Below are 109,519 nucleotides of genomic sequence, written 5' to 3'. Positions count from 1 at the left end.
AGCTCGCCCGCCGTTTCGGCGTCCGCCTCCTCGAGGCGGAAGGCGACCGCCGGGACGGCGGCGACACAAGCGAAGGCGGCGGCAAGGCCCCATCGACGCGTGAGCATGGCGGCAAAGCTTACGCCGCCCGCCGACCGCCGTCAGGTCACGCCGGCGGGAGGAGGTGCGGCGCCATCGGCCCGTCGCTTCGGCCCGAGCCCGCGCTCCATCGCCGCCGCAATCCTCCGGTGCTGCCGCATCCCCCACCACCAGACGGGCAAACAGGCGAGGGAGGCGGCAATCACCGCTCCGCGCAGACCGATCAGTTCGGCGAGCGCCCCGAGCCCAAGGGCGCCGATGGCAGGGCAGGCGCGGATGATCAGACCCCACAGCGCCAGCACCCGCCCGCGCATCGCACCCTCCGCCGTGCCCTGCACGAGCGTCTGGATCGACACCCCGTGCACGATCTGCGCCGCCGCCGCCGCCGCCGCACCGACGACGCCAACGGCGAAGACGTCGGTGGCGACGAAGACGATCCCCCCCAGGGCCATCGCGAGCCCCGCCCCGATGCCGATCCCGGTCAGCCCCCGCACGCTCCCGCGCGCGGCAAGCACGAGCCCTGAGATGAGCGCGCCGGCCCCGGTGGCGGAGGCGAGCATGGCGAGACCCGCTGCGCCGCGGCCGAACACCGCATCGGCGAAGGCAGGCAGGAGTTCGAGGAAGGGCCGGGCGAACACGCCCATCAGCGCGGCGAACAGCAGGATCGGCCCGATTCCCGGATGAGCCGCAGCGTAGCGGAACCCCTCCACGGTTTCCGAATAGAGCGAGCGCGTGGGCGCGTGGCCGATCCGCTCGTCGGGCGCGATCCTGAGCAGTGGCAGGGAAGCGGCGGCGAGCAGGTAGGCGACCCCGTTGAGTAGGATCGGCGGGACCACCCCGGCCCAAACGATCAGGCCCCCGGCGATGGCGGGACCGGCGAAGCGGGCGACGTTGAAGGTCAGCGCGTTGAGCGCGACCGCCCCCGGCAAATCCTCTCGCGGTACGATGGCGGGGATCAGCGTCTGGCGGGCGGGTTGGGTGAAGGCGTTCGCCACCCCGACCACGAGCTCGAGCAGGATGAGCAGCGGCAGCGAGATCATCCCTCCCAGCACGAGGGCGGCCAGGGTGAACGCCTGCACCGCCGAGACGGTCTGGCTCGCCATCGTCAGCCGCACGCGATCGGTGCGGTCGGCAACCGCGCCGGCGATCGGGGCGACCAGGATCGAAGGGAAGAGGTCGGCGAAGACGACGACCGAGAGCCAGAACGGCGAGTCCGCCAGTTCCCAGGCGAGCCAGCCGACGGCCACCCGCTGCGCCCACAGCCCCGTCCAGGCGACGAGCGAGCCCGCGTAGAAGATGCGGCCGTTTCGGCTGCGCAGGGTGCGGGCGAGGGAGGCGAGGCCGGAGGCCCGGCGCGGCGGCATGGTGCCGTGATGGTTCCGCCCCGCGACGCGGCGCACAACCCAGGCTCGCGCCCGCCCTGCCGTGAGCGGACTGCAACCATCGCCCCGCCCGCCCGCGCCGTTTGCCGAACGCCCCGCCGGGGCCTAGACCGGACCCGTCACAGACCCCGCGAGTCGCCCCGATGCCGAACGAGCTCACCGACATCCGCGACGTCCCGCTCGCCGACGCATTGTCGGAGCGCTACCTCGCCTATGCGCTCTCCACTATCATGAGCCGCTCCTTGCCCGACGTGCGGGACGGGCTGAAGCCCGTGCACCGGCGGCTTCTTTGGGCGATGCACCAGCTCCGCCTCGACCCCGCGGCTGGCTTCAAGAAGTGCGCGCGCGTGGTGGGCGACGTCATCGGCAAGTTCCACCCCCATGGCGATGCCGCCGTCTATGAGGCGCTGGTTCGCCTCGCCCAGGACTTCGCCCAGCGCTACCCGCTGATCGAGGGCCAGGGCAATTTCGGCAACATCGACGGCGACAACGCCGCGGCCATGCGCTACACCGAGGCGCGCCTGACCGCGGTCGGCGCCGCCCTGCTCGAAGGCATCGAGGAGGACGCGGTCGATTTCCGCCCGACCTACGACGGCGAGGAGCGCGAGCCGGTCGTGCTGCCGGGGGCGTTCCCCAACCTGCTCGCCAACGGCGCGCAGGGCATCGCGGTGGGGATGGCGACCGCGATCCCGCCCCACAACGCGGGCGAAGTGTGCGAGGCCGCGATCCACCTGATCGCCAACCCCGACGCGTCCACCGAAGACCTCCTCCGCTTCATCAAGGGCCCGGATTTTCCCACCGGCGGCGTGATCGTCGAAGCGCCCGAGACGATCGCCGCCGCCTACGAGACGGGCCGGGGCGGCTTCCGCCTGCGCGCCGCCTGGGAGGTCGAGCACGGCAAATACGGCACGTGGCGCATCGTCGTCACCGAGATCCCCTGGCTCGTGCAGAAGGCGAAACTCATCGCCGACATCGCCGAGGCGCTGGAGCAGAGGAAGCTCCCCTTGCTCGGCGACCTGCGCGACGAGAGTACGGATCGCGTGCGGATCGTTCTTGAGCCGAAATCGAAAACGGTCGATCCCGCCCTCCTGATGGAGAGCCTGTTCCGCGTCACCGCGCTCGAGACGCGCATCCCGCTCAACATGAACGTGCTGGATGCCGAGCGTACGCCGCGCGTGATGTCTCTCAAGGAGGTGCTGCGCGCCTTCCTCGACCATCGCCACGAGGTGCTGGTGCGGCGCACGCGCCACCGCCTCGCCGCCGCCGAACGGCGCCTCGAGGTGCTGGAGGGGTATCTCGCGGTCTACCTCAACCTCGACGAGGTGATCCGCATCCTGCGCAACGAGGACGAACCGAAACCCGCCCTGATGCGCGCCTTCTCGCTCTCCGACGCGCAGGCCGAGGCGATCCTCAACATGCGGCTGCGCAGCCTGCGCAAGCTCGAGGAGATGGAGATTCGCCGCGAGCACAAGCGCGTGGCGGCGGAACGGCGGCGGCTCAAGGCGCTGCTCGAGTCGGAGCCCGAGCGCTGGCGCGCGATCGCCGAGGAACTGGCTGAAATCAAGGCACGCTTCGGCTCGGGCCCGTTGGGCGATCGCCGCACCCGCTTCGCCCAGGCCCCCGCCGCACCGGCCGAAGCAGTGGTCGAGGCGCTCGTGGTGCGCGAGCCCGTCACCGTCGTGGTCAGCGAGAAGGGCTGGGCGCGCGCGCTGAAGGGCCACGCGGTGGATCCCACCGCGCTGCGCTTCAAGGAGGGCGACCGGCTGCGCTTTCTCCTCCCCGCCGAGACGACGGATCGGCTCCTCGCCTTCGCCACCAATGGCCGCTGCTACACGATCCCGGTGGAGAAGCTGCCCGGGGGCCGCGGCGATGGCACGCCCGTCCGCCTGCTGATCGACCTGCCGAACGAGGCGGATCTCGTCGCGCTTGCCGTGTTCCGCGAGGGCGAATCGTGGCTTCTCGCCTCCGCCGCGGGGCGCGGTTTCATGGTGGCTGCCGACGAGGCGGTCGCAGCGACACGGTCGGGCAAGCAGGTGCTGGTGCTGGATGAGGGCGAGGAGCTCGCGGTGGCGACCGTGATCCCCGAAGGCGCGGACCACCTCGCCACCCTGGGCGAAAACCGCAAGCTGCTGATCTTCCCGCTGGATCAGGTGCCGCGGCTGGCCAAGGGGCGGGGCGTGACGCTGCAGAAGTTCAAGGACGGGGGGCTCGCCGACGCCAAGGCGTTCCGCCTCGCCGAGGGACTGCTCGTGCGCCTCGGCGAGAACCGCACGAGCGTGAGGCGGGCCGAAGAGCTGCGGGACTGGCTGGGCACGCGCGCCCAGGCCGGGCGGGCCGTATGGCGCGGCTTCCCCTCTTCGGGGCGGTTCGGCTGACGCGCGCGGGCTCGTCGCCCCGGCTCAGCCGGCGCTGACCGTCACGCGCGGCGCGGCGGGCAGAAGGCCCTTTTCCGCCTCCTCCTCCGTCAGCACCCGCCACTCACCGCCCCACAGGATTTCGGAGGGGCGGAAGCGCGCCTTGTAGGACATCTTGCGGCTCTCGGGCACCCAATAGCCGAGATACACGTAAGGAAGATCGAGGGCGACGGCGCGGCGCACCAGCCACAGGATCATCCAGGTGCCGAGCGAGCGCCTAGCGAGAGCCGGGTCGAAGAAGGAGTAGACGGCGGAAAGCCCATCGGAGACGCGATCCGTCAAGCAGGCGGCGACCAGGGCGTCGGCCGGGTCGCGCACCTCGACGATCAGCGTCTCGATCGGCGTGTCCTCGACCATGGCGCGGTAGTCGTAGAAGCCCATCGCCGCCATGTCGCCGTCGCCGTGGCGGGCGGCCTGGTAGCGCTGGAAGAGGGCGAACTGTTCGGCGGTGGCGCGGGGCGGCACCTCGAAGCCCTCGAGGTCGGCGTTCAGCGCGAGAATGCGGCGCTGCGTGCGCGAGGGGCGGAAGGCCTGGGCGTCGATGCGGATCGGGATGCAGGCGCGGCAGCCGGGGCAGACCGGGGCGTAGGCGATGTTGTGGCTGCGCCGGAAGCCCGCGCGCGAGAGCCGGTCATGCAGCGCTTCGGCGTCCGCTCCGGTGAGTTCGGTCACGATTTTCCGCTCGCTCCGCCCGGGCAGGTAGGGGCAAGGGAGGGCGGCGGTGGTGTAGTAGAACTGCGGCCGGCGGAAGGATTTCTGCAGCATCGCGCGTCGGCTCCGATGAGCGCGCAGTGAAGCGGAAGCGGGCCGCGCCGGTCAATCGAGGGTCGGGTTACCCACCGCCGCGCTCGGGCACCAAGCGAAGACGGCCGGTGACGGCGGACGGTTCGGGGGGGATGGTGAGGGTGCCGCCGGCGAGCCAGAGGGGCGCAAGGTCACGAAAGTGGGGGCTCGCGGGGTGGCCCGACTGGCCGGGGGCGACGACGAACAGCGACCGGTCGAGGTCGGCAAGATCGTAGACGGCACGGAAGGCCGGGCCGTGGATGTTCTCGAAGGCCGCCCGACCCGTCCCCCGGAAGCCCGCGCGCAGCACCGTCTCGCCATCGCCAGGGCTTTCCATGCGCGCCCCGAAGCGGGCAGCAAGGCCCGGCACGAAGCGCAGCAAGGGATGGCCGAAGCCGGCGACATGCGCCTCGCCCCAGCGCCACTCGGCCATCGGCCGCGCGCCAAACCGTTCCCTCAGCGATTCGATCGCCTGCTCGAGCGCCTCCGCGAGCAAATCACGGCACGGATCCTCGCCCGCCCCGCACCAATGCGCGCCGCGTCGGAGCACGAAGAGCTGGAACTCGGCAGAGGTCTCCCGGAAGGCCTCGGCCTCCGCTCCCAGCGCGCGGTCCGCCAGCAGGCGACGGAAAGCGGCCCGCCAGGCGTGATAGAGGAGGGGCTCCGGCCGGTCCGCCCGCATCGCCCCGTCCCAGGCCGAAAGCAGGGCATGAGCCTCGCGCGCGGGAGTAGAGCGCGGCTCGGCGCGCAACATCAGGGGCATGAGCTCGCGTGCGGCGGCCGAGACGATGTCGAGCTGGATCGCCGCCATCGCTGCGGCGTCGAGCGGCCCAGGGTGCGCATCGAGGCGCTCGACGATGCGGCGGAAGCGGAAATCACCCCACCAGTCGCGCGTCAGCCAGACGGGAAAGTCGTCCGGCACCACGCGGTTGTTGGCGTTGACGAGACGCCCCGAAGGCGGGTCGACGAAGCGCGGCAAGGCCTCGTACGGCGCGAAGCCCACCCAATCGTGGCTGCCGTCCCAGCCGGGCACGGGGAAGGAGCCGTCGCCTGCGCGGCGGATGGGGATCTTGGCGGGGAGGAACATGCCGATGCGGCCGGCGCGGTCGGCGACGACGATGTTCTGTTGGGGTGCCGCGATCCGCCGCAACGCGGCCTCCGCCTCGTCGAGGTCGCGCGCGGCGTTGAGGCGGTGAATGGCGGTGGCCGAGGCGTCGCCCGGCTCGAGGAGGGCCATGCGCACGGCGAGCACATGGCCCTCGGGCGTGCCCGGATTCGGGTCAAGATCGGAGATCACCGGCCCGTTGCGCGTCTCGCGCACGCGCAAGATCACGTCGTCGCCGAACCGCACGCGGATCCGCTCCTCGCGCACTCGAAACGGGCGGGGACCATCGGGCGTGAGGTAGTGCTCCTCGTCCACCAGGCGTTCGACGAACACGTCCTGGGTGTCGGAGTGGGTGGTGGTGAAGCCCCAGGCGATGTGGCCGTTGTGGCCGAGCAGGAGGAACGGCACGCCCGGCGCGAAGCCGCCGGCGAGGCTGAGCCCGGGTGCCTCGACTCGCGCGAGATGAAACGGGCCGGGTGCGACCAGCGCGAGATGCGGATCATTGGCGAGCAGCGGCTTGCCGCTCGCCGTGTGCCTCCCGTCCACCGCCCAGATGTTGGAGGCCGAGGACGGGTGCGGCGCGTCCTCGCCGAACGCGGGCAGGGCGGCGAGCACGCGGGCCACGTGGTCGGGATCGATAGCGGGAAGCGGAGCGGCGGCGACGGGTGAGCCGGGCGTGGTGTCGCGCGGCCAGAGCTCGTCGATGCGCTCGCGCGGCAGCCGAGTGGCGAGCGCGAGCCGCGCGAGCTCGGTGCGCATGTTGCCTGTCAGCAACAACCCCATCACCTTGCCCCAGAGGAGCGAATCCGTTTCGCGCCAGGGCTCCGGGCGGATGCCGAGCAGCAGGAACTCGGGTGCCGCGGCCATGCCCCGCTCGGCGATCCAGGCATTCACCCCGCGCGCATAGGCGGCGAGCGCGGCCCGCGTCTCTTCGGGCAGGGCGGCGAGATCGGCCTCCGCCTTCGCCTCGAGGCCGAGGAGGCGGGAGAAGCGATCCAGCCTCAGCCCCATCGGCCCGATCACTTCGGCGAGCCGCCCGGCACCGCCCCGGCGCATCAGCTCCATCTGGAACAGCCTGTCGCGCGCATGCACGTAGCCGAGCGCGGCGTAGGCGTCTTCCGCCGAGCCGGCGCGGATCCAGGGAATGCCGTGGGGGTCGAGCGTGATCTCGACGGGGGACGCGAGGCCCGGGATCGCCACCTCGTTGCGTTCGGGCGGCAGGGTGAGGCGGAACGCGGCGACAAGGCCGCCGGCGAGGAGAAGGACGAGGCAAACGAGGCCGACGGTGAGCCGGCGACTCCAGCGGACCAGCGCGCGCATGGGCGAGAGATGGCACGAGGTGCTGCGCCGCACAGCCCGGGGGCCCGCTCTGGTCACGGCGATGTCACGACCTGTGCGCCGGATCACCCTCGCGGGGCCGCGACTTCGCCACGATCGTGCGCGAGGCTTCGATCATGCAGGGATGGCGGATGACCTCGTTGTGGGCGGCGATGCTGGGGGCTTGGCTCGCGGCCGGCCCCTCCGGTGCCGCGCAGCCGCTGGCCGCGACGGCGGAACTTGACGCGCGGCCCACACCGCCCTCGCAGGCTTCGGCCGAGGTCGAGGCCGCCCCCTTGCCGGAACGACGCCGGCGCGCACCTCCTGCCGCATGCTCCACCTGATCAAGCTCGCGGTCGGCGTCTCCTCGGTCGAAGAGCTCGCCGCCCGTCAGGCCCTGCGCGCACGGACCGACCCGCCGCTTCGGCACCAGACGCGCGTGATGCCGAAGCGGGCCGAGGAGATCACGGCGGGCGGGTCGATCTATTGGGTGATCGGCGGCTTCGTGCAGGTGCGCCAACGCATCCTCGCCATCCGCCCAGACGTTTGGGACGACGGCTCGGCCTGTTGCGCGCTGGAGCTCGACCCGGACCTCGTGCCCGTGGAACCCCGCGCGGTGAAGCCGTTCCAGGGCTGGCGCTATCTCGAGGCCGGCGAGGCGCCGCGCGATCGGCCGCGCGGCTTGGCCGAGTCGCAAGCCGGGTTCGAGGCCATGCCGGCGGAGATGCGGCGCGAACTCGCTGCCCTCGGCCTGCTTTAGGCGGTCTCCGCCAGGAAACGGGCGAGCACGGCGCGCATCGCCTCGGGGATCGGGGTCGGTCGGTTCGTCGCCTTCGTCACGTAGGCGTGGATGAAGTGGCCCTCAGCGGCGGCGCGATCATCCTGCTCGCGAAAGATGCCGATCTCGTAACGGACAGAGGTGTTGCCGATGCGCGCCACGCGCAAGCCCGCCGTCACCGTCTCGGGGAAGGCGACGGGGGCGAAGTAGCGGCACTGGGTCTCGACGACGTAGCCGACGATCTCCGAGGCGAGCGGCTGCAGGGCACCCGTGTCCATCAGGAAGCGGGCGACCGCGGTGTCGAACCACGAGTAGTAGACCACGTTGTTGACGTGACCGAAGGCGTCGTTGTCCATCCAGCGGGTGGGGATCGCGAGGAACCAGCGGTACTCGGCGCGGGTGCCGATCCGTTTCGTCATCGAGGAGCCTCCGTGAAACGGGAGGAGCCTCCACGCTCGCGCCCGGGCCCGCAAGAGTGGCGGGCGGCCTTGCCGACGCGGGCGGGGGCGATCGCGCGCGAGTGGGGGCTCGCACTCGGCGCGCCCTTGGGCTGTTCGACTCAGGGGCTGGTGCGGGCGGCGTCGCTCGCGGAAAACGGCACGCCCGCCGTGCTGAAACTGGAGAAGCCGGGCCAGGGGGTGGCGGCGCAGGCGGCGGCCCTCGCCGCATGGGCGGGGCGCGGTGCCGTGCGTCTGCTGCGCGCCGACCCCGACCGCGGCGCGCTTCTCCTCGAACGCCTCGCACCCGGCACGCCGCTCGCCGCCCTCTGCCCGGCGGGGCGCGACGACGAGGCGACGGTGACAGTGGCGGAGGTTTCACTCGCCTTGCGTCGCCCGCCGCCTGAGGGCGCGGTGCTGGCCGATGCCCACGGCTGGTGGCGGGCGATCGCCGCCTGCCGCGATCCGCGGCTTGAGGCGCAGTTTCGCGATCGGGCACTCGGGCTCTGGCGTGAGCTCGCGGCTTCGGCGCCGGCACCCAGCCTGATCCACGGCGATCTCCACCACGGCAACATCCTCGCCGACGGCGAGGCCTGGCGGGCGATCGACCCGATCGGGGCGACGGGCGACCCGCTGTTCGATCCCGCCTCCGCCCTTTGCGAGCCGGTGTCGTTCCTTGCCCGTCTCGATCATCTCCCGCGCCTGCTCGACCGTCGTCTCGGCCGTCTTGCCGAACGCCTCGCCGCCGACCGCGCGCGGCTTGCGGCGTGGGCGTTCGCGATCGCGGTGCTGAAGACCGTGTGGGCGATCGAGGACGGGCGCAATGAGCGCGGCTACGCCGCGATCGCGGCGGTGCTGTCGCCAAGCACCTCCTGAACCCAGGCTGCGATCGCGCGATCCGCCCAGGTGCCGTCGCGCACGGAGTCGTGGAAGCCGACATGCCCGCCACCCGCCGCGACGAGCGGGCGAACGCGCGGGTTCGCGTCCCACGCGATGGCACGATAGGTCTCCGCCGGCACCCAGGGGTCGTCCACGGCGGTGAGGCAGAGGGTGGGGGTCGCGATGGCGGTAAGGCGCGGCGGCAGGCCGCAGCGGTCGTAGTAGTCGTCCGCTCCGGCGTAGCCCGCCATCGGCGCCACATAGCCGTCGTCGAAGGCATAGACGGTGCGCGCGGCGCGGGCGGCGGCGAGAAGGTCGGGCGGGATGTGGGCGGCGAGCGCCTCCGCCTCCCGCTTCATCAAGGCGAGAAGCCAGGCATGGTAGAGCGCGTTCCGCCGCGCCATCACCCGGCGCGCGACGGGGGCGAGCAGCACGGGCGAGCAGACCGTGGCGGCGGCGCGGAAGGGAAGGTCGCGCGCCTCGGGCCGGGCGAGGGCGTTCAGCAGCTGCGTGCCGCCGAGCGAAAACCCGACGAGCACGATGCCGGAACGGATCGTGCGGGACTCGAGCCCGGCCAGGGCGTGCAGGATGTCGTCCCCCGCCCCGGCGTGGTACTGCCGCCGCGACCGCGGCCGCGACGGGGCCGACCCGCGCAGGTTGAGCCGCAGCACGCCGTGCCCACGCGCCCGCCAGAAGGCGGCCGTCCGGCGCATGTACTGGCTGTCCTCGCAGCCGCAGAGCCCGTGAATGAGCACGACGAGCGGGCGGTCATCCCGGCCCTCGTGCAGGGCCGCGGCGAGCGCGTCGCCATCCGGCAGAGGAAGCCACAGCCGCGCGAAGGGGCCCGGGTCGGGCGCGTCGCGGAACAGCGTATTGCGCACGGTCTGCAGATCGCCCGTCAGCCACGGTGGGCGCGGCCGGAAGGGAGGAGGGCCGGATATCATGCCGCAGGCAGGTCGAGGGCGGCGGCAAGCCCGCCGGCGTCGCTGCGGCCCAGGCGAAGGGTGGCGCCGTAGAGGGCGGCGATCTCGTCGACCACAGCGAGGCCGAGCCCCGACCCGGCACGCCGGCGATCGAGGCTCACGCCCCGCGCCCGCGCGGCCTCGGCGTCGGCGAGGCCAGGACCGTCATCCTCGATCGCAATCGTCACCTGTCGCCCGGCGGGAACGATCCTGGCGCGAACCGATCGCGCCGCCCACTTGCCGGCGTTGTCGAGCAGGGCGCCCAGCATCTCCTCGAGATCGGCCGTCTCCACTGCGACCTGCGCCTCCGGCCCCTCCAGGGTGAAGGCCACGTGCGGGTGGATGCGCCGCATCACCACGAGCAGATCCTCGAGCACGCGTCGTGCCGGCGTCCGTTCGCCGTACGCGGTTCCGGCGATGCGCGCCCGCGCGAGGTGGCGTTCGGTCAGGCGCCGCATGCGCTCGACCTGGTCGGCGATCCTGCCGTCCGGGTCCGGCAAGGTCGCGAGTGCGGCGAGCGGCGTCTTCAGCGCATGCGACAGATCGGCTGCGGCACTGCGCGCGCGCGCCAGCGTGACCTCGTGCGACTCGAGCAAGCCATTCACCGCTTCCGCGAAGGGGGCGAGCTCGCGCTCGGGCGGGGCGGCGAGGCGCTTCGTCTCGCCGCGGCGCACCGCGTCGAGCCCGCGCGCGAGCCTCGTCAGCGGAGCGAGCGCGGCCGAGACGAGCACGGCGGCGAGCAGGGACAGCAGCACGGCCAGCGGAGCGAGAGTGGCGACGACGACCGCGCGCGCCTCCGCCCTCTCCTCGGCAAGTGCTGCTTCCGGCGCGGCCACACGGACGATGAGCGGGCCGCCTTCGCCCGGCGAGGGGACCTCGCGGCCGAGGATCCGCAACGTCTCGCCGCGGGGACCCGACGGCGCGATCCGCCCACCCCACAGGCTTCGGCTCGCCGCAATCACCGCGCCCTCCTCCTCCACCTCCCAGTACCAGCCGGAGAGGGCCGCCTCGAAGCGGGGGTCGGGCAAACGGTGCGCAACCACGACGGCACCGGTGTCGTCGTCGACGTCAAGCGCGCTGGCGATCGCGATCAGAATGGTCTCGAGACGACGGTCGAAGGCCTGCGTCACGACCGAGCCGAACCGGTGCTCGAGCCACAGGCCGCTCGCGCCGAGCACCACGGCGACGGAAACGCAGGCGACGAGACCGAGCCGCGCGCGCAGGCTCGCGCGGAAAAGCCCGATCATCGCCGGAGCCGATAGCCGCGCCCGCGCTCGGTCTCGATCGCGTCCGCCCCGATCTTGCGGCGCAGACGGCCGATGATGACCTCGAGCGCGTTGAAGTCGCGGTCGGCATCACCGTCATAGACGTGCTCGGCGAGCTCGCTGCGGCTGACCACGCGGCCCGCGCGATGGATCAGGTAGGCGAGCACGCGGTGCTCCATGGCGGTGAGCTTGAGCGGCATGCCCTCGAGGGTGAAGGTACCGAGCTGCGTGTCGTAGGCGAGCGCGCCCGCGGCGATGACGGCCTGGGCGTGGCCGGCGGCGCGGCGCACGAGCGCCTGGACGCGCAGCACGACCTCCTCGAGCCGGAACGGTTTGATCACGTAATCGTCTGCTCCGGCCCGGAAGCCCGCGAGCTTGTCGGCCCAGCGGTCGCGCGCGGTGAGGATGAGCACCGGGAAGGTCGCGCGCGCCTTGCGCCAGCTCTCCAGCACGGCGAGCCCGTCGCGGGCCGGCAGGCCGAGATCGAGCACCGCGACGTCGTAGGGTTCGGTGCTGCCGAGATGCTCGGCCTCCTCACCGTCGCCCGTGCGGTCGACGACGAAACCGGCCTCAACGAGCGCCCGGGCGACGCCCTGCGCGATCGTGGGGTCGTCCTCGACGACGAGAGCCCTCATCGCCGCAGCGCCTCCGCCTGGCCGCGGCCGGCGACCTCGAGGAAGGCCCCCGTTTCGGCGTCGATCCGGATGCGCAGGATGTCGCCGGCATCGGTGCGGAAGGTGATCACGTACACGAGATCGGGTTCATGCTTGCGCCCGCGCACGATCGCCCCGTCCAGGGCGCGGCCGCGGTAGCGGTCCTCGGCGATGGCGAAGGCACGGGCGAGCGGGATGGTTTCGGCTCCCGCCGCCGTGGCGAGGAGCGCGAGCGGAAAGGCAAGGAGGGCGCGCCGACGTGGCATGCATCTAAGGTAGGACGACCGATCCTGAACGGAAGCTGAACGGCGCGGGCCGGGTTCGGTTCAGGTGCGGTCCGCTAGAGGGGCGGCGTCATCACTCGATGAAGGAGGTCAGACGATGACGACACGCAAGACGCTTCTCGCCGCCGGTGCCGCACTGCTGATCGCCGGCCCGGTGCTTGCCCAGGTGCCGATCGGCTCGCTCGACTCCCGCGGCGTCACCATCCAGGGCACGGTGACGGACGTATTCGGCAATCGCGTGATCCTGCAGGACCAGTCCGGCCGCACGCTGGTCGATCTCGGCCCGCCGCACGCCCAGGCAATCCGCGTCACACCCGGTGAGCGGCTGACCGTGGTGGGCGAGCCGCGCGAGAACGGGTTCCATGCCCGGGCGGTGACGCGCGAGGACGGCACGACGACGACGATCGAGCGCGGGCCGCCGCCGAAAGGCGATCGCGCTCGGCCGCGGCCCGAACGGAGGGCGGAGGAGCGCGGACCCGGCCCGCGCATGGAGGCCGCGCGGGTGAGCGAGCGGGAGCTGCGCCAGCGGCTGGCGTCCCTCGGCTACACCGACATCCGCGAGATCGAGCGCAAGCCCCGCCACTACGAGGTGACGGCGCGCAACCCGCGCGGTGAGCGCGTGGAACTGCACGTCGATCTCGACGGGGCGATCTACAAGGAGCGCTGGCTCGAGGCGCGTCGCGGCGACCGCCGCTGATGGGCGAGGCGGGGGAGCGCGAGGGCGCTCCCCCTTGCCGCCGACGGATGGCCATCCGCAACGGGACCGACACGACATGACCGAGACACCATCGACACCACATGCCCCCGAGGGAAACGCTCCTGACGCTTCGCCGCACGCCGCGCTCGAGGAGCGACTCGCTGCACTCGAGGCGCGGCTCGCCGCTCTCGAGGCGCGGCAAGGAGGAGCGCAATCCGCCAGCGCGGGTAACTTCGCCGCCCTCACCCGTCGTCTTGCCGAGGAGGGGCGGGCCTTCGCCGCCCGCATTTCGGCGGCCTGGAACGGCTTCCGCGGTGGAGATGCGGTGCAGCCTTCCGCCACTGGCGCCGCGACGGCAACGGCCGGATCCTCTCCGCTCGCCACCGCGCTCTTCGTGGTGCTCGGGCTGATCGCCGCGTTGCTCGCCTGGGAGCTCGTCGAGGAGGTGGCGAAGGGCCTCGCGCGCTTCTGGCGTTGGCTCACCTGAGCGGGCCGCGGCGACTTCGCCGCGCTCAGCCGAGGCCGAGGGCGGCGAGATCGAGGATGAACGGCAGGTCGGTATCCTCGGGCCGCACGCCGGCCGCGGTCAGCATCGCGTGCACCTGGCCGCGGTGATGCGTCGCGTGATTGAACAGGTGCGTGACCAGGATCCATTTCGGGCGGCGCCACTCGCGCTGCGTGGCACCCGAGAACCAGACGAGATCCTCGGCGAGCCAGGCCTCGGTGAGGCCCGCCGCCCAGGCCTCGATCCGCCGGTCGGCCTCCTCGCGCGCGAGGCGGAGATCATCGAACGAATCGTACAACGAGGTGCTGGCGGGGATGCCGCCACGCGGCCGCTCCCATCCTTCGGCAAGGCGATGCATCCAGACGCGATCGCCCCACAGGATGTGGTTCAGCGTCGCATGGATGGAGCCGAAGAAAGCGCCGCGGTCGCGCTTGCGCTCGGCGTCGGTCAACTCCGCTGCCGCACGATAGAGGCGCCGGTTCATCTCCGCATTGTAGGCGGCCATCAGCCGGCACCAGGCGGGCGAGATCATGGCGCGTGTCCGTGCTCGAGGAAGCGGGCGACGAGGGCGATCTCGCGCTCGTCCCACAAGGCGGGAGCATGGCCGCAGCCGGCGATGGTGACGACCCGCGCGTGCGGCGCTTCGGCCATGCGGGCGGCGACCTCGGCGGGCAAGACGTCGGAGTGCTCGCCGCGCAGGATCAGCGTTTCGGCGCGCACGGCGGACCAGAGGGGGGAGAGATCGACGTCCTTCGCCTCGGTGCCGGCGAAGGCCTGGGCGATCGCGGGGTCGAAGTGCGGAACTAGGCCGCTCTCCGAGGCGACGAAGCTCGTCTCGGCGAGATGCCGCCACACCGCATCGGGCAGGTCGCCGAAGGGGGCGTAGAGACGGCGGATCGCCGCCTCCGCCTCGTCGAGATCGGCCACCGTGGGAAAGGCTCGGGCGTAGGCCGCGATGCGCGCGATCGCCGCCGCCGGCACGAGGGCGCCGATGTCGTTCAGCACGAGGCGCCGGATCGGCGTGTTCGGCTGCGCGGCGAGGATCATGCCGATGATGCCGCCCATCGAGGTGCCGACCCAGTCGACCGGCCCCTCGCCGAGATGCGCGAGCAGATGGGCGCAGGCGGCGGCGTAGACGTCGTTGCGATACAGTGCCGGATCGGGCAGGCGGTCGGAGGCGCCGCGCCCGGGCATGTCGGGGCACAGCACGCGCCGCCCGCGCGATGCGAGCGCGGAAGCAAGCCCATCGAAATCCCGCCCCGTGCGCAACAGCCCGTGCACGCACACGACGGGCGGGGAATCGCTCTCGGCCGGGCCCCACGCCGTCCAGACGAGGCGGAAGAACCCCGCCGGCGAGAGCCAGCGCAGCGCGCCTTGCCTCACACCACCCCCTTGGCACGGAGCTCGGCGATCTCCTTGTGGGAAAGGCCGAGGAGGTCGTGCAGCACGAGCTCCGTGTGCGCGCCCAGAGTGGGGGGCGCGATGCGATAGTCGGGCGGCGTGGCGGAGAGCTTCACCGGGTTGGCGATGAGGGGGATCGGGCCGCCGACCCCCTCGTGCTGCATGCTGATCACCATGCCGCGCGCCTGCACGTGCGGGTCGGCGAAGACGTCGGACAGGCGATTGATCGGCCCGCAGGCGATGGAGAGCGCCTCGAGGGCGGCGATCCACTCGGCGGTGGTCTTCGACTTCAGCACGGGCGTCAGCGTGTCGGTGACGAGCGCGCGGTTCTCGACGCGCTTGGCGTTGGTGGCGAAGCGTTCGTCGGCGAGCAGATGCGCGAGCCCGAAGGCGCGGCAGAACCGTTCGAAGGTCGGATCGTTACCGATCGACAGCATGATCGCCCCGTCGGCGGTGGCGAACACCTGGTAGGGCACGATGTTCGGGTGCTGGTTGCCGAGCCGCGGCGGGTTCTCTCCCGTCGCGAGGTAGTTCATGCCCTGGTTGGCGAGCCAAGCGACGTGGGTATCGAGCATGCCGATGTCGATGTGCTGGCCCTGCCCCGTGCGTTCGCGATGGCGCAGCGCGGCGAGGATGCCGATGGTGCCGTAGAGGCCGGCGAAGATGTCGGCGATCGGGATGCCGACCTTCTGCGGCAGCCCGTCCGGCTCTCCGGTCAGGCTCATCACCCCGCCCATCGCCTGGATCAGCGCATCGTAACCGGGGCGCGGCGCGTAGGGCCCGGTCTGCCCGAAGCCGGTGATCGAGCAGTAGATGAGCCCAGGGTAGGTCTCCTTCAGCGAGGCGTAGTCGAGCCCGTACTTGGCGAGCCCGCCGGGCTTGAAGTTCTCGACCAGGATGTCGGAGAGCGCGATCAGCTGCCGGGCGATCGCCTGGCCCTCGGGGCGGGCGATGTCGAGGGTGACGGAGAGCTTGTTGCGGTTCACCCCGGCGAAGTAGGCGGACTCGGCGGAAGGCTCGCCCGAGGGCTTGCGCAGGTAGGGGGGCGCGAATCCGCGCGTGTCGTCGCCGCGCGTGGGGTGTTCGATCTTGATCACCTCGGCGCCGAGATCGCCCAGCATCTGGGTGGCGGTAGGCCCGGCGAGCACGCGGGTGAGGTCGAACACGCGAAGCCCCGCGAGGGGGCCTGAGGGGGCGGCGTTGGGCGGGAGCGGCATGGGCAGGACGGGTCCGGCTGGCTTGCCCGGGACGACGGCCCGGGTGCATCGTGCGCCCGCTTATGGGCCCCGCCCCGAGGGAGGACAAGTCCGATGCCCGACACCGTGACGCCAGGCCGCACGCCCGCCGCTCCAACCCTCGACGAGAGGGCGCTCGCCCGCGCGCTCTCGGGCCATCACTTCATCGCTGGCCGCTTCGCCCCGCCTGCCTCGGGCAGGACCTTCGCCGTGGTGAACCCGGCCACCGGCGAGGAGATCGGCCGCGCGGCGGAGGGCGATGCGGCGGACGTGGCGGCGGCGGTGGAGGCGGCCGCCGCGGCGCAGAAGGACTGGGCGAAGGTGCCGGCGCGCAAGCGCGGCGCGCTGGTGGCCGAATGTGCGCGGGTGCTGGCCGATCACGTGGAGGAGCTCGCGCGTCTGATCGCGCTCGAGACCGGCAAGGCGCTGCGCACGGAAAGCCGGGTGGAGGCGAACGTGGTCGCCGACATCTTCGCCTTCTACGGCGGCCTGGGCAGCGAACTGAAGGGCGAGACGGTGCCCTTCCACCCCGATGTCCTCTCCTTCACGGTGCGCGAACCACTCGGCGTGGTCGGCGCGATCATTCCCTGGAACGTGCCGATGCTGCTGATGGCGCTGAAGGTGGCGCCGGCGCTGGTGGCAGGCAATGCGGTGGTGGTGAAGTCGGCCGAGGAGGCGCCGCTTGCGGTGCTGCGCGTCTGCGAACTCCTCAACCGCGTGCTGCCGCCCGGTCTGTTCAACATCCTCTCCGGCTACGGGCCGGAATGTGGCGGCCCCCTTGTGGAGCATCCGAAGGTGCGCAAGGTGACCTTCACCGGCTCGGTGGAGGTGGGGCGCATCGTCGCCGAGACGTGCGGGCGGAAGATCATTCCCGTGACGCTCGAGTTGGGCGGGAAGTCGCCGATGATCGTGTTCGACGATTGCGAGCTCGAGAAGGCGGTGGCGGGCGCGATCACCTCGATGCGCTTCACCCGCCAGGGGCAGAGCTGCACCGCGGCGTCGCGCATCTACGTGCACGAGCGGATCTTCGACGCCTTCGCCGATGCCCTGGCGGCGAAGGTGGATGCGATGGTGATGGGCGACCCCCTCGACGAGCGGACCGACATCGGAACGATCATCAGCCCCGCGCAGTTCGAGAAGGTGCGGGGCTACATCGAGGAAGGGAAGGCGACACCGGGGGCGACGGCGCGGGTATGTTCGCGCCTGCCCGACGATCCGGCGCTGAGGAAGGGCCTGTTCATCCAGCCGCACATCTTCACGGGGCTGACGCGCGAGAGCCGCCTCGTGCGGGAGGAGATCTTCGGCCCCGTCACCTGCCTCTTTCCGTTCCGCGACTGGGAGGCGGTGCTCGCCGAGGCGAACGCCTCCGACTACGGGCTGTCGGCTTCGGTGTGGACGAACAACCTGCGGGTGGGGTTGCGGATGGCGCACGCCCTGGAGGCGGGGATCGTGCAGATCAACCAGAACCTGGTGGTTCAGGCGAACATCTCGTATGGCGGGGTGAAGAGTTCGGGGCTCGGCAAGGAGGCGTCGCTCGAGGCGATGCTCGAGCATTTCATGCACAAGAAGACGATCATGGTGAATATGGGATAAAGCTCCATGTTCCGCCGCTTGCGTAGTTTCTTGAAATCTTTCAAAGACGAAATCACAATGTTTTTGCAGATATTTATTGTAGGATCTTCAATTGGCGGGCTTGCGCTCGCAATATTTGAACTCAATAATGCTACAAAAGCTCTTCAAGCGGCCAATACATACCAAGTTGTAAAAGACATGAACGATTTGATACGAGGAAATAATGCTCACCCGACTTTTCGATCTATCCTGCTACATGGTGGGCCGGAAGCACATAGCTCTTCATTTCTTGATCAGCTATCGATTGTAATGAATTTCTATCTTGCTGTTTTTATTTTATACGAATCTGGTGGGATGCCGAAAGGCTTTGTTGCGTCCCTTCAAAGAGACTTCTGCCTAGATTTACTTAGTAGCGCGAGGGGGGCTAAAGAGGGATGGGAAGCTTTGAAAGCCTCAGGCCGGCTAAGTCGCGAGCACACCAGGATGCGAGAGATTTGGTGCGGTTGAGATTGCAGACTTTTGGTGCTGTTAAAGTGCGTTCATTTCGCAGATTTTTTCCATTATTGTTGATTTTGATATGCGCTCTTCCTTCAGTGTCTTTTGCTGCATATTTTGGGAACGCGAGCAGGGGAGCTGTGGATCCTAGTGCAGCCACGCAAGCAAGCGTCGCGGCCACTAGGGCTATCGCATTGTATATTATGGCACTCGCAGCTCTTGAAGACAACAATCGCATTGAAGCTATCGCAAACTTTAAGTCGTCATCTGAATTACTTTTTGAAGCTGCAAGTAGAATGAGAAGGGTCCAATTTCCGAGGGAAGTTGCATCCCATACACTGGCAGGATTGCTTTCCCCTGAAGAAGGTCGGGTTTTGGGGCACCTTGCAGAAGCTAATAGGCAGAGAAGCCCCCAAAATCTTCAAGAACTTTACTCACTTTTTGCTCTTGAAACAGATGCCCTGGGAAAAACCATCGAATCAATCGTGGTTTCAGTGCAAATGGGGAATCCCTTTCTAGACCAGCATATCGGATTACGGGTTGCTCGATACATGACTTTGGCTTCTGCCGTAAGCCGCGCATTCCAAAGCTATACGCTTAGATAGTGGTTCTGTGTTCTTGTCTCTGGTGTTTTCGTACCTTTTCGTTTCTACGTCGTCTTTTTAAAAAGAGTCCATCATTGGGCTACTGACTTGTCAGTAGAACACTCTTTCATGGTAAACTTGTGAAACATATTTTGTCGGCAGGTGCTTTCTTTAGATCGGTCGCGCAGCTTAACTTCACTTCATTTGCTGGCACAGCCAAGGACTGGACCTGTGTTGATTACGGACCAACGGCTCCGATCCACACTTTTATCGCCCTAGGTTCAGTACCTTAGTCACTGGAACCCTCACATACCCGTGACACGGGTATTGAAATCGGTGTCGTTTTTCGCGGCATCCAGGAGCAAAGGAGACCTCTGGAGAGTTATGCAATTTGTCGAACATGAGAATCTCGAGTACCCGGGTCGGATTGCATCTCCGAAGGTGTCCAGACTCCAAAGCGCTGCTTTGGACCGCAGCTTTACCCCCGCGGTGGCGCGATTTCCGCGTACCGATCCGGCACGTACAACTCCGCCGGCAAGGTGCGCCGCTCGTAGTTCGGATCATACACCCGCTCGGGCAACGTGATCGGCTCGTGCGGGATCTCCTCGTAGGGGATCAGGCTCAACAGGTGCGCGATGCAATTGAGCCGCGCCCGCTTCTTGTCGTTGCCCTCCACGATGTACCACGGCGCCTCCGGAATGTTCGTGCGGTCGAACATCGCTTCCTTCGCCTTCGTGTACTGCTCCCACCGTACGCGCGACTGCAGGTCCATCGGCGACAGCTTCCACTGCTTGAGCGGGTCGTGGATGCGCATGAGGAAGCGCAGCTGCTGCTCCTCGTCGGTGATGGACAGCCAGTACTTCACGAGCTGGATGCCCGAACGCACCAGCATCCGCTCGAATTCCGGCACGTCCTGGAAGAAGCGCTCGACCTCGTCCTCGGTGGCGAAGCCCATCACCCGCTCCACGCCGGCGCGGTTGTACCAGGAGCGGTCGAACAGCACGATCTCGCCGCCCGCCGGCAGGTGCGCGACGTAGCGCTGGAAGTACCACTGGGTCTTCTCGCGCTCGGTCGGCGCCGGCAGCGCCACCACGCGGCACACGCGGGGGTTGAGCCGCTGCGTGATGCGCTTGATCACCCCACCCTTGCCGGCCGAGTCCCGCCCCTCGAAGATCACCACGATCTTCTTCCGGTGGTGCACCACCCAGTCCTGCACCTTGATCAGCTCGCCCTGCAGGCGAAGGAGCTCGCGGAAGTAGAAGCGGCGGGGCAGGGTGCTCTTCGGCCGCCTCGCGAGGAGTGCGCGCAGCTCCTCCGGGATTCGCCGGTCGTCGATCTCCTGTTCGAGCTCCTCGTCGAAGTCGTCCTCGAGCTCGGCGTCGAGCCAGGAGGTGGTGTCGCGATCCCTCGGGTCGTCCATGGCGCTCACCCAATGACGTGCGCCCCCGTCCTAGACCAATCCGCGCCCGCGTGGGTGACAGTTCGGCGAAGCCCGCTCAGCAGCGGCGGAAGGCGAGCTGATCGATGCGCGCGGCGAAGCCTGGGCCGCCTGCGGCACCGAGCGCGATCTCCGTCACGTAGGCGGTCGGCGCGATGCCGTAGGCGGTGCGGAACTCCTGTGCGAGCCGCACCGTCTCCTCCACCCACCCGCCGGCTTGCGTCGCACCACGCCGCAGCCACCGCGACCGCTCCAGCACGAGCAACAGGGGCGTGGGGTGCCAGGCGGGCTCTCCGGCTTCCCCGCCCCAGCGGTAGGCGAGCGCGAAGCCGGGCACCGGCCGGCCGGGGCTCAGCGCACGGGCGAAGCCGAGGGCGTAGCGCTGCACGAGGCTCATTCGTTCGCCATCCGGCTCGAAGCCGACGCGCACCACGAGCCCTGCCCCCTCGCCACCGCCCTCGATCCGCCACCGCCAGGTGAGGCAAAGCGCGGGGTGGACAGGAACCCGCACCGGCAGGAACACGACCGCCGCCCCGCCCGTGTCGCGCCCGGCCTCAAGGCGGATCGCGGTCTCGCCCTCGGCGGTGACCGAGAGGGGAGCGACGCGCCCTTCGATCGGCTGCACGCGCCAGCCCTGGGCGGCGAGCGCGGGGTCGAGCCGTGCGGCTTCTGCCGAAGGTGAGGCCGCAGCAAGGGCGAGGAGGATGGCAGGCAGCAGTCGCACAGCCCGATCCTAGCGCACTCCGGCCCCTCCTGGCCGCCCCGCCCGCCCGCCTGTATGGTCGCGCCCCACTGGAGGAGGGAAGACGCGAATGGCCGAGATCACCATCAAGGCAACCGACGGTTCGGGCGAGTTCTTCGCCTACATCGCGCGGCCGAAGACCAAGCCGGCCGGCGCGGTGGTCGTGATCCAGGAGATCTTCGGCGTGAACGCCGGCATGCGCGCGATCACCGACTCGCTTGCCGACTGGGGGTTCATCGCCCTCTGCCCTGATCTCTTCTGGCGCATCGAACCGCGGGTCGACATCACCGATCGCACCCAGGCCGAGTGGGACAAGGCCTTCTCCCTGTTCAAGGCCTTCGACCAGGACAAGGGGGTGGAGGACCTGAAGGCCGCGGTGGCCGCGGCGCGCGGCCTCGAGGGGGCGAACGGCAAGGTCGCCACCATGGGGTTCTGCCTCGGCGGGCGGATGGCGGCGCTGATGGCGATCCGCTCCGACGCCGACGCCAACGTCTCGTATTACGGGGTGGGGCTCGAGGGGCTTGCCGCCGAACTCCGTGCGCTCAAGCGCCCGCTCTTGATGCACATCGCGGAGAAGGACCGCTTCGTGCCGAAGGAGGCGCAAGGTGCCGTGCTCGCCGCCGTGCTGCCGAACCCGCACATCGCGGCGCATGTGTATCCGGATGTCGATCACGCGTTCGCTCGGGTCAACGGCCAGCACTGGGACGGGCGGGCGGCGGCGATCGCCAACGGGCGGACGGCGGAGTTCCTCGCCCGCCATCTCGGCTGATATCGCGCCGTCATCGCAACGGAACGACGCCGTCACGGACGGCGCAAGCAAGGGAGGACCGCCATGCCGGGTGCGCTCTCGGGCCTGAAGGTGATCGATCTCAGCCGCGTTCTCGGCGGGCCCTACTGCACCATGATCCTCGCCGACCACGGGGCGGAGGTGATCAAGATCGAACCGCCCCAGGGCGACGAGACGCGCGATTGGGGGCCTCCTTTCCGCGACCACGGCGATGGCACGCGCGACGCCTCCTATTTCCTCGGCGTCAACCGCAACAAGGTCTCGTTGGGGCTCGATCTCGCGCGCGAGGAGGGGCGGGCGGTGCTCTTGCGCCTGCTCGAGGGGGCGGACGTGCTGGTGGAGAATTTCAAGCCCGGAACGATGGAGAAGTGGGGGCTCGGCCACGAGGCGCTGAAGACGCGCTTCCCCCGCCTCATCCATTGCCGCATCTCCGGCTTCGGCGCCGACGGGCCGTTGGGCGGCTATCCGGGTTACGACGCCATCATTCAGGCGATGGCCGGGCTGATGAGCATCAACGGCACGCCGGAAACGGGGCCGGTTCGGCTCGCGACACCCATGGTCGATCTCGGCACCGGGCTTTATTCCGCGATCGCGATCCTGATGGCGCTCTACGAGCGCGAGCGCAGCGGGGAAGGCCAGTTCCTCGACATGACGCTCTATGACTGCGGGATGGCGCTCCTGCATCCGCACGCGGCGAACTACCTCCTCTCCGGCCGTCGTCCCGTCGCCACCGGTAACCCGCACCCCAACCTCGCGCCGTACGACAAGTTCCGCACCCGCACCTGCGAGATCTTCATCGGCACCGGCAACGACGCGACGTTTCGCAAGATGTGCGATCTGCTCGGCCGCCCCGACCTTGCCGAAGATGCGCGCTTCGCCACCAACGCCGATCGGCTCGCCAACCGCGAGGCGCTCTCCGCCATCGTGCAGGAGATCGTCGCGGCGGAAGACGGCCACGCGCTCTGCGCGCGCCTGCTGGCGGCGGGGCTGCCGGCCGGTCCCGTGCTCTACGTCGATGAGGTGGTGGCCGCGCCGCACACGGCGGCGCGCAACATGGTGGCAGAGATCGGTTGGTATCGGGCTCTGAACACCCCGATCAAGTTCTCGCGCACGCCGGGCGGGGCGCGCACCGCCCCGCCGCGCTTCGGCGAGCATGGCGAAAGCGTGCTCGCCGCGCACGGCTTCGGCGAGGGCGAGATCGCAGCGTTGAAGGCGGCCGGGGTGGTGGTGACGGAGCGCCGCGGTGCGGGCCGCCGTCCCGCCGCCAAGGCGGCCGAGTAGCCCGGCGCGCGGGCGGAGCGCGCGGCTCAGGCCGTCCGCCGATCCTCGATCGGCGCGGGTGGCGCGGCGGCCGCCAGCGCCTCGGCCTCGGCGCGCAGCCGCCGATAGCTGCGCAGCCCGAACGGCAGCGAAATGACGTAGAGGAGCCCGATCAGCGCGAAGGTCGCCCAGGGCTCGCTGACCAGCAGCGCCACCGCCAGCCCCGCGCCGAGCAGGAGCGGCAGCACGTACTCGTTCGGCACCTTGAAGTTCTTGAAGCTCCAGGTCGGGAGCGTGCTCACCATCAGCGCGGCGACCGCGAGCAGCAGCGCACCGGCGAAGGCCGGGTGGCGCGCGATCTCGGCGAGCGGCGCGAGGCCTGAGACCTCGGCCTGCAGCCAGAGGAACAGCGGGAAGAGGGCGAGGCCGGCTCCCGCCGGGGCGGGCACGCCGACGAAGAAGTTGTACGTGTAGGCCGGTTTCGGCGCGCCATCGATGGCGGCGTTGAAGCGGGCGAGCCTCAGTGCCGCACACACCGCGAACATCAGGCACGGCGCCCAGCCGAGCCCGCCCCAGGTCTCGAGCGTCCAGAGATAGAGCACGAGGGCCGGTGAGACGCCGAAACAGAGGAAGTAGGCCAGGCTGTCGAACTCCGCCCCGAAGCGCGTGGTCGCCTTCAGCAGGCGGGCGATGCGGCCGTCGAGCCCGTCGATCACGCCGGCGACCACGATCGCCGCCGCCGCCGCGTCCCACCGCTCGAGGAGCGCGAAGCGGATCGCGGTCAAGCCTGCGCACAACCCGACCAGCGTCATCAGGTTGGGGATCAGCCGGTTGAAGGAGAGGCCCTGGAAGCGCGGGCGCGTGCGGCGGCAGATTCGCGACCGCCAGCGTTCCATCGCCGGAGAGAGGGGAGGGCGCATGTCAGATCGTCTCCGCGATACGCGCGGGTTCGGTCGAGAGGAGGTCGGCGACCACCGTTTCGCCCGCCACCATCCGTTGGCCGACCGCAACGAGGGGAGCAACGCCCTCGGGCAGGTAGAGATCGACGCGCGAGCCGAAGCGGATCAGCCCGATCCGCTCGCCCGCGCGCAAGCTCTGGCCTTCCCGCACCTCGCAGACGATGCGGCGCGCGATCAGCCCGGCGATCTGCACGACCGCGAGCGTACGGCCGTCGGCGAGCTCGAGCGCGATGGCGTTGCGCTCGTTCTCCTCCGAGGCCTTGTCGAGCGCGGCGTTGAGGAAGGCGCCGGGCCGGTAGGCGATGCGGCGGACGCGCGCCGCCGCCGGGGCGCGATTGACGTGCACGTCGAGCACGGACAGGAACGTCGCCACCCGGGTGCGCGGTTCGGGGCCGAGGCCGAGTTCCGCGGGCGGGACGGCGGCCGCGATCGACACGACGCGCCCGTCCGCCGGGGCGAGGATCAGCCCCGGCCGCAGCGGCACGGCGCGATCGGGGTCGCGGAAGAAGAAGGCGGAGAAGGCGGCGCCGAGAAGGCCGAGCCAGAGGAAGCCGTGCCAGACGAGCCCGAGCGCGAACCCGGCGAGGGCAGGGGCGACGATGAAGGGAAGCCCCGCGCGGTGCGGCCGGGCCAGCACCAGCGCGGCGGTGTCGAGAAGGCTCATGTGTCGGTTGCGTGTCGCTTCGATGACAGTGCTGGCACGGATCCGTCGTCGAGGCGAGACCCGCCTGCCCCGTTCAGCGAAGCTTTACCGTTCGCGATCTAGCGTGGTGGGTGATGACTGCGCTCCCTCCCTCGCCCCCGCCCGTCGCGTCCGTGCCGTTGCTGTCGGGGCCGGTGCTCGGCCGCCTCGGCCCGTTCGAGGTCGGGCATGACGGGGCGCTGTCACCGTCGGGCGCCAACGGCCCGGTTCGGTTCGCCTTCCTCTGGCGAGAGCGGCGGGTGCAGGCGGAGCTGGCGGCGGAGCGTCGGCTTCGCTTGTCCATTCCCGCCGCGCGCGTGCCCTACACGGCCGAGCAGGCGGCCCGCCGTTCCTCGGTGCTCACCGCCGTGCTCGCCTTGCGCGCCGGGCGCGAGGCTGAGCTCTCCGCCGTGCTGTCGCCGTCGCACGAGGTTCGTCTCGAATGGCGCGTTACCCTGGAGGCCACCACGGCGAGCCGACTGGTGGCGGCTGCGACCCGTTTCGTGCTGGCGGTGGAACCCTACCTGCAACTCCTCGAGGAGGAAGGGGCGATCCCGCCGGCTTGACGCGCCCCCTCGTCCTGCCTGTCGCCGGCTTCCCGCGCCGGATAGGAAGGAGGTGGCGGCGGTGTTCGAACTGGCGCGGCGTCAGGGGCATCGTCGCGCCGGCGGGCCTCGGTGGCGAGGGCCGCGCGTGAGCGGGGAGCCGCTTCGGCGCGCCTGTCGGGGGCGGGTGGCTTCGGCCGTCCTGATGCACAGCCGAGGTTCGGGCCGAAGGCGCCGGCAAGAGGCCTGACCGCGCGTCGCGCCCGCGTCGTTCTGCAGCCAGGGCGCGAGGCCGGCTCGACCACGGCCCGGTCTTGTGCCGCTCGCCCGACGTAACCGCCCGATCTGCGTCTCAGCCCTCGGGGCGCGGCACCACGAACACCTGGCCGGGATAGATCCTGTTGGGATTGCGGATCTGATCCCGGTTCGCCTCGTAGATGACCGTGTAGCGGATGCCGCGGCCGTAGGTCGCCCGTGCGATGCGCCAGAGGCTTTGGCCGGGCTGCACCACCACCATGCCCTCGCGCAGGCCTTCGGGCGGCACCTCCGCCCTCTGGAACGGCACCTCCGCCCGCGCCGTCACCTTGCCGTCGGCAGCCAGTTGGTCGGCGCGCAGGGCGGCGATCTTGCCCGGTTCGATCGGGACGGTGGCGGGAGCGAAGCTCCAGCGACCGGCCTCATCCGCCCGTGTGTCCCCAAGATGGGTGGCGTCGAGGTAGAGCCGAACGGGCGCCCCCGGGGCGGCGCGGCCGGAGAAGCGGATGTCCCCCCCGTCGCCGTAATCCACGGCCTCCACCGTCACCGCCGCGCCCCCTCGGTTGGGCGGCGCGCCACCCGTGCCTTGCCCGACAGGCGGTGCTGCCGGCACTGGGGCGGGCCGGGCGGCTACTGTCGCGTCGGGAGCCACCGCCGGCGGAGCCTCCTGCGACACGGCCGGCGGCGGCGGGGCAGCTGGCGGAGCCGATGGCGTCGGCCCATCGGCCGGCGGCACCTGCAGCACGCGGAGATCTCCCCCCGCCTCGCGCGGAGCGAGCAGGGCGATCGGTGGTGGCGCCGGGGTCTCGGCGGGCAAGGCCCGGCCGGCGACGTCGCGATCCCGCTCGGGAACCACCAGCACCAGGGTGGATGCGGACTCCAGCACACTGCCATCGGGGCCGCGGGCGCGCAGGCTGAGTTCACGCCCGCCCGGCGGCATCGGCCCGGCGGGGACGAACACCCACTCACCGCGATCGTCCGCCCGGGCCCGGCCGATCTCGCGCCCGCCATCGAGGATCGTCACCTCGGCGTGCGGTGCGGCCCGCCCGGCCATCACCGCCTCGCCGCGCGCACTGACCCGCACGATATCGAAGGCGGGACGGGGAGTGGCCGGCGGTGTGGGCTGAACCGCCGCCGTGGGGACCGCCGGTGCCGGCGCCGCGGCCTGCGGCGTCGTGACGACAGGCGGTGCGGCAAGACGCTCCGCCGGCGCGCGCGGCGCCATTTCTGCCGACGCGGACGGGCCCGCCGTTCGGCCCGCCGGCCACAGGTCACGGTCGCCGACCAACCACCAGAGCCCGCCGGCAGCGGCGAGAAGGCCGGCGAGACCGACCAAAACGGGTCGCATGGCCCGACCTCGCCCCGGTTGTTTCATCGCACGACCATACGTTTAGGTGGCGTGACATCGTCCTGCAATGCGAGGCTTGTTCACCATCCCGCGGCCGGTCTGCGGTTCCCGAGCAAATCGGTTCCGCCCTCTGCCAATGACCCGGCGAGGAGCGGGCCAGTCCCCGGCCGCACCGCGATGATGAACTCGCGAGGTAGGGCGCCGGCTACCCGCGCTCACCACCCCGCGCGCCCCTCGCGGAGCCGTGCGCTCACGCGGCCTCGCCACGCCCGCTATGGTCGCGCCGCGAAAACCTCGGAGCGAGGCGAACGATGCGCGGCGAGACGGACGCGATGACGGTACGAACGGTGTGGGACCTGCCGACGCGGCTGTTCCACTGGGCGCTCGTCCTCTCCCTTGTCGGCTCCTTCATCACCGTCGAGCTGCACGAGATGCAGCTGCACGCCTGGTTCGGCTACGCCGCCCTCACGCTCGTGTTGTTTCGACTGCTCTGGGGTGTGATCGGCAGCGACAGTGCACGCTTCGTGCGCTTCGTGCGCGGGCCCGGCGCGGTGCTCGATCACCTCCGCGGGCTCTTTCGCCGCGAACCCGACCGCGAGACCACCCACAATGCCCTCGGTGGTTGGGCCGTGCTCGCCCTCCTCCTCGTTGTCCTCGCGCAAGGAACGACGGGGCTGTTCGCCAACGACGACATCCTGTTCCGCGGCCCCTTGTTCCCTTTGGTCGGCAAGGCCTGGTCGGACCGTCTGACGACCTGGCACTACCGCATTTCGGATCTGCTGCTGATCCTGGTCGCGCTGCACGTGGCGGCGGTGGTTCTCTACCGCCTCGTCCTCGGTCGCGACCTCATTTTGCCCATGGTAACGGGGCGCAAGCGCCTGCCCGGCGCGGTGGCGGCACCACGCCTTGCTTCGCCCTGGCTCGCCCTCGCCGCCTTGGCGATCGCGGCCGGCGTGGTGTGGGCGGTGGTGACCCGGCAGGTGCTCTGAGCGGAAACCTCAGCGCTGCGGCTGGCGATACGGCCGATGACACGCGCCGCAGGCCTGCCCCGTCGCCTCGAAGGCCTGGGCGAGTGCCCTCTGATCGTTGCCCTGCGCGGCCGCAAGCAGCGCCTCGGCGCGCTGCACGAAGGCGTCGGCCACGCGCTCGAACCCAGCCCGGTCGGTCCAGATCGCGGGCAGGGCGCGGCTGCCCTGACCGTCGCTGCCGGGCGGAAAGAGCGTCTTGATCTTCGGCGCGTGCTCCGCGATGGCGCGGGCATGCGGCACGGCCTCGCTGTTCGGGTCGCGCATCTGCACGATGGTCTGGATCGCCTCCATCCGGTCGCGCAGCATGCGGAAGCCCGCCTGACGCTCCGCGATGACGCCGGCCTGGGCGAAGGCGAGGGTCGGCGGCAGGACGAGGACGGCCGCAAGTGCGGTGGCGCGCAGGACCATCAGGACCATCATCGGTGTCGTGCTTTCCCGTTCGGTGCACCGGCGTGAGAGGCCGGCGGCAAGAAGACTGCCAAGACCGTGCCGGCGGTCACGCTCACAATCCTGTGCGCGCCGGGGCAGAGTGCCGGTGACACGGCCGTGCCGCCGCGTTAGTGGCCGGTTCACCGCCGTCGAGGCATGGAGTCCAGCATGCAGCCCTCCCGCATTCGTGCCGTCGCCGTCTTCTGCGGTTCACGCTTGGGCCATGACCCTCGCTTCGTCGCCGCGGCCGATCGCCTCGGGCGTCTGTTCGGCGAAGCCGGGGTTCGCCTCGTCTACGGCGGGGGCCGCATCGGCCTGATGGGGCGGATCGCCGACGCCTGCCTGGCCGCGGGGGGGCAGGTGACGGGGGTGATCCCCCGCTTCCTCGCCGAACGCGAGGTGGCGCACGAAGGGGTGGCCGACATGCGGATGGTCGCTCCGCTCAGGATCCGCACGGCGAACGGCCGCCCGCCGGGCCAAACCGGCGGCCAGGGCGATTCCCGGGCGGCCGAAGGCGACGAGAGGGAGCTCGAGATCAACGCCATGCACATCCGCAAGGCCTGGATGGCCGAGGAGGCGGATGCCTTCGTCATGCTGCCTGGCGGCTTGGGCACGCTCGACGAGACGATCGAGATCCTGACCTGGCGCCAGCTCGGCCTGCACGACAAGCCGATCGTGCTCTGCGACGTCGCGGGCAGCGCGCGGCCTCTGATCGCCGCCATCGATGCCGCCATCGCGGCCGGGTTCGCCGAGCCCTCGGCGCGCGCCCTGTTCGCGGTCGCCGAGGGGCCGGACGCCGTGCTGCCCCTGCTCGCGAGCCTGACCGCCCCCTCCCGCGCGGCAGCGGCGGCAAGCTGAGCCGGCGTCTTGCCGGCGGCGCGCTGCGGGCCTATACGCAAGGGCCGCGTCCGGCGGCCGGAGCGTAGCTCAGCCTGGTAGAGCACTGTGTTCGGGACGCAGGGGCCGGAGGTTCGAATCCTCTCGCTCCGACCAGCCGGACGCCTCGGTCCCACCCACACTCAGGCTGCAGCGCACACCTCCGCGCCGACGACTGAGCGGCGGATGAGCCGGCGAGCGGGCGGAGGTGGGGAAGCATGTCGCAACCGGACTACGACGTCATCGTCATCGGCGCGGGGCCGGGCGGCTATGTCTGCGCCATCCGCTGCGCCCAGGCGGGGCTACGCGTCGCCTGTGTCGAGAAACGGCCGACCCTGGGCGGGACCTGCCTGAACATCGGGTGCATCCCCTCCAAGGCGCTGCTCACCAGTTCGGAGAAGTACGCCGAGGCCCAGGCTCACCTCGAGGACCACGGCGTGGTGATCGGCGGCGAGATCGGGCTCGATCTGCACCGCATGCTCGCCCGCAAGGACGAGGTGGTGGCGGCCAACGTCCAGGGCATCGAGTTCCTGTTCCGCAAAAACAAGGTGACGCGGATCGAGGGCGAGGGGCGGATCGAGGCGCCCGGGCGGGTGGCGGTGAACGGTGCCGTGCACACCGCGCGGCACATCGTGATCGCCACCGGTTCCGAGAGCACGCCCCTGCCGGGGGTCGAGGTGGATGAGCGGATGATCGTCTCCTCCACGGGGGCTCTCTCGCTCGAGCGTGTGCCTGGGCACCTCGCCGTGATCGGCGGCGGCTATATCGGTCTCGAACTCGGTTCGGTCTGGCGCCGGCTCGGCGCGAAGGTGACGGTGATCGAGGTGCTCGATCGCATCGTGCCGACGATGGACGGCGAGGTGGCGAAGACGTTCCAGAGGATCCTCGCCAAGCAAGGGATTGCCTTCCGCCTCGGCACCAAGGTGGTGGGTGCGCGCAGGGGCAATGACGGGGTCACCCTCGCGCTCGAGCCGGTCGCCGGGGGGCCGGCGGAGGAGGTGGAGGCCGATGTCGTGCTGGTCGCGATCGGCCGCCGCCCCTACACCGCGGGCCTTGGCCTCGACGAGGTGGGGGTCGCGCGGGACGAGCGCGGCCGGATCCGCACGACGGACGGCTACGCCACCTCGGTCCCGGGGATTTGGGCGATCGGCGACGTCATCGCGGGCCCGATGCTCGCCCACAAGGCGGAGGAGGAGGGCATGGCGCTGGCCGACCGGCTGGCCGGGCGGCACGGTCACGTCAACTACGAGGCGATCCCCGGCGTCGTTTACACCGCCCCCGAAGTCGCTGCCGTCGGCGCGACCGAGGAGGAGTTGAAGGCGCGCGGCGTCGCCTACCGCGTCGGCAAGTTTCCCTTCAGCGCCAACGGGCGAGCCCGTGCCATGGGCGAGACGGAGGGCTTCGTGAAGATCCTGGCCGATGCGGCGACCGACCGCATTCTCGGCGCGCACATCATCGGCCCGCAGGCGGGCACGTTGATCGCGGAGCTGGCGCTGGCGGTGGAGTTCGGCGCCTCGGCGGAAGACGTTGCCCTCACCTCGCATGCCCATCCCTCGCTGAACGAGGCGGTGAAGGAGGCGGCGCTGGCGGTATCCGGCAAGCCGCTGCACCTTTGAGCCCGGGCCGGCGGGGGCCGGTCGCGGCGGACCTCGTTACCCGACGAAACCGCGTGTGGCGTCAGGCGGTTTTGCGTTATCCTTCGCGCGCCGCATGAACACGCAAGACGCCGCCCGCCCGTCCCGCCTTGTTCCGCCCGCCGTCGCCGAGCTCCTGCGCCGGCGCGCCGCCGACCTTGCTGGCGTGTCTTCCGCTCTGGTCGGCGTCACCCTAGCGGCGGCGCTCGCCACCTACGACCCGGCCGATCCGTCCCTCAACACCGCCACGGCGGGGCCGGTCTCCAACCTCGCCGGGCCTCTCGGCGCGATCCTCGCCGATCTCGCCCTGCAGGGCTTCGGCCTTGCTGCCTGGCTCATCGTCGCGGCCCCCTTGGGGTGGGGCTTCGCGCTGATCGCGCGCGGGGCGGTGGGCGCGCCGCTCGTTCGCTTGGCCTGTCTCCTAGTCGCCCTGCCGCTGCTGGCCGCGACCCTCGCCTTGCTTCCGCTCGAGGGCGGGGAGATGGCGCCCGCCGGGGTGGGTGGGGTCGCCGGTGTCGTCGTCGCCGACCGCGTGCTCGGTACAGGGGAGGCGCTGCTCGGCCTGCTGGGGCGGCTGTTCGCCGGCTTTGGCTTGTTCGGTTTCGCCGCCCTGTTCGCCGCGGTGGCGATCGGGCTCACCCCCGGCGAGTGGTTCCGTGCCGTGCGCGCGGTGGTGCGCGGGGGTGTGGCCGCTGGTCGTGCCGTGGGCCGGGTGGCGGTCTGTTTCGGGGCAGGGGTGGCGCGCACGCGTCGGGCGATCGCTGCGAGGCGGACGGCGCGGCGACGAGTCGAACCGCGCGTCCTGGCGCCGGAGCCCGATCCGCCGAGCCCCGACGAGGCGCCGGTCGTCTCCTCGGCGACGACCTCGCCCGCCGCCTCGCCTCCCATCATCGCCGCGCCGGCGCCCGCGCCGCGCCCGCCGCGCCGCGTCGAAACGCCCGCCGAGCCGAAGCGCAACACCTCCGCCGGGCAGGGGGCGTTGCCGCTTGCGGGCGGCTGGGTGCCGCCGCCGCTCACGCTGCTCGCCGCCCCGCCGGCCAATCGCCCCGGCCGCCCCTCGGCCGAGGCGCTTGAGGCGAATGCCCGCCTGCTCGAGGGCGTGCTCGCCGATTTCGGCGTGCAGGGGCGCATCGTCGCCATCCGCCCAGGGCCGGTGGTCACGCTCTACGAGCTCGAGCCCGCCCCGGGCACCAAGTCGAGCCGCGTCATCGGGCTCGCCGACGACATCGCGCGGTCGATGAGCGCGCTCTCCGTGCGGGTGGCCGTGGTACCGGGGCGGAACGCGATCGGCATCGAGCTCCCCAATGCGCGGCGCGAGACCGTGTGGCTCTCCGAACTGCTCGGCTCCGAGGACTGGGCCCGCTCCAAGGGGCGGCTCGATCTCGCGTTGGGCAAGGACATCGGCGGCGCCCCGGTCATCGTCGATCTCGCCGCCATGCCGCACCTGCTGATCGCCGGCACCACCGGGTCGGGCAAGTCGGTCGCCATCAACACCATGATCCTGTCGATCCTGATGCGGCACCCGCCGGAGGAGTGCCGCTTCATCATGATCGATCCGAAGATGCTCGAGCTTTCGGTCTACGACCGGATCCCGCACCTTCTCGCTCCGGTGGTGACCGAGCCCGCCAAGGCGGTCGGCGCCCTGAAATGGGCGGTGCGCGAGATGGAGCGGCGCTATCGGCTGATGAGCCAGCTCGGCGTGCGCAACATCGCGGGCTACAACGCGCGTGTGGCGGAGGCGAAGGCAAAGGGCGAGACGCTCACGCGGCGCGTGCAGACCGGCTACGACCCCGAAACGGGCCGCCCGACGTTCGAGGAGCAGCCGATCGGCGGCGACAAGCTGCCGTTCATCGTCGTCGTGGTCGACGAGATGGCCGACTTGATGATCGTCGCCGGCAAGGAGATCGAGGCCGCCGTGCAGCGGCTGGCGCAGATGGCGCGCGCGGCCGGCATCCACATCATCATGGCGACGCAACGCCCCTCGGTCGACGTCATCACCGGCGTGATCAAGGCGAATTTCCCCACCCGCATCTCGTTCCGGGTGGTGAGCAAGGTCGATTCCCGGACCATCCTCGGCGAACAGGGAGCGGAGCAGCTGCTGGGCCAGGGCGACATGCTCTACATGGCGGGGGGCGACCGCATCCTGCGCGTGCATGGCCCCTTCGTCTCCGACCGCGAGGTGGAGAGCGTGGTCGAGCACCTGCGCAGCCTGGGCGAGCCGGATTATCTCGACGACGTGACGGAAACCGACGGTACGTCGGGCGGGACGGGCGGCGAGGCGTCTCTGGCCAGCTTCGCCGGCCCCTTGGGCGAGGAGAGCGACGAGGCGAGCCTCTACGACCAGGCGGTCGCCCTCGTCGTGCGCGAGGGCAAGGCCTCGACCTCCTTCGTGCAGCGCCATCTGCAGATCGGCTACAACCGTGCGGCACGGCTGATCGAGCGGATGGAGAAGGAGGGCGTGGTCGGCCCACCCAACCACGTCGGCAAGCGCGAGATCCTGGTCCGCCGGCCCGAGGCGGAATGATCGCCGCCGCGCGGCGCGGGACTTGGGCAAGGCCCGCTGCGCACCATCTCCCTCCGTGATGGGCGACCGCGCGCCGACCCTCTCGCTCGATCTCGTCGACCGCATCGCCGACGTCGCGGCCGCCGACTGGGACGGCTGCGCGGGCGACGACAACCCGTTCGTCAGCCACGCCTTCCTCTCCTGCCTGGAGGACTCCGGCTCCGCCTCGCCACGCACGGGCTGGCTGCCCCGCCACGCCGTGCTGCGCGACGCGGCGGGCCGGGTGGTTGCGGTCGCGCCGCTCTATGTGAAGTCGCACTCCTGGGGCGAGTACGTGTTCGACCACGCCTGGGCCGATGCCCTGGAGCGGGCAGGAGGGCGCTACTACCCGAAGCTCCAGGTCGCGGTGCCGTTCAGCCCCGTGCCCGGGCCGCGGCTCCTTTCCCGCGACCCGTCGCTGCGGCCGGCGCTGGCGACGGGGCTCCCCCGCATCGCGCACGATCTTCGGCTCTCTTCGGTTCATGTCACGTTCTGCACGGGGGACGAACAGGCGTTGCTCGAGGCTGTGGGATTCCTGCCGCGGCTCGGGCTTCAGTTCCACTGGCGGAACGAAGGCTACGCCACGTTCGACGACTTCCTCGGCCGGCTCGCTTCGCGCAAGCGCAAGCAGGTGAGGAAGGAACGGGAGCGCGCGCGCTGGGCTTTGCGCATCCGTCCCTTGCGCGGGCGCGAGATCACGCCGCGGCACTGGGAGGCGTTCCACGCCTTCTACCTCGCGACCGTCGACAAGCGCTGGGGCCAAGCCTACCTGACGCGCCGCTTCTGGCCGATGCTCGGCGAAAGCTTGGGCGATCGTGTGGTGCTGATGTGGGCGGAGGAGGAGGACGGAACCCCCGTGGCGGGCGCGCTCAACCTGCTCGGGCGCGACGCGCTGTTCGGGCGGAACTGGGGGGCGGCGCGCGAGGTGCCGTTCCTGCATTTCGAGCTCTGCTACTACCAGGCGATCGAGTTCGCGATTGCGCACGGCCTCGCCCGCGTCGAGGCCGGTGCGCAAGGCGAACACAAGGTGAGCCGCGGCTACCTGCCGGTACCGACCTTCTCCGCGCACTGGATCGCGCATGAGGGGCTGCGCGAGGCGGTGGCGCGCTTCCTCGCGCGGGAACGCCCGGCGCTGCGTGAGACGATCGCGCGCATCACCGAGGAACAGAGCCCGTTTCGTGAGGAAAGCAGCCGGGGTTGAAGGACGGGGCGCGCGGGGTGAGGCTCGCGGGCGATGCTGGCCGCCTATGCGATGCTCGCCTCCTCGATGGCGCTCGTCGGCGCGAACGTGCCGGTGGCGAAACTGCTCGCCGAGGCGCTGCCGATCCCGCTGATCGCCTGCCTTCGCTGCTTGCTTGCCACCCTCGTGCTGTGGCCCTTGATGCGATCGATCGATCGCCCCCTCTCGCCGCCGTCGCGAGGCGTCCTGCGCAACCTGTTCTCGCAGGCGGCCTTCGGCACCGCGCTCTACAATGCCGGGCTGTTGGCGGGGCTTCGCTTCACTTCGGCGCTCGAGGGGGGCCTCGTGCTCGCCACCCTGCCGGCGGTGGTCGCGATCGGCTCCGCACTTTGGCTCGGCGAACGCCTCGGGCACCGCGGTTGGGCGGCGGCCGGGCTCGCCGTGGTCGGCATGGCGGCGATCAACGCCGTCCGCGCGGGAGGCGAGGGCGAGGGCTCGCTCTTGGGCAATGCCCTCGTCTTCGCGGGCGTGGTCGGCGAGGCGGTTTACGTGCTGCTTGCCAAACGGATCGCCGGGCGCGTCGGTGTGCTGACCGCTTCGTTCTGGATGCAGCTCTTTTCGTTCCTGCAACTGACGCCCTTCGCGGCAGCCTCGCTGCCCTGGCTCGCATGGGACGCCGTGCGGGCAGGCGTCGTCGCCCTGCTCGTCTTCCACAGCCTGACCGCGAGCGTGCTGTGCCTGCTTCTTTGGTACGGCGGCCTGCGACGGGCGCCGGCTTCCGTCGCCGGCGTCTTCACCGCCTTCCTGCCGGCCACTGCCGCGGTGCTCGGCGTCTTGGTTCTGGGCGAGCGGTTCACGCTCGCGCACGGTGTGGGGCTGGCTCTGATGCTCGGCTCGATCCTGCTCGCCACCTGGCCGTCGCGAGGCGCGCGGTGAAGGCGTGGTTCGCCTGCACCGGCGGGGTTCTCGTCGCGCGCACGGTGGAGGACACGCTCGGGCGGCGGTCGCCACGAGCCGTTCAGCGGTCTGTACCACGGGCGGATGTGGCCGAGCCGTTGGTCACCACGCACGACGGACCGGGCGCGCAGCGCTCGGGCGAGGCCGGCGTTCGCAAGCTCGACCCTTTCGCCGGCGCGTCGCGTTTCGCCCTTGCCCCCAGCTTGCTCTGATGGCTCACCAGCCGATCGCTGCCGGAAGCCGGGTCGCAAGACCGGGAAACAGATAGACCGCGATCACGCCGCCGATCTGCAGCAGGACGAACGGCACCGCGCCGCGGTAGATCGCTCCGGTCGAGACCTCCTTCGGCGCCACGCTGCGCAGGAAGAACAACGCCCAGCCGAAGGGCGGCGTAAGGAAGGAGGTCTGCAGGTTCACGCAGATCAAGGTGGCGAGCCAGACGGGATCGACGCCGGCGTTGGCGAAAACCGGCAGGAACAGGGGCACGGCGATGTAGGTGATCTCGATCCACTCGAGGAAGAAGCCGAGGACGAACACGAGCGCCATCAGGAACCGGATGTCGGCCGCCACACCGCCGGGAAGGAAGGCGAACAGGTCGTGCACCAGCGCCTTGCCCTGCAGGCCGCGGAAAGCGAGCGCGAACACCTGGGCGCAGATCAGGATGAACATCATCATCGCGGTGATGCGCGCCGTCGCCTGCACGGTCTCCTTCAGCACCGTCGAGGAGAAGCGTCGGCCAAGCGCGGTGACGGCGATGGCGCCGAGCGCGCCCATCGAGGCGGCTTCGGTCGGTGCGGCGATGCCGCCGATGATGCTGCCGAGCACGGCAACGACCAGGCCGAGCGGTGGCGCCACCACGCGCAGCGCCTGCCGCCAGAGGGCGGCACGTGATTCGCGCGCCCGTTCCGCTGAAGGAACAGCCGGCGCGGCCTCGGGCCGGACCAAGCCGAGGACGAGAATGTAGATCGCGTACAGCGCGGCGAGCACGAGGCCCGGGAAGACGGCGGCGGCGAACAGCGTGCCGACCGAGAGGTTCATCACGTCGGCGAGCAGGATCAGGATCAGCGAGGGCGGAATGATCTGGCCGAGCGTGCCCGAAGCGCAGATCGTGCCGCAGGCAAGCCCGGGGTCGTAGCCGCGCCGCAGCAGATTGGGCAGGGTGAGCAGGCCGAGCGTGACCACCGTCGCGCCGACGATGCCGGTGGTGGCGCCCATCGGCACGCCGACCGGAACAGGCCCGAGAGCGAGCCTGCCGTTCAGCGAGCCGCCGAGCCGGCCGACCACATCCATCAGGTCTTCGGCGAGGCGGGATTTTTCCAGCATCACGCCCATGAAGACGAAGAGCGAAATGGCGATCAGCGTGGAGTTGGTGACGACGCCGAAGATGCGGTGCGGCAACAGGTTGAACAGGAGCGGCCCGAAGCCGAGCCAGCCCCAGACGAAGCCAGCGACCGCCAGCCCGATGCCGACGGGGATGCCGAGTATCAGCAGCGCGAAGAAGCTCGCCAGCATGGCAAGCGCATAGATTTCGTTGAGCGGCATGGCGAGGGTAGCGGAGAGGGATCACGCCGCGCGAAGGCGAAGCACGGCGCGTAGGGCGGAGGATGCGGCCTGCAGGGCAAGAAGGAGGAAACCGAGCGGGATCAGCGCTTTCAGCGCCCAGCGATACGGGATGCCGCCAGGGTTGGCGCTGCCTTCGTTCACCCGCCAGGACTGCGCGACTTAGCCCCAGGAGAGATCGACGACGACCAGAGCGATCGCCACCGACAGGAGTGCGGCGAGGAGGTCGATCGCAGCCTGTGCTTTGGCTCCGAATCGCGCGTACAGCACGTCAACCCGCACATGCTCGCCGTGCCGCAACGCGTACGACATGCCGATCAGCGCGATCGGGCTCATCAGGTGCCATTCGAGCTCCTGCGCCCACACGCTGCCGGTTGCGAACCCGTAGCGCAGCAGCACATTGCCCGCCATCACCAGCACGAGGGCGAAGGTGGCCCAGGCGGCGAGGCGGCCGATCGCATCGATGGCGTGATCGATCAGGTCGGCCGCATGCCGCATCGTCCGCCGGCTCCTCAGGCGCGGGCGGGGCGAATCTTGGTGTGGTAGGGCACCTCGCTCTGTTCCGACCAGGCATCGAACCGCGCCTTGTAGGCGAAGTAGCTCTCATGCACCCGACGGGTCAGCGGGTCGCGTTCCACCGCCTGGGCGAGCACCTTCATCGTCTCCTTGCGCAGACGGTCGATCACCGGATCGGGAAGTTGCTGAGCGATGACGCCGTCGTTGCGCAGGAGATCCTCGAGCGCCTCAGCGTTGTTCTTCCGGCACCACGCTTCGCTGATCACGTTGCAGGCGGCGCAGGCATTTTCGACGATCGCCTCGAGATCGTTGGGCAGGCGGTTCAACGCCGCCTTGTTGATCGCGAGTTCGGTTGCGGTCGCGGTCTCGTGCCAGCCGGTCGTGTAGTAGAACTCGGCCACCCGGTGCAGGCCGAGCTGTCGGTCGAGATAGGGGCCGACGAACTCGGCGGCATCGATCACGCCGCGCTCGAGGGCGGGGAAGATTTCGCCTGCCGGCAGTAGCCGGGTATCCACGCCGAGCGCCTGATAGACCCTGCCGGCGAGGCCTGGGATGCGCATCTTCAGCCCACGCAGGTCTTCGACGGTTTCGATCGGGCGGCGGAACCAGCCGGTCATCTGCACGCCCGTGTTGCCGCACAGGAACGGTACGAGGTGGAAGCGATCATAGACCTCGCGCCAGAGGTCGAGCCCGCCGCCGTCGTACATCCAGCCGTTGAGGCCCTGGAAGTTGAGCCCGCATGGCACGGCAGTGAAGTACTGGGCGGCGAAGCTGCGGCCGGTCCAGAAATAGGCGTTGGCGTAGTTGCACTCCACCACGCCTTGGCTCACCGCATCGAAGCCTTCCGCCGCGGGAATGAGCGCGCCGGCGCCGAAGAACTGGATCCGCAGCCGCCCGCCCGACATCGCCTCGATGCGGCGGATCAGGTCGCGCGCGCTGCCGGGGCCCGTCGGTTAGAAAGCGGCGGTCGGCCCGTAGAAGGAGGTCATCCGCCAGGTGATGGTGGCCTGGGCGGTGGCGACGGCCGGGGCGGGGAGCGTGCCGGCGGCGGCGGTGGCGAGCAGGCTTCTGAGCTGCCTGGAAGCCCTCCGTGGTTCGGACGACCGTCCGGGCGGCGCAATGCCCGTGCCAGGGCCACGGGCGCGCCGACAGCCCTCCCTCGCGCCATCGTGGGTGAAGCCTTGGCCACGCTGCCCACGCGCGCATCACGAGTGCGCCTCAGGGTGGCCTTGCTTCGGAAATCTCGCCTAGACTCGCCCGGCACGGGCCGCGAGAGCCCGGAATGCCGAGGGGAGAGAGTGATGTTGGTGGAAACGATCCTGAAGGAGAAGGGGCGCGAGGTGGTCTCGGTCGCCCCCACCACCCCCGTTGCCGAGGCGGCGAAGATCCTGAGCGCGCGACGGATCGGTTCCGTGCTCGTGCGCGACGACGGCGGTGGGATCGCGGGCATCCTCTCGGAGCGCGACATCGTGCGCGGCATCGCCGACCACGGCGCCGCCTCGATCGCCATGCCCGTGAGCGCCCTGATGACGCGCGACGTGGTGTTCGCCTCACCCGCTGACACGCTCGATGCCGTGCTCGCGGTGATGACGGAGCGACGCTTCCGCCACCTGCCGGTGCTCGAGAACGGGCGGCTCGTCGGTTTGGTCTCGATCGGCGACGTGGTGAAGCGCAAGATCGAGGAGGTGACGGAGGAGGCGGAGGGGCTCAGGGCCTTCGTGCAGGGCGCGGGCTGACCGGCAGGGGCGGGGGCTGGCAGGCCTGGCGGCGCGCGCTAGTTTCCGGGGCATGGACGGTGTCGCCAACTGCCTGCATGACCTGACCGCACTCGGCACCGGCGGGACGCTCGCGCTGGCCGGGGCGCTGTTCCTCGCCGGCCTCGTCGGCAGCGCCACGCATTGTGTCGGCATGTGCGGGCCTTTCGTCGCCGCCCAGGTCACCGCCCGCTTCTCCGCCTGCCCCACACTCTCCCGCCTCGAGGCCGGCGCGCTCGTGCCCTATCACCTCGGGCGGATGCTGACCTACACCGGCCTTGGCGCGGTGGCCGGCTTCCTTTCCGGCACGATCGTGCACGCGGCGGGGTTTCGGCCCATGCTGGTCGCGCTCCTGCTGCTCGGCGCCCTCCTGATGCTGGCGCAGGCCATGGTGCAGGTGGCCGCCCTCTTGCCTTCCGCTCCGGCCGGCATTGCCGACCGCGTGGTGCGCTTGGCCTCCCCCTTGCTCGCCGACCCGCGGGGCTCGCGCCGCTTCCTGCTTGGTGTCGTGCTCGGCTTCCTGCCCTGTGGCTTGCTCTACGGCGCTCTTGCCGCTGCGGCGTCGTCGGCGAGCGCGCTCGGGGGCGCGATCGCGATGGCAGCTTTCGCGCTGGGCACCGTGCCGGCCTTGCTTGGCGTCGGTCTGGCAGGGGCGTTCTTCGGTCGGCGCTTCCGGCCGGTTGCGCGTGCCGTCGCGGCGCCCTTGCTCCTTCTCAACGCCGCCGTGCTCGGCGCGCTTGCCTTGCGCGCCGCCGGTTACGCCTGAACCGACCTAATCGACGAGATCCTTGTACGCGTGCCACGTGGCGTGGCCGATCAGCGGCATCGTCACCGCAAGTCCCAGGAAACCGGGGATGATGCCGAACAGGGTGAAGGCGACGATGAGCCCGGCCCACAGCGTCATCGCCGGCCAGTTCAGGCGCACCGCGGTGAAGCTTGTGGCGACCGCGACGAACATGTTGGTGTCGCGATCGACCAGCATCGGGATCGAGACGGCGCTGATCGCAAACACCAGCGCGGCGAAGACCGCGCCCACGGCCGTGCCGACGGCCCAGAAGGGAATGGCGGAGGCGGCCGTCAGCTTGGCGATGATCGTCTCCCAGGTCGGGGTGAAGCCGAGGCCGAAGAAGAGGGCGAAGATCAGGAGCGCGATCCGGATCCAGCCGAGGTGGAACAGGCCCAAGAGCACGCCGATGTAGGAGAGCTGCGTGGGGTTGCGCTTGAAGCCCGCGAAGGCGGCGGCAAGGGACACCGGTTCGCCCGCCTCCAGTCGACGGCTCGTCTCGTACAGGCCGGCGGCGAGCAGGGGGGCGAGGAAGAAGAAGCCGGCCGTCATCGGCAGCACCAGCCAGAACGACTCGAACTGCCAAAGCACGACCAGCAGGAGGTAGGTGATGGCCAGGATGATGAGCCCGTAAGTGAGGCTGACGCCCGGCGCCGCCATCATGTCCCGCCAGCCGGCGCTGAGCCATGCCCACGGCCGATCGACCGCGATTCGCCGCACTCGTGGGCTGTCGCCGTAGAAGACCGGAACCGCCCCGCTGTCCACCTGCGCCATCGCCGTTTCCCCAAACCTTATCGTGTGCCGTCCGGCACGTTGCCGCGCCGAAGCGCGTACAAGGCGAGGATGGCACGCCGATCCGCGCCCGTCGACCTTGACACACGTCAATGCCGCTGCACGTTGCTTTCAGGAATATGAAGGTAGCCCCGGCCGGCGCCGAGGGCGGGTTGCGTGTGAGAGGAACGCATGGGGGAGAGTCTCGCGGTCTCGGCTGGCGCTGCTCCGGTCGCCCGGGCACAGCCGGAGTATGTCGAAGACGTCATTCGCGCCTTCGTCATCGCCACCGTGTTCTGGGGTGTGGTCGGCTTCCTGATGGGGACGATCATCGCTTGGCAACTGGCTTTCCCCATCCTCAACCTCGACTTGGAATGGACGACCTTCGGCCGACTTCGCCCCGTCCATAATACCTCGGCCGTCATTTTCGCCTTCGGCGGTAACGCCCTGCTCGGCACCTCGCTTTACGTCGTGCAGCGCACCTGCCGCGCGCGCCTGTTCGGCGGCAACGAGGCCGGCTGGTTCCTGTTCTGGGGCTACCAGACCTTCATCGTGCTGGCCGCCCTCGGCTACGTCACCGGCGTCACGCAGGGCAAGGAATACGCCGAACCCGAGTGGTACGTCGACCTGTTCCTCACCTTCGTCTGGGTCGTCTACCTCGTCGTCTTCGTCGGCACGATCATGAAGCGCGAGGAGCCGCACATCTACGTGGCGAACTGGTTCTATCTCGCCTTCATCATCACCATCGCCATGTTGCACATCGGCAACAACTTGGTGTTGCCGATCGACTGGGGCTCCTCGAAGTCCTACCAGCTGTCGGCCGGCGTGCAGGACGCGATGATCCAGTGGTGGTACGGCCACAACGCGGTCGGCTTTTTCCTCACCGCGGGCTTCCTCGGGATGATGTACTACTTCATCCCGAAGCGGGCGGAACGGCCGGTGTATTCGTACCGGCTCAGCATCGTGCACTTCTGGTCGCTGATCTTCCTCTACATCTGGGCCGGGCCCCATCACCTGCACTACACGGCGCTGCCCGACTGGACGCAGACGCTGGGCATGATCTTCAGCGTCATGCTGTGGATGCCGTCCTGGGGCGGGATGATCAACGGGATCATGACGCTGTCGGGGGCCTGGGACAAGTTGCGCACCGACCCGGGGCTCCGCTTCTCGGTCACCGCCGTCGCCTTCTACGGCATGAGCACCTTCGAAGGCCCGGTGATGAGCATCAAGGCCGTCAACGCGCTCAGCCACTACACGGACTGGACGGTGGGGCACGTGCACTCGGGCGCGATGGGCTGGGTCGGCTTCATCACCTTCGGCGCGATCTACTACCTCGTGCCCGTGCTGTGGGGAAAGCGCGAACTCTACAGCCAGCGTCTCGTGGCCTGGCACTTCTGGATCGCCACCTTGGGCATCGTCTTCTACATCACGGCGATGTGGGTGTCGGGCATCATGCAGGGGCTGATGTGGCGCGCCTACGACGAATTGGGCTTCCTGCAGTACAGCTTCATCGAGACCGTCGCCGCCATGCACCCCTACTACGTGATCCGTGCACTCGGCGGGGTGCTCTACGTCACCGGCGCGCTGATCATGGTCTACAACCTCTACAAGACCGTGACGGAATCGGAACCCTTGCCGGCTCCTGCGCCCGCCTGGCGCCCGCAAGCTGCCGAGTGAGGGAGAGCGCGCGATGATTCGGCACGAGACGATCGAGAAGAACGTCATCCTGCTCGCGGTGCTCACTCTGATCACCGTCTCCATCGGCGGGCTCGTCCAGATCGTTCCCCTGTTCACCATCGAGACGACGATCGAGCGCGTCGAGGGCGTGCGGCCTTACTCGCCGCTCGAACTCGCCGGGCGCAACATCTACATCCGCGAGGGCTGTTACGTTTGTCACAGCCAGATGGTGCGTCCGTTCCGCGACGAGCTCGAGCGCTACGGGCACTACAGCCTGGCGGCCGAAAGCATGTACGACCGGCCCTTCCAGTGGGGCTCGAAGCGGACGGGACCCGACCTCGCGCGGGTGGGTGGCAAGTATTCGAACGAGTGGCACTACCAGCACATGATCGATCCGCGCAGCGTGGTGCCCGAGAGCATCATGCCGTCGTACGGCTTCCTGGTGCGGCCGCTGAAGTTCGACGACATCGAGAAGCACATGCGTGCGCTGCAGCGTCTCGGCGTGCCGTACACGGATGAGATGATCGCCAATGCGCGAGCGGATCTCGTCGCCCAAGCGAACCCGGATGCCGATACTTCGGGCTTGCTCCAGCGCTATCCGAAGGCCGTGGTGGGCGATTTCGACCGCAACACCCGTGTGGTGACCGAGATGGACGCCCTCATCGCCTACCTGCAGATGCTCGGCACCCTGGTGAACTTCGCCGAGGTGACCCCGCAGCAACTGCGCCAGTAGGGCGGTGCGCGATGCTCGAGTGGGTCGCGCAGCACTACGAGACCCTGCGGCAGATGTGGGTCGTCTGGTTCATGCTGTTGTTCGTCGGCATCGTGGCCTGGGCATTCTGGCCCTCCAACAAGGAGCGGCTGGAACGGCAGGGCAGGATCCCGCTCGACGACGACAAGTGACGGAAAGGAGCACTCGGTGCCCACCAAGATCGAGAAGGATGCGCTGACCGGCAAGCTCACCACGGGGCATGAGTGGGACGGCATCAAGGAGCTGAACACGCCGCTGCCCAAGTGGTGGCTCTACATTCTGTACGCGACCATCATCTGGTCTGCCGTCTGGGCCTTGCTGTTCCCCTCCTTCCCGGGGCTTTCGGGCCATTTCGGCGGCGTGCTTGGCTGGACGAAGCGCGAGGACATCGCGCGCGAGATGGCGGCGGTGGTGGACGCCCGTGCACCGATGTTCGAGCGTATCCGCAGCAGCGATCTCGAGGAGATCCGGCGCGATCCCACGCTGCTGCGCTTCGCGACCGCCGGCGCACGCCAGGCTTTTGCCGACAACTGCGCCCCATGCCACGGTTCGGGTGGCGAGGGCCGCCCGGGTGGCTTTCCCTCCCTGATCGACGACGATTGGATCTGGGGCGGTACGCTGGAGGACATCGCCTTCACCATCCGTCACGGCATTCGCAACGCGCAGGACGAGGAGGCGCGGCAGAGCCAGATGCCGGCCTACGCCCAGATCCTGTCCCGGCGCGAGATCGAGGACGTGGCCGAATTCGTCCTCTCCTTCACCAACCGCGCGACGGATGCCGAGGCCGCACGACGCGGCGAATCGATCTACGCCGAGAACTGTGTCGCCTGCCACGGCGAACAAGGCGAGGGCGTGCGCGCCGTGGGCGGCCCGGCGCTGAACGACGCGATCTGGCTGTACGGCGGCTCGCGGGAACAGATCATCGCGCAGATCGCCAACCCACGCATGGGCGTGATGCCGCCCTGGCAGGGGCGCCTCGACGAGGCGATCATCCGCATGCTCGCCGTCTACGTGCACACGCTGGGCGGCGGCGAGTAGCGGAGGGAAAGGAAGGACCGATGCGCGTGGACCGCACCCTCAAGCCCGCGGAGGCGTCGGCAACCCCGACGCCGCCCACGCGCCTCTACGCCAATCGGGTCAAGGTCTACCCCGCGCGCGTCCACGGCACGTTCCGCACCGCGAAGTACGCCTTCCTCGTCTTCGCGCTCGTCGTCTATTACACCTTGCCCTGGCTGCGCTGGCCGCGCGGCGAAGGGGCGCCGGATCAGCTGGTCCTGCTCGACTTCGCCGGCCGCCGCTTCTACCTCGGCCCGATCGAGATCTGGCCGCAGGAGATCTACCTCGTCACCGGCCTGCTCATCCTCTCCGCCATCGGCCTCTTCCTCGTCTCCTCGCTGTTCGGCCGGGTGTGGTGCGGCTACGCCTGCCCGCAAACGGTGTGGACCGACCTCTTCATGTGGATCGAGCGCCGCATCGAGGGCGATCGCAACGCACGGATGAAGCTCGACCAGGGCCCGCGCGACGCCGCCTATTGGCGCAAGAAGGTGACGAAGCACGCGCTCTGGCTGGTCATCGCCTTCCTCACTGGCGGCTCCTTCGTCCTCTACGTGCAGGACGCGCCGACGGCGGTACGCGACATCTTCACCGGAGAGGCGGGGGCCTGGACCTATACCTTCGTCGGTCTCCTCACCTTCACCACCTATACGCTCGCGGGCTGGGCGCGCGAGCAGGTGTGCACCTATATGTGCCCCTGGCCGCGCTTTCAGGCGGCGATGCTCGATGAGCAGTCGCTGATCGTCACCTACCGCGCCTGGCGCGGCGAGCCGCGCGGCAAGCACAAGCAAGGTGAACCGTGGGAGGGCAGGGGCGACTGCATCGACTGCCGCCAGTGCGTCAACGTCTGCCCGACGGGGATCGACATCCGCGACGGCCAGCAGCTCGAATGCATCGGCTGCGGGCTGTGCATCGACGCCTGCAATGCGGTGATGGACAAGATCGGCCGTCCGCGCGGCCTGATCGCGCTCGACACGTTGGCCGACGTGCAAGCCTGCGAACGCGCGGTGGCGAACACCCCGCCGGGTCCCGCGCGCATTCCGGTGGCGGAAGCGGCGCATCAGCGGATGAAGATCATCCGCCCGCGCACCATGATCTACGCCGGCGTGCTCAGCCTGGTCGCCGCCGTCATGCTGCTCGCGCTCGCCACCCGCAGCGTGACCGATCTCTCCGTGCTGCGCGACCGCGCCCCGGTCTATGTCTTGCTGTCCGACGGGTCGGTGCGCAACGCCTACACGCTGAAGATCGTCAACAAGACGCACGAGGCGCGCGTCTTCGCGCTGCATCTCGACGGCCTCCCCGGTGCGACCCTCGCCGCCATCGGCGCCGAGGACGTGGCGGGTTCGACCATTCCGCTGGCGGCCAAACCGGACGGGGTCGAATCGCACCGCGTCTACGTCACCGCGCCGGTCGGGGCTGTGCTGCCCGAGAGCACGACCGTGACCTTCCGCCTCATTGATGCCTCGGGGCGCGAGGCGACGCGGGCGGAAAGCGTGTTCCTCGCGCCCAGGCGTTGAGCGCATGAGCGAGGGCGACCCGCGCCGCAGCCGCTGGATCCCCTGGGCGTTCGTCGCCTTCATGGGGGTGGTGTTCGCGGTCAACGCCGTCTTCGTCTGGCTTGCGCTGTCCACCTTCACCGGCACCACCGTCGATCGCGCCTACGAGCGCGGCCGCCTCTACAACCAAGTGCTGGCGGAAGCCGAACGGCAGCGCGCCATCGGCTGGCGGTTCGAAATCGCCTTCCGCCCGGGCGCGGAGCAGCGCGGCACGCTCGTCGTCTATGCCCGTGATTCGGCCGGCGCGCCGCTCGATCGTCTCGAGTTCGAGGCGATCGCGCTCCGTCCGCTGGAACGGCCCGAGCCTCTGCCTCTCGCCCTGATCGAGAGCGGGCGCGGCCGCTACGTCGCCGAGCTTGATTTTCCGAAGCGCGGGCAGTGGGAGCTGCGCCTCGCCGCGCGCCGCGGTGAGGTCGGCCCCGTCGAGGTGCGCGAGCGGATCATCGTGCCGTGACCGCGCTCGGGGCCACGAAGCCTGCCGCCTTCGCCGGCAGTGCCGCCTGCCTGCATTGCGGCGCGCCTTGCCCGAACGGCGAGCGCTTCTGCTGCGCCGGCTGCGAGGGTGCGCACGCCCTGATCACCGGGCTTGGGCTCGATCGCTTCTACGAACGGCTTGAGGCCGCCGCGCCGCGGCCCGATCTTGCCGCCCCGCGGCATGACCTCGCCGCGCGCGCCCGGCCCGACGGGGCGGGGGGCTGGTCGCTCGATCTTCTCGTCGGCGGCGTGTCCTGCGCCGCCTGCGTCTGGCTGATCGAGCAGGTGCTGGCGCGCGAACCGGACGTCACCTGGGCCCGCCTCGCCCTCTCCACCCGTCGCCTCACCATCCGCTGGCAGGGCGTGGCCGAGCGCGCCAACGAGTTCGCTGAACGCCTCGCCCGCCTCGGCTTCACCACCGCGCCGTGGGACGCCTCGTGCCTTGCCGCGACCGACGATGCCGAGGCGAAACGGCTCCTGCGCGCGATGGGCATCGCCGCCTTCGCGGCGATGAACGTGATGCTCGTCTCGGTTGCCGTTTGGGTCGGGCACGGCGACGGCGACATGGGCGAGGCGACGCGGGCGCTGATGCACTGGCTTGCCGCGCTGATCGCCCTGCCCGCGATCGCGGTCGCGGGGCTCCCGTTCTACCGCTCGGCCTTCGCCGCCCTCGCCCGCGGGCGGGCCAATCTCGATGTGCCGATCAGCCTCGCCGTGCTGCTGACGGCGGCGATGAGCCTCTCCGAGACGATCCGCGGCGGGCCGTACGCCTACTTCGACTCTGCCGTCACGCTCTTGTTCCTGCTGCTGGTCGGCCGCTATCTCGATCGGCGGGCGCGCGGCCGCGCGCGCGAGGCGGTGGCGCGGCTCGCTGCGCTGAACCGCGCTCCGGTCGGCGTGCTCGGCGAGGATGGTGTGGCCAAGCCGCGTCTGCCCGAGGAGGTTCGTGCCGGCGAGCGGGTTCTCGTCGCCGCCGGCGAGCGGGTCGGCGTCGATGGCGTGGTGCTCTCCGGCAGCTCGACGGTCGATGAGAGCCTGTTGACGGGCGAAAGCCTGCCGCGCCCCGTCCGGCCCGGCGATCGGGTGCATGCCGGCACGCTGAACCGCGACGCTGCCCTCGTCGTGCGCGCCACCTCCTCCGGCGAAGGCACCCTGCTTGCCGCCATCGTGCGGCTGATGGAACGCGCCGAGCAGTCTCGCTCGCGCTTCGTGTCGCTGGCCGATCGCGTCTCCCGCCTCTACACGCCGGCGGTGCATGGGCTGGCGCTGGCCACCTTCCTGCTGTGGTGGGGCGTGCTGGATGCCGCGTGGCAGCAGGCGCTCGTCTTCGCGGTGGCGGTGCTGATCATCACCTGCCCCTGCGCGCTCGGCATCGCCGTGCCGGTGGTCCAGGTCGTCGCCGCCGGCCGGCTGGTGCGGCAAGGCGTGCTGGTCACCTCGGGCACGGCGTTCGAGCGTCTGGCCGAGATCGACACCGTGGTGTTCGACAAGACGGGCACGCTGACGGAAGGCAAGCCCACGCTCCTGCCCGGGGCGTGGACGGCGGAGGATCTCGCCGAGGCGGCCCGGCTTGCCGCCGCTTCGCGCCACCCGCTCGCGCGCGCTCTGGTCGACGCCATGCCTTCCATCGCGCCGGCGGCGGGGGTGGTGGAGCATCCAGGCCGCGGACTGGAGCTCCAGACTCCATCTGGCCCGATCCGCCTCGGCTCGGCAGCGTTCGTCGGCGCGTCAGGCGGGGAGGGGATGGAACTCTGGCTCTCCCGCCCCGGGCGCGCGCCCGTGCGCTTCGCCTTCGCCGATGCTCTGCGGGCCGACGCGGCCGAAACGATCCGGCAACTCAGCGAGCGCGGCCTTGCGGTCGAACTCCTCTCCGGCGATCGTGCGCCGGCGGTTGCCGAGGTGGCGCGGACGGTCGGCATCGCGCGCTGGACCGCGGAAGCCTCGCCGCAGGCGAAGATCGCACGGCTCGAGGCCTTGCGGGCGGACGGCCGGCGCGTGCTGATGGTGGGCGACGGGCTGAATGACGCGCCGGCGCTGGCCGCCGCACACGCCTCGATCGCCTTCGCCTCCGGCTCCGACGTCGCGCAGGCGGCGGCCGACGTGGTCGTGCAGGGCAAGGCTCTTGCGCTGGTGGCCGAGACGATCGGTTCGGCACGCCGCGCCCAGGCCGCCATCCGCCAGAACATCGCGATCAGCCTCGCCTACAACGTCATCGCCGTGCCGATCGCCATCGCCGGCCTGGTCACGCCGCTGATCGCCGCGGTCGCGATGGCGGCGTCGTCGTTGACGGTGATCCTCAATGCGTTGCGCGTGGAGCGGGGAGCGGCATGGACGCGCTGATGCTGCTCATCCCCCTCTCGCTGATCCTGGGCCTCGGCGCGCTCGCCCTGTTCCTGTGGGCCTTGCGTTCCGGCCAGTTCGAGGATCTCGACGGGGCGGCGCGCCGGATCCTGTTCGACGACGACCCACCCCGCGGCACGCCGTCGCCACCACCCTCGCCCCGCAAGGAGGACCAGCCATGACCCCGCAAACGATCGTGTTTGGCCTGATCGGCGCCCTCGTCGCCCTGGTCGGCCTCGTCATGATGGCGGCCGCCAAGGACGACGCCTTCTACCTCGCCGGCCTGATCCTGTTCGTCTCCTTCGTCCTCTACCTGTTCAAGCTCGTGCGCCTGCACTTCGATCGCGAGGAGGCGCGGCGGCGCTGAGCGACCGGCGAACGGGTGGGACGTCTTCCGCCCGAGAAGGCTCTTGCACGGGGTGTGAGGAGAGGCTCTCATCTTGCGAGAGGGGCCTCTACTACGGGAGACGTGACATGGATCGCCGTACGTTCCTGCGTGCCGCCCTGCCGGCCGCCGTTGCCGCCTCCGCCTTTCCGGTCGCGCCGGCGGTTGCGCAGGCGCGGCGCTGGCAGATGGCCACCGCCTATCCTGACGGCAACTTCCACACCGTGAACATCCGCGCCTTCCTCAAGGAGGTCGAGGACGGATCGGGGGGACGGCTGGCCATCACACTGCACAGCAACGCCTCGCTCCTGCGCATGCCGGAGATCAAGCGCGGGGTGCAGACGGGGCAGGTGCAGATGGGCGAGATCCTGCTCTCCGCCTACGGCAACGAAGATCCGATGTTCGAAGTCGACGGCATCCCGATGCTGGTGACGAACTTCACCCAGGCGCGGGTGCTGGCCGGGCTGCAGAGGCCCTACGTTCAGCGGCGTCTGGAACGGCAGGGTCTCACCTTGCTCTACATGGTGCCGTGGCCGCAGTCCGGCTTCTACACCAACGTCCCGGTCACCTCGCTTGAGACGCTGCGCGGCACGCGCTTCCGCACCTTCAATGCCGCGACGCAACGCTTCGCCCAGCTCGTCGGCGCCACACCCACCACCGTGCAGGTGCCCGAAGTGCCGCAGGCCTTCGCCACCGGCGTGGTGAACGCGATGGTGACGTCCGCCGCGACCGGGGTCGACGTGCAGGCGTGGGACTTCGTCAAGCACTTCACGCCCGTCGGCTTCACCCGCACCAAGAACGCCGTCATCTGCTCGACGCGGGCACTGCAGCAGCTGCCGGCCGACCTGCAGAGGCTGATCCGCGATGCCGGCGAGCGGGCCGAACAGCGCGGCTGGGAGCTCGCGCAGGAGCAGGAGAGGACGCGGCAGGAGGAACTCGCCCGCCGCGGCATGATCGTCGCCGACCCTCCGCCGGAGCGCTTGATGCGCGAACTCGCGCAGATCGGCGAGACCATGACCAACGAGTGGCTCGCCAAGGCCGGCGAGGACGGGCGGAAACTGATCGAGGCCTACCGCGCCGCGATCGCCCGCGTCTGATCCCGCGTCACGCGTGCAGGGGCTGAGGCGGGCGCTCGACGCGCTGTATCTCGCGGGAGGTGTCGCCGGTGCGATCGCGATCGTCGCCATCGGCGCCCTCGTGCTGGTGCAGGTCCTTGGGCGGCAAGCGGGCTTCCACGTTCCGGGCGCGGACGACCTGACCGCCTACGCCGTCGCCGCCTCCGCCACCCTGCCGCTCGCCTACACCTTCCGTCACGCCGCGCACATTCGGGTGGACATCGTCATCGGCCGCTTCTCCGGACGATCACGCCACGCGCTCGAGTTGCTCGTGCTCGCCATCGCCTCCGCCGTGGCGCTGCTGTTCGCCTATGCCTGCCTCGACACGCTGATCGACTCCTGGACCTTCGGCGAGGTGGCGCAGGGCATGCTCGCGGTGCCGATCTGGATCCCCCAGATCCCGCTCGTCTTCGGCAGCGCCCTGTTCGCGCTCGCCCTGGTCGACGATCTCGTCGTCGCGGCGTCGGGAGGTGAGCCGTCCTACCGCCGTGCCGCCGAACGCAGCGCGCAGGAGCGCGCCGCGGAGGAAGTGTAGGGTGGAGGCGTACCTGATCGACGGGGCGATCGTTCTGATCGCCACCCTGTTCGCCGTACTCGCCCTCGGCGTGTGGATCGGTGCGGCGCTGATGCTCACGGGGGTGGTCGGCATCGTCGTGCTGCCGGCCTTGTTTCCTCAATTCAACGAATTCCCCGTCGAGAAGGTGATGGGCACGGCGGTGTGGCAGGCGATGGCGTCCTGGACGCTCGCCGCCCTGCCGCTCTTCATCTGGATGGGCGAGATCCTGTTCCGCACGCGGCTCGCCGAGGACATGTTCCGTGGCCTGGCACCTTGGGTGCAGCGGCTGCCGGGGCGGCTGATGCACGTCAACGTGTTCGGCTGCGGCATCTTCGCCGCGGTGTCCGGCTCCTCGGCCGCAACGTGCGCGACCATCGGCAAGATGAGCCTGCCCGCTCTCCTCTCGCGCGGCTATCACCGGCCGATGGCGATCGGCAGCCTGGCGGGCTCCGGCACCTTGGGCCTGCTCATTCCGCCCTCGATCATCATGATCGTCTACGGCGTGGCGGCCGAGGTCTCGATCGTGCGGCTGTTCATCGCCGGCGTGATCCCGGGACTGATGCTGATCGTCCTCTTCTCCGGCTACATCGCGCTCTGGTCGCTGCTCAACCCGTCGCGCACGCCGCCGCGCGACCCGCCGACGACGCTGGCCGAGAAGCTCCGCGCCTCGGCCGGGCTCATTCCGGTGCTGCTGCTGATCCTCGCCGTGATCGGCTCGATCTACGGCGGGATCGCCACGGCGACCGAAGCCGCGGTGATGGGCGTGGTCGGCGCACTCGCCCTCTCCGCCTGGTCCGGCACGCTGACGCGCGCGAGCTTCGTCGACTCGCTGATGGGCGCGGTACGGCTGTCCTGCATGATCAACTTCATCCTCGCCGGGGCCGCCTTCCTCACCCAGGCGATGGCCTATTCGCGCATCCCCGCCGCGATGGCATCTTGGGTCGGCGCGCAGGGGTTCCATCCTTATGTCGTGATCGCGGTGTTCACCGCCCTCTACATCGTGCTCGGCTGCTTCATCGACGGCATTTCAATGATCGTACTCACCGTCTCGGTGGCGCTCCCCGTCATCCAGGCGGCGGGTTTCGACCTCCTGTGGTTCGGCATCTTCGTCGTGCTGGTGGTGGAGATGGCGCAGATCACCCCGCCCGTGGGGTTCAACCTGTTCGTGCTGCAGGGACTGACGGGCGAGAACATCTTCCGCATCGCCGCCGCCACCGCCCCCTTCTTCGGGCTGATGTGCGTCGCCGTGGCACTGGTGACGGTGTTCCCGGGCCTCGTCACTTGGCTGCCGTCCACCATGTTGGGCGGCTGAGGCGCCGCCCTGATCCCGCCTAGCCGAGCAGGAACATCGCCTCCACCTCGGCGGCGGCATCCGCCGGCAGCGAGGCGACACCGATGGTGGTGCGCGCGTGCCGGCCGGCTTCGCCGAACACCTCGACGCAGAGATCGGACGCCCCGTTCATGGCGAGCGCATGCTGGGTGAAGTCGGGCGTGCAGGCGAGGAAGCCGCCGAGCCGCACGACGCGCGCGATGCGGTCGAGGTCACCACCGCAAGCCGCCTTCGCCTGGGCGAGCACGTTGAGGAAGGCGATGCGGCAGGCCTCACGCGCCTGATCGATGCTCACACCCGCGCCGATCTTGCCCGTCACCGCGATCCTGCCGTCGCGCATCGGCAACTGGCCGGAGACGACGAGCAGCGTTCCCGCCACCGCGAAGGGAACGTAGTTGGCGACCGGTGCCGCCGGTTCCGGCAGAGTGATGCCGAGTTCCGCCAGACGCGTCTCGATCCGTCCCACCATCGCGTGCGATCCTCCCCTCTCGTGTCACGCGGCACTCTACGCAGGTGTCGCCTGCTGTCGAGAGCGGCTGCGTTCAGCCGACAGCGGCGCGCGGCCGGCGACGCTGGCCGAGGTCGCGGGCAGGGTCGAGCCCGAGACGGAGGAACGGAGCGACGGCCGCTTCCATCGCCGCGCGGGCGGCCTCGTCCGCCCCCTCGGCGAGGGCGGCGCGGGCGCGGGCGCCGAGGTGCGGCGCCTCGTCAGCCGAGCCTGTGCCGAGGGCGTATCGTTCGAGCGCCGCAAGGAGCGGATCATCGACCGGCAAGGCGATGCCGGGCGCCGCAAGAGCCGCGGCATGGGCGAGGGAGACCGCGCCGGCGAGGTGAGGTGCAAGTGCCGTCGGCGACAGGCCGAAGCCGGCGAGCCGTTCCAGCGCGGCCACCGGTGCCCCTTCGAGCGTGCCGTGCCCGACGATGTGCGCGATCACTGCCGCCTCCTGCTCCGGTGCGAGGCCCTGGGCGGCGATCAGCCGCCGCGCCGGTCCGATCAGGCGCCGACGCGGGCGGCCGGTGGTGTCGTCATCGAATCGGATCAGCGAGGGGACGGGAGCCGCTCCCGCGCTCGCCGCACCGACCAGGCGTTCGACCGGTCCTGGCGGACGGAGCGAAACGAGACCCAGCACCCTGAGCCCAGACCGCCGCGCCGCGGCGAGGCCCCGTTCAAGGGCGGTGCGCGCGGCGCGATCCAGGCCGGGCTCGGCTCCGGGCGGAAGCGAGGACACCGCGAGCTCGAGCGCGCGCAGCACCGTGGGCCGCACCCCGCTCCAGGCCGGGAAGGGTCCGAGGCGGACCGCAAGCGCAGCGGAGGCTTCCGTCGCCGCGCCGAGCAGGAGCGCGAGCAGGCTCGCCGCGGTCGCCCGGCCCTCGGGCCAGGCGTAGGGCACGCCGGCCGCCATCAGCGCGCCGGCGAGATCGGCGGCGATCACCGACGCTGCCCGTGCGGGAGGCGGCGGCCCGGCGAGATCGAGCGCGGTCACGGCGCAGGCCGCGGCGCGCGCGAGCGCATCGTGGGCCAACGTCCCGTCCGGTTCGACGAAGGCGGAGAGCCTGAGCACCCACGCCCGATCGCGCCCGCGCGGCCCGTGCCAGAGCGCCTCGGCGGGCAAAGCTGCGGCGGAGGCCATCTGGTGACGCAAGCACCCGGTCCAGGAGCGCGCTTCATCGGCGCCGGCGAATACGCCCGACGCGAGACCGACGCGCTGCCACTCCTGCAGCAGGGGCTCCATCGCCGCCGCCAGGGATGCGTGCGACGAGAGCCCGCAGAAGGCGTCGATCACGGCCTCGTCGTAGGCATCGGTGAGGGTGACGGTACGGCCGGCGCAGCTGCGCGTGAGCGGTGCGTAGTCGCTCCAGGAGAAGGCGAGAGGGTGAGCCGCGAGGCGGGCCATGCGTCGCTCGGTTTGCCCTGGTGACGATATCGTGCGGGCTGCCGAGAGAAAAGCGTATCTTGTGGAAACAATGGGGGGCAGCCACTAAATCCGGGAAGGGGCCGACGCTGGACGCTTTCCCCTCCCGCGTGCGAGAAGCGAGAGCGATGCGAGGGGAAACCGCGAACGCCGCGACGATGACGACGATCGGCACACGACTGTTCACGTTGTTCCGTGGCCGCAAGGTCGGTCGCGACCGCTTCGGCAACACGTATTACGAGGAACGGAGCGCTCCGCCGGGGCAGCGCAAGCGCCGCTGGGTGATCTATGCCGGCGAGGTCGAGGCGACCAAGGTGCCGCCCGAATGGCATGCCTGGCTGCACTACACGACGGAGGCGCCGCTGCCCGAAGTGAAGCTCTATCCCTGGCAGAAGGAGCACGTGCCGAACATGACGGGCACGCCCGAGGCCTACCGCCCGCCCGGCCACGAGCTCGCCGGCGGGCGGCGACCGCGCGCGACTGGCGACTACGAGGCCTGGACGCCCGAGCTCGAGGACGAGAGGCGGCGATGACGCGGCGAAGCTTGGCCGAGGTCGTCGCCGGCGCCATCGTGCTCGCGGTTGCGGCCGTCTTCCTCTTCTATGCCGTCACCCACACCGGACGGTCTCTCGGCCCCGGCTATGACCTGATCGCCAAGTTCGACCGCATCGACGGCCTCGGGCCCGGGGCCGACGTGAAGGTGTCGGGCGTGAAGGTCGGCTCGGTGGTGGCGCAACGGCTCGATCCGGAGACCTTCCTTGCCGTCGTGACCATGCGGATCGACTCCTCCGTGCGCCTGCCGGTCGACACCTCGGCCGAGATCACGTCCGAGAGCCTGCTCGGAGGACGGTACATCGCGCTCGTCCCCGGCGGCTCGGACCGGATGCTCGGCCCCGGCGGGGTGATCGAGGCGACGCAATCCGCCGTCAGCCTGGAGGCGCTGCTCGGCCGATTCATCTTCTCGGTCACCGATCTCGTCTCCACCGTCGGTCGCGAGGCGCAAGGCGCCCGCGAGGGGACGGGTGGCGCGCCGGCGCAGCGCCCAGGGGGCTGAGCGGATGGCGGAGAGCGAGCCGCGTTGGCGCGGTACCGACGGCACGCCGATCGCCTGCCGCGAGAAGCTGAAGGTTCTGGAGGAGAACTGGGCCGAGGTGACCCAGGTGGTGCGCGACGCCTTCGAGGATGCCGTGCTGATGGGGGTCGACCCGGAGCTGATGCGGCGCGAACTCGCCGCGCTGGTCGCCGGCCTTCGCCCGCCCGGTGGCGGGAGATGAGGGGCGTCGCCCTCTCGCTCGTCACCCTTCTTGCCGCCACCGTCGCCCTTGCGCAGGGCCGCTGGATCGCTTCCGAGGTCGCGGTGCTGCAGGCGCTGGACAAGGTGACCGCGCGCACCACCGTGCTGGAGGCGAAGCGGGGCGAGCGCGTCAGCTTCGGCACGCTGGAGATCGTGGTCGAGGCCTGCCACCGCCGCCCGCCGGACGAGCAGCCGGATGCCGCAGCCTGGTTGCGTGTGGTGGATCGCCGGCTGGGGCCGGAGCCCGTGTTCGCCGGCTGGATCTTCGCCGCCGCCCCGGCGGTGAACATGCTCGAACACGCGGTGTACGATCTTCGCGTGCTCGCCTGCCGTTAGCTGGGGATGCTCAGCGTCGCGGCGCGGGGACGGCCCCGGTCGGCAGGTCCATCACCTGGTATCCGGGGGGTGGGGCGAAGGCCGAGGCTGGCACGGGCCCGTAGCGTAACTCGCTCGCCTCCATCGTGCTCGTCCGCCCCTGCTCGTCGCGGAACGTGCCGCGCAGCATCACGCCGTCCTCGGTGATGCAGGCGACCCCGTCGCCGCGGCGCGGCGAGCGCATTTCCCACACCGCGCACTCGTGTCCCGCCACCCGGTCGCGTCCGGTGCGTCGCACGCTGGCTCCGGGTTCGATGAACCCGCGCCGCGGCTCGTGCATCGGATCGGGGAACTGCCCGGGCGGCAGGCGCATCGCCATGCGCGCCTCGTGATGGATCATCAGCCCCGAGCCATCCGCCCCGTCCAGCACCATCGACATCGGCCCCTGATCGACGCGCTGCAACCGCCCGCCGGCGGAAACCGTGTTCGTCACGGTGACCGTGTCGTCGCCGGACCGGATCGTGTAGGTGACGACGTGGTCGCGCGTCGGCACCAGGTTCGGCAGCTCGGCGGCGAGGGCGGAGGCGGTGAGAGCGAGGGCACCGATCGCGGGAACCAGCAGACGCACGGCGAGAGCTCCGGCTGATGGAGCCGCGATCCAACCACATCGGTGCGGGGCGGAGTCAATCTCGCGCGCGCAACCGTTCGATCTCGGCGCGGAGCTGCTCCGCCGGCGGGTCGGGCAGGAAATGTGCCGGCGCGGCGAGGGCGGCGGCGAGCAGACGGCGATATTCGCTGCGCGGGATCTCGATCGCGCCGAAGCGGGCGAGGTGATCGGTGACGAACTGGGTGTCGAGCAGCCGGAAGCCGCCGAGGCGAAGACGGGCGACGAGATGGACGAGCGCGACCTTGGAGGCGTCGCGCACCACCGAGAACATGCTCTCGCCGAAGAAGGCGCCGCCCAGCGCCACGCCGTACAGCCCGCCGACCAGGCGACCCTCGTGCCAGCACTCCACCGAATGCGCGTAGCCCAAGCCGTGCAGGGCGTTGAACAGGCGCTCGATCTCGGCGTTGATCCAGGTCTCCGGGCGATCCGGCGCGGGTGCGGCACAGCCCTTGATCACCTCGGCGAAGGCGCTGTCGCAGCGCACCTCGAAGAGGCCGCCGAGCACGGTGCGGGCGAGGCGTCGCGGCAGGTGGAAGCGATCGAGCGGCAGGATGCCGCGGAGTTCGGGGTCGAGCCAATACAGACGGTCGCCGTCGCGGCGTTCCGCCATCGGAAACAGCCCGGCGCGATAGGCGCGCAAGACAAGCTCGGGCGTGATCTCGGTGAGGCCGGCGCCGTGCCGCGTCATGCCGCGAGCGGGGCGGCTGTGCGCCGCACGAACCGCTCCAGCCAGTGGATGGTGTAGTCGCCGGCGGCGAACTCGGGGTCCTCGACGATCCGCCGATGCAGCGGCAGGGTGGTGGCGATGCCGTCGATGACGAATTCGGCAAGCGCGCGCTTCAGCCGGGCGAGCGCGGTCGCGCGATCCGGCCCGTGCACGATCAGCTTGGCGACCAGGCTGTCGTAGTACGGCGGCACGGTGTAGCCGGAGTAGAGGGCGGAATCGACGCGCACGCCCAAGCCGCCCGGCGGGTGATAGGTGGTCACGCGCCCGGGCGTGGGGGTGAAGCTGTCCGGGTCCTCGGCGGTGATGCGGCACTCGATGGCGTGGCCGTGGAAGCGGATGTCCTCCTGCGCGTAGCCGAGGACCGCGCCGGCGGCGAGGCGGATCTGCTCGCGCACGAGATCGACCCCGCAGATCATTTCCGTCACCGGATGTTCCACCTGCAGCCGGGTGTTCATCTCGATGAAGGCGAACTGCCCGTCCTGCCAGAGGAACTCGAGCGTGCCGGCGTTGCGATAGCCGATCTCGCGCAGCGCCTCGGTGACGATCCTGCCCAGCCGGTCGCGCTCGCCGGGCGAAAGGACGGGGCTGCCCGCCTCCTCCACCAGTTTCTGATGCCGTCGCTGCAGCGAACAGTCGCGCTCGCCGAAATGCACGACGTTGCCGTGATGGTCGGCCAGCACCTGCAGCTCGATGTGGCGGGGCCGGTCGAGATATTTCTCGAGATACACCGCATCGTTGCCGAAGGCGGCCTTGGCCTCGGCGCGGGCCAGCGCGAAGGCCTCGGCGAGCTCCCCCGCGTTGCGGGCGACCTTCATGCCTCGCCCGCCGCCGCCTGCGGCCGCCTTGAACAGCACGGGGTAGCCGATGCGGCGGGCGATCGCCTCCGCCTCGGCCAGACTCTCAACCGGTCCGTCGGAGCCCGGCACGAGCGGCACGCCGAGCCGGGCCATGGTGCGCTTGGCCTCGATCTTGTCGCCCATCATCCGGATATGGGCGGCGGAGGGGCCGATGAAGGCGATGCCGTGCGCCTCGACGATGGCGGCGAACTCGGCGTTCTCCGAGAGGAACCCATAGCCCGGGTGGATCGCATCCGCCCCGGTGATGGAGGCGGCGGACAGGATGGCGGGGATGTTGAGATAGCTCTCCTTCGCCGGTGGCGGCCCGATGCACACGCTCTCGTCGGCGAGGCGGACGTGCATGGCGGTGGCATCGGCGGTGGAATGCACCGCCACCGTGCGGATCCCCATCTCCTGGCATGCGCGATGGATCCGGAGCGCGATCTCGCCCCGGTTGGCGATCAGCACCTTGCGGAACATGCTCCGCCCCTTGCCATCCTCGGCACGCTCCTTCGCCCCCCGAGGGCGAGGCCCCGCCTCACTCGATGATCATCAGCACGTCGCCGTATTCCACCGGCGCGCCACTTTCCACCAGAATCCGCCGCACGACCCCCGCCCGCGGCGCCTTGATCTGGTTGAAGGTCTTCATCGCTTCGATGAGCAGCAGCGTCTGGCCCTGCGCCACCGTGTCCCCGACCTTGACGAAGGGCGGAGCGCCCGGTTCGGGCGACAGGTAAGCCACACCCACCATCGGCGACAGCACCGCACCGGGGTGGGAGGCGTCGGGCGGGGTGTCGGGCGAGGCGGACGCCTGCTGGGTGGTTGCTGCCGCTGGCGCGGCGGCGGCCGCGGCGACCACCGTCTGTGCGGTTGCGCGCGCGACGCGAAGCCGCGACTCGCCTTCCGCGATCTCGATCTCGGTGAGACCCGTCTCCTCCAGGAGAGCGGCGAGGCGTCGGATCGCCTCCTCGTCGATCGCGATCCGGCTCATGCCGACACCGTTTCGCTGGTCGCCGCCGCGATGAGGCCCGCCATCGCCTCGAGCGCGAGCCCGTAGCCCGCGGCACCGAGCCCGGCGATCACCCCCGTCGCGGCCTTCGCCGTCAGGCTGCGTTCGCGGAACGGTTCGCGGCGGTGGATGTTGGAGAGGTGCACCTCGATCACCGGCAGGTCGGTCGCCACCAGCGCGTCGAGCAAGGCGACCGAGGTATGGGTGAGGCCGCCCGGGTTGATGACGATGCCCCGCGCGCGGCCACGGCAGGCCTGGACCCAGTCGATCAGCACGCCCTCGTGGTTGGACTGGCGGAACTCGAGGGCGAGCCCGAGCCGGGCGGCGCGGTCGCGGCAGAGCGCCTCGATGTCGGCCAGCGTGGCGCGGCCGTAGATCGAGGGCTCGCGCACGCCGAGGAGGTTGAGATTCGGGCCGTTGAGCACGGCGACCAGAGGGTCGGCCACGGCGGTGAGGTCCGGCGGTCGGTTGCAGGGTGCGCGGGCTTAGCACGGGGGGCGGGGGCCGACAACGCACGCTAGGCATGCTCGCGGCCGACCGCCCTGCCGGGCTAAGGGATAGGGCATGTCGGCTCTCGACCTCGCCACGCTGGCCGCGATCGCCGCCCTGCTCGTGCTGTCCGCTCTGTTCTCGGGGGCCGAGACCGCCTTCACCGGCGCCTCGCGCGCCTTCATCACCCGCCGCGCTCGCGCCGGCGACGCTCGCGCCGGGCGCCTCGCCAGCCTGCGCGAGCGCAAGGACCGCCTGCTCGCCGCCCTGCTGCTCGGCAACAACCTGGTCAACACCACCGCCACCGCGCTCGCCGCCGGGCTTCTGATCGCCTGGTTCGGCGACCAGGGTGTCGCTTACGCCTCGGTGGCGATGACGCTCATCCTGGTCGTGCTGTCCGAGGTGCTGCCGAAGACTTGGGCGATCACGCACCCCGAGCGGGCGGCGTTGGCTGCCACCCCGCTCCTTGCCGCGACCATGCGCCTCTTCGGCCCGCCGGCGGCGGCGGTGAACGCAGCCGTGCGCTCCCTGCTCGCTCTCGCTGGCGTGCGGGTCGGCGGCGAGCGGGTGCAGAGCGAGGAGGAGCTGATGGGGGCGATCGCGCTGCACGGCGAGGGCACGGACGAGGCGGCGGCGGTGGAGGAACGGCGGATGCTGCGTGGCGTGCTCGCTCTCGATGACCTGACGGTCGCCGACGTGATGACGCATCGCAGCCGGATCGAGGCGCTGGATGCCGATCAGCCGCCCGCCGAGTCGGTCCGCCGCCTGCTCGCCACCCGCCACGGCGTGCTGCCGCTGTGGCGGGACGGCGGGCGGGAGCTCATCGGGCTGATCGAGACCCGGGCGGCCCTTCGCGCGCTGCATGCCGTCGGGGGGGATCCGTCGCGACTCGATCTGATCGCCCTCGCCGAACCTGCCCCGCTGGCCCCGGAGACACGGCCGCTGCTCGATCAGCTCCAGCTGTTCCGGCGCTCGCGGCGGCACCTCGCCCTGGTGGTGGACGAGTACGGGCAGATCGAGGGTCTCGTCACGCTGCACGACGTGATGGAGGTGGTGGTCGGCGAGATCACGGAAGCCGGCGAGACGATCCTCGCCGATGCGGTGAAGGGGGCGGGCGAGATCGAGGTGCCGGGCGAGACGCGGGTGCGCGATCTCAACCGCGAACTCGACTGGGCCCTGCCGGAGGAGGAGGCGATGACGGTGGCAGGGCTCCTGATGGCGGCGGCGAGGGGGCTGCCTCGGCGCGGCGAGCCGGTGGAGGTGGCGGGCTACCGCCTCGTCGCCTCGGATGTGCGCGGCCGACGGATCGCGCGCGTGCGGATCATCGCCCCCGAACCCCCGCCCGCCGCCGGCTGAACGCCGCCCTCGCCGCCGCCGCCCCCTCACCCCATATCCGCCGCGCCATGACCACGACCACCGCCACCACCACCCTCAACCTCACCGTCAACGGCGAGGCGCGCCGCGTTCCCGCCCCCGCCACCGTCGCCGACTTGCTCGACGCCTTGGGGATCGACCGCCGCAAGGTGGCGGTGGAGCGCAACCTCGAGATCGTGCCGCGCTCGGCTTACGAGACGACGGCGCTGGCGGAAGGGGATCGAATCGAGATCGTGCACTTCATCGGCGGCGGCGACGTGACGCCTGCTGAGGCTGCCGAGGACACCTGGCAGGTGGCGGGGCGGACGTTCCGCTCCCGTCTCATCGTCGGCACCGGCCGCTACAAGGATCTGGCCGAGACGGCGGCGGCGATCGAAGCCTCGGGGGCGGAGATCGTCACCGTGGCGGTTCGGCGGGTGAACCTCGCCGACTCCTCGGCGCCGATGCTGCAGGATTTCGTCCCCCCCTCGCGCTACACCTACCTGCCGAACACGGCGGGCTGCCACACGGCTGAGGAGGCGGTGCGCACGCTCCGCCTCGCGCGCGAAGCGGGCGGGTGGGACCTGGTGAAGCTCGAGGTGCTGGGCCCGCCCCCCACCCTCTACCCCGACATGCAGGAGACCCACCGCGCCCTCGATGCGCTGGTGCGCGAGGGCTTCAAGGTGATGGTCTATTGCGTGGACGACCCCGTCGCGGCGAAGCGGCTCGAGGAGCAGGGGGCAGTGGCGATCATGCCGCTCGGCGCGCCCATCGGCTCCGGCTTGGGGATCCAGAACCGAGTGACGATCCGGCTGATCGTCGAACAGGCCAAGGTCCCCGTGCTGGTCGATGCCGGCGTGGGCACGGCCTCGGACGCCGCGATCGCGATGGAACTCGGCTGCGATGCGGTGCTGATGAACAGCGCGATCGCGCATGCGCGCGACCCGGTGCGGATGGCGCGCGCGATGAAGGCCGCCGTCGAGGCGGGGCGGCTCGCCTATCTCGCCGGGCGGATGCCGCGCAAGCTCTACGCCGACCCTTCGAGCCCGCTCGGGGGCCTTATCTGAACGCTCGGCGACTCCGCCGTCCCTCCCCGCCCGCTGTGCAAGAGGCCGGCACCGTCAATGCCGCGATGCGCCGGGCGCGGGTCGATTTTTTCTTCCATTCTGAAGTCTCTGCGCGTATATCGCGCGCAGACGCAGCAACGCACGTGCCTCTGGCCCCTCGGGGTTTACGCAACGACGTCAAGCGTTCTGGCCACTAACCGGGCCGGGTGTGCGGGGAAGGGGGTGCAGCTCCCGGAACCGCAGGCCACCGGGGTTGCTGGTTCGTTCGACCGTTTCGTCAACCTGGGGCGTGTCGCCCGGAGAGGCCGCCCCGCTGGAGTGAAGGGGAGGGCCCGTGCGATGACCCCCAAAATCGCCCGTTTCCTCGAGGAGGTTCGTCCCTCCACACCTTGCCTCGTCTTCGACGTCGACCGCGTGGAGGAGAACTACCGCGCGCTCGCCGCCGCGTTGCCGCTCGCCCGCATCTACTACGCGGTGAAGGCGAACCCGGCGCGGCCGATCCTGGAGCGGCTCGTCTCGCTCGGCTCCGCCTTCGATGCCGCCTCCTGGGAGGAGATCGAGGCGATCCTGGCGGCGGGAGCCGCGCCGGAGGCGATCAGCTTCGGCAACACCGTGAAGAAGGAGGCCGCGATCGCGCGAGCCTACGACGCGGGCGTTCGCCTCTTCGCTTTCGATTCGGAGGAGGAGCTCGAGAAGCTCGCGCGGTCCGCTCCCGGTTCGCGCGTCTACTGCCGCCTCCTGGTCGAGAACGACGGGGCGGACTGGCCGCTCAGCCGCAAGTTCGGCTGTTCGGTCGAGATGGCGCGCGAGCTGATGGTGCGCGCCGGCGAGTTGGGGCTCGACGCCTACGGGCTCTCCTTCCATGTCGGCAGCCAGCAGCGCGATGCGGTGGCCTACGAGGCGGCGATCGCCAAGGTGGGGATGCTGTTCACCGATCTCACCGAGCGTGGGGTGAACGTTCGCATGGTCAACCTGGGCGGCGGTTTCCCCGTGCGCTACACCGAGGACGTTCCAGGCATCGATCATTTCGCGCACGCGATCATGCGCGCGATGACGAAGGCGTTCGGCAACGCGATCCCGGACATGATCGTCGAGCCGGGCCGCTTCATCGTCGGCGATGCGGGTGTCGTCTCCTCCGAAGTCGTCTTGGTCAGCCGCAAGGCGAAGGACGATCCCGTGCGTTGGGTCTATCTCGACATCGGGCGGTTCGGCGGCCTAGCCGAGACCGAGGGGGAGTCCATCCGCTATCCCTTGCGGACGAACCGCGATGGCGGTGCGGTGGGGCCGGTGGCGATCGCGGGGCCGACCTGTGATGGGGCGGATATCCTTTACGAGCGTTCGCCGTATCGGCTGCCGCTCGACCTCAAGGCGGGGGATCGGGTGGAGTTCCTCTCCGCCGGCGCCTACACCACGACCTACGCCGCGCAGTCGTTCAACGGCTTCCGTCCGTTGGCGGAACACTACCTCTGACGGGGGTGCGAAGGGGGGCCAGCAGCCCCCCTTCCTCTCGTTGCCCGTTCCCTGCATGCAAGCGAACGAGATGGGCGCTCTTCGGCTGTACGCGGTCGAGGTCGGCGAGGGCCCGCCGGTCGTCATCCTGCACGGGCTGTTCGGCTCGGCGCGCAACTGGGTCACCATCGCCCGGCGGCTCGCCGCCTCGGGGCGACGCGTGATCGCTGCCGACCTCCGCAATCACGGCGACAGCCCGCATGACGCGCGCATGGACTATGCCGCGATGGCGGAGGACGTCGCGTGCTTGATCGAGGAGCGGGCAGGCGGGCGCGCGGCGGTGGTCGGCCATTCCATGGGCGGAAAAGCGGCGATGGTGCTCGCGCTCACCCGGCCTGCCCTGGTGGAGCGGCTCGTCGTCGTCGACATCGCGCCCGTCGCCTACCGTGCCACCCTCGGCGCCTACGCTTCCGCTCTCCGCGCGCTACCGCTCCGCTTCGGCATGCGTCGGGCGGAAGCGGATGCCCTGCTCGCCGAGACGGTGCGGGACCCCGCCGAGCGCGCCTTCCTGTTGCAGAACCTGGTGTTCGACGCCGATGGCGCGCCGCGCTGGAAGCCGAACCTGGCGGCGATCGAGGCCAACATGCCGCTGATCGCCGCGTTCCCGGAACTTCCCCGCCACGCCCGCTACGACGGCCCGGTGCTGATGGTGCGCGGGGAACGCAGCACTTACGTCCGGCCCGAGCATTACGAGGCGACGCTCGCCCTCTTTCCCCGTGCGGTCTTCGTCACCGTCCCCGGGGCGGGGCATTGGGTGCAGGCCGAGGCGCCGGAAGCCTTCCTGCGGGCGGTCGAACCGTTCCTCGCGCTCGATGCCTGAGACTTGCGGGCGACACGACGCCTGCCATGTCGCCGGCATGAGACAAGAGGGCTTTCCCGATCCCACGCGCGCGGCGGGGCTCTCGCGCCTTGCGGCCTTTGCCCCGCGCATGGGGCGCGACTACGCGGCGACGCGCAACCACGACTTCGGCCCCGGGGATCGCTCGAACATCTCCCTGCTCTCGGCCCATGTCCGGCACCGGCTTGTGCTGGAGCGGGAACTCGTCGCCACCGCGCTCGCCCATCACGCGCCTTCGGCCTGCGACAGGTTCGTCCAGGAGGTGTTCTGGCGCAGCTACTGGAAGGGCTGGCTCGAACAGCGCCCGTCCGTCTGGGCCGCCTACCGGGCGCGCGTCGGCGACTGGCAGGGGCGGCTGCGCGGCGAAGGCGGGCTGCGGCGGGCCTACGAGGACGCGGTGTCGGGCCGCACGGGGATCGCCTGTTTCGACGCCTGGGCGGGCGAACTGGTCGAAACGGGCTACCTGCACAACCACACCCGCATGTGGTTCGCCTCGATCTGGATCTTCACCCTGCGCCTGCCCTGGGAACTGGGGGCCGACTTTACCTATCGCCATTTCCTCGATGGCGATCCGGCCTCCAACACTCTCTCCTGGCGCTGGGTGGCGGGGCTGCACACGCGCGGCAAGCACTACCTCGCCCGCGCCGCCAACATCCGCACCTACACGCAGGGGCGCTTCGATCCGGCCGGCGCGCTCGATGAACGCGCGCCCCCCTTGGCGGAGGACACGCCGCACCCCTCGCCCACCCCGCTGCCGCCGGCCGACCCACCACCTTCGGGCCGTGTCGCCCTGCTGTTGACCGAGGAGGACCTGAACCCCGAGACCCTGCCGCTCGCCCCGGCGCGTGTGGTCGCCGTCGCGGGCGTGCTGGCGACGGAGGAACGGAGCCCGTTCCCGATCGGTCGGCCGGTGCGGGACTTCGCGGAGGCCGCTCTCTTGGACGGGCTCGCGCGCGCTGCCGATGCCTTCGCCGTGCCGGCCGGACGGCTTGCCTCGTTCGACGCCGCTGTTCCCTGGGCGAAAGGGGCCGCGGTCGACGCCGTCGTCACCGCCTACGCTCCCGTGGGCCCGGTCGCGGCGCGGCTCGACCGCCTCGCCACCGCGTTGCGCGGCGAAGGCATTGGCCTGCTCCGTCTGCGTCGCGATTGGGACGAGGCGATCTGGCCGCACGCCACACGGGGCTACTTCCAGGTCAAGGACCGGATCCCCGAGGTGCTCGCCGCGCTCGGCCTCGGCCAAGGGAGGGCCGCCCGCCCCAGCCGACGCGCCGCCGTTTGATTGTTGCGCGCTCCACGCCTATTTCTGGCGCTAGGCCGGCCGTTCTCGGGCTGGCGAGGTTCATCGGGAGACGACCATGACCCAGTTCGCCCTGTCGCGCCGCGGCCTGCTCGCTGCCACGGCCGCCGCCGCAACCCTTCCCGCCTTCTCCGTCCGCGCCCAGGCCGGGCAGATCCGGATCGGCGCCATCCTCTCGGCCTCCGGGGGGCTTGCCGCTTTCGTGCCGCCGATCCGCGCCGGGATCCAACTCGCCATCGAGGAGATCAATGCCCAGGGCGGTGTGCTCGACGGTCAGCGCCTCGTCCTGGTCGAGGCGGACGATCAGACCAATCCGCAGGTCGGCGTCCAGGTGGCCACGCGCCTGGTGCAGGCCGAGAACGTGCCGGTGATCATCGGGCCGATGGCCTCGGGCATCACCATCGCGGTCGCCAACGCGGTCACCATCCCGGCCGGCGTGCCGATCATCTCGCCCTCCGCCACCGCGCCCGCAGTGAGCGACCTCAACGACAACGACACCGTGTTCCGCACCGCCGTACCCGACGGGCTGCAGGGGGCGGTGCTGGGGCGCATCACCAAGGCGCGGGGGATCGACCGCGTGGCGGTGATCGCGATCAACAACGACTACGGCCGTGGCCTTGCGGGGGCCTTCCAGCGCGGCTTCGAGCGTCACGGCGGCACGATCACCGCGAGCCAGAACTTCGAGGCCGACCGCCCGTCCTATCGCGCCGAACTGCAGACCCTCGCGGGGCGCGGCAACCCGCAGGCTCTGGTGGTCATCGGCTACCCGGGATCGGGCGGCATCACCATCCTGCGCAACGCCATCGAGAACGCCTTCTTCAACCGCTTCATCCTGACCGACGGCATGCGCGACCAGTCGGTGGTGCAGGCGGTGGGCGCGCAGGCACTGGAAGGCACTTTCGGCACCGCTCCTGGCTCCGCCGCCACGCCCGAACGTCGCGAAGCCTATGTGCAGGCCTTCCGCCGCATGCACCCCAATCTCGACCCCAACGCCGCCTTCGTCGCCCAGGCCTATGATGCGGTCTACGTCGCCGCACTCGCCATGCAGAAGGCCGGGCGTGTCGACCGCGCCGCCATCCGCGCCAACCTGCGCGAGGTGGCGAACCCGCCGGGCGAGGTGGTCGGCCCCGGCGAGTGGCGCAAGGCGCGCGAGCTCATCGCCGCCGGGCGCGCGATCGACTACGAGGGCGCCTCGGGCCCGGTGAACTTCAACGACACCGGCGACGCCGAAGGCAAGATCGAGGTCTGGGCCGTGCGCGAGGGCCGCATCACCACCGTCGAGACCGTCGCCTCTTGACCGCGCGGGCAGAGCCGCCCGCGCTCGCCGTTTCGGGGGTGACGAAGCGCTTCGGCGGCTTCGTCGCCCTCGATTCCGTCTCCCTCGAGGTCGCCGAAGGCTCGATCACCGGGCTGATCGGGCCGAACGGCGCGGGCAAGTCCACGCTGTTCTCCATCATCGCGGGGTTCCTGCCGCCTGACGACGGAACGATCCGCCTGCGTGGCGAGGACGTCACCGGCGAACCACCCTGGCGGCTGCACGCGCGGGGGCTCGCGCGCACCTTCCAGATCCCGCGCCTGTTTCCGCGCATGACGGTGGTGGAGAACCTGATGGTCGCCGCCCCGAACCAGTCGGGCGAGCGGCTGCCCGCGCCGTGGTTGGCGCGGGGGCGAATCAGGCGCGAGGAGGACGTGTTGCGCGCGCGGGCGATGGCGGTGCTCCAGCGGCTCAATCTCGCCCGCCATGCCGAGGCGCCGGCCACCGCCTTGTCGGGCGGGCAGAAGAAGCTCGTCGAACTCGGCCGGGCGCTGATGAGCGGGGCGAACGTGATCCTGCTCGACGAACCGGCCGCCGGCGTCAATCGCACGCTGTTGCGCGAGATCGCGGAGACGATCGCCGCGCTGAACCGCGAGGAGGCAATCACCTTCCTCGTCATCGAACACGACCTCGACCTCGTCGCCGATCTGTGTACCCGCGTGTATTGCCTTGCCGAGGGCCGCGTCATCGCCGCGGGCTCGATGGGCGAAGTCCGGAATGATCCTCGGGTGGCCGAGGCCTATCTCGGCATGACGTTCGACCTGCACTGATGGCGCTTCTCGAGGTTCGTGGAGTCGTCGGCGGCTACGGCGAGACCGATATCCTGAACGGGGTCGATCTCGATGCCGACTCGGGCGAGGTGGTCGTCATCGTCGGCGCCAACGGGGCGGGCAAATCCACCCTGATGAAGGCCATCGCCGGCCTCGTGCGCATTCGCGCAGGCCACGTGCGGCTCGCGGGGGAGGAGATCGCCAACGCACCGGCGGAGAGCATGGTGCTGCGTGGCCTCGCTTACGTGCCGCAGGAGCGCAACGTCTTCCCCTCTCTCACCGTCGAGGAGAACCTCGCCATGGGCGTCTATGCTCGGCCGGAGAAGTTCCGCGACGGGAAGGAACGGGCGCTCGCCCTGTTCCCGGATCTTGCCGCCAAGCTCGCCACCCCGGCCGGGCGGCTCTCGGGCGGACAGAGGCAGATGGTGGCGATCGCCCGCGCGCTGATGCTGGAGCCGCGGCTGATCATGCTCGACGAACCGACCGCCGGGCTGTCGCCCAAGTTCTGCGGGGTGATCTTCGCCCGCGTGCAGGAGATCGCGCGGGCGGGCATCGGCGTGCTGATGGTGGAGCAGAACGCGCGGCCGGCACTCGCGATCGCCGATCGCGGCGTGGTGCTGGCGATGGGGCGCAACCGCGCCACCGCGCCGGGCCCCGCGCTGCTCGCCGACCCCGACATCGGCCGGCTGTTCCTCGGGGGGTGAGACGATGCGTGCCTCGCTTCTCGGCGGTGGTCCTGCGCCGCCCGCCCTCCTGCCGTCCCCGTCGCCACGGCGCGCCTGATGCTCGAGTTCGTCAACTTCTACCTCATCCCCGGCCTCGTGCTCGGCGCCATCTATGCGCTCTCGGCCATTGGGCTCTCGCTCATCTACGGCGTGATGCGGTTCGCCCATTTCGCGCACGGCGACCTGATGGCGCTCGGCGCCTATGTCGCGCTCGCCGCCTCGACGGGGCTCGACATCAGTGTGTGGGCCTCGATTCCCTTCGCCGCCGCCGCGACCGTGCCCGCAGCGCTCGTCGCCGATGCGCTGTTCTATGCGCGCCTGCGCAGGAGCCTGCCCGCGGTCCTGCTGATTTCCTCCTTCGGCGTGGCGCTGATGCTGCGGGCGCTGATCTATCTCTTCTTCGGCCCGACGCCGGTGACGTTCCCGCGCCCGATCGTTCCGCCTCTCGTCTTCGAAGGGATCAGGATCCAGTCGCGTCACGTCTGGATCATCCTCGGCGCTGCGCTCTGCGCCCTCATCCTCCATCTCATCCTCTCGCGCACGCGGGCGGGGCGGGCGATGCGCGCGATGGCGGACGATCCCGATCTCGCCCGCATCACCGGGGTCGCGACGAACGCGGTGATCCGTCTCACCTGGATCATCGCCGCCGTGCTGGTGGCGGTGGCCGGCGTCTTCCTCGGCCTCGATACGCAACTGCAACCGGTGATGGGCTTCAACGTGCTGCTCGCCTCCTTCGCCGCCGCCATCCTGGGCGGCATCGGCAGGCCTTGGGGTGCCGCGTTCGGCGGCGTGATCCTCGGGCTCGCCGAGGAGTGCTCGACCTACCCGCTGCTCGATGGCGCGCCGCTCCTTCAGCCCACCTACAAGTCGGCGGTCGCCTTCGTCGTGTTGATCGCGACCTTGCTCCTGCGGCCGCAGGGGCTCTTCCGGGGCATGATCTGAGCCATGGAACAGGCGCTCCTCTACGCCGCGACGCTGGGCACGCTCGCCGGCATCTACGCGGTGCTGACCCTCGGGCTGAACCTGCAATGGGGGCTCACGGGGCTGATGAACTTCGGCGGCCTCGGGTTCGTCGCCGTCGGGGCCTACACCGCCGCGCTGCTGACGGCCGCGCCGTCGCCCACGCATGTCGGGGGCTTCGGCGTGCCCTGGTGGCTCGCCTGGCCCGCCGCCGCTGCCGCCGCCGCCCTGCTCGCGCTTCCCATCGGCGCCATCGCGCTCCGCCTGCGCGCCGACTACCTCGCCATCGCCACCATCGGCATCGCCGAGATCGTCCGCCTCGTCGCCCGCAACGAGGACTGGCTCACGGGTGGTCCGCTCGGTGTCACCGCGATCCCGCGCCCCTTCGAATCCCTCGGCACGCCGATGGGCCAGGTCGCGTTCCTTGTCCTCGTCGCGACTGTACTCGTCCTGCTGTTCGCCGCCGCGCAGGCGACCGCGAAGAGTCCCTTCGGCCGGGCGCTGCGGGCGGTGCGCGATGACGAGGAGGCGGCGAAGGCGGCGGGCAAGAACCCCGCCCGGCTCCGACTGCACGCCTTCCTGCTCGGTGCCGCCTTCATGGGGCTCGGGGGCGCGATGATGACGGCCTTCTTCAAGTTCATCGGGCCCGACGCGCTCGAGCCCGTCACCGTCACCTTCCTCGTCTGGGTGATGCTGATCGCCGGCGGGTCGGGCAACAACTGGGGCGCGGTGGCGGGCGCGTTCGCGGTGTGGGCGGTGTGGGCGGCGACGGATTGGCTCGCCGCGCAACTGCCCGGCGAGGCGGCCACACGCGCGGCCTATGTCCGCCTGTTCCTGATCGGGCTTGCGCTGCAGGTCATCCTGCTCGCCCGCCCTGAAGGGCTGATCGGCGAGCGGATCGGATCGCCTCAGCGATAGAGGAGATCGCGCAGGCCGAGGCTCAGCTGCGGCACATAGGTGATGATACCGAGACAAACGAGCACGGCGAGGATGAACACCGGCAGGTAGCGAATCATCCGATCGATCCCCGTCTCCGCGACTTGGGCGGCGGCGAAGAGGTTCACGCCGAAGGGCGGTGTCACCATGCCGAGCGCGAGGTTCACCACCATGATGATGCCGAAGTGCACCGGATCGATGCCGAACCGGACGGCGGCGGGGGCGAGGATGGGGCCGAGCACGATGATCGAGGCCGAGGTCTCGACGAACATGCCGACCACGAAGAGGAAGGCATTGACCCCGAGCAGGTAGAGCGCGGGCGTGCCGAAGGTCTCGACCAGCCACTCCGCCATGAGGTCCGGCACGCGCTGGCGATTGAGCAGCCACGAGAACAGGCCGGCAGTCGCGATGATGAACATGATCACGCTGGAGGTGATCACGGAGCGGCGGAAGATGCCGTAGAGATGGCTCAGCCGAAGCTCGCGGTGGATGAGCAATCCGACCACCAGGGCGTAGGCGACGGCGATGACGGAAGCTTCGGTCGGCGTCGTGACGCCGCCGTAGATGCCGCCCAGCACGATGACCGGCATCAGGAGGGCGAAGAAGGCCTCGCGACCCGCCTGCAGGATGCCCATCCGTCCCTCCCCGTCCGCCTTGCCCCAGCCGTTGACGCGGCACCAGCCGAGCACGAGGAGGGAAAGAACAGTGGCAATCAGCAGGCCCGGCCCGAACCCGGCGATGAACAGTTCAGGGATCGAGGTCTGGGTCGCGACACCGTAGAGGATCATCGGGATCGAAGGCGGAATGACCACGCCGAGTTCGGCCGAGGAGGCCTGCAGCGACGCCGCGAAGCCGGCCGGATAGCCGAGCCGTTTCAGGGCGGGGATCATGATCGCGCCGATGGCGAAGGTGGTGGCGACCGAGGAGCCGGAGATGGCGGCGAAGATCATGCAGGTGAGCACGGTGGTGACCGCGAGTCCCCCCTGCACGCCGCCGACGAGCGCGCGGGCGAAAGCGATCAGCCGGCGCGAGATGCCACCAGTCTCCATCAGGTTGCCGGCGAGGATGAAGAACGGAATGGCGGCGAGCGGGAAGCGATCGAGCGCGACGTAGATCTGCTGCGCGGCGACGATGAGCGGGAAGCGGGTGTAGAACTCGATGCCCGCGATGGCGGCGAGGCCGATTGCGACCGCCACCGGCACGGAAAGCGCGAACAGCACGAGCATGATCGCAAGCATTGTGCCGGCCATCGGTCGGTTTCCCCTTCAGTCGCACCGAGAGGTCAGGTTGAACCCGCCGCCTCGTCGCGCCGTGGCTCGAGCAGGGCGGCGATGGCGGCGACGATGGCGAACACCGAACCGACGGGGATCGCCGCGTAGCCCCAGGCGATCGAGACCTCGAGACCGGCGATCGACTGGAACCGGACCCGCTCGGCCATCGCCCAACCGAACCAGAACAGCACCCCGAAGAGGGCGAGGATGGCGGCGAGGATGACGAGTTCGATCACGCGCCGCAGCCAGCCCCGGGCCGCGGTACGCGCGATGTCGATCGCGACCAGGGCACCCTGGCGGATCGCACCGGCGAGGCCGAGCAGCACCATCCAGATTAGTGCCTGGCGCACCAGCGCCTCCGACCAGGGAGAGGGCTCAGCGAGCACGAAGCGCGTGAACACCTGCCACGCGCCAGCCACAAAGGCGACGAGAAGGGCGGCGCAGGCGGCGGCGAGCGCCGCCTGCGTGGTCACCCTCTCCAGGAGGAGGAAGGCGCGGGCGAGCCCGCGCATCAGCTGCCCGGTTTCCAGTCGCGGATGCGCGCGATCAGCGCGGCGTCGAACTGACGGTTGTACTGCTCGAAGGCCGGCGCGAGCGCGGCCTGGAAGGCGGCGGTGTCGACCTCCGTGCGCACCGTCATGCCGCGTTCGCGCAGGAGTGCGACGCCGCGCTGCTCATCCGCCGTCACGCGGTCGCGGTTTGCCTTCACCGCCGCCTTCGCCGCCTCCTGGAAGGCCGCGCGATCCTGCGCGTTGAGGCGATTCCAGAACGCCGGATTCGCGATCAGCACCGCCGGCGAATAGACGTGGCGGGTGAGCGAGAGGAAGCGCTGCACCTGGTTGAGGTTGTTGGCGACGATGACGGGGATCGGATTCTCCTGCCCGTCCACCGTGCCCTGTTGCAGCGCCGGCACCAGCTCGCTGAACGCCATCGGGGTGGGCAGCGCGCCGAGCGTCTGGAAGGCGCGCATGTGCACCTGGTTTTCCATGGTGCGGATCTTCAGCCCCTGCACGTCGGCGGGGGTAGCGACCTCACGGCGCGAATTGGTGAGGTTGCGGAAGCCGTTCTCCATCCAGGCGACGCCGATCAGGCCGCGCGGGGTGAACTTGGCGAGGAGCTCCTGCCCGATCGGGCCATCGAGCACGCCGCGCGCGTGTTCGTAGTCGCGGAACAGGAACGGAATGTCGAGCACCAGCACCTCGCGCACGAAGTTGCCGACGGGCCCGGTCGAGGTGATGGTGAACTCCTGCGTGCCGATCTGGGTCGCCTCGATCGCCTCGCGTTCGTTGTCGTTGCGCTGGATGTTGACGCGGAAGCGGCCCTGGGTGAGCCGCTCGACGGCTTCCTTGAAGGCTTGGCTGCCGGCGCCGTAGTGGCTGTCGAGCGGCAGCGCGTGCGTGATGGTGACGGTGGTCTGTGCCGCGGCCGGCGCGGCGAGGGCGGCGGCGGCAAGCGCGCCGAGCAACAGGCGTCGTGTCGGAACCATCATGTCGTCCTCCCTGGTTATGGCGCTGGGCGCCTGGTCGACCGCGCGAACATAGGCAGGCGAACGACCGGCGGCAACGCACGTGGGTCGGTTCAGCGCCACGGAAGTCGCGGCGCGATGAGGACTGCAACGGCGGCGACGGCCAGCGCGAGCGCCGCTGCCGGCCAGATCAACCGACCGATCGCGCCCCCCGTCGCCCCTTCGCCGGCGAGCGCCGCCGTCGCCCCGAGCCGCATCGGCGCGACGAGGCAGAAGGCGGAGCCGGTGAAATTCTGCACCGCGGCGACGAAGACCACCGGCAGATCGAGACGTGCGGCGAGTTCGGTCTGGATCGGCATCAGCAGGGCGTTGGAGCCGACATTGGTGCCGGTGAAGAAGCCGCCCGCTGCGCCGAACAGGGGCACGAGAAGCGGGAGCAAGACGCCGGCCCTCGTCGAGGCGGCCTGCGCCACCGCGGCAGCCGCGCCGGACCCGCCGAGAAGGCGCGCGAGTGCCCCGTAGCCGAGAAAAAGCAGGCACGGCCTGACGGCGCGGCGAAGCGCCGTGCTTGCGAGCGCACGCCGAGCGGGAAGGCCGAACAGGAACGGCAGCGTGACGGCGAACACGACGCTGGCCGGATGATGAAGCGGAGCAAGGGCCGGCAGGTCGTGCCAAGGCCGGAACGACACCGCGCCGACGAGGATCCTCTCGAGCGGCGGGACGAGACGGGTGGCGATCAGCGCCCCGCTCAGGACCATGTAGGGCAAGGCCGCCCGGCAGGCGCGCGCATCCCTCATCCCTTTGCGCAACCGCCAGGCGAGCACGGGTGCGAGGGCAAGAAGCCCCGCCGCTTCGATGCCGACGAACCGGCTGGCGACGACGAGCAACCCGCCGAGGGCGAGGATGGTGGCGGCGCTCTCCGCCTTGTCGCGGGCCGAGGCGGGAAGGCCGGCCTCCCGCGCGAGCCGCCACAGCGGGGCCAACAGCAGCACGAGCCAGACCGCGCTCAGCCACGCATTGACGGCGCCGACCCGGGCAGGGTCGACCCCGGCGAGTGCGGCGCCGATGGCAGTGCCGGGGCCGAGCCCGCCCCAAGGGATCAAGACCTGCGAAAAGAGGGACAGGGCACCGGCGAGCGCGCCCGTCACGCCGAGCATGCGGAGATCGCCGAGCGCGAACACCACGCCGACCGAGAACCCGGTGATGGTCTCGAAGAAGGGCCCGCGCAGGAGGCAGGCATCGAACAGCGCGTCGTGGGTTCGCGACCCGCTTCTGCGCGCCGTGCCGGCGCGCGCGGAGACGGTGGCATGGAAAAGCAGTCCGGCGAGGGTGATCGCGATCGGGGCGATGGCGAGCCAAGCACCGCGCGCAACCTCGGCGACGACGAGAGACGGGAGGTCGGCCGAACCGACGGAAACCGCCGCCGCCAGCAGAGCGAGGGCGAGCGCGACCAGCACAGCGCGCAGCGGTTCGATGCCGATCAGCGCGCAGAGGGCGATCGCGACCAGCGGTGCGGCCTGCAGGAGCAGAATCATCGTCGCGTCGAGCCGCGTCAGCGGCGTCGCGGCGCACCACCTTGGCCGAGGTCCCACCACAGCCCCGCCATCGCTGCCATCCCCTCGCGCAAAAGGCGCGGATCGGCATGCTCGTCGGGCCCGTGTTGGCGGCAGCCATTGTAGCTGTGCGGGATCCAAACGAGCGGCGTGCCGAGCTCGTCGACGAACACGTCGCCCGGCAAGCCACCCGACGCGTTGGGCAGGATCAGCGCCGGCTGGCCGAGGCTGGCGGCGAGGCTGTCGGCCGCGAAACGCACCCAAGGGTGGTCAGGGTCGGTGCGGCTCGCCGCCATGCGCACGCCCGCATGTTCGATGGCGACATCGCTGAACCCCGCGGCGTCGAGATGCGCCCGCAGCGCCGGCACGAACCGCGCCGGATCGACATCGACCGTATAGCGAAGCTGGCAATGCGCGCGGGCATCGGGGGCAACGGCGTTCACCGGCGCTTCGGGCTTGCCGGACACCATCGCGAGCACGATGAAACCGGTCCAGGCGTAGATCTTCTCGGCCGGGCTGAGCCCCGGCTCTCCCCAGCCAGGGTCGATCACCGCCGCCTCGCCGCCACCGCCCACCGGGCAGTCCGCGAGCGCGGCCTTCACCGAAGCCGGGATGGCTGAGGGGAGCCACTCACGCACGAGGATGCGACCCTGGCGATCGCAGATCGCGGCCAGCACGTGCGCGAGTTCGACCGCCGGGTCGCGCGTGATGCCGCCCCAGTGGCCGGAGTGCACCCCGCCAGCGCGGCGTCGGATGACGAGGTCGAAGTGGAAGGTGCCGCGCGAGCCGCAGGCGATGGTGGGCCGATCGGGCGCGACGCGCGGGCCATCCGAGCCGATGAGCACGTCGGCGGCGAGGGTCTCGCGGTGGGCGGCGACGAACTCGCGCAGGCCGCCCGAGCCGCGCTCCTCCGCGGTTTCGATCAGCACGGTGAGGTTGAAGCCGAGCCTGCCGCCGCGTGCGGCGAGCACGGCCTCGAGGGCGGCGAGCCCCAGCGCATGCTGCCCCTTGTTGTCGGCCGTTCCGCGCCCGTACCAGAGACCGTCCCGCTCGGCGAGGCGCCACGGCGAAAGCCCGGCCGACCACTGCTCGTCAAGGCCGCGCACCGTATCGCCATGACCATAGAACAGCACGCGCGGCAGCCCCTCGCCCTCTTGGCGCTGGGCGACCAGGATCGGGCCAAGCCCCGCTTGCGGGTTGGGATGGATCGCCACCCTGAACCCCATTTCGGCGAGCCAGGGCGCGATCCCCTCGCGCAGATAGCGGTCGAGATCCGCAGCGTGGGCGGGGTCCTGGCTGGTCGACGGGATGGCGACCAGCCGCGCCAGGCGCTCGCGGAAGGCGCCCTCGTCGAAGCGGGCGAGTGCGGTCGCGATCGCCCGCGCGCGGTCATCGGCAAGCATGCGCGAAGCCTGTCGCGCGCCCGCGCCCCCGTCCAGTCTCGACGGGAGCAAGGCAGGCCTCTAGCGTGCGCGCCATGACCGAGACCGCAGGCTTCGCGATCCCGACACCCTATCTCGTCTTCCTCGGCGCGGCGCACGACCAGCTCGCCGGCAAGACCGGCGTCGGCGTGGCGCAGTGGCGGCGCGAGGCCTGTGTCGGGCAGATGCGGCTGCCCGGCTGCCGGGCCGATGCCGGGTTGCCCGACCTTTCGCTGGAGGATGCAGCGGCACGCGGGGCGAAGACCTTCCTGATCGGCACCACCACCCGCGGCGGGCGGATCGATCGCGACTGGATCCCGCTTCTCCTGCGCGCGCTCGAGCTCGGCATGGACATCGCCTCCGGCCTGCATGATCGGGTGGCGGACATCCCCGAGGTGGCGGAGGCGGCGCGGCGGCTCGGGCGATCGATCCACGACGTGCGCCACCCGCGCGGCAGCTTCCCCGTCGGCACGGGAGAAAAACGATCCGGCAAGCGCGTGCTCACCATCGGCACCGACTGTTCGATCGGCAAGATGTTCACCGCGCTCGCGCTGCACCGCGCGATGATCGAGGCGGGGATGAAGGCGACGTTCCGCGCCACCGGGCAGACGGGGATCCTGATCGCCGGGTCGGGGATTCCGCTCGATGCCGTCGTGGCCGACTTCATTTCCGGTGCGGTGGAGGTGCTCTGCCCCGCCAACGACCCCGATCATTGGGACGTGATCGAGGGCCAGGCGAGCGTGCTGCACCCTTCCTACGCCGGCGTGACGGTGGGGCTGGTGATGGGGGCGCAGCCCGACGCGATGGTGCTGGTGCACGACCCTACCCGGCGCACCATGCGCGGCCTCGGCTCCCGCCCCGTGCCTGGGATCGCCGAGACGATGGAGGCGCATCTCGCCACCGCGCGGGTGACCAACCCGAACGCGCGCATCATCGGCATCAGTCTCAACACGCAGCACATGGCGGAGAAAGACGCGCTGGCGGAGATCGCGCGCACGGCGGAACGGTTCGCACTGCCGACCATCGATCCGGCGCGCACCGGCTGTGCGCCGCTCATCGAGGCGCTGCGCGCGATCTGAGCAGCGATCGCACCATGGTCGCGCATCTGTCCGTCCGCCAGGAGGTGTTTCCGCTCGCGCGCACCTTCCGCATCAGCCGGGGCGCGCGTTCTGAGGCGCGCGTCGTCGTCTGCGAGATCGAGGAGGAGGGCCTCATCGGCCGCGGCGAGTGCGTGCCGTACGCACGCTACGGCGAGACCGCGGTGGATGTGGTGGCGGCGATCGCGGCGATCGGGCCGGCGATCGCGGCTGGCCTCGGGCGCGAGGGGCTCGCGCATGCGATGCGCCCCGGGGCGGCACGCAACGCCGTCGATTGCGCGCTGTGGGATCTCGAGGCGAAACGATCGGGCAAGCGTGTGTGGGAGCTTGCCGGGCTTGCCCCGCCCGAACCGCTGGTGACCGCCTTCACCCTCGCCGTCGACACGCCGGAGGCGATGGCGGAGGCGGCGGCCGCCGCAGCGGCGATGCCGGTGCTGAAACTCAAGCTGACCGGCGATGGTCTGGACGCCGCGCGGATCGCCGCCGTGCGTGCCGCAGCACCCGCGGCGCGGCTGATCGTCGATGCCAATGAATCGCTGAGCCTCGGTGCGCTGGAGCGGCTCGCGCCGACTCTGGTCGACGCGAAGGTGGAGCTGCTCGAACAGCCGCTGCCGGCGGACGCCGATGAGGGCCTGCGCGGCCGCGACTGGGGCGTGCCGATCGGCGCCGACGAGTCGGTGCACGATACCGCCACACTCGACCGCCTCGTCGGCCTCTACGGCGTCGTGAACATCAAGCTCGACAAGACGGGCGGGCTCACCGAGGCGCTGCGACTGAGGGCGAATGCCGAACGGCTCGGCTTTCGCATCATGGTGGGCTGCATGGTCGGCTCGTCGCTGGCGATGGCGCCGGCGCATCTCGTCGCGCAAGGTGCGGCGTTCGTCGATCTCGACGGGCCGCTGTGGTTGGCGCGCGATCGCGACCAAGGGCTGCGCTACGAGAACGGCCTCGTTCACCCGCCCGAGCCCGCGCTCTGGGGCTGACGGCGGCGGGGGTGATCGGTTCAGGGCGAAGAGAGCCAGGCCGCCAGCACGCGGCGTTCGTCGTCCGTCATCCCGGTCAGGTTGTTCGGCGGCATGGATCGCGTCAGCACGGCGTGCAGTCGGATCGCCTCCGCTTGGCGCGCGATCGCGGCATCAGTGTCGAGCAGCACCCCCTTCGGTGCCGCCGCGATACCGGCCCAGACGGGTTGCGGCATGTGGCACATCGAACAGCGGGTGAGCATGATGTCCGCCACCTCCGCCGGCACGGGGCGCTGGGGTGCGGCACGCTGGGCGGGTTCGCCGTTCGGGCCTGGGGCGGCAACGATGGAGAGCGCGATCGCCGCCGCCATGGCCGCCCCCGCCGCGCCCCACGCCCACCACGGTGACCCACGCCCCGCATGATGCAGGTTGTAGAAGACGCGCACGAGCGCCCCGGCGATGGTCACCAGCGCGACCATGAGTGGGATCACCCAAGGCCTGCTCCACGCGAGCGGGTAATGGTTCGCGATCATCATGAACACGACGGGCAGCGTGATGTAGTTGTTGTGCGTGCTGCGCTGCTTGCCGGCCTTGCCGAGGGCGGGGTCTGGGGCGCGGCCCGCCTTGAGGTCGGCAACGATGATGCGCTGGTTGGGGATGATGACGAAGAACACGTTGCCGGTCATCACCGTGCCCAGCACGGCGCCCGTGTGCAGCATCGCCGCCCGCCCCGAGAAGACGTGCGCGAACACCGCCGAGAGCCCGACGACGAACAGGAACAGGAGTGCGAGCAGTGCCGCGTCGTTGTCCTTCAGCCGCGACTTGCAGAGCGCGTCGTAGACGAGCCAGCCGAGGACGAGCCCGGAGACGCCGATCGCCGCCGCGAGCGGTGGCGCGATGTCGAGCACCGCGGGGTCGATCAGGTAGAGTTCCGCCTGGGCGTAGTAGATCCAGGCGAGCAGAAGTGCGCCCGAGATCCAGGTCCAATACGCCTGCCACTTGTGCCACACGAGCTCTGGCGGCAGTGCCGGGGGGGCGACCGTCCATTTGCGCATCTCGTAGAAGCCACCGCCATGCACCTGCCAGGACGAGCCGAGCACGCCCTCGGGCAGATCAGGCCTTCGCTTCAAGAGCGCGTCGAGGTGCATGAAGAAGAAGCTCGCCCCGATCCACGCCATGCCGGCGATGATGTGTAGCCAGCGCAGGATCGCACTGCCCCATTCCCAAAGATACGGCTCCATTGCTCCTCCGATCCGCGGCGCGCGGCACGATGTGCTCCGTCCCGGCCACCGCGCAATGGGCAAGCAACCGCCGTTCCGCCGCGCTCGGCGCGAAAGCCCATTTGGCCCAGCCGACTGAGACGCGGGCTTGCGCGCAGCGGCGATCTTGGCGCATCAGCCGCCAAGGTGCTCCGCAGCGACCGCGGGCGACGGACGGTACGAGCCGGAGGAATGAGCAAGGATCGGGCAGGGAGTGCGGAGTTTCTCGGCCTGCGCGACATCGCCGCCCATGCCGGCGTGTCGCACATGACCGTCTCGCGGGTGATCCGCCGCCCCGAGACCGTCGCCGAACCGACTCGCCAACGCGTCCTCGCCGCGATCGAGGCGCTCGGCTACGTGCCGAACCTCGCCGCGCGCGATCTCGTCCGCGGATCCTCGAGCTTCGTCTGCATGGTGGTGTCCTCGCTGCAGAACGTGTTCTTCGCCGCCACGGTGGAAGGGCTGGTGCGCGGGCTCGACCCGCTCGGGCTGCAGGTGATGCTGGGTGATGCGGGGTTCTCGGCCGAGCGGGAGGCGCGGCTCGTGCGCGGCTTCGTCGCCCGTCGCCCTGCCGGCGTGGTGCTGATGGGGACCGACCACGCTCCCGAGACGGTGCGGCTGCTTTCGCGCAGCCGTGCGCCGGTGGTGGAGACGTGGGACCTGACCCGGGCACCGATCGGCGCCTGCGTGGGGTTCGACAACGTTGCGGTCGGTCGGCTCGCCGCACGCCACTTCCGCGCCATCGGCGCGCGGCGCGCCGTCGTGCTCGGACGTTCGACGCCGCGCAACCGCAAGCGCATCGCCGGGTTTCTCGCCGAGGCGAAGGAAGTGGGGCTCGCCCATGCGCGTCATGTCGAACTCGCCGACGGCCATGCGCTGCGTGTCGGCCGCGAGGCGCTGGCGGGGCTGCTCGATCAGGCAGCGGACGACCGTCCCGATGCGCTGTTCTTCGTCAGCGACACCCTCGCCATCGGTGCCCTGCTCGAGGCGACGCGGCGCGGCGTGGCGGTGCCGCAGGAGGTGGCCATTCTCGGCTTCGGCGACCATCCGCTCGGGCCGGAACTCACGCCGTCGCTGAGCACGATCACCGCCCCGCTCGAGGAGATGGGGCACGAGGCGGCGCGGCTGATCGCCGGGGCGCTTGCTGGCGAGGATATCCGCGGCCGCGTGTTCGATCTCGGCCTGTCGCTCATTGCGCGAGAGAGCACGGCGCGCGCAGGGTGAGGTTAGGTGGCGCACGAGAGCCGGACGCGGCTCAGGCCACTGTCCGCCAGCCGATTGTATCGATGACGGTACGGGGGTAACGGCAGACGAAGTCGTCGTTCAGTTCGACGCCGAGGCCGGGTCGGTCCGGGATGGCGATGCGGGTGGCGTGGGGCCGGCGCTCGAGAGGGTCGCGCAGGATGTCGTAGCGGCCGTCGCTCCAATACGGGAACCATTCCTGGATCAGGATGTTCGGCACCGCGGCGACGAGCTGCAGCGAGGCCGCTGTGTTGATTGGCCCTGCGCAGTTGTGCGGGGCGAGATCCACCCCGTAGGCTTCCGCAAGGGCCGCGATGCGCACCATCTCCGTGAAACCGCCCGACAGCCCGATGTCGCACTGCAGGATGTCGAGCGCGCGCGTCTCGACGAAGGGGCGCACCTCGTAGCGCGTGTAGAGCCGATCACCCCCAGCGAGCGGCAGCGGAACCGCCTCGCGGATCTCGCGAAACCACTGTGCGGACAGCGTCTCCACCGGGTCCTCGTAGAAGAACACGTCGTATTCCGCGAAGCGTCGACCGAGCCGGATCGCGTTCGTCACGCTCATCATCCCGTGCAGGTCGAGCATCAGTTTGACGTCGGGGCCCACCGCGCGCCGCACCGCGGCGACGCGCGCGAGGCCGAGCCGTGCGAAGTCCTCGTCGATCTGCGCCGCCGGGAAAGCGAAGCGACCATCCGCCGTCATGCGGTAGGGGTCGAACTTCAGCGCTCGGTACCCATCGGCGACGACGCGCGCGGCGCGATCGGCGAACTCCTCCGGCGTGATGGCATCGCCGTACCAGCCGTTGACGTAGAGTTCGATCTCGCTGCGATGGCCGCCGCCAAGCAGAGCCCAGACGGGACGGCCGGCAAGCTTGCCCTTGATGTCCCACAGCGCCTGGTCGATCGCGGAGATGGCCCCCCAGTGCGCAGGTCCGCCGCCCGGGCCCCAGAAGCTCTCGCGCATGATCTTGGTCCAGAGCGCACTCGTCTGTTCGACCGGCCAGCCGACGACGTATTTCGCGGCGAGATGGCGGATCTGCGCCGCCGCCGCCTTCGCGCCGTCGCCGTAGATCATCGCCGCCTCGCCGATGCCCGAGGGCCCGTCCTCCGTGTTCACCCGCACGATGATGAAGTTGTGCGGCCGAGGCAGGTGTTTGAAGTCGATGTCGAACACCTCGACCGAGCGGACACGGTGCATGAGGGCGATTCCCCAGGGGCGAAGAGGCGGCGCTTGTTCACGGTAACATAATCGGATATGAAAGGCGCGGGAAGACGACGCGCGCGGCACAGGCCACGCGGTTCGGGCGACAGGGAGGGAACGATGACAGAGGGCAACCACTTGGCATCGACACGTCGCGCCGTGCTCGCCGGTGCAATGGCGATGGCCGCCGCACCGCTTATGCCCCGTCCCGTCGCAGCCCGCGAAGTGCCATCCCTCGCTGCCGACGTCGCGGCAGGTCGCTTGCCGCCGCTTGCCGAGCGATTGCCAGAGGAGCCGCTGGTGGTCCAGCCGGTCGAGCGCATCGGGCGGTATGGCGGCACTTGGCGCGCGGGCTTGCGCGGCGGCGGCGACACCATCGGGCTCATCCGCATGCTCGGCTACGAACCGCTCGTCGCCTGGGACCGCGAATGGCGCAACGTCGTGCCGCATCTCGCAACCGCCTGGGAGGTGAGCGACGAGGCGCGGGTCTACACCTTCCGGCTGCGTCGCGGCGTGCGCTGGTCGGACGGCAAGCCCTTCACCGCCGAAGATATCGCCTTCGTCGTCAACGACCTGTTCGCGCACCCGGATTGGCCGGGGGGTGCGCCGACCTGGCTCCGCTCAGGCGGCGCTGGCCCTCGTGCCGAGGTGGTCGATGCCCACACACTGCGTCTCGTCTTCCGCGCCCCGCACGGCCTTCTCCTGCAGCATCTTGCCACCGGTCGGGGCACGGAGCTCACCATGTACCAGCGCGCCCACTGCGCGCAGTTCCACCCGGCCACCAACCCGAACGTCGAACAGCTCGTGCGCGAGGGCAACCACCGCAACTGGGTCGCCTTGTTCCAGGCGCGCTGTGGTCAGGTATTCACCGCCCAGCGTTGGCAGCCGACGATCCCGACCCTCAACGCCTGGATCCCGGAGACGCCGTATACCGGTGCGACCCAGGTGCTGAACTTCCGCCGCAATCCGTTCTACTGGAAGGTCGATCCGGAGGGAAACCAGCTGCCCTATCTCGACCGCGTGTCGTTCCGCATCAGCGACAGCGTCGAGGACCTGACGCTGCGCGCGATGGCGGGTGAAATCGACATGCAGGACCGCCACATCGCCACACTCGCCAACCGCGCCGTGTTTCACGACAACCGCGAACGAGGCGGTTACCGCTTTTTTGAGGTCGTGCCCGACCTCTACAACGCGGTTGCGCTGATGCTGAATCAGACGCACCGCGACCCTGTGATGCGATCGGTGCTCGGGAACCGCGAGGTGCGGCGCGCGCTGAGCCACGCCATCAACCGCCGCGAGATCATCGACGCCGTGTTCGTGGGCCAAGGCAGGCCGTGGGGCCTCGGGTCGCGGCCGGAGTCGCCGCTGTACCAGCCGGGCGTGGGCGAGGCGCACACCGTCTTCGACCGCGCCCTCGCCAACCGGCTGCTCGACGAGGCGGGGCTGCGCAACCGCGACCGGCAGGGCTTCCGCCTGCTTCCCGATGGTCGCCGCTTCAGCATCGAGGTGATGATCATCCCCGCCGTGCGGCCGGAGTGGGGAGACGCGGCGGAGATGATCCAGCGCGACTGGCGCCAGGTCGGGGTCGAGCTGCGCATCGCCACCATCGACCGTACGCTGATGGAGGAGCGGCGCAATCGCAACGAGTTCGACGCCCTGATCTGGGAGGGCTCGGCAGGGTTGGGAGAGGCCCTGCAACCCGATCACTTCCTGCCCTCCTCCTGGTGGTCGGCCTTCGGCATTGCCTGGTTCCGTTGGGTGCAGAGCCCGACCCATCCCGACGCGATGGAGCCCCCCGCGCACGTGAAGCGCCAGCTCGCCCTCTACGACGAGATGCTGCGTTCGGCCGACCCGGCGGTGCAGGCGGAGCGGATGAAGGAGATCATCCGCATCGCCTCCGATCAGCTCTATGCCATCGGCATCGTGCTGCCACCGAACGGCTACGGCATCGTCCGCAACACCTTCCGCAACGTGCCGGCCTCCATGCCGGGCTCCTGGTCCTGGCCGCATCCCGGGCCGGTGCAGACCTCGCAGTTCTTCCTCGCCTGAGGGCGCGTGGCGCTCTTCCTCCTTCGTCGGCTCGGCGCGATGGTGGCCACCTTGGTGGCCATCTCGCTCATCGCCTTCGCGGTGATCGAGCTCCCGCCCGGCGATTTCGCCACCGCCTACGTGGCGGCGATGCAGGCGAACGGCGTGGTGATGACGGAAGAAGAGATCGCCGGGCTGCGCGCGGCCTACGGGCTCGACGGCGGCCTCCTCGAGCGCTACGCGGCCTGGATCTGGGCCATCCTCTCGCGCGGGGATTTCGGCCAGAGCTTCGAGTGGCGCCAGCCCGTCTCGGACCTGATCTGGGGCCGCGTCGGCATGTCGATGGTGGTGGAGCTCACCGCCCTCGTCGTCATGTGGTGCGTCGCGTTGCCGATCGGCGTCTATTCCGCCGTTCGCCGCTACACCGTCGGTGACTACGCCGCCACGCTGTTCGGCTTCCTGGGGCTGGCCGTGCCGAACTTCCTGCTCGCGCTCGGCTTGATGTACCTCTCCTTCCGGCTCACCGGCAGCGCGCTCTCGGGGCTGAACGACGATCGCTTCATCGACGCGCCCTGGGATGCCGCCCGCATCGCCGACTTTCTCGCCCATCTGTGGGCGCCGGTGCTGGTGCTCGCCACCGCCGGGATGGCGCATCTGATCCGCGTGCTGCGCGCCAACCTCCTCGACGAGCTGAACAAGCCATACGTCGTCGCCGCTCGCGCGCGCGGCCTGCCGGAGGGGCGGCTGATCTGGAAATATCCCGTTCGCGTCGCGCTCAACCCGCTCGTCAGCTCGATCGGGCTTCTCCTGCCGACCCTGATCTCATCCTCGGTCGTCGTCGGCGTGGTGATGAGCCTGCCGACCGCCGGTCCGCTTCTGCTCCGTGCGCTGATGTCGCAAGACACGTACCTTGCCGGCGCCTTCATTCTCCTGATGGGGACGCTCGCCATCCTCGGCACCGTGATCTCCGATCTCCTGCTCGCGCTGGTCGATCCGCGCGTGCGGCACCGCTGACGCCGATGTCCGCCGCTCCCCTCGCGCCGCCGGTGTCGTCGATGGCCGACCCGCTCGCCACCGCTTCAGGCTGGCGCCTGTTCTGGCTGCGCTTCCGCCGGCACCGTGTCGCCTTCGTCTCGCTCTGGATCGTCGTTGCCCTCTACGGGGTCGCCGCCTTCGCGGAGTTCCTCGCCCCGCATCCGCCCGATCGCACCATGGGGCGCTACACCTACGCCCCGCCCCAGCCCTTCGGCCTGTTCTGGACCGATCCGACGACCGGCGAGACCGCGTTCCGCCCCCATGTCGACGGCTACCGGGTCGAGATCGACCCGGTGGCGTTGCGGCGCAGTTTCGTTCCCGACGCGACCCGGCCCGTCGATGTTTGCCTCTTTCCCCGCGTCGAGCCTTATCGGCTGTGGGGGGTCGTTCCGCTGGAGCATCGCCTGTTCGGGCCGTGCGATCCGAACGATCCGTTCTTCCTGTTCGGCGCCGATCGGTTGGGGCGCGACGTGCTGTCGCGCACCATCCACGGCACGCGGATTTCGCTCTCCGTCGGGCTGATCGGCGTCGCGCTCAGCCTCCTGCTCGGCATCGCCATCGGTGGTGCGGCCGGCTACGTCGGCGGGGCGTTGGATGCCGCCGTGCAGCGCGTCTCGGAGGTGTTGCGTTCGCTGCCGACCATCCCGCTATGGCTCGGCCTCGCTGCCGCCCTGCCGCGGGAGTGGGACCCGCTCACCATCTACTTCGCCATCACCGTGCTGCTGTCGCTGATCGGCTGGATCGAGCTCGCCCGGGTGGTGCGCGGCCGGTTCCTCGCTTTGAGGGGCGAGGACTTCGTGCTTGCCGCGAGGATCGAGGGCATGCACCCGGTGCGCGTGGTGATGCGCCACATGGTGCCGCAGGTGACGAGCCACGTCATCGCCACCGCTACGCTCGCCATCCCGGCAATGATCCTCGCCGAAACCGCACTCTCCTTCCTTGGGCTCGGGCTGCAGCCGCCGCTCGTCAGTTGGGGCGTGCTCTTGCAGGAGGCGCAGAACATCCGCTCGGTCGCAGCGGCGCCATGGCTGTTCCTGCCCGGTGGCGCGGTCGTACTCGCCGTCCTCTGTCTCAACTTCCTCGGTGACGGGTTACGGGATGCGGCCGACCCCTATGATGTCTGAGCACACCGGGCGCGACCCGGTCCCGCAACCCCTGTTGCGCGTCGAAGGCCTCCGCGTCGCCTTCGGGCCTTACGAGGCGGTGCGCGGCGTCGACTTTTCGATCGCGCCCGGCCGGGTGCTTTGTCTCGTCGGCGAGTCGGGCTGCGGCAAGAGCGTGACCGCGCGTGCGGTGATGCGCCTGGTCGAACCGGCAGGTCGGGTGACGGCAGGGCGGATCCTCTGGCACGGCGGCGAAAGTGCTGAGGCGATGGACCTGGCGGCGCTCGATTCCCGCGGGCGGGACATGAGGGCCCTGCGCGGACCAGGCATGGCGATGATCTTCCAGGAGCCGATGAGTGCGCTGAGCCCCGTGCACACCATCGGCGAGCAGCTGACCGAACCGATGCGCCTGCACCTCGGGCTGTCGCGCAAGGCGGCCGAGGAGCGCGCCGTCGACCTCCTCGCGCGCGTCGGCATTCCCAATCCCCGCGCGCGCCTCTCGGCCTACGCCTTCCAGCTTTCGGGCGGGATGCGCCAGCGCGCGATGATCGCGATCGCGCTCGCCTGCTCGCCCAAGCTCCTCATCGCCGACGAGCCGACGACTGCGCTCGACGTCACCACCCAGGCGCAGGTGCTTGATCTCTTGGCCGAGCTTGTGCGCGAGCTCGGCATGGCGATGCTGTTCATCACGCACGATCTCGGCGTGGTGGCGCAGCTCGGGGACGAGGTCGCCGTGATGTACCTCGGACGGATCGTCGAGCGCGCGCCGGTATTCGACCTGTTCGATCGTCCGCACCATCCCTACACCCAGGCGCTGTTGCGCTCGGTGCCCTCGTTGCGCGGGCCGCGGCCGCGCCGTCTCGCGGCGATCGAGGGACTGGTGCCGTCGCTCGCCGCGCTGCCGCCGGGATGCGTGTTTCACCCGCGCTGCGAGCGCGCAGCAGCCGGCTTGTGTGACCGAGACGATCCTGCCGAAACCGCGACGGCGGACGGTCTGCGTACCGTGCGCTGCCACCGCGTCGAGGCCTTCGCGTCGTGACGGCGGAACCCATCCTCGCCCTGCGCGAGGTGACGATGACCTTCCCGGTGCGTCGTGGCTGGCTGTCGCGGCCCGCCGTTCTTCGTGCCGTCGCCGGGGTCACGCTCGACGTCCGCCCGGGCGAGGTGCTCGGCATCGTCGGGGAATCGGGCTGCGGCAAGACGACGCTCGGGCGCTGCATCGTCGGCGTCCATCCGCCAACCTCCGGTCGGATCCTGCTTCGCCCGCGCGACGGCGGGCCGCTGCGCGACATCACCCGGCGCGATCGCGCGCTGCAGGCCGAGCTCGCGCGGGACATCCGCATGATCTTCCAAGACCCGTTCGGCTCGCTCAATCCGCGCCTGACGGTGTTCGACATCGTCGCCGAACCTCTGCGGGTGCACGGCGAGGGAGGCGATCGCGCCGCGCTGGAGGACCGCGTGGCGGCGATGCTCGAAAAGGTGGGACTGCGGCCCGACGCCATGCGGCGCTATCCGCACGCCTTCTCGGGCGGGCAGAGGCAGCGTATCGGCATTGCGCGCGCGCTCATCCTCGGCCCCCGCATCGTGGTCGCCGATGAGGCGGTGAGCGCGCTCGACGTTTCGGTGCGCGCCCAGATCCTCAACCTGCTGCAGGACCTGCGCGAGGAGATGGGGCTCACCATCCTCTTCATCGGGCACGATCTCGGCGTCGTGCGCGCCTTCTGCGACCGGGTTGCGGTGATGTATTGCGGCGAGCTCGTCGAGGTCGCACCGGCGGAAGAGCTGTTCCGCGCCCCCGCGCACCCCTACACGGAGGTTCTTCTTTCCGCCGTGCCGGAACCCGATCCGCGCCTGCGTGGGCAGAAGCGCCGCATCGTCCTGCAGGGCGAGGTTCCGGATCCGCTGGCTCGCCCCTCGGGCTGCGTGTTCCATCCCCGCTGCCCCGCCGCGTTCGACCGCTGCCGCAACGAAGCCCCGGAGCTGACCTCGCGCGGCGACGGCCGGGCGGCCGCCTGCTGGCGGCACGAGGTCGTCCGCTCGGCTGCCTGAGGATCGCCTTGGCCGGCGGGCTGCGGGCCCTGGACGGCCCACCAGGTGCGGCGGAGCGCGACCTGTCCGTTTGGGCCCGTTGCGGCCCTGCCGTCGCCATGGCAGGCTGCGCTGCAACGGTCGCTTCGGTCCGAGAACAAAAACGGAGGAGACGATGGTTCGGGTATTGCTCGCTTTCGCCGCCGCAGCGGCTGTCGCGGTCGCTCCGGCAACGGCGCAGGAATGGCGCGGCTGGAACACGCATGGCGCGGGCTACCCGAACACGGTTGCCCTCGATCGCTGGGCGGAACTCGCCGCCGAGCGGAGCCAGGGCCGCATCCGCATCCGCATGTTCCACTCCGCGCAACTCGGCCAGCAGGACGAGGCGATCCAGCAGCTCCGCCTCGGCGCCATCGACGTGGCGAACTTCAACCTGACGCCGCTGAACAATCTCGTGCCCGAGACGCAGGTGTTCGCGCTGCCCTTCGTGTTCCGCGATGTTGGCCACCTGCACCGCGTGCTGGACGGACCGGCAGGCGCCATCGTGGCGCGCGAGATCGAGGCCAAGCTGGGGATGGTTGTGCTCGCATGGTTCGATTCCGGCGCGCGCAGCGTCTATACGCGCAATCGGCCGGTCCGCACGCCGGAGGACATGCGCGGGCTGAAGATCCGTGTGCAGACCTCCGACCTCTTCATCGACCTGATGCGCGCGCTTGGCGCCAACCCCGTGCCGCTTCCCTTCGGCGAACTCTACACCGCGCTGCAGACCGGCGTGGTCGACGGGGCGGAGAACAACTGGCCGTCCTACGAGGCGCAGCGCCATTTCGAGCACGCGCGGTTCTACTCGACGACCGAGCACTCGAACGTGCCGGAAATCGTTGTCGTCAACCGCATGCGCTGGGATCGCCTTTCACCGCAGGACCGTGAGATCCTGCGCACCACTGCGCGCGAGGCGGCTGAACTTCAGCGCCGTCTGTGGGCGGAGCGTGAGCGCGCCTCGCGCGAGAAGGTGATCGCTGCCGGCGTCGTGGTGACGGAGATCGAGGACCGCACGCCCTTCGCGCGGCTGATGGAGCCGCTCTACGCGAAGTACGCTGCGACCCCTGCCCTGCGCGCCCTGCTCGAACAGATCCGCAACACGCAGTGATGCAGCGCTGAGACGAGGGAAGGACGGGCGTTCGCGTGGCCGGCCTGCTCGAGACGGCATCGCGGGTGCTCGACGGGGTTTCAGGCGCGATCGTCGCCGCCGCGGGCGCCCTGCTGGTCGCTCTGGTCGCGGCGCTCAGCTGGATGGTGTTCGGCCGCTACGTGCTGAACGACACGCCGACCTGGGTTGAGCGTGGCGCGCAGCTCGCCATCCTGTGGGTGGTACTCCCCGTGGCGGCGGTCGGCGTGCGCGAGCGCTTTCACATGGCGGTCGAGCTTCTGCCGGCGGCCCTGCCGATCCGCGCGCGGTCCCTGCTCGCTTCCTCCGTCGAACTCGTGCTGTGCGGGCTTGGCCTCCTGATGGCCCATTGGGGTTGGGTGCTCGTCGAAACCTACCGCCCGTTCCGCATCCCCCTCCTTGGTCTGAGCCAAGCATGGCAGTTCGCGCCCGTCGCCTTGGCGGGCGTCCTCGTCTCCCTGTTCGCCCTCGAGGCGATGGCACGACGACTTTTCGGCCTGCCGCCGATCGGCGCGACCACCTGACGCGTCATGGGCCTTGCCGTCCTGTTCGGCGTCTTCGCGTTCGCCCTCGCCGCCGGGGTCCCGGTCTCCTTCGCGCTCGCGCTTGCGGCCGCCGCCGGGTTCTGGTGGGAGGGGCTGCCGCTCGCCGTCGCCTTCCAGCAGATGACCGCCGGCATGACGGTGTTCTCGTTGCTCGCCATCCCGTTCTTCATTTTTGCGGGCGAGATCATGCTGCACGGCGGCATCGCGCGTCGGCTCATCGCGCTCGCCGCCGCGGCGGTGGGGCCGGTGCGCGGCGGCTTGGGCATCGTCAACGTGCTCGCTTCCATGCTGTTCGGCGGCATTTCGGGCTCGGCGGTCGCCGACACCTCGGCCCTCGGCTCCATCCTGATTCCGGCGATGCGGGAGAAGGGCTACCACGTCGACTACGCCGTCAACGTGACCGTCACCTCCTCGATCGCGGGCGTGCTCATTCCGCCTTCGCACAACATGATCCTCTACTCGCTGGCGGCGGGCGGCGGGGTCTCGGTCTCCGCCCTCTTTCTCGCCGGCGTGGCGCCGGGGCTTCTGATGTGCCTTTGCCTCGCCGCCGTCGCCTGGTGGATCGGGGTGCGCCGCGGCTATGCCGGAGACCCGTTTCCGGGACTGCGCATCCTGTTGCGCGCTGCGGCCGACGCGCTGCCCGGCTTGATGACGGCGGTGATCATCCTGGGTGGCGTGTTGGGCGGGGTGTTCACCGTCACCGAGAGCGCGGCCGTGGGCGCCGCCTGGGCCGTCTTCGCCACCACCATCCTCTATCGCGAGCTCGGCTGGGAGGGCTTCGTTCGTGCCGTCGGTTCCGCCGTGCGCACCACCTCGGTCGTGCTGCTTCTGGTGGGTTCGGCGTCGGCCTTCGCGTACCTGCTCGCCCTGCACCGCGTGCCGGAGCGGTTGGCGACCGCGATGCTCGCAATCTCGACCGATCCCGTGCTGCTGCTTGCGCTGATCAACCTCGCCCTCCTCGCTCTCGGCGCGATCATGGACATGGCCGCGCTGATCCTGATCTGCACGCCGATCTTCCTCCCCGTGGCACAGGCGATCGGCGTCGATCCCGTCCAATTCGGCATGGTGATGATGATGAACCTGGGGCTGGGACTGACCACGCCTCCCGTGGGTTCCGTGCTGTTCGTCGGCTGCGCGATCGGCCGCGTGCGCATGGAGGAGGTGATGGGCTCGATCTGGCCCTTCTGGGGTGCGATCCTGGTGGCGCTGATGCTCGTCACCTACTGGCCGCCGCTCTCACTTGCCCTGCCGCGGGCCCTGCTCGGCGCGGTCTGACGCCGAACGCAGGCGGTCCGCAACGAAGATGGAGCAAAGATGCCCGAGATCACGCTGCTGACCCCCGATGTCAGGCTCTCGCTCGGCGAAAGCCCGGTGTGGGACGCGGAACACGGTCGCGTCCTGGTCGCCGACATCTGGGCGAGCGTGATCCACGCGTTCTCGCTCACGGGCGAACATCTCGACACCTGGTTCTTCCCTTCCGAGGTCGGCAGTTTCGGCCTCTGTCGTTCCGGGCGCTGGATCGTCGCGCTGCGCCACGAGGTCGTGCTGTACGACTGGCGCCGGCGCCGCGCCGAGCGCCTGTGTCGCCCCGAGCCGATCCCGCCCTATGCGCGCCTGAACGACGGCAAGGTCGGGCCCGACGGCGCGTTCTGGGTCGGCTCGATGGACGAACGTTCTCCGCGCGGACCGGTCGGTCATCTGTTCCGCATCAGCCCCGATGGCACGTGGCGGGAGATCGCGGGCGGTCTGCTCACCTCCAACGGGCTCGCCTGGACGGCGGATGGAGGGACGATGCTGCACTCCGACAGCGGTGAAGGCTGGATCGACGCCTGGGACTTCGACCCCGCGACCGGCGAGGTGCGCAACCGGCGGCGGATCGCGACACCCGACCCCGCCGTGCACGGCAAGCCGGATGGCGCGGCTTTCGATGCCGCCGGCGTCTACTGGTCGGCCGGCGTGCGGCTCGGCCGCATCAACCGTTACCTCGCGGACGGCACACTCCTCTCCTCCGATCCGTTCCCCGTCCCGGGGCCAACCATGCCCTGCTTCGCCGGCGAGGATCTCCGTACCGTCGTCTGGACCACGCTGCGCACCACCCTCGGCGCCGAGGTGGTCGGCGACCATCCGCTCTCCGGGGCCCTGTTCGCGATGCGTGCCGAGGTGCCCGGCGTGCCCGTTGTGCGTTTCGCCGATTGAGCCGGCGCGCGATGCAGCTCCCTTCTCGTCCCGTCGTTCTCACCGGCGCCTCGGGCGCGCTCGGCCGCGAACTCGCCCGCCGTCTCGGCGAAGCCGGCTGGCCATTGGTGCTGACCGACATCGCGCCCTTCCCCGACCCCGTGCCGGCGGCCGCACGCTTCATCGCGGCCGATCTCGAGGACGGGGTCGCCATCCTCCGCCTCTGCGAAGGGGCGGGAACGATCCTCCATTTCGGCGGCGTTTCGGTGGAGCGGCCCTTCGAGGCGGTGCTCGGCCCCAACATCCGCGGCCTCTATCACATCTACGAGGCGGCACGACGGGAGCGGGCGCGTGTCGTCTTCGCCTCCTCCAACCACGTCATCGGCTTCCATGAGCGGACGACCCCGCTCGATGCCGAGTGCGCCTACCGGCCCGACGGCTACTACGGCCTCAGCAAGGCCTATGGCGAGCTGATGGCGCGTCTCTATTTCGACAAGCACGGCGTGGAGAGCGTGATCCTGCGCATCGGCTCCTGTTTTCCCGAACCGCGCGACGCCCGCATGCTGGCGACGTGGCTCTCGTACGCCGATCTCGTGCGCCTTGTGACTTGCGCCACCCTTGCGGAACGGGTCGGGGTGGCGACGATCTGGGGGGCTTCGGCCAATGCGCGCTCCTTTTGGCGCCGCGACGACCGCGCCGTGATCGGCTGGGAACCGAAGGACAGTGCCGACGCCTTCGCGCCCGCGCTTGCGGCAAAGGTCAGTGACGATCCGGTCGCGGAACGCTTCCAGGGCGGCGCGTTCTGCGCCATCGACTACACGCGCGATCGCGGCTGACGGCTCCCCTTGCGCGGCCGCTTTGCCCTGCCAACCTCCACGGCCGGGAAGGCGGGCGAGGGGCCATGACGACGACGCTGGAGGTCCCCACGGCGAGGACGGAGCGCGCCCACGCGCCGGGCAGCGTGCTGGTCGTCGGCGGGTCGGGCTTCGTCGGCCGTCATCTCGTGCCGCATCTCGCCACGCGGGGGTTCGCCGTGCGCGTGCTCGCGCGCAACACCCGCCGCGCCGAGGCGGAAGCCTGGCAGGGGGTCGAGCTCCTCCGCGGCGATGCGACCGATCGCGCCTGTCTCGGCCCCGCTCTCGCCGGCGTCGATGTCGCCTATTACCTGGTGCATTCGATGACGGCCGGGAAGCGCTTTCCGGACGTCGATCGTGCGGCGGCGGAGACCTTCGCCAACGCCGCGCGCGAGGCAGGCGTGCGTCGCATCGTCTATCTCGGCGGGCTCGCGCCGCACGATGTCGACACCGTGCATCTCGCCTCCCGTGTCGAGACCGGCGAGATCCTGCGCCGCCATCATCCCGACGTCGTGGAACTCCGCGCCGGCATCATCATCGGCCCTGGCTCGGCCGCATTCGAGGTGATGCGCGACCTGGTCGCCAACCTCCCCATCATGCTGACACCGCGCTGGGTGCGCTCGCTCTCTCCCCCGATCGCGCTCGATGATCTGCTGGCGCAACTCGAGGCGCTCGCCACGCTCGAGGGCGTGGCAGGGGCGGTGATCGAGACCGCGGGCCCCGATCGCCTCTCCTACGAGGGGATGATGCTGCGGCTGGCCGATGCGCTCGGCAAGCGCCGACCGCTCATCATCCGCGTGCCTCTGCTCACGCCCGAACTCTCCGCCTATTGGATCGAGTTCGTCACGTCCACGCCGGCGCCGATCGCGCGCGCCCTGATCACCGGCCTGAAGCACGACCTCGCCGCCACCAAGGATCCGCGGCTGGAGGCCGTCGCCCCGGCGCGCATCGGCTTCGACGAGGCGGTGCGGCGCGCGCTCGCGCGCGAACGCGAACGGCTCTCGGGCGGGCGTTGGCGCGAGGGCGCGTTCGACCTCAGGGGCATGCGCCACGAGATCGCGTATTACGGGGTGGCGATGCGCCATGCGAGGCCGTGCACCGCTTCCGCCGAGGCGCTGTGGCGATCGCTCGAACGCTTCGGCACGCGCGAGGGGGGTGCGCTTTCGCTTCGCGCCTTGTGGGCGATCCGCCGCGCGCTCGAGCGGGCCCTCGGCGGCGAGATCGCTCCGCCGCGCCGACCGGGACCGTTCCGCCCCGGCGAGCGCTTCGACGTCTGGCGCGTGCACGGCGCCTTTCCGCCCGCCTCCCTCGTGCTGCTCTCCACCCTGCGTGCGCCCGGCGCGGGTGGCTTCGAGTTCGCGATCGAGGACGAGGGCGCACGCCGCGTCGTTTCGGCCACCATCCACTGGCACCCGCGCGGCTTCTGGGGGCTGATGTACTGGTACGTGCTCGCACCGTTCCACCGGCTCGTGCTGGCCAGCCTCACCCGTGCCATCGTGCACGGCGCGGAACGAAGCGGCTGAGGCGCTGGCCCCGATCAGCCCGCCAGCACGTCGCGCACGGCAGGCCCGATCTCGGGGAAGCGGAAGGAGAAGCCGGCGGCGAGCAAGCGGGCGGGGATCACGCGCTGCCCGTCCAGCAGGATGGTCGCCCCATCGCCGAGCAGGCCCTCCAGCACGAAGGACGGCACCGGCAGGCGGAAGCGCGACCCGGCCGCGTCGCCGAAGGCCGCCGTCGCCTCGTCCATCCGCACCGGGTTGGGCGCTGTCACGTTGTAGGTGCCGCGCATCGTCGCATCACCGATCGCGCGCAGGATCGCCGCCACCGCATCGTCGCGATGCACCCAGGAGGCCCATTGCCGACCCGAACCGATCCGCCCGCCGAGGAACGGCCTGATCCTGCCCAGCACCTCGCGGAAGCGCCGCGTCATGCCGAGCGCGATGGAGAAGCGCAGGGTGACGCGCCGCACGCCGAAGGTTTCGGCGCGCGCCGCCTCGCGTTCCCACGCCACGCAGACCTGCGCGAGGTAGTCCTTGCCGGGGGGATGGTCGGCGGCGTCGCTGAACACGGTTTCCGCATCCGGGCCGTAGAACCGGCAGGCGGAAGCCGAGACGAACACCGGCGGACGGGGCTCGGCGCGGGCGATCGCGTCCACGATGGTGCGCGTGCCGATCTCGCGGCTCGCCAGGATCTCGCGCTTGAACTCCGGGCTCCATCGCCCGGCGATCGGCGAACCGGCGAGATGGACCACGGCATCGACGCCCGCGAGCGCCGACACCCACGGCCCGACGGCTCCTGGCGTCCAGGCCTCGATGCGGACATGGGGGAAGGCACGCGGGGAGTAGGTGGCGCGGCCGCGCGCGGGGCTTCGCGTCAGCACGCGCACTTCGATCCCCTGCTCGCGGCAGGCCGCGATCAGCCGTTCGCCGATGAAGCCCGTGCCCCCGGTGACGGCGATCGCCCGCACCGCTTCCACCCCGTTCGCCTGGCTGTGTGACGTTTGATCCAAATCAGCCCCCGAAGCGGGCGTGTTCCCTAGCGTAGGCAGACTGCAGGCGATGGCCGCGCGGCGGAAGGGCGCCGTGGCCCGGAGGACATGCATGGCAAGGCCGGACGAGCATCTCGGCTATCCCTATCGAGCGGGGGGTGAAGCGCGCACCCGGGCGCGGCCCGAGTCCGTCTGGCGCGTGGTCTCCTCCATCGGCGGCGAGAACCGCTACCTTACGCTGAACGCACTGTGGACGGTGCGCGAGGCCGTGGACGCGCTGCTGGGCGGCGAGGGGCTGGTGCGCCGCCGTCCGGCCGGCGGCGTGCTGCGCCCGGGCGATCGCATCGATTCCTGGACCGTGCTCGTCGCCGACGCCCCGCATCGCCTGGCCCTGCTGTTCGGCATGAAGGCTCCGGGGCGGGGTGTGCTCGAGTTCGTCATCCGTCGCGAGGGGGAAGGCACTGTCGTCTCCGCCACCGCGTACTGGAAGCCGGACGGGTTGCCCGGTGTGCTGTACTGGCGGGCGATGGAGCCCGCGCATCTGTTCCTGTTCCGGATGCTGACGCGAGAGATTTGCCGCCGCGCCGAACAGCTCGAGGCGGAACTCGCGTCACCGGCCCGGCGCGCCGAACAGCCGGCGGCGGGCTCCAGCACCGGGCTCTCGCTCGCCGCCCGCCGGCTGCGCTGAGGGCGCAGGCGCCATCACAGGAGCCAGCCGACCGAGAACAGCGCGGCGTACAGGACGAGCAGCCTGCCCGTCCGCGCCACGCAGGCGTCGAGCGTGGTGGCGTCGTCGCGCGTGAGCACGAGGCGCACGGTCGGGAAAGCGGCCGGCAGCACGAGGGCGGCGGCGAGCAGGGCGGGCCCGGCGGCGCCGGCGAGCACGAACACCACGGGCAGGGCGGCGGCCAGCACGATCGCGGTCACGATTTCCGCCCGTGCGAAGCCTCGCCCCAGCATCACCGCGAGCGTGCGCTTGCCGCGGGCGCGATCGTTCTCGATGTCGCGCAGGTTGTTGACGGCGAGGATCGCGACCGAAATGAACCCGGGGCCGAGCCCGGCCACGATGGGCCGCCAGTCGAGGCTCAGCGCCTGCACGTAATAGGTGCCGGCGACCGCCACGGGGCCGAAGAAGATCAGCACGAACAGCTCACCGAGGCCGCGGTAACCGTAAGGAGCGGGCCCGCCGGTGTAGAGGACTCCGGCGAGGATGGAGGCAAGCCCAATCAGCACGATCGGCCAGCCGCCGCGCGCGACGAGGAAGACCCCGACCAACACGGCGAGCCCGAAACTGAGCACGGTGGCGGCAAGCATCTGCCGGGGCGTGACCAGGCCCTCGGGCAGCACGCGGCGCCGTCCGCCCGCTGCCCTATGGTCCACGCCGTTGGTGAAGTCGGAATAGTCGTTGGCGAAATTGGTGCCGATCTGGATCAACAGCGCGCCGAGCAGGGCGGCGAGAGCGGAGGCGGCGTGTGCCGTGCCATCGGCGGCGGCGAGCGCGATGCCCATCACCACCGGCGCGACCGAGGCGGGCAGGGTGCGGACGCGCGCGGCGTAGAGCCAGACGGCGAGCGGCGAGGGGATGGCGGTAGGCGCTGCGCTGGCGGCGGGCCCCGTGCGGGCGGACGGCCGGCTCTGCGTCTGTGGTCCGGTCATGCGGATCTCCGGGCGATGTCGGGGCGGATCAGCGGGCCGTTGCGATGAGGATGGAACAGCCAGCCGGCGCAGAGCGCGGCGACGGCGATCAGCGCGGTCGGCACCAACGAGGGCAAGCCCGGCGCAAGGGCAGCCAGCGCAGCGAGCCCGGCCCCCGCCGCGACCACTCGCTCGCTCACGGAGAGCGGCCCCGACGCGCGGCCGATCGTTGCGGCGGTGACGAGGGCAAGCGCGAGCACGGCAGGGCCGAGGGCGGCGAAAAGCCGCATGGGAGACGCCGGATCGAGCAGGGAGGGGGCGAGTGCGAAGGCGAAGGGCGGCACGATGAGGCCGGGCCAGAGCGGCAGGGTGGCACGCGCAGCCCGCCAAGCCGAACAGCCGGCGATCGCGGCCGCCGCATAGGTGGCAAGCGCCACGGGCGGTGTCACCATCGCCAGCACCCCGAACCAGGTCAGGAACAGGTGCGCGGCGAGCGGTGGAATCCCCGCCTCGGCCAGGGCCGGGGCGGCGATGCCGGCCATCAGCACATACACGCCGAAAGTGGGCAGGCCGAGGCCAAGGAGAAGGGCGACCGCCGCTGCGGCCACGAGCAGCGCCGGAGCACCGTACTGCGCCATCGCCGCAAGGCGCAGCGAGAGCAGCGAGCCCAGCCCGTTGACGGCAAGCAGCCCCAGAAGAACGGCCGAGGCGGCAGCGAGCAGGAGAAGCCCGGCGACCCCCGATGCGGCCTCGACGGCGGTGCGCGCGAGCCGCCGCCGCGCCCGTGCCGGGCGAGCCAGCACCGTACCGAGGACGACCGGAGCGGTTGCCGCCAGCGCAGCCTCTCCCGGCGGCGCGGCGGCGACGAACAGGAGCCACAGCAGGAGCAGGACAGCGGCGACCGAGCTCAAGAGCTCGGCCGGCCGCACGGCGCTGCGACGGGGCGAGGCCGCCGGCGAAGGCGGGGCCGGCATCGCGCCGCGCCGTCGTGCCGCGAGATCGACCGCCAGCAACAGCGCGGCGAAATAAAGGACGGCCGGAACCACCGAGGCGGCGGCGACGCGCGCGTAAGGAATGCCGAGCGTATCGGCGATCAGGAAGGCGGTGGCGCCGAGCATCGGCGGCATCAGCTGCCCCCCCGTCGAGGCCGTGGCCTCGATGCCGGCCGCCTCCTCGGGGTTGTGTCCGGCCCGGATCATCGCCGGGATGGTGACCGCGCCGGCCGTGGTCACGTTGGCGACCGCGCTTCCCGACAGCGTGCCAAACGTCGCCGAGGCGAGCACGGCGGCCTTGGCGGCGCCACCGGGAAGCGTCCGCACGCGGCCGACGACGATGGCGACAAGCCCGCGCAGCCCGCCCAGCTCCTTCAGCGCCACACCGAGCAGCACGAAGGGGGCGATCGTGTGCAAGGCGAGGTCAAGCAGACGGCCGAACAGCGCGTTGCCGTCGAAGACGAGGAAGACGAGGAGGCGGGGGGCATCGACTTCGGCGACCCGCCAAGCCGAGGGCAGGGCAGGTGCGGCGAGGGCGACGAACGCGGCCAAGGTGAGACCGGTGAGGGGCAGCACGGGGCCGAAACCCGCGTGCACGGCAAGGCCGAGAGCGCCGAGAAGCGCAGCCGCCACGACGACCAACCAGGCGGGAGGTGCGGCAAGCCACGCCTGTGCGGGTACGGCAAGCCAAGCTGCGGCTGCCAACGCCAGCGCGGCGACGGCCAGGGCAGCGTGCCCTCCGGCCCCCGCCGCGTCGCTGCCGCGTCGACCCCGAGCCACCGTCAGTGCGGCCGCGCCGAGGGCGAGGGCGAGCATCGGTTCCGTCGGCACCATCAGGCCGAGACGACCGGGCAGGTCGAGGCCTGTCGCCGCGACGAGACCGAGCAGGGCCAGCGCGACCAGGACGTCGGGCCCGCGCGCGCTCACGGCGAGAGGGCGGCGACGGCCGGATGGAGGGCAAGCGAGGTGCGCGGTCGGCCGAGCGCCTGGGGGTCGAGATCGCGGAAGGCCGGGTGGCGCGCGGCGAGCATCTCCCGCCCCTCGCGCAAGGCGAGGAACACCTGCCGCACGATCGCAGCATCGAGATCGCCTCGTGCGAGGAGAAGATTGTCGAAGGCGAGGGCAAGGATGGGCTCGTTGAAGCCGATCAGCCCCGGCCGCGGCGAGAGGCGTTCGAGATACGCGTTGGGTGCGACGGCCTGCACGCGGGCGAGGGCGGCCGCGTCGTCCGGCACGGGCAGCAGACGGAGACGGATTGCGGCGTCGACCTCGATCACCTTCGCCGCGCCGATGGCGAAAAAGAACGCGTCCGCCCGCCCTTCCTGGAAACGGGCGGCGCCGGCCACCGGATCGGCCACAGGCACGGGGCGGATATCGGCCCGCGTGAGGCCGCCCGCGGCGAGCAGCGCGTCAAGCAGCCGCGCGATCGCCGGGCTTGCCGAGAAACCGGCCGTGACTCGTCGGCCGGCGAGGTCGGGGAGGCGCTGGACCGGCTGGTCGGCCCGCACGTAGAGGCCCGCGCGCAGGGGAAAGAGGCGGGCGACCACACGCGGCTCCAAGGCGCGGTCTGCCGGCTCGCCGCGGGCTGCCTCGGCCTCGAGTGCGTTGGCGATGGCGAGATCGAGCCGCCCCGAGCCGAGCAGGCCGACCAGGATCGCTTCACCGGCGTTCGGCAGGACGCGGGTCTCGAGGCCAGCCTGCCGGGTCAGCAGTTCGGCGATGGCGGAGGCGGCGGCGTGGCTCACCGTGCCCGGGGCCATCGCACCGAGTCGGAGCGGAAAGCCCTCCTGCCCCGCGGCGCGGAAATCGCTGACCAGCAGGGCGACGGAGGCCAGCAGTGCCCGCCGTGCGAGCCTGGGGCCGCAGTTCGGTGCGGTTCTCTCCGCAGCCACCGCCGGTCGTTCCTCCTTCGTCCGGGGAGGATCCGCTGTCGCCGGATCGGCCGTCAATGCGCTGCCCGCGACCGAGGCCAGCACGCGAGCACGGGGTGAACCTTGAACCACCGAAGTAGGCTAGGCGGCTGGCGGTCGGCCCTCCTTGCTCTGCGTCAAAGAGGGTTCCCCTCCCCGTGGGATGAGCGTCCGGTGAGGCCGCTGCGCCGCGTTCCGCCGATGGTGTTGCGCGTGGTGCAGCTGGTCGGTTCGGCGAAGGGCAACTCGCCCACGCCCGACCCGCGAGCCGTTTGCCCTTGCCCACGCTTCGTGAGGTTGGTCCGATGACGTCATCCTTGCCATCCGCCGCACTGTGGCTCGGGGTCGCGGGGCTGTTGCCGTTCCTGGCCTCGGCTGCCGTGGTCCTGCTCGGCCTGCCGCCGGGGGAGGCGGTCGCCGTGCCGGCGCTGATCGCCTACGCCGCCTGCATTCTCTCCTTCCTTGGCGCGGTGCATTGGGGTTTCGCGCTCCGTGCCCCCGAAGCGGAGGCCCGGGCGAGCGGGCGGCGCCTCGCTCTCGGGGTGGTGCCCGCCCTCCTCGCTTGGCCGGCGCTGCTCGTGCCGGCGTGGATCGGTCTCGGCGCGCTGATCGCGGCCTTTCTCGCCGTCTGGGCGGCGGAGGAGGTGGCGGGGCGCCAGGGGCTCATTCCGCCATCGTATCTCTGGCTGCGGCGGGGGCTCACCCTGGTGGCGGTGGTCGCGATGTCGGCGGTGTGGGCGAACCTGTTGGGCTGAGGGATCGGCGAGGCCCGGCACCTTCGCGTGCAGCATACGAACGCGGGGATTGCTCTCGGCGCGCCATTAACGTCTCATTAACCAGTCGACGGCCGAGGGGGAGCAAGCGGCGATGGCGGAACAGTCCGGTGCGGTGGTGATCCCGTTTCCCCGCCGCGAGCGCAACGAGGGCGAAGGGCAGACGGATGCCGCGGCGGCGCAGGCGCGCATGGCGCGAGCACTCGCCTCGCTCGAGGGCGCGCTTGCCGAGCAGCGGACGGCGGTGGCCGGGCTGCAGGCGGCGCTGGCCGACCTCGGCGCGGCGACGGCACGGCTCGATCACGGTCTCAGCGGCTTTTCGAGCCGGCTCGACGCGCTCGCCCAAGGCGTGCGGGGGGTAGGGGCGAAGGCGCGCGATCTCGAGGCCTGGGCGGACGGGGTGCTCGCTCGCGCGCGCTGACCGCTCCGCTCGACGGCGGGCGAGGGCCAAGGCTCACGCCTGGCGCCGGGCGACGGCCAGCGAAGCCTCCTCCTCCTCCGCCGGCTCGCGCGGGAAGCTGAGCACGAACACCGTTCCCTCCGGTCCCGTGCGCTCGAGCGCGATGTCGCCGCCGTGGGCGCGCATGATGTCGCGGGCGATGGCGAGGCCGAGCCCCGACCCGCCCTGCTTGCCGGAGACGAAGGGGCTGAACAGGTTGGCCCGCACCCGCTCGGGCAGGCCCGGACCGTTGTCGCTGACCAGCACGTCCAGCGTTTCCGCCGTCTCGCGCGCCTCGATGCGCACCCGTTGCGCGCCCGCTTCGAACGCGTTGCGGAACAGGTTGAGGAAGACCCGAAACAGCTGATCGCGATCGCCCTGCACCTCGAGGGTCGGCGGCAGGCGATTGTCGATCCGCCAGGCCTCGCCCGGTGTCGCCGTTGCGCCGGCTTCCGCCACCACCGAGACGAGTCGGGTCGGGCGGCGATCGAGCAGCGGTGGGCCTTCGCGGGCGTAGGCCAGCGTCTGGCGGCACAGCGCCACCGCCCTCTCGATCGCGGCGAGCAGGGTAGGGGCCACCTCCCGCACCTTGGGGTCGGCCGAGCCCGTCAGGCGGTCGGAGACGAGCAGGGCGGTGGCGAGAATGCCGCGCAGATCGTGGTTGATCCGCGTGACCGCCGCCCCAAGCGCGGCGAGACGCGACTTCTGCCACAAGGCGCGGCGAAGCTCGTCCTGCATGGCGGCGAGTTCGCGCATCGCGACCCCGATCTCGTCGTTGCCCCCGCGGGGTGGGCTCGGCGGCGGCGCGCCCTCGGGGTCGAGGCGAAAGGCGACGATCGCACGCGTCAGCCGGCGCATCGGTCGCACCAGCAGCCAGTTCAGCACCAGGAACATCAGCGCGCCGGCCGAGGCGGAGATCGCCAGCGCTTCGACCAGCAGCGTGGCGAAGGCACGCTCGAGATCGTGCTGCAGCGGGTCGGCGCGCAGCACGATGTCGACGCGCACGTCAGGCTGTTTCGGCGAGGGACCGATGACCCGGATCAGTCGATCCTCGCGCGAAACGAGGACGGCGAAGGCCGAAACGGCGGCACGCAGAACGCCGGTGGTGCCGAGGTCGATCATCTCCGACACCGGCCCGTCGAGCGGGCGGGCCAGCGCGAGCACCCGCTGATCGTGCCGCCGCAGGCTCACCACCTCGACGCCGGCGAGACGAAGCAGATCCTCCTCCAGCGCCTCGTCGACGGTCTGATCCGGGGCGGCCTCGAGGGCGAGGGCGGCGAGATGCGAGGCGGCGATGCGGTTGGCGAGCCAATCGAGATGCGCCCGCCCGAGGGACGGGCCCAGGATCAGCACCTGGGCGACCAGCACGACGCCGACGGTCAGCCAGAGGAGACGGCTGGAGAGGCTTCGCGCCGGCCTGGGCGAGGAGACTCGTCGGTCGGCCATGGCGGCAGGATACACCAGCCGCAGGGCTTGCGCCGACGGCCCAAACGGCGGTCAGGCCGAGGAAGCAACGACCGGTACGCGGCGGGGGCCACCGTCGGAGCCGTGGCGCGACTCGCGCAAGAGCTCGCGGAAAGCCCGCGCTCCCGGCGACAATTGCCGTTGCGCGCGATGGACGACGAACCACTGGCGGAGGATTGGGAACCCGGCGACGTTCAGCGTGACGAGACGGCCGAGCTGCAGCTCCGTCTCCACCGTCTGCGCCGAGATCACCGCGAGCCCAAGCCCCGCCTGCACGGCCTGCTTCACCGCCTCGTTGGAAGCGAGCACACAGGCGTGTTGAACCCGCACCCCGGCGGCGGCGAGCACGCGCTCGAAGGCGGCGCGGGTGCCGGAGCCCGGCTCGCGCATGACGAAAGGTTCGAGAGCGAGACGATTGAGCGAGATCGGTGCGGCCGCCGTATCGGGGTCGCAGGCGAGCGGATGGTCGGGTGGGGCGATGACGACGAGGGGGTTGTCCATGAAGCGGGTGGCGAAGAGCTCGGAGGAGTCGGGCGGGCGCCCGATGATCGCGATCTCGACCAGGTTGTCCTCCAGCGCCTGCACCACCTGGTCGCGGTTCGCCACGTGCAGCGTCACCGTGATACCCGGGTGGCGGCGGCGAAAGGCGACGAGGTAGTCGGGCAAAAAGTAGTTCGCAGTCGAAACGACGCCGAGGCGCAGGTGCCCGCGCTCGAGACCGCGCAGGCGATGCAGCGCATCGTCGAGATCGGCGAGGGTCTGCGCGACCTGGCGGGCGGAGCGGACGATCTCCTCGCCGGCCTCGGTGGCGACGAACAGGCGTCCGCTGCGTCGCAGCAAGGGAAGGCCCACCCGCTCCTCGATCTGCTTGAGCTGCATGGAGACGGCGGGCTGGCTCAGGCCGAGTTCTTCCGCGGCACGGGTGACGGAGCCGAGGCGAGCGACCGCCTCGATGATCTGCAACTGGCGGAAATCCAAGGTCATGGCGCGATCATAAGGGCCGCTGATGGCGAGGCAAGGAGCGCTGATTGGACCTTATCGGTGCTGCGGGCGTAAGCGTGATGATGCCACGGTGGTTACGGTGCCGTGGACGCCTTGTGATGTGGATCGGGAGGAACGACCGGTGGCTGCGAAGACCTACCAGGCGGGGGTCAAGGACTACGCCAAGACCTATTGGACCCCCGATTACGTGCCGCTCGACACCGACCTGCTCGCCGTGTTCAAGGTGGTGGCGCAGCCCGGCGTGCCGCGCGAGGAGGCCGCCGCCGCGGTCGCGGCAGAGAGTTCGACCGGCACCTGGACGACGGTCTGGACCGACCTGCTGACCGACCTCGAATACTACAAGGGTCGTGCCTACCGCATCGAACCGGTGCCGGGCGATCCGAACGCGTTCTACGCCTTCGTCGCCTATCCGCTCGATCTCTTCGAGGAGGGCTCGGTCGTCAACGTGCTCACCTCGCTGGTGGGAAACGTGTTCGGCTTCAAGGCGGTGCGCAGCCTTCGCCTGGAGGACGTCCGCTTCCCGCTCGCCTACGTGAAGACTTGCGGTGGCCCGCCGAACGGCATCCAGGTCGAGCGCGATCGGCTGAACAAGTACGGCCGCCCGCTGCTCGGCTGCACGATCAAGCCGAAGCTGGGGCTGTCGGCAAAGAACTATGGCCGGGCGGTGTATGAAGCGCTGCGCGGCGGCCTCGACTTCACCAAGGACGACGAGAACATCAACAGCCAGCCCTTCATGCGCTGGCAGCACCGTTTCGAGTTCGTGATGGAGGCGGTGAAGAAGGCCGAGGCCGAGACCGGCGAGCGCAAGGGCCACTACCTCAACGTCACCGCGCCCACGCCGGAGGAGATGTACAAGCGCGCGGAGTTCGCCAAGCAGCTCGGCGCGCCGATCATCATGCACGACTTCCTCACCGCCGGCTTCACCGCCAACACCGGGCTCGCCAACTGGTGCCGCGAAAACGGCATGCTGCTGCACATCCACCGTGCGATGCACGCGGTGATCGACCGCAACCCGATGCATGGCATCCACTTCCGTGTGCTCGCCAAGTGCCTGCGCCTCTCCGGCGGCGACCATCTCCATTCCGGAACGGTCGTCGGCAAGCTCGAGGGCGACCGCGAGGCGACGCTCGGTTGGGTCGACATCATGCGCGAGCCTTTCGTGCAGGAGAATCGTCGGCGCGGGATCTTCTTCGACCAGGACTGGGGCGCGATGCCCGGCATGTTCCCGGTCGCCTCGGGCGGCATCCATGTCTGGCACATGCCCGCCCTGGTCACGATCTTCGGCGACGACTCGATCCTGCAGTTCGGCGGCGGCACGCTCGGCCACCCCTGGGGCAACGCGGCCGGCGCGCACGCCAACCGTGTCGCGCTGGAGGCTTGCATCGAGGCGCGCAACCAGGGCCGTCCCGTCGAGCGCGAGGGGAGGGAGATCCTCACCGAGGCGGCGAAGCACTCGCCCGAACTCGCGATCGCAATGGAGACCTGGAAAGAGATCAAGTTCGAGTTCGACGTCGTCGACAAGCTCGACCTGGCCAAGCACTGAGCGTGCGCCGCCTGCAACGACTGCGACCCGAACCCCTGCGCTGACCAAGGAGGCGCACCATGCCCGAAATGATGGCCTATCCGCCGACGCGCCGTCGGACCGAGACCTTCTCCTACCTGCCGCAGATGACGCCGGAGAAGGTGGCGAAGCAAATCGCCTACATCATCGCCCGCGGCTGGAACCCGGCGATCGAGCATACCGAGCCGGAGAAGTCGTTCTCCAACTACTGGTACCTCTGGAAGCTGCCTTTCTTCGGCACGCAATCCGTCGAGCTGGTGATGAGCGAGCTTGAGGCTTGCCACCGCGCCAACCCGGGGCATCACGTGCGGCTGATCGCCTACGACAACTTCGCCCAGTCGCAGGGGCTCGCCTTCGTCGTCTACCGCGCGGGCGGGCGCTGAGCGGGCGGGCGGAATGAGACCGATCCGGATCGATCGCGGCGGGGAGGAAGCGGGGGCATGAGCGTTGAGGCGGCATCGGTGCCGACGGGGCGCGCGGCGGCCATTCTGCGCCGCCGCCAGCTCTCGCAGGGCAAGGCCGCGCTGCCGCCGCCGAAGGATCGGCTCGGTGCGGGGTTCCGGCTTGCGCTGCGCGGGCTCTACACGCCGCCGCCCGCGACGGTGGCGCCGCCTCCGCCGGTGTCGTTCCCGGAGGCTGCCGCAACCGCGCCGTCGCCGACACCGGCGGCGAGCGCGGCGAGCCCCGTGCCGAGCCTCTCGCTCAATCTGGTCGGGCGCGATCTGGCGGTGGCGCGGCGTCGTCTCCTGTCGCAGGGCAAGGCGGCCTTGCAGGCGGCCTCCGCGCCGCGGGCCGAGGTGCCGACGCAACCGGCTGCCGCGCCCCCGGCATCCACGCCCGTTTCGGCAACGGTGAGCCTGGCGGAATCGCCTGCCCTCACGGGGCGAGAGCTCGCGATCGCGCGGCGATCCGCTCTGAGCCGCCATGGGCGTGCCGCCCTGGGCGCGGGGGCGACGATCGAGCGCCCGAAGCGTCAGGGCAGCATTCCGTTCCCGCCGAAGGTGGTGGAGAGCCGCACCGCCTCCGGCGTGATCGTGACCGGCTATTCGGAGGGTGTGGGCCGGCAGGTCACCGGCACGGAAGCCGGGCGCGAAAAGCCGATCTCCGGCACGCCGTTCATCGGCCAGGGCGAAGGCGCCTTCCTTCCCGCCGCCCCGAAGGTCGGGCACGCGCGCACGCCGGGCGGTCTTGTCGTTTCGGGCACCATGGTGCGCTCGCGCGTGCGCATCACCGGCGATGAGGCGAGCGCGACGCGGCGCATCACCGGCGAGGCCGATCAGACGCTGGAGGACGATCTCTCCGCCCGGCCCGAGAGCTACGTTCCGGTGGCGGCGCAGTTCCAGCGCCAGGCCAATCCGCATGGGCATTCGGTGTTCGGCACCAATCTCGGGCGCTCCATCCGGCATGTCGGGTCGCGGGAGCGGACACGGCAGCAGGCGGTCGAAGTGACCGAGGGCGGGGCGCCGATCACCGGTTCGGCGGTCGGGCGCAGCGTCAACGTCACGGGTGACGAACCCGGTGCCTGCCGCGCGCTCACGGGGACACAGTACCTGACGCCGGCCCGACGGGTGGAGGCCTGCAGCGGTCCGGCGCGCACGCCGCACCCGATGGCGGGCGGCGCGGCGGCGCGGCGCGACCCCGTCACCGGGCGGAAGGTGCACGAGATCGCCACCTGGGGCGGTCAGCGCGTCACCGGGACCGACATCGTCGAGCACATGGATCAGGTCACCGGCGACGAGCCCGGCGAGTGCCGCGTCGTGACCGGCACGCCCTATCTCGGCCCGAACACGACTTACGGCTACTGCGAGCCCGATGTCGCCGCGGCGCAGGAGGCGCGTCTGCCGCGGCCGGCGCGGGCCAAGGTGACGGGCGACGTGCCGATGCACGAGGCCGAGCGGGTGACGGGAACCGAACGGGGTGCGGCGCGTTCCGTCACCGGCACGCCCTACTGGCGCGAGGAGGCGGGCGGCGAGCAGGCGGATGGCGAAGGAGATCCTGTCGCGCGCGCGGCTGCGGCCTTCTCCATCCGCACGCCTGCGCGAGAGGCGCATCTTGAGCGTCGTGAAGCGCCGCGTCAGGGGCCGCGCATCACCGGTTCCTTCGCGGTGGGCGAAGGCAAGCTCACGGGGAACGTGGAGTTCGGTTTCGTCGACCGCTGGTCGCGCAAGGAGCCGGGCCTCAAGGAGAAGGTCGGGCACCAGAAGATCACCGGGCACGGCAGCGTGTCCGGCTACAGGATCACCGGCTCGGCCTGGGACGAGCACTCCCGCGTGACCGGCACCGAGGGCTACTTCGCCACCGTGCGCAACCCGACGGTGGCGCAGGGCGACCCGCATGGCTTTGCCGGCGCTCGCACCTTCAAGCGCGAGAGCCCGCACAAGGAGCCGCGCCGCCTGGTCACGGGCGTGATCGGCTGGACGCCGAAGTCGGCGGCGATCGTCACGCTGTCCGGCGGGGCGCAGGGTTGAGGGCAGGGTGCGGGGTGGATCGGCGATGATGCGCACCGCACGACGCGCCGCACCGCGCTGGTCGTTCGACTGGCAGCCTTGGGCGGTGGCAGGCTCGCTGGGAGCCGCTCCGGCGGTCGATCCGTGGCAGGGTGGTATGGCGTCCGCTGCCACCCATCCCCTGGCTGAACCGCAGCTCTCCGCGGCGCTTGCCCAGCGTGCCGAGCGCATTCGCGCCGCCTTCGCCGAGGTGGGACCCGCGATCGAGCGGGTGGCGACCGCCGGCTACGGTTCGGATGCCGCGGCGCGCGCCGCGCTTGCCGGCATCGGGGACGTGTCCGCTCTCGGCCCCCTCGCCGGGGACTGGAAGCGCCCGGTGGACTGGGTGGCTCGCCAGGCCGAGCTCGTCATCGCCGTCTTCGCCCGCCTCGTCGCCGAGGGGGCCGAGCGTTCGGCGATGCTCGACGGCGAGCCGGCCGAGGTCGTGATGCGCCGCTTCGGCTTCCATGCCGTCGACATCGCCACCTGTGCCGACGGCCGGATGGCGGGTCTCCTCGACTATGTGCTGCGCGTGCCGCGCGTGATCGTCGCCGCGCGCCGCTCCTATGCCGGAGCGCTGTTCCCGGTGGCGGAGGCCGTCTCCGCCTGGGAGCGGACGGAGCTGCGCCGCCTGCGCAACGGGAAGGAGCCGGTCGGCAACACGCGCTTCCTCAAGATGGGCGTGTACCACTTCTCCTCCCGCGACCCCTCGCACGAGGGATGTGCGGCACATGGCAGCGACGACCGCAAGGCGGCCGGCCTGCTGCTCGAGCGGCTGGAGGCCTTCGCGGCAGCGATCGACCGCCATTACGGCGATGCGGCGAACGTCGCCATACTGCTCGCCGGTCACGACACCGACACCGACTCGCTGCGCGTGCACGTGCCGGATGCATCGGGACGCATGGACATCGATCGCTTCGTCTGCGCCCGTTACCTGCATGACGCCACGGCCGGCATGACCCGCGAGGAGGCGAAGGAGCACATCCGCGAGGAGGTCGCCGCCTGCATGGGCGTCGCCGCGGACGATGCGGCGACGGAGGGAATGCGCTGGTTCTGCGGCTACCTGCTGAAGAACAACGTCGCCCAGGTCGCGGCCGTGCGCGCCCTCTATGGCGAGGGCTACCCCGATGCCGGGCACGACGAGCGGCTGATCGTGCTCGGCGATCCGATCGACGACGTGCAGCTGCGCAACCTCGCCTTCCAGGCGCAGGGGCAGTCGGTCGAGGAGCGGGCGGGCGATCTCGCGGTGGGCGTGCGCATCCTGGGCGAGCGCCTCAGTGCCGAAGGCTTGGCGGTTCCGGTGCTCGTGGTGCGGAGTTTCGACCCGGCCATTCCGGGTGACGAACAGGATGCCGAGGCGGCGTCCTTGCGCATGCGCGCTGCGGTGGCGCGGATGTTTCCTCTCGGCAACGGTCCGCGCGTGCATGCGGTCGCTGCCGTGCGCGCCACCGGGGGCGGGCCGCTTCGGTTCGTTCACGCAGATTCGGCAGGCGGGGCCGGCCGCGGCCCCTGCGGATGCGGAGGTCATCGGGCATGAAGATCTTCCAGGTCGAAGGCACCCTGGTCGCGACCGCGCGGATCTCGCAGCTCGAGAACCGGCGGCTCCTGGTGGTGCGCGAAAGGGGCGGAGGGCGCCAGGTCGCGGTCGATCCGGTCGGCTGCAAGGAGGGCGACTGGGTGATCGCGGTCGGCTCCTCGGCGGCGAAGGACGCGGCCGGGCACAAGGACTACCCGTCCGACCTCACCATCGTCGGAATCATCGACTACTGGGACGAGAGTCAGCCCAAGGCGGCGACCCCGACGACGAGGGCGGCGACATGATGATCCAGCGCGTGGTGCGCGACCTCGTCACCACCAAGCGGGTGTGGGGCCTGCAGGCGCGCAAGCTCCGCGTGGTCGAGGACGCGAAGGGCAATCTCGACGTGGCGGTCGATCCGGTGGGGGCGAAGGTCGGCGACTTCGTCATCACCATCGGCTACTCGGCGGCACGGATCGCGACCGGCAACCCGGCGGTGACGACCGATCTCACCATCGGCGGCATCATCGACGACTGGAGCGAGGAGAAATGGCGCTGACGGCGAAACGGCTCGCCGGCGGACCATCCACCACCCGAAGGACCAACCCCCAACCAGGCTCGGAGAGGAGAACCACAGATGGCCAGTGAGAAGATGGGCATCGCGCTCGGGATGATCGAGACGCGCGGCCTTGTTCCCGCGATCGAGGCGGCGGACGCGA

Annotated in this window: 112 protein-coding genes and 1 tRNA gene (1 of these 113 cut by a window edge); 70 read left to right on the top strand and 43 right to left on the bottom strand. The window is 70.6% G+C overall.

From position 1 onward, the window contains the following. Positions 1-107, bottom strand: the 5' end (the start) of a protein-coding gene (locus DWB05_RS10295; RefSeq protein ID WP_114377122.1) for a hypothetical protein. Its footprint begins 169 nt before the window's first position; the window shows 107 of its 276 coding nt (coding positions 1-107); it begins with the start codon at positions 105-107; its stop codon lies beyond the left edge, outside the window. A gap of 33 nt (positions 108-140) precedes the next feature. Further along, the gene (locus tag DWB05_RS10290; protein ID WP_114377121.1) at positions 141-1,442 is read right to left on the bottom strand and encodes an MFS transporter; all 1,302 of its coding nucleotides are present in this window, start codon (positions 1,440-1,442) and stop codon (positions 141-143) included. Positions 1,443-1,603: 161 nt separating this feature from the next. On the opposite strand from DWB05_RS10290, the gene parC reads away from it, so the two are divergent. Then, the gene (gene parC, locus DWB05_RS10285) at positions 1,604-3,835 is read left to right on the top strand and encodes a DNA topoisomerase IV subunit A (RefSeq protein WP_114377120.1); all 2,232 of its coding nucleotides are present in this window, start codon (positions 1,604-1,606) and stop codon (positions 3,833-3,835) included. Between the two features lie 24 nt (positions 3,836-3,859). On the opposite strand, the gene DWB05_RS10280 is transcribed toward parC, so the two are convergent. Together DWB05_RS10280 and DWB05_RS10275 are read right to left on the bottom strand one after the other, a co-directional pair. Then, entirely contained in the window at positions 3,860-4,639 is a 780-nt protein-coding gene (locus tag DWB05_RS10280) for an arginyltransferase (protein ID WP_114377119.1), read from the bottom strand. A gap of 67 nt (positions 4,640-4,706) precedes the next feature. Continuing rightward, positions 4,707-7,082, bottom strand: coding sequence for a penicillin acylase family protein (locus DWB05_RS10275; protein WP_114377118.1), 2,376 nt, complete (start codon positions 7,080-7,082; stop codon positions 4,707-4,709). A gap of 149 nt (positions 7,083-7,231) precedes the next feature. Here DWB05_RS10275 and DWB05_RS14695 point away from each other — a divergent pair, with 149 nt between their 5' ends. After that, positions 7,232-7,423: a hypothetical protein gene (locus DWB05_RS14695; protein WP_157967165.1), complete on the top strand. Its 192-nt coding sequence runs from the start codon at positions 7,232-7,234 to the stop codon at positions 7,421-7,423. Next, positions 7,411-7,839: a DUF1489 family protein gene (locus tag DWB05_RS10265; RefSeq protein WP_114377116.1), complete on the top strand. Its 429-nt coding sequence runs from the start codon at positions 7,411-7,413 to the stop codon at positions 7,837-7,839. The genes DWB05_RS14695 and DWB05_RS10265 overlap by 13 nt, the downstream gene beginning before the upstream one ends. On the opposite strand, the gene DWB05_RS10260 is transcribed toward DWB05_RS10265, so the two are convergent. Beyond that, on the bottom strand, positions 7,836-8,276 hold the full coding sequence (locus tag DWB05_RS10260; protein ID WP_114377637.1) for an acyl-CoA thioesterase: 441 nt from the start codon (positions 8,274-8,276) through the stop codon (positions 7,836-7,838). The two genes, DWB05_RS10265 and DWB05_RS10260, sit on opposite strands and share 4 nt — an antisense overlap. 12 nt (positions 8,277-8,288) lie before the next feature. Here DWB05_RS10260 and DWB05_RS10255 point away from each other — a divergent pair, with 12 nt between their 5' ends. Continuing rightward, entirely contained in the window at positions 8,289-9,170 is an 882-nt protein-coding gene (locus tag DWB05_RS10255; RefSeq protein ID WP_157967164.1) for an aminoglycoside phosphotransferase family protein, read from the top strand. Here the strand turns inward: DWB05_RS10255 and DWB05_RS10250 are convergent. From DWB05_RS10250 to DWB05_RS10235, 4 genes are read right to left on the bottom strand one after another with little or no spacing between them, the layout of a single operon-like run. Continuing rightward, entirely contained in the window at positions 9,128-10,117 is a 990-nt protein-coding gene (locus DWB05_RS10250; protein WP_114377114.1) for a YheT family hydrolase, read from the bottom strand. The two genes, DWB05_RS10255 and DWB05_RS10250, sit on opposite strands and share 43 nt — an antisense overlap. Further along, positions 10,114-11,382, bottom strand: coding sequence for a sensor histidine kinase (locus DWB05_RS10245; protein WP_114377113.1), 1,269 nt, complete (start codon positions 11,380-11,382; stop codon positions 10,114-10,116). The genes DWB05_RS10250 and DWB05_RS10245 overlap by 4 nt, the downstream gene beginning before the upstream one ends. Continuing rightward, entirely contained in the window at positions 11,379-12,035 is a 657-nt protein-coding gene (locus DWB05_RS10240) for a response regulator transcription factor (protein ID WP_114377112.1), read from the bottom strand. Before DWB05_RS10240 ends, DWB05_RS10245 begins: the two co-directional genes overlap by 4 nt. Continuing rightward, entirely contained in the window at positions 12,032-12,319 is a 288-nt protein-coding gene (locus DWB05_RS10235; protein ID WP_114377111.1) for a PepSY domain-containing protein, read from the bottom strand. Before DWB05_RS10235 ends, DWB05_RS10240 begins: the two co-directional genes overlap by 4 nt. 115 nt (positions 12,320-12,434) lie before the next feature. Between DWB05_RS10235 and DWB05_RS10230 the strand changes: the two genes are divergently transcribed. Then, positions 12,435-13,034 carry a PepSY domain-containing protein gene (locus tag DWB05_RS10230; protein ID WP_114377110.1) on the top strand — a complete coding sequence of 200 codons (600 nt, stop codon included), beginning with the start codon at positions 12,435-12,437 and terminating at the stop codon, positions 13,032-13,034. A gap of 76 nt (positions 13,035-13,110) precedes the next feature. Continuing rightward, positions 13,111-13,521: a hypothetical protein gene (locus DWB05_RS10225; protein WP_114377109.1), complete on the top strand. Its 411-nt coding sequence runs from the start codon at positions 13,111-13,113 to the stop codon at positions 13,519-13,521. A 25-nt stretch (positions 13,522-13,546) separates the two neighbouring features. Here the strand turns inward: DWB05_RS10225 and DWB05_RS10220 are convergent, their stop codons facing one another. The 3 genes from DWB05_RS10220 to DWB05_RS10210 are packed head-to-tail and all read right to left on the bottom strand — an operon-like array spanning position 13,547 to position 16,157. Beyond that, positions 13,547-14,071: a DinB family protein gene (locus DWB05_RS10220; protein WP_114377108.1), complete on the bottom strand. Its 525-nt coding sequence runs from the start codon at positions 14,069-14,071 to the stop codon at positions 13,547-13,549. Continuing rightward, complete coding sequence (locus DWB05_RS10215) at positions 14,068-14,922, bottom strand: alpha/beta fold hydrolase (RefSeq protein ID WP_114377107.1); 855 nt, start codon at positions 14,920-14,922, stop codon at positions 14,068-14,070. The genes DWB05_RS10220 and DWB05_RS10215 overlap by 4 nt, the downstream gene beginning before the upstream one ends. Then, positions 14,919-16,157 (bottom strand): CaiB/BaiF CoA transferase family protein, encoded by a 1,239-nt coding sequence (locus DWB05_RS10210; protein ID WP_114377106.1) that lies wholly within the window; start codon positions 16,155-16,157, stop codon positions 14,919-14,921. Before DWB05_RS10210 ends, DWB05_RS10215 begins: the two co-directional genes overlap by 4 nt. A gap of 93 nt (positions 16,158-16,250) precedes the next feature. Between DWB05_RS10210 and DWB05_RS10205 the strand changes: the two genes are divergently transcribed. The 3 genes from DWB05_RS10205 to DWB05_RS14685 are packed head-to-tail and all read left to right on the top strand — an operon-like array spanning position 16,251 to position 18,847. After that, positions 16,251-17,768, top strand: a complete 1,518-nt coding sequence (locus tag DWB05_RS10205; RefSeq protein ID WP_114377105.1) for an aldehyde dehydrogenase family protein — start codon at positions 16,251-16,253, stop codon at positions 17,766-17,768. A 6-nt stretch (positions 17,769-17,774) separates the two neighbouring features. Continuing rightward, complete coding sequence (locus DWB05_RS14690; protein ID WP_157967163.1) at positions 17,775-18,254, top strand: hypothetical protein; 480 nt, start codon at positions 17,775-17,777, stop codon at positions 18,252-18,254. Beyond that, positions 18,245-18,847: a flagellin family protein gene (locus DWB05_RS14685; RefSeq protein WP_157967162.1), complete on the top strand. Its 603-nt coding sequence runs from the start codon at positions 18,245-18,247 to the stop codon at positions 18,845-18,847. The genes DWB05_RS14690 and DWB05_RS14685 overlap by 10 nt, the downstream gene beginning before the upstream one ends. Before the next feature lie 457 nt (positions 18,848-19,304). Here the strand turns inward: DWB05_RS14685 and ppk2 are convergent, their stop codons facing one another. Further along, positions 19,305-20,246 carry a polyphosphate kinase 2 gene (gene ppk2, locus DWB05_RS10200; protein ID WP_114377104.1) on the bottom strand — a complete coding sequence of 314 codons (942 nt, stop codon included), beginning with the start codon at positions 20,244-20,246 and terminating at the stop codon, positions 19,305-19,307. 76 nt (positions 20,247-20,322) lie between these two features. Next, positions 20,323-20,988 carry a DUF3047 domain-containing protein gene (locus DWB05_RS10195; RefSeq protein WP_114377103.1) on the bottom strand — a complete coding sequence of 222 codons (666 nt, stop codon included), beginning with the start codon at positions 20,986-20,988 and terminating at the stop codon, positions 20,323-20,325. 88 nt (positions 20,989-21,076) lie between these two features. Here DWB05_RS10195 and DWB05_RS10190 point away from each other — a divergent pair, with 88 nt between their 5' ends. Both DWB05_RS10190 and DWB05_RS10185 read left to right on the top strand, forming a co-directional pair. After that, on the top strand, positions 21,077-21,775 hold the full coding sequence (locus tag DWB05_RS10190) for a dienelactone hydrolase family protein (protein ID WP_114377102.1): 699 nt from the start codon (positions 21,077-21,079) through the stop codon (positions 21,773-21,775). A gap of 63 nt (positions 21,776-21,838) precedes the next feature. Then, a complete protein-coding gene (locus DWB05_RS10185) occupies positions 21,839-23,074 on the top strand; it encodes a CaiB/BaiF CoA transferase family protein (protein ID WP_114377101.1) in 1,236 nt (411 codons plus the stop codon). 26 nt (positions 23,075-23,100) lie between these two features. On the opposite strand, the gene DWB05_RS10180 is transcribed toward DWB05_RS10185, so the two are convergent. Further along, positions 23,101-23,973, bottom strand: coding sequence for a CDP-alcohol phosphatidyltransferase family protein (locus DWB05_RS10180; RefSeq protein ID WP_114377100.1), 873 nt, complete (start codon positions 23,971-23,973; stop codon positions 23,101-23,103). A gap of 1 nt (position 23,974) precedes the next feature. Continuing rightward, complete coding sequence (locus DWB05_RS10175) at positions 23,975-24,700, bottom strand: phosphatidylserine decarboxylase (protein WP_269815583.1); 726 nt, start codon at positions 24,698-24,700, stop codon at positions 23,975-23,977. Between the two features lie 89 nt (positions 24,701-24,789). Here DWB05_RS10175 and DWB05_RS10170 point away from each other — a divergent pair, with 89 nt between their 5' ends. Then, a complete protein-coding gene (locus DWB05_RS10170) occupies positions 24,790-25,260 on the top strand; it encodes a hypothetical protein (RefSeq protein ID WP_114377098.1) in 471 nt (156 codons plus the stop codon). A 331-nt stretch (positions 25,261-25,591) separates the two neighbouring features. On the opposite strand, the gene DWB05_RS10165 is transcribed toward DWB05_RS10170, so the two are convergent. Beyond that, positions 25,592-26,842 carry a LysM peptidoglycan-binding domain-containing protein gene (locus tag DWB05_RS10165; protein WP_157967161.1) on the bottom strand — a complete coding sequence of 417 codons (1,251 nt, stop codon included), beginning with the start codon at positions 26,840-26,842 and terminating at the stop codon, positions 25,592-25,594. Between the two features lie 311 nt (positions 26,843-27,153). On the opposite strand from DWB05_RS10165, the gene DWB05_RS10160 reads away from it, so the two are divergent. Next, positions 27,154-27,831, top strand: coding sequence for a cytochrome b/b6 domain-containing protein (locus tag DWB05_RS10160; RefSeq protein WP_198669138.1), 678 nt, complete (start codon positions 27,154-27,156; stop codon positions 27,829-27,831). Positions 27,832-27,840: 9 nt separating this feature from the next. Here the strand turns inward: DWB05_RS10160 and DWB05_RS10155 are convergent, their stop codons facing one another. Continuing rightward, the gene (locus DWB05_RS10155) at positions 27,841-28,290 is read right to left on the bottom strand and encodes a c-type cytochrome (protein WP_114377096.1); all 450 of its coding nucleotides are present in this window, start codon (positions 28,288-28,290) and stop codon (positions 27,841-27,843) included. A 177-nt stretch (positions 28,291-28,467) separates the two neighbouring features. On the opposite strand from DWB05_RS10155, the gene DWB05_RS10150 reads away from it, so the two are divergent. The 6 genes from DWB05_RS10150 to DWB05_RS10125 all read left to right on the top strand — a co-directional run bounded on the left by DWB05_RS10150 (position 28,468) and on the right by DWB05_RS10125 (position 35,467). Then, positions 28,468-29,157: an LOG family protein gene (locus DWB05_RS10150; RefSeq protein ID WP_157967160.1), complete on the top strand. Its 690-nt coding sequence runs from the start codon at positions 28,468-28,470 to the stop codon at positions 29,155-29,157. A gap of 58 nt (positions 29,158-29,215) precedes the next feature. Beyond that, positions 29,216-29,292: transfer RNA gene (locus DWB05_RS10145), tRNA-Pro, on the top strand. Between the two features lie 101 nt (positions 29,293-29,393). Beyond that, on the top strand, positions 29,394-30,791 hold the full coding sequence (lpdA, locus tag DWB05_RS10140; protein WP_114377094.1) for a dihydrolipoyl dehydrogenase: 1,398 nt from the start codon (positions 29,394-29,396) through the stop codon (positions 30,789-30,791). Between the two features lie 94 nt (positions 30,792-30,885). Next, entirely contained in the window at positions 30,886-33,333 is a 2,448-nt protein-coding gene (locus DWB05_RS10135; protein WP_114377093.1) for a DNA translocase FtsK, read from the top strand. 58 nt (positions 33,334-33,391) lie between these two features. Continuing rightward, on the top strand, positions 33,392-34,552 hold the full coding sequence (locus DWB05_RS10130) for a GNAT family N-acetyltransferase (protein ID WP_114377092.1): 1,161 nt from the start codon (positions 33,392-33,394) through the stop codon (positions 34,550-34,552). 33 nt (positions 34,553-34,585) lie between these two features. Next, positions 34,586-35,467, top strand: a complete 882-nt coding sequence (locus DWB05_RS10125) for a DMT family transporter (protein ID WP_114377091.1) — start codon at positions 34,586-34,588, stop codon at positions 35,465-35,467. Between the two features lie 237 nt (positions 35,468-35,704). Here the strand turns inward: DWB05_RS10125 and DWB05_RS10120 are convergent, their stop codons facing one another. Genes DWB05_RS10120 through DWB05_RS10110 form a run of 4 tightly spaced genes read right to left on the bottom strand, consistent with a single transcriptional unit; the run spans position 35,705 to position 38,487 of the window. Further along, positions 35,705-37,030, bottom strand: coding sequence for a TRAP transporter large permease (locus DWB05_RS10120; RefSeq protein WP_114377090.1), 1,326 nt, complete (start codon positions 37,028-37,030; stop codon positions 35,705-35,707). A gap of 21 nt (positions 37,031-37,051) precedes the next feature. Beyond that, on the bottom strand, positions 37,052-37,192 hold the full coding sequence (locus tag DWB05_RS14890; RefSeq protein WP_198669137.1) for a hypothetical protein: 141 nt from the start codon (positions 37,190-37,192) through the stop codon (positions 37,052-37,054). A gap of 18 nt (positions 37,193-37,210) precedes the next feature. Continuing rightward, positions 37,211-37,546, bottom strand: a complete 336-nt coding sequence (locus DWB05_RS10115; RefSeq protein ID WP_198669136.1) for a TRAP transporter small permease subunit — start codon at positions 37,544-37,546, stop codon at positions 37,211-37,213. Positions 37,547-37,560: 14 nt separating this feature from the next. Continuing rightward, positions 37,561-38,487 (bottom strand): TRAP transporter substrate-binding protein, encoded by a 927-nt coding sequence (locus tag DWB05_RS10110; RefSeq protein WP_269815582.1) that lies wholly within the window; start codon positions 38,485-38,487, stop codon positions 37,561-37,563. A 378-nt stretch (positions 38,488-38,865) separates the two neighbouring features. Between DWB05_RS10110 and DWB05_RS10105 the strand changes: the two genes are divergently transcribed. Next, positions 38,866-39,300, top strand: a complete 435-nt coding sequence (locus tag DWB05_RS10105) for a CBS domain-containing protein (protein ID WP_114377089.1) — start codon at positions 38,866-38,868, stop codon at positions 39,298-39,300. 52 nt (positions 39,301-39,352) lie between these two features. Continuing rightward, entirely contained in the window at positions 39,353-40,084 is a 732-nt protein-coding gene (locus tag DWB05_RS10100; protein ID WP_114377088.1) for a sulfite exporter TauE/SafE family protein, read from the top strand. A 6-nt stretch (positions 40,085-40,090) separates the two neighbouring features. Here the strand turns inward: DWB05_RS10100 and DWB05_RS10095 are convergent, their stop codons facing one another. Continuing rightward, on the bottom strand, positions 40,091-40,876 hold the full coding sequence (locus DWB05_RS10095) for a DUF2189 domain-containing protein (RefSeq protein ID WP_232818498.1): 786 nt from the start codon (positions 40,874-40,876) through the stop codon (positions 40,091-40,093). Between the two features lie 189 nt (positions 40,877-41,065). Here DWB05_RS10095 and ccoN point away from each other — a divergent pair, with 189 nt between their 5' ends. From ccoN to DWB05_RS10035, 12 genes are all read left to right on the top strand, one after another. Next, a complete protein-coding gene (gene ccoN / locus DWB05_RS10090; protein ID WP_114377087.1) occupies positions 41,066-42,550 on the top strand; it encodes a cytochrome-c oxidase, cbb3-type subunit I in 1,485 nt (494 codons plus the stop codon). Between the two features lie 13 nt (positions 42,551-42,563). Continuing rightward, positions 42,564-43,283 (top strand): cytochrome-c oxidase, cbb3-type subunit II, encoded by a 720-nt coding sequence (gene ccoO, locus DWB05_RS10085; RefSeq protein ID WP_114377086.1) that lies wholly within the window; start codon positions 42,564-42,566, stop codon positions 43,281-43,283. A gap of 11 nt (positions 43,284-43,294) precedes the next feature. Continuing rightward, the gene (locus DWB05_RS10080) at positions 43,295-43,453 is read left to right on the top strand and encodes a cbb3-type cytochrome oxidase subunit 3 (protein ID WP_114377085.1); all 159 of its coding nucleotides are present in this window, start codon (positions 43,295-43,297) and stop codon (positions 43,451-43,453) included. A gap of 16 nt (positions 43,454-43,469) precedes the next feature. Beyond that, on the top strand, positions 43,470-44,339 hold the full coding sequence (gene ccoP / locus DWB05_RS10075) for a cytochrome-c oxidase, cbb3-type subunit III (protein ID WP_114377084.1): 870 nt from the start codon (positions 43,470-43,472) through the stop codon (positions 44,337-44,339). Between the two features lie 20 nt (positions 44,340-44,359). Next, positions 44,360-45,871 carry a cytochrome c oxidase accessory protein CcoG gene (gene ccoG, locus DWB05_RS10070; RefSeq protein WP_232818497.1) on the top strand — a complete coding sequence of 504 codons (1,512 nt, stop codon included), beginning with the start codon at positions 44,360-44,362 and terminating at the stop codon, positions 45,869-45,871. 4 nt (positions 45,872-45,875) lie between these two features. Further along, complete coding sequence (locus DWB05_RS10065; protein WP_157967159.1) at positions 45,876-46,364, top strand: FixH family protein; 489 nt, start codon at positions 45,876-45,878, stop codon at positions 46,362-46,364. Continuing rightward, positions 46,361-48,724 carry a copper-translocating P-type ATPase gene (locus DWB05_RS10060; RefSeq protein WP_114377082.1) on the top strand — a complete coding sequence of 788 codons (2,364 nt, stop codon included), beginning with the start codon at positions 46,361-46,363 and terminating at the stop codon, positions 48,722-48,724. The genes DWB05_RS10065 and DWB05_RS10060 overlap by 4 nt, the downstream gene beginning before the upstream one ends. Next, positions 48,712-48,906, top strand: a complete 195-nt coding sequence (gene ccoS / locus DWB05_RS10055) for a cbb3-type cytochrome oxidase assembly protein CcoS (RefSeq protein ID WP_114377081.1) — start codon at positions 48,712-48,714, stop codon at positions 48,904-48,906. The genes DWB05_RS10060 and ccoS overlap by 13 nt, the downstream gene beginning before the upstream one ends. After that, positions 48,903-49,091: a hypothetical protein gene (locus DWB05_RS10050; protein ID WP_114377080.1), complete on the top strand. Its 189-nt coding sequence runs from the start codon at positions 48,903-48,905 to the stop codon at positions 49,089-49,091. The genes ccoS and DWB05_RS10050 overlap by 4 nt, the downstream gene beginning before the upstream one ends. A 107-nt stretch (positions 49,092-49,198) precedes the next feature. Beyond that, positions 49,199-50,206, top strand: a complete 1,008-nt coding sequence (locus DWB05_RS10045; RefSeq protein WP_114377079.1) for a TRAP transporter substrate-binding protein — start codon at positions 49,199-49,201, stop codon at positions 50,204-50,206. Positions 50,207-50,219: 13 nt separating this feature from the next. After that, the gene (locus DWB05_RS10040; protein ID WP_114377078.1) at positions 50,220-50,759 is read left to right on the top strand and encodes a TRAP transporter small permease subunit; all 540 of its coding nucleotides are present in this window, start codon (positions 50,220-50,222) and stop codon (positions 50,757-50,759) included. A gap of 1 nt (position 50,760) precedes the next feature. Then, the gene (locus DWB05_RS10035; protein WP_232818496.1) at positions 50,761-52,092 is read left to right on the top strand and encodes a TRAP transporter large permease; all 1,332 of its coding nucleotides are present in this window, start codon (positions 50,761-50,763) and stop codon (positions 52,090-52,092) included. A gap of 19 nt (positions 52,093-52,111) precedes the next feature. Here the strand turns inward: DWB05_RS10035 and DWB05_RS10030 are convergent, their stop codons facing one another. Next, positions 52,112-52,579: a RidA family protein gene (locus tag DWB05_RS10030; protein ID WP_114377077.1), complete on the bottom strand. Its 468-nt coding sequence runs from the start codon at positions 52,577-52,579 to the stop codon at positions 52,112-52,114. A gap of 73 nt (positions 52,580-52,652) precedes the next feature. Beyond that, the gene (locus tag DWB05_RS10025; RefSeq protein WP_114377076.1) at positions 52,653-54,005 is read right to left on the bottom strand and encodes a hypothetical protein; all 1,353 of its coding nucleotides are present in this window, start codon (positions 54,003-54,005) and stop codon (positions 52,653-52,655) included. A gap of 176 nt (positions 54,006-54,181) precedes the next feature. Between DWB05_RS10025 and DWB05_RS10020 the strand changes: the two genes are divergently transcribed. Genes DWB05_RS10020 through DWB05_RS10005 form a run of 4 tightly spaced genes read left to right on the top strand, consistent with a single transcriptional unit; the run spans position 54,182 to position 55,653 of the window. Then, entirely contained in the window at positions 54,182-54,556 is a 375-nt protein-coding gene (locus DWB05_RS10020) for an NADH:ubiquinone oxidoreductase subunit NDUFA12 (RefSeq protein ID WP_114377632.1), read from the top strand. Next, the gene (gene mlaD / locus DWB05_RS10015; protein WP_114377075.1) at positions 54,553-55,077 is read left to right on the top strand and encodes an outer membrane lipid asymmetry maintenance protein MlaD; all 525 of its coding nucleotides are present in this window, start codon (positions 54,553-54,555) and stop codon (positions 55,075-55,077) included. Before DWB05_RS10020 ends, mlaD begins: the two co-directional genes overlap by 4 nt. Before the next feature lie 4 nt (positions 55,078-55,081). Continuing rightward, positions 55,082-55,297: a hypothetical protein gene (locus tag DWB05_RS10010; protein WP_114377631.1), complete on the top strand. Its 216-nt coding sequence runs from the start codon at positions 55,082-55,084 to the stop codon at positions 55,295-55,297. After that, a complete protein-coding gene (locus tag DWB05_RS10005; protein WP_114377074.1) occupies positions 55,294-55,653 on the top strand; it encodes a DUF2155 domain-containing protein in 360 nt (119 codons plus the stop codon). The genes DWB05_RS10010 and DWB05_RS10005 overlap by 4 nt, the downstream gene beginning before the upstream one ends. Before the next feature lie 10 nt (positions 55,654-55,663). Here the strand turns inward: DWB05_RS10005 and DWB05_RS10000 are convergent, their stop codons facing one another. The 5 genes from DWB05_RS10000 to aroQ are packed head-to-tail and all read right to left on the bottom strand — an operon-like array spanning position 55,664 to position 59,317. Then, on the bottom strand, positions 55,664-56,260 hold the full coding sequence (locus tag DWB05_RS10000) for a hypothetical protein (RefSeq protein WP_114377073.1): 597 nt from the start codon (positions 56,258-56,260) through the stop codon (positions 55,664-55,666). Between the two features lie 55 nt (positions 56,261-56,315). Then, positions 56,316-56,987 carry a leucyl/phenylalanyl-tRNA--protein transferase gene (aat, locus tag DWB05_RS09995; RefSeq protein WP_114377072.1) on the bottom strand — a complete coding sequence of 224 codons (672 nt, stop codon included), beginning with the start codon at positions 56,985-56,987 and terminating at the stop codon, positions 56,316-56,318. Beyond that, a complete protein-coding gene (accC, locus tag DWB05_RS09990; protein WP_114377071.1) occupies positions 56,984-58,342 on the bottom strand; it encodes an acetyl-CoA carboxylase biotin carboxylase subunit in 1,359 nt (452 codons plus the stop codon). The genes aat and accC overlap by 4 nt, the downstream gene beginning before the upstream one ends. Before the next feature lie 58 nt (positions 58,343-58,400). Then, complete coding sequence (gene accB / locus DWB05_RS09985) at positions 58,401-58,853, bottom strand: acetyl-CoA carboxylase biotin carboxyl carrier protein (protein WP_114377070.1); 453 nt, start codon at positions 58,851-58,853, stop codon at positions 58,401-58,403. After that, a complete protein-coding gene (gene aroQ, locus DWB05_RS09980; RefSeq protein WP_114377069.1) occupies positions 58,850-59,317 on the bottom strand; it encodes a type II 3-dehydroquinate dehydratase in 468 nt (155 codons plus the stop codon). The genes accB and aroQ overlap by 4 nt, the downstream gene beginning before the upstream one ends. Positions 59,318-59,435: 118 nt before the next feature. Between aroQ and DWB05_RS09975 the strand changes: the two genes are divergently transcribed. The 10 genes from DWB05_RS09975 to DWB05_RS09930 all read left to right on the top strand — a co-directional run bounded on the left by DWB05_RS09975 (position 59,436) and on the right by DWB05_RS09930 (position 70,112). Then, positions 59,436-60,716: a CNNM domain-containing protein gene (locus DWB05_RS09975; RefSeq protein WP_114377068.1), complete on the top strand. Its 1,281-nt coding sequence runs from the start codon at positions 59,436-59,438 to the stop codon at positions 60,714-60,716. A gap of 47 nt (positions 60,717-60,763) precedes the next feature. After that, positions 60,764-61,780, top strand: coding sequence for a sulfur carrier protein ThiS (thiS, locus tag DWB05_RS09970; RefSeq protein ID WP_114377067.1), 1,017 nt, complete (start codon positions 60,764-60,766; stop codon positions 61,778-61,780). 339 nt (positions 61,781-62,119) lie between these two features. Beyond that, positions 62,120-63,250 carry a type III PLP-dependent enzyme gene (locus DWB05_RS09965; protein WP_114377066.1) on the top strand — a complete coding sequence of 377 codons (1,131 nt, stop codon included), beginning with the start codon at positions 62,120-62,122 and terminating at the stop codon, positions 63,248-63,250. Positions 63,251-63,320: 70 nt separating this feature from the next. Beyond that, entirely contained in the window at positions 63,321-64,109 is a 789-nt protein-coding gene (locus DWB05_RS09960; RefSeq protein WP_114377065.1) for an alpha/beta fold hydrolase, read from the top strand. A 37-nt stretch (positions 64,110-64,146) separates the two neighbouring features. Then, positions 64,147-65,406, top strand: coding sequence for an FAD-binding domain-containing protein (locus tag DWB05_RS09955; protein WP_114377064.1), 1,260 nt, complete (start codon positions 64,147-64,149; stop codon positions 65,404-65,406). A gap of 76 nt (positions 65,407-65,482) precedes the next feature. Continuing rightward, positions 65,483-66,721 carry an ABC transporter substrate-binding protein gene (locus DWB05_RS09950; protein ID WP_114377063.1) on the top strand — a complete coding sequence of 413 codons (1,239 nt, stop codon included), beginning with the start codon at positions 65,483-65,485 and terminating at the stop codon, positions 66,719-66,721. After that, positions 66,718-67,509, top strand: a complete 792-nt coding sequence (locus DWB05_RS09945; RefSeq protein WP_114377062.1) for an ABC transporter ATP-binding protein — start codon at positions 66,718-66,720, stop codon at positions 67,507-67,509. The genes DWB05_RS09950 and DWB05_RS09945 overlap by 4 nt, the downstream gene beginning before the upstream one ends. Then, positions 67,509-68,213, top strand: a complete 705-nt coding sequence (locus DWB05_RS09940) for an ABC transporter ATP-binding protein (RefSeq protein WP_114377061.1) — start codon at positions 67,509-67,511, stop codon at positions 68,211-68,213. Before DWB05_RS09945 ends, DWB05_RS09940 begins: the two co-directional genes overlap by 1 nt. A 78-nt stretch (positions 68,214-68,291) precedes the next feature. Then, positions 68,292-69,176 carry a branched-chain amino acid ABC transporter permease gene (locus tag DWB05_RS09935; protein WP_114377060.1) on the top strand — a complete coding sequence of 295 codons (885 nt, stop codon included), beginning with the start codon at positions 68,292-68,294 and terminating at the stop codon, positions 69,174-69,176. Positions 69,177-69,179: 3 nt separating this feature from the next. After that, a complete protein-coding gene (locus DWB05_RS09930) occupies positions 69,180-70,112 on the top strand; it encodes a branched-chain amino acid ABC transporter permease (protein WP_114377059.1) in 933 nt (310 codons plus the stop codon). On the opposite strand, the gene DWB05_RS09925 is transcribed toward DWB05_RS09930, so the two are convergent. From DWB05_RS09925 to DWB05_RS09905, 5 genes are all read right to left on the bottom strand, one after another. Next, a complete protein-coding gene (locus DWB05_RS09925; protein ID WP_114377058.1) occupies positions 70,103-71,380 on the bottom strand; it encodes a TRAP transporter large permease in 1,278 nt (425 codons plus the stop codon). The genes DWB05_RS09930 and DWB05_RS09925 overlap by 10 nt on opposite strands. A 32-nt stretch (positions 71,381-71,412) precedes the next feature. Then, entirely contained in the window at positions 71,413-71,913 is a 501-nt protein-coding gene (locus tag DWB05_RS09920) for a TRAP transporter small permease (RefSeq protein ID WP_114377057.1), read from the bottom strand. Then, complete coding sequence (locus DWB05_RS09915) at positions 71,913-72,890, bottom strand: DctP family TRAP transporter solute-binding subunit (RefSeq protein ID WP_232818495.1); 978 nt, start codon at positions 72,888-72,890, stop codon at positions 71,913-71,915. The genes DWB05_RS09920 and DWB05_RS09915 overlap by 1 nt, the downstream gene beginning before the upstream one ends. Positions 72,891-72,979: 89 nt before the next feature. Beyond that, positions 72,980-74,401 carry an L-lactate permease gene (locus DWB05_RS09910; protein WP_157967158.1) on the bottom strand — a complete coding sequence of 474 codons (1,422 nt, stop codon included), beginning with the start codon at positions 74,399-74,401 and terminating at the stop codon, positions 72,980-72,982. Between the two features lie 17 nt (positions 74,402-74,418). Continuing rightward, positions 74,419-75,822: a M20/M25/M40 family metallo-hydrolase gene (locus DWB05_RS09905; protein ID WP_114377055.1), complete on the bottom strand. Its 1,404-nt coding sequence runs from the start codon at positions 75,820-75,822 to the stop codon at positions 74,419-74,421. A 74-nt stretch (positions 75,823-75,896) separates the two neighbouring features. On the opposite strand from DWB05_RS09905, the gene dgcN reads away from it, so the two are divergent. Together dgcN and dgcA are read left to right on the top strand one after the other, a co-directional pair. After that, positions 75,897-76,919 (top strand): N-acetyltransferase DgcN, encoded by a 1,023-nt coding sequence (gene dgcN / locus DWB05_RS09900; RefSeq protein WP_114377054.1) that lies wholly within the window; start codon positions 75,897-75,899, stop codon positions 76,917-76,919. A gap of 14 nt (positions 76,920-76,933) precedes the next feature. Further along, positions 76,934-77,920, top strand: a complete 987-nt coding sequence (gene dgcA, locus DWB05_RS09895; protein ID WP_114377053.1) for an N-acetyl-D-Glu racemase DgcA — start codon at positions 76,934-76,936, stop codon at positions 77,918-77,920. Between the two features lie 20 nt (positions 77,921-77,940). Here dgcA and DWB05_RS09890 read toward each other — a convergent pair whose 3' ends face one another. Next, complete coding sequence (locus tag DWB05_RS09890) at positions 77,941-79,140, bottom strand: urate hydroxylase PuuD (protein ID WP_114377052.1); 1,200 nt, start codon at positions 79,138-79,140, stop codon at positions 77,941-77,943. A gap of 210 nt (positions 79,141-79,350) precedes the next feature. Here DWB05_RS09890 and DWB05_RS09885 point away from each other — a divergent pair, with 210 nt between their 5' ends. Further along, a complete protein-coding gene (locus tag DWB05_RS09885) occupies positions 79,351-80,382 on the top strand; it encodes a LacI family DNA-binding transcriptional regulator (RefSeq protein ID WP_114377051.1) in 1,032 nt (343 codons plus the stop codon). Positions 80,383-80,413: 31 nt separating this feature from the next. Here DWB05_RS09885 and DWB05_RS14680 read toward each other — a convergent pair whose 3' ends face one another. Further along, positions 80,414-81,598 (bottom strand): mandelate racemase/muconate lactonizing enzyme family protein, encoded by a 1,185-nt coding sequence (locus tag DWB05_RS14680; RefSeq protein WP_198669135.1) that lies wholly within the window; start codon positions 81,596-81,598, stop codon positions 80,414-80,416. A gap of 123 nt (positions 81,599-81,721) precedes the next feature. On the opposite strand from DWB05_RS14680, the gene DWB05_RS09875 reads away from it, so the two are divergent. The 11 genes from DWB05_RS09875 (at position 81,722) to DWB05_RS09825 (ending at position 94,057) form a co-directional block, all read left to right on the top strand. Further along, positions 81,722-83,650, top strand: a complete 1,929-nt coding sequence (locus DWB05_RS09875; protein ID WP_198669134.1) for an ABC transporter substrate-binding protein — start codon at positions 81,722-81,724, stop codon at positions 83,648-83,650. 6 nt (positions 83,651-83,656) lie between these two features. Beyond that, entirely contained in the window at positions 83,657-84,643 is a 987-nt protein-coding gene (locus DWB05_RS09870) for an ABC transporter permease (RefSeq protein WP_114377049.1), read from the top strand. A gap of 5 nt (positions 84,644-84,648) precedes the next feature. After that, on the top strand, positions 84,649-85,788 hold the full coding sequence (locus DWB05_RS09865) for an ABC transporter permease (protein ID WP_114377048.1): 1,140 nt from the start codon (positions 84,649-84,651) through the stop codon (positions 85,786-85,788). After that, a complete protein-coding gene (locus tag DWB05_RS09860; protein ID WP_198669133.1) occupies positions 85,781-86,806 on the top strand; it encodes an ABC transporter ATP-binding protein in 1,026 nt (341 codons plus the stop codon). The genes DWB05_RS09865 and DWB05_RS09860 overlap by 8 nt, the downstream gene beginning before the upstream one ends. Further along, positions 86,803-87,816 carry an ABC transporter ATP-binding protein gene (locus DWB05_RS09855; protein WP_232818494.1) on the top strand — a complete coding sequence of 338 codons (1,014 nt, stop codon included), beginning with the start codon at positions 86,803-86,805 and terminating at the stop codon, positions 87,814-87,816. The genes DWB05_RS09860 and DWB05_RS09855 overlap by 4 nt, the downstream gene beginning before the upstream one ends. 154 nt (positions 87,817-87,970) lie before the next feature. Continuing rightward, entirely contained in the window at positions 87,971-88,942 is a 972-nt protein-coding gene (locus DWB05_RS09850) for a TRAP transporter substrate-binding protein (protein ID WP_114377046.1), read from the top strand. Positions 88,943-88,977: 35 nt separating this feature from the next. Beyond that, entirely contained in the window at positions 88,978-89,484 is a 507-nt protein-coding gene (locus DWB05_RS09845; protein WP_114377045.1) for a TRAP transporter small permease, read from the top strand. A gap of 6 nt (positions 89,485-89,490) precedes the next feature. Further along, positions 89,491-90,780: a TRAP transporter large permease gene (locus tag DWB05_RS09840; RefSeq protein ID WP_114377044.1), complete on the top strand. Its 1,290-nt coding sequence runs from the start codon at positions 89,491-89,493 to the stop codon at positions 90,778-90,780. 39 nt (positions 90,781-90,819) lie between these two features. After that, positions 90,820-91,701 carry an SMP-30/gluconolactonase/LRE family protein gene (locus DWB05_RS09835; protein ID WP_114377043.1) on the top strand — a complete coding sequence of 294 codons (882 nt, stop codon included), beginning with the start codon at positions 90,820-90,822 and terminating at the stop codon, positions 91,699-91,701. A gap of 11 nt (positions 91,702-91,712) precedes the next feature. Next, the gene (locus DWB05_RS09830; protein ID WP_114377042.1) at positions 91,713-92,516 is read left to right on the top strand and encodes an NAD-dependent epimerase/dehydratase family protein; all 804 of its coding nucleotides are present in this window, start codon (positions 91,713-91,715) and stop codon (positions 92,514-92,516) included. A 65-nt stretch (positions 92,517-92,581) separates the two neighbouring features. After that, complete coding sequence (locus DWB05_RS09825) at positions 92,582-94,057, top strand: DUF2867 domain-containing protein (RefSeq protein ID WP_114377041.1); 1,476 nt, start codon at positions 92,582-92,584, stop codon at positions 94,055-94,057. A 14-nt stretch (positions 94,058-94,071) separates the two neighbouring features. Here the strand turns inward: DWB05_RS09825 and DWB05_RS09820 are convergent, their stop codons facing one another. Beyond that, positions 94,072-95,001 (bottom strand): TIGR01777 family oxidoreductase, encoded by a 930-nt coding sequence (locus DWB05_RS09820; protein WP_157967155.1) that lies wholly within the window; start codon positions 94,999-95,001, stop codon positions 94,072-94,074. 133 nt (positions 95,002-95,134) lie between these two features. On the opposite strand from DWB05_RS09820, the gene DWB05_RS09815 reads away from it, so the two are divergent. Beyond that, the gene (locus DWB05_RS09815; protein ID WP_157967154.1) at positions 95,135-95,710 is read left to right on the top strand and encodes a DUF2867 domain-containing protein; all 576 of its coding nucleotides are present in this window, start codon (positions 95,135-95,137) and stop codon (positions 95,708-95,710) included. Positions 95,711-95,724: 14 nt separating this feature from the next. Here the strand turns inward: DWB05_RS09815 and DWB05_RS09810 are convergent, their stop codons facing one another. The 3 genes from DWB05_RS09810 to DWB05_RS09800 are packed head-to-tail and all read right to left on the bottom strand — an operon-like array spanning position 95,725 to position 99,541. Continuing rightward, positions 95,725-96,678 carry a 1,4-dihydroxy-2-naphthoate polyprenyltransferase gene (locus tag DWB05_RS09810; protein WP_114377038.1) on the bottom strand — a complete coding sequence of 318 codons (954 nt, stop codon included), beginning with the start codon at positions 96,676-96,678 and terminating at the stop codon, positions 95,725-95,727. After that, positions 96,675-98,576: a TRAP transporter fused permease subunit gene (locus DWB05_RS09805; protein ID WP_114377037.1), complete on the bottom strand. Its 1,902-nt coding sequence runs from the start codon at positions 98,574-98,576 to the stop codon at positions 96,675-96,677. The genes DWB05_RS09810 and DWB05_RS09805 overlap by 4 nt, the downstream gene beginning before the upstream one ends. After that, positions 98,573-99,541, bottom strand: a complete 969-nt coding sequence (locus DWB05_RS09800) for a TAXI family TRAP transporter solute-binding subunit (RefSeq protein ID WP_157967153.1) — start codon at positions 99,539-99,541, stop codon at positions 98,573-98,575. The genes DWB05_RS09805 and DWB05_RS09800 overlap by 4 nt, the downstream gene beginning before the upstream one ends. Before the next feature lie 323 nt (positions 99,542-99,864). Between DWB05_RS09800 and DWB05_RS09795 the strand changes: the two genes are divergently transcribed. After that, positions 99,865-100,314 carry a DUF3429 domain-containing protein gene (locus DWB05_RS09795; protein ID WP_114377035.1) on the top strand — a complete coding sequence of 150 codons (450 nt, stop codon included), beginning with the start codon at positions 99,865-99,867 and terminating at the stop codon, positions 100,312-100,314. 112 nt (positions 100,315-100,426) lie between these two features. Next, positions 100,427-100,753: a hypothetical protein gene (locus DWB05_RS09790; protein WP_114377034.1), complete on the top strand. Its 327-nt coding sequence runs from the start codon at positions 100,427-100,429 to the stop codon at positions 100,751-100,753. 33 nt (positions 100,754-100,786) lie between these two features. On the opposite strand, the gene DWB05_RS09785 is transcribed toward DWB05_RS09790, so the two are convergent. Then, the gene (locus DWB05_RS09785) at positions 100,787-102,217 is read right to left on the bottom strand and encodes a sensor histidine kinase (RefSeq protein WP_114377033.1); all 1,431 of its coding nucleotides are present in this window, start codon (positions 102,215-102,217) and stop codon (positions 100,787-100,789) included. A gap of 51 nt (positions 102,218-102,268) precedes the next feature. Next, positions 102,269-103,219, bottom strand: coding sequence for a LysR family transcriptional regulator (locus DWB05_RS09780; RefSeq protein ID WP_114377032.1), 951 nt, complete (start codon positions 103,217-103,219; stop codon positions 102,269-102,271). 139 nt (positions 103,220-103,358) lie between these two features. Between DWB05_RS09780 and DWB05_RS09775 the strand changes: the two genes are divergently transcribed. From DWB05_RS09775 to DWB05_RS09750, 6 genes are read left to right on the top strand one after another with little or no spacing between them, the layout of a single operon-like run. Further along, positions 103,359-104,780, top strand: coding sequence for a form I ribulose bisphosphate carboxylase large subunit (locus DWB05_RS09775; protein WP_114377031.1), 1,422 nt, complete (start codon positions 103,359-103,361; stop codon positions 104,778-104,780). Positions 104,781-104,839: 59 nt separating this feature from the next. Beyond that, a complete protein-coding gene (locus tag DWB05_RS09770; protein WP_114377030.1) occupies positions 104,840-105,181 on the top strand; it encodes a ribulose bisphosphate carboxylase small subunit in 342 nt (113 codons plus the stop codon). Positions 105,182-105,238: 57 nt separating this feature from the next. Then, complete coding sequence (locus DWB05_RS09765) at positions 105,239-107,266, top strand: alpha-carboxysome scaffolding protein CsoS2 (protein ID WP_114377029.1); 2,028 nt, start codon at positions 105,239-105,241, stop codon at positions 107,264-107,266. Positions 107,267-107,291: 25 nt separating this feature from the next. After that, positions 107,292-108,821: a carboxysome shell carbonic anhydrase gene (locus DWB05_RS09760; protein WP_198669131.1), complete on the top strand. Its 1,530-nt coding sequence runs from the start codon at positions 107,292-107,294 to the stop codon at positions 108,819-108,821. Further along, positions 108,818-109,105: an alpha-carboxysome shell vertex protein CsoS4 gene (locus DWB05_RS09755; protein ID WP_114377027.1), complete on the top strand. Its 288-nt coding sequence runs from the start codon at positions 108,818-108,820 to the stop codon at positions 109,103-109,105. Before DWB05_RS09760 ends, DWB05_RS09755 begins: the two co-directional genes overlap by 4 nt. After that, the gene (locus DWB05_RS09750) at positions 109,102-109,359 is read left to right on the top strand and encodes a carboxysome peptide B (protein WP_114377026.1); all 258 of its coding nucleotides are present in this window, start codon (positions 109,102-109,104) and stop codon (positions 109,357-109,359) included. Before DWB05_RS09755 ends, DWB05_RS09750 begins: the two co-directional genes overlap by 4 nt. Positions 109,360-109,519 lie beyond the last annotated feature (160 nt).

It is taken from the genome of Elioraea thermophila (ex Habib et al. 2022), assembly GCF_003336755.1.
GTDB classification, from domain to species: Bacteria; Pseudomonadota; Alphaproteobacteria; order Acetobacterales; family Acetobacteraceae; genus Elioraea; species Elioraea thermophila.
The sequence above is the reverse complement of the archived record's forward strand: the minus strand, read 5'-3'. Positions and strand labels throughout refer to the sequence as shown.

Excerpts from the sequence above, each read along its gene's own strand:
- DWB05_RS09825 (WP_114377041.1), top strand. The coding sequence starts at position 92,582 with ATGACGACGACGCTGGAGGTCCCCACGGCGAGGACGGAGCGCGCCCAC.
- DWB05_RS10185 (WP_114377101.1), top strand. The coding sequence starts at position 21,839 with ATGCCGGGTGCGCTCTCGGGCCTGAAGGTGATCGATCTCAGCCGCGTT.
- DWB05_RS10165 (WP_157967161.1), bottom strand. The coding sequence starts at position 26,842 with ATGCGACCCGTTTTGGTCGGTCTCGCCGGCCTTCTCGCCGCTGCCGGC.
- DWB05_RS09960 (WP_114377065.1), top strand. The coding sequence starts at position 63,321 with ATGGGCGCTCTTCGGCTGTACGCGGTCGAGGTCGGCGAGGGCCCGCCG.
- DWB05_RS10220 (WP_114377108.1), bottom strand. The coding sequence starts at position 14,071 with ATGATCTCGCCCGCCTGGTGCCGGCTGATGGCCGCCTACAATGCGGAG.
- DWB05_RS10250 (WP_114377114.1), bottom strand. The coding sequence starts at position 10,117 with ATGATATCCGGCCCTCCTCCCTTCCGGCCGCGCCCACCGTGGCTGACG.
- ccoN (WP_114377087.1), top strand. The coding sequence starts at position 41,066 with ATGGGGGAGAGTCTCGCGGTCTCGGCTGGCGCTGCTCCGGTCGCCCGG.
- DWB05_RS10190 (WP_114377102.1), top strand. The coding sequence starts at position 21,077 with ATGGCCGAGATCACCATCAAGGCAACCGACGGTTCGGGCGAGTTCTTC.
- DWB05_RS10050 (WP_114377080.1), top strand. The coding sequence starts at position 48,903 with ATGACCCCGCAAACGATCGTGTTTGGCCTGATCGGCGCCCTCGTCGCC.
- DWB05_RS10205 (WP_114377105.1), top strand. The coding sequence starts at position 16,251 with ATGCCCGACACCGTGACGCCAGGCCGCACGCCCGCCGCTCCAACCCTC.
- DWB05_RS09815 (WP_157967154.1), top strand. The coding sequence starts at position 95,135 with ATGGCAAGGCCGGACGAGCATCTCGGCTATCCCTATCGAGCGGGGGGT.
- DWB05_RS10225 (WP_114377109.1), top strand. The coding sequence starts at position 13,111 with ATGACCGAGACACCATCGACACCACATGCCCCCGAGGGAAACGCTCCT.
- DWB05_RS10065 (WP_157967159.1), top strand. The coding sequence starts at position 45,876 with ATGAGCGAGGGCGACCCGCGCCGCAGCCGCTGGATCCCCTGGGCGTTC.
- aat (WP_114377072.1), bottom strand. The coding sequence starts at position 56,987 with ATGACGCGGCACGGCGCCGGCCTCACCGAGATCACGCCCGAGCTTGTC.
- DWB05_RS09905 (WP_114377055.1), bottom strand. The coding sequence starts at position 75,822 with ATGCTTGCCGATGACCGCGCGCGGGCGATCGCGACCGCACTCGCCCGC.
- DWB05_RS09760 (WP_198669131.1), top strand. The coding sequence starts at position 107,292 with ATGATGCGCACCGCACGACGCGCCGCACCGCGCTGGTCGTTCGACTGG.
- DWB05_RS10045 (WP_114377079.1), top strand. The coding sequence starts at position 49,199 with ATGGATCGCCGTACGTTCCTGCGTGCCGCCCTGCCGGCCGCCGTTGCC.
- DWB05_RS10275 (WP_114377118.1), bottom strand. The coding sequence starts at position 7,082 with ATGCGCGCGCTGGTCCGCTGGAGTCGCCGGCTCACCGTCGGCCTCGTT.
- DWB05_RS10020 (WP_114377632.1), top strand. The coding sequence starts at position 54,182 with ATGACGACGATCGGCACACGACTGTTCACGTTGTTCCGTGGCCGCAAG.
- parC (WP_114377120.1), top strand. The coding sequence starts at position 1,604 with ATGCCGAACGAGCTCACCGACATCCGCGACGTCCCGCTCGCCGACGCA.
- DWB05_RS09965 (WP_114377066.1), top strand. The coding sequence starts at position 62,120 with ATGACCCCCAAAATCGCCCGTTTCCTCGAGGAGGTTCGTCCCTCCACA.
- ccoO (WP_114377086.1), top strand. The coding sequence starts at position 42,564 with ATGATTCGGCACGAGACGATCGAGAAGAACGTCATCCTGCTCGCGGTG.
- DWB05_RS10170 (WP_114377098.1), top strand. The coding sequence starts at position 24,790 with ATGACTGCGCTCCCTCCCTCGCCCCCGCCCGTCGCGTCCGTGCCGTTG.
- DWB05_RS09790 (WP_114377034.1), top strand. The coding sequence starts at position 100,427 with ATGGCGGAACAGTCCGGTGCGGTGGTGATCCCGTTTCCCCGCCGCGAG.
- DWB05_RS10030 (WP_114377077.1), bottom strand. The coding sequence starts at position 52,579 with ATGGTGGGACGGATCGAGACGCGTCTGGCGGAACTCGGCATCACTCTG.
- DWB05_RS10265 (WP_114377116.1), top strand. The coding sequence starts at position 7,411 with ATGCTCCACCTGATCAAGCTCGCGGTCGGCGTCTCCTCGGTCGAAGAG.
- DWB05_RS09830 (WP_114377042.1), top strand. The coding sequence starts at position 91,713 with ATGCAGCTCCCTTCTCGTCCCGTCGTTCTCACCGGCGCCTCGGGCGCG.
- ccoG (WP_232818497.1), top strand. The coding sequence starts at position 44,360 with ATGCGCGTGGACCGCACCCTCAAGCCCGCGGAGGCGTCGGCAACCCCG.
- DWB05_RS10025 (WP_114377076.1), bottom strand. The coding sequence starts at position 54,005 with ATGGCCCGCCTCGCGGCTCACCCTCTCGCCTTCTCCTGGAGCGACTAC.
- dgcA (WP_114377053.1), top strand. The coding sequence starts at position 76,934 with ATGGTCGCGCATCTGTCCGTCCGCCAGGAGGTGTTTCCGCTCGCGCGC.
- DWB05_RS10130 (WP_114377092.1), top strand. The coding sequence starts at position 33,392 with ATGGGCGACCGCGCGCCGACCCTCTCGCTCGATCTCGTCGACCGCATC.
- DWB05_RS10120 (WP_114377090.1), bottom strand. The coding sequence starts at position 37,030 with ATGCCGCTCAACGAAATCTATGCGCTTGCCATGCTGGCGAGCTTCTTC.
- DWB05_RS10290 (WP_114377121.1), bottom strand. The coding sequence starts at position 1,442 with ATGCCGCCGCGCCGGGCCTCCGGCCTCGCCTCCCTCGCCCGCACCCTG.
- DWB05_RS09915 (WP_232818495.1), bottom strand. The coding sequence starts at position 72,890 with ATGATGGTTCCGACACGACGCCTGTTGCTCGGCGCGCTTGCCGCCGCC.
- DWB05_RS09750 (WP_114377026.1), top strand. The coding sequence starts at position 109,102 with ATGATGATCCAGCGCGTGGTGCGCGACCTCGTCACCACCAAGCGGGTG.
- DWB05_RS10210 (WP_114377106.1), bottom strand. The coding sequence starts at position 16,157 with ATGCCGCTCCCGCCCAACGCCGCCCCCTCAGGCCCCCTCGCGGGGCTT.
- DWB05_RS09910 (WP_157967158.1), bottom strand. The coding sequence starts at position 74,401 with ATGATTCTGCTCCTGCAGGCCGCACCGCTGGTCGCGATCGCCCTCTGC.
- DWB05_RS09890 (WP_114377052.1), bottom strand. The coding sequence starts at position 79,140 with ATGGAGCCGTATCTTTGGGAATGGGGCAGTGCGATCCTGCGCTGGCTA.
- DWB05_RS10105 (WP_114377089.1), top strand. The coding sequence starts at position 38,866 with ATGTTGGTGGAAACGATCCTGAAGGAGAAGGGGCGCGAGGTGGTCTCG.
- DWB05_RS09840 (WP_114377044.1), top strand. The coding sequence starts at position 89,491 with ATGGGCCTTGCCGTCCTGTTCGGCGTCTTCGCGTTCGCCCTCGCCGCC.
- DWB05_RS10230 (WP_114377110.1), top strand. The coding sequence starts at position 12,435 with ATGACGACACGCAAGACGCTTCTCGCCGCCGGTGCCGCACTGCTGATC.
- accB (WP_114377070.1), bottom strand. The coding sequence starts at position 58,853 with ATGAGCCGGATCGCGATCGACGAGGAGGCGATCCGACGCCTCGCCGCT.
- DWB05_RS09785 (WP_114377033.1), bottom strand. The coding sequence starts at position 102,217 with ATGGCCGACCGACGAGTCTCCTCGCCCAGGCCGGCGCGAAGCCTCTCC.
- accC (WP_114377071.1), bottom strand. The coding sequence starts at position 58,342 with ATGTTCCGCAAGGTGCTGATCGCCAACCGGGGCGAGATCGCGCTCCGG.
- DWB05_RS10180 (WP_114377100.1), bottom strand. The coding sequence starts at position 23,973 with ATGCGCCCTCCCCTCTCTCCGGCGATGGAACGCTGGCGGTCGCGAATC.
- DWB05_RS09920 (WP_114377057.1), bottom strand. The coding sequence starts at position 71,913 with ATGCGCGGGCTCGCCCGCGCCTTCCTCCTCCTGGAGAGGGTGACCACG.
- ccoS (WP_114377081.1), top strand. The coding sequence starts at position 48,712 with ATGGACGCGCTGATGCTGCTCATCCCCCTCTCGCTGATCCTGGGCCTC.
- DWB05_RS10235 (WP_114377111.1), bottom strand. The coding sequence starts at position 12,319 with ATGCCACGTCGGCGCGCCCTCCTTGCCTTTCCGCTCGCGCTCCTCGCC.
- DWB05_RS09925 (WP_114377058.1), bottom strand. The coding sequence starts at position 71,380 with ATGGCCGGCACAATGCTTGCGATCATGCTCGTGCTGTTCGCGCTTTCC.
- DWB05_RS14690 (WP_157967163.1), top strand. The coding sequence starts at position 17,775 with ATGTTCCGCCGCTTGCGTAGTTTCTTGAAATCTTTCAAAGACGAAATC.
- DWB05_RS10260 (WP_114377637.1), bottom strand. The coding sequence starts at position 8,276 with ATGACGAAACGGATCGGCACCCGCGCCGAGTACCGCTGGTTCCTCGCG.
- DWB05_RS09850 (WP_114377046.1), top strand. The coding sequence starts at position 87,971 with ATGGTTCGGGTATTGCTCGCTTTCGCCGCCGCAGCGGCTGTCGCGGTC.
- DWB05_RS10135 (WP_114377093.1), top strand. The coding sequence starts at position 30,886 with ATGAACACGCAAGACGCCGCCCGCCCGTCCCGCCTTGTTCCGCCCGCC.
- mlaD (WP_114377075.1), top strand. The coding sequence starts at position 54,553 with ATGACGCGGCGAAGCTTGGCCGAGGTCGTCGCCGGCGCCATCGTGCTC.
- DWB05_RS14680 (WP_198669135.1), bottom strand. The coding sequence starts at position 81,598 with ATGCACCGTGTCCGCTCGGTCGAGGTGTTCGACATCGACTTCAAACAC.
- DWB05_RS09780 (WP_114377032.1), bottom strand. The coding sequence starts at position 103,219 with ATGACCTTGGATTTCCGCCAGTTGCAGATCATCGAGGCGGTCGCTCGC.
- DWB05_RS09950 (WP_114377063.1), top strand. The coding sequence starts at position 65,483 with ATGACCCAGTTCGCCCTGTCGCGCCGCGGCCTGCTCGCTGCCACGGCC.
- DWB05_RS10095 (WP_232818498.1), bottom strand. The coding sequence starts at position 40,876 with ATGGCGCAGGTGGACAGCGGGGCGGTTCCGGTCTTCTACGGCGACAGC.
- DWB05_RS09935 (WP_114377060.1), top strand. The coding sequence starts at position 68,292 with ATGCTCGAGTTCGTCAACTTCTACCTCATCCCCGGCCTCGTGCTCGGC.
- DWB05_RS10150 (WP_157967160.1), top strand. The coding sequence starts at position 28,468 with ATGCAGCCCTCCCGCATTCGTGCCGTCGCCGTCTTCTGCGGTTCACGC.
- DWB05_RS10080 (WP_114377085.1), top strand. The coding sequence starts at position 43,295 with ATGCTCGAGTGGGTCGCGCAGCACTACGAGACCCTGCGGCAGATGTGG.
- DWB05_RS09755 (WP_114377027.1), top strand. The coding sequence starts at position 108,818 with ATGAAGATCTTCCAGGTCGAAGGCACCCTGGTCGCGACCGCGCGGATC.
- DWB05_RS09860 (WP_198669133.1), top strand. The coding sequence starts at position 85,781 with ATGTCTGAGCACACCGGGCGCGACCCGGTCCCGCAACCCCTGTTGCGC.
- DWB05_RS10115 (WP_198669136.1), bottom strand. The coding sequence starts at position 37,546 with ATGCGGCATGCGGCCGACCTGATCGATCACGCCATCGATGCGATCGGC.
- ppk2 (WP_114377104.1), bottom strand. The coding sequence starts at position 20,246 with ATGGACGACCCGAGGGATCGCGACACCACCTCCTGGCTCGACGCCGAG.
- DWB05_RS09770 (WP_114377030.1), top strand. The coding sequence starts at position 104,840 with ATGCCCGAAATGATGGCCTATCCGCCGACGCGCCGTCGGACCGAGACC.
- DWB05_RS09885 (WP_114377051.1), top strand. The coding sequence starts at position 79,351 with ATGAGCAAGGATCGGGCAGGGAGTGCGGAGTTTCTCGGCCTGCGCGAC.
- DWB05_RS09875 (WP_198669134.1), top strand. The coding sequence starts at position 81,722 with ATGACAGAGGGCAACCACTTGGCATCGACACGTCGCGCCGTGCTCGCC.
- DWB05_RS09795 (WP_114377035.1), top strand. The coding sequence starts at position 99,865 with ATGACGTCATCCTTGCCATCCGCCGCACTGTGGCTCGGGGTCGCGGGG.
- DWB05_RS09865 (WP_114377048.1), top strand. The coding sequence starts at position 84,649 with ATGTCCGCCGCTCCCCTCGCGCCGCCGGTGTCGTCGATGGCCGACCCG.
- DWB05_RS10245 (WP_114377113.1), bottom strand. The coding sequence starts at position 11,382 with ATGATCGGGCTTTTCCGCGCGAGCCTGCGCGCGCGGCTCGGTCTCGTC.
- DWB05_RS09765 (WP_114377029.1), top strand. The coding sequence starts at position 105,239 with ATGAGCGTTGAGGCGGCATCGGTGCCGACGGGGCGCGCGGCGGCCATT.
- DWB05_RS10280 (WP_114377119.1), bottom strand. The coding sequence starts at position 4,639 with ATGCTGCAGAAATCCTTCCGCCGGCCGCAGTTCTACTACACCACCGCC.
- DWB05_RS10100 (WP_114377088.1), top strand. The coding sequence starts at position 39,353 with ATGGACGGTGTCGCCAACTGCCTGCATGACCTGACCGCACTCGGCACC.
- lpdA (WP_114377094.1), top strand. The coding sequence starts at position 29,394 with ATGTCGCAACCGGACTACGACGTCATCGTCATCGGCGCGGGGCCGGGC.
- DWB05_RS09955 (WP_114377064.1), top strand. The coding sequence starts at position 64,147 with ATGAGACAAGAGGGCTTTCCCGATCCCACGCGCGCGGCGGGGCTCTCG.
- DWB05_RS09835 (WP_114377043.1), top strand. The coding sequence starts at position 90,820 with ATGCCCGAGATCACGCTGCTGACCCCCGATGTCAGGCTCTCGCTCGGC.
- DWB05_RS09940 (WP_114377061.1), top strand. The coding sequence starts at position 67,509 with ATGGCGCTTCTCGAGGTTCGTGGAGTCGTCGGCGGCTACGGCGAGACC.
- DWB05_RS10155 (WP_114377096.1), bottom strand. The coding sequence starts at position 28,290 with ATGATGGTCCTGATGGTCCTGCGCGCCACCGCACTTGCGGCCGTCCTC.
- thiS (WP_114377067.1), top strand. The coding sequence starts at position 60,764 with ATGACCACGACCACCGCCACCACCACCCTCAACCTCACCGTCAACGGC.
- DWB05_RS14695 (WP_157967165.1), top strand. The coding sequence starts at position 7,232 with ATGACCTCGTTGTGGGCGGCGATGCTGGGGGCTTGGCTCGCGGCCGGC.
- DWB05_RS09810 (WP_114377038.1), bottom strand. The coding sequence starts at position 96,678 with ATGACCGGACCACAGACGCAGAGCCGGCCGTCCGCCCGCACGGGGCCC.
- DWB05_RS09930 (WP_114377059.1), top strand. The coding sequence starts at position 69,180 with ATGGAACAGGCGCTCCTCTACGCCGCGACGCTGGGCACGCTCGCCGGC.
- DWB05_RS10125 (WP_114377091.1), top strand. The coding sequence starts at position 34,586 with ATGCTGGCCGCCTATGCGATGCTCGCCTCCTCGATGGCGCTCGTCGGC.
- DWB05_RS10160 (WP_198669138.1), top strand. The coding sequence starts at position 27,154 with ATGCGCGGCGAGACGGACGCGATGACGGTACGAACGGTGTGGGACCTG.
- DWB05_RS10005 (WP_114377074.1), top strand. The coding sequence starts at position 55,294 with ATGAGGGGCGTCGCCCTCTCGCTCGTCACCCTTCTTGCCGCCACCGTC.
- DWB05_RS10240 (WP_114377112.1), bottom strand. The coding sequence starts at position 12,035 with ATGAGGGCTCTCGTCGTCGAGGACGACCCCACGATCGCGCAGGGCGTC.
- DWB05_RS10010 (WP_114377631.1), top strand. The coding sequence starts at position 55,082 with ATGGCGGAGAGCGAGCCGCGTTGGCGCGGTACCGACGGCACGCCGATC.
- dgcN (WP_114377054.1), top strand. The coding sequence starts at position 75,897 with ATGACCGAGACCGCAGGCTTCGCGATCCCGACACCCTATCTCGTCTTC.
- DWB05_RS09975 (WP_114377068.1), top strand. The coding sequence starts at position 59,436 with ATGTCGGCTCTCGACCTCGCCACGCTGGCCGCGATCGCCGCCCTGCTC.